Here is a 115,343-nt window from a genome sequence, read left to right as displayed (position 1 = left end):
GCATCTTGTATCACTTCTAATTCTTTAGATTTAAATGCAGAAGCATTATCTATATTAGAACTAAAAGACACGTTTTCAATAATTTTAATGACTTGATTAATTACTTTGGTAGATACGTTTTGTTTCATTAAAAACTCTCCAGCTATTTTTGGTCCAACAGTATCGTCACCTTTATAAAATTTACTATCTGCTATATCATGTAATAAAGCGCCAAGCGCAACAACTAATTCGTCTACCGTTTCACCTTTACTAATTAATAACGCATTGTTGTAAACACGTTCTGTATGAAACCAATCGTGTCCACCTTCAGCATCTTTTAAAGTCGTTTTTACAAAGGTTTTAGTAGCTTCAATAATTTGATTATTTTTCAAAAGTGATGGCGTTTTTAATGGTGTTTTCTGTAGTTTCTATAAGTGTTTGTGTATCGTAATCACTTACCTTTAATGGTTTATGAATTGTATATTTTAGGCGGTAACCAATACCCATAGGAAATTTTCCGTAAATCAATGTTTTCCAAGAGTTATTTATCGTAACAGGAAAAATATAAGCATTTGGAGCATGCTCGATTAAAGTAGCTAAACCACGTGTCTGAAACGGTTTTGGTTGTCCATCACGACTACGCGTTCCTTAAGGAAAAATAACAACACTTCTGTTATTTCTTTCAATGTAAGCAGCCATTTCTTTAATCTTGCTAAGTGCTTGTTTGGCATCTTTACGATCTATTAAAACCGATCCACCATGACGTAAATTATAAGATACACTTGGTAAACCTTTACCTAATTCTTTTTTGCTAATAAACTTAACATGAAACTTGCGCATAAACCATATTATTGGTGGTATATCATTCATGCTTTGGTGATTAGCAACAATAATTACAGGCACATTAGTAGGTAAATCGCTTGGCACTTTAAATTGATAAGTACAGCCTAAAAAATGCAAGCAACGTGTCAAGCAAAAATTAAGATAATCTACACTTTTTTTATGAGCTTGATAGCCAAACACATTAAAGCAAAACCATTGTATTGGATGAAAAACAAGTAAGCTTAACCCAAAAAATAGGAAGTAAATACAAGTTAACGGATAAGCTAAAAGTTTTCTCATTAGTAGTGATTTTTTAAGTTTCAAAAATAAAAAAACCACGATAAAAAATCGTGGCTTTTAAATAATACTTTAATCCTGCTAAGGCTTAGCAATGCTCATTATAAGCATCCATAAGGTTTTGTGCAATAAGTTCTGCAGGTCTACCTTCAATATGATGTCTTTCTAACATATGTACTAATTCGCCATTTTTAAAAAGCGCCATACTTGGTGAGCTTGGAGGAAACGGTACCATGTGCTGTCTAGCAACATCAGTAGCTTCTTTATCAACACCAGCAAAAACCGTAACCGCATGGTCAGGTTTTTTAGGATTGTTTAAACTCATTTTTGCTCCTGGACGTGCGTTAGCAGCAGCACAACCACAAACCGAATTTACAACTACTAACGTTGTACCTTCTTTTGCTAATGCAGCCTTTACCGCTTCAGGTGTATGTAATTCTTCAAAACCAACGTTTGTTAAGTCTTCGCGCATTGGTTTTACTAATTCTGCTGGATACATATTTATGTAATTTTTGTATTTATAAATCTATTCTTTGCAAAGATAAGCAAAAACCATGCAAAAGTTATTTTGGTGTTACCTTATAACACTTATGGTGTCATAAGGTCAGGCTATCGGCAGTCGCGCTTTGCAAGGCGCTCCAACAAAGCCTCTATCCTTAACGCAGTTACCAGCCAAAACCAGTAACAAAACCAACAAAAAGTATACTTACAAAGTATTATATTTACAACAAAAACAAATTAATGAGTGCATTAAAATGGATTGGTGCCACTTTAGGTTGGTCTTTAGGCGGACCAATTGGTGCAATAATAGGGTTAGCTTTAGGTAGTTTAGGAGACGCATTAGCAGATGGTAAAGGAACGTTGTTAGGCGACGGACAACCAAAACAACAAAGACCAAGATACAGAACACGACCAGATTACCGTACACAGCAACAAAAAAGAGCACAAACCACTTCAGGAGATTTTGAAGTAAGTTTATTAATCTTAGCTTCCGTAGTGATAAAAGCAGACGGTAGTCAAGACCAACGCGAGCTTGATTATGTGCGTAAGAAGTTTGTAGAAATGTATGGCAAAGACAGAGCCAACAAAGCATTTAGATTATTCAAACAAATTAATAATCAACATATTAATACGCGTCAGGTTTGTTTGCAGATCAAAACTATGATGGATCATGCAGCGCGTTTGCAATTACTTCATTTTTTATTCGGAATAGCACAAGCAGATGAGATTGTTATAGATGAAGAAGAGCGTCAAATCTATACCATTGCAGGTTATTTAGGAATAAGCAGTCGTGATTATAATAGCATTAAAGCCATGTTTTATAATCAATCTGATAATGCTTATAAAATTTTAGAAATAGATAAAGCAGCAACTGTAGACCAAATAAAACGTGCGTATCGTAAAATGGTGATGAAATATCATCCAGATCGTGTAGAGCATCTTGGCGAAGAACACAAACAAGGCGCAGAAGCAAAGTTTAGACAAGTACAAAAAGCTTATGAACAGTTACAAAAAGAACGTGGCTTTTAATTTATCTTTCTGTGATTAATACAGATGTTAACTTTTCAATTTTTTAATATGAAATATAGCATTGCTCTTTTATTTTTTATTTGGAGTGTTTCAAGCACAGCGCAAGATATTTCTGGCGTATACCTTTTGCATACAAATTCTGAACTATTTGAATTAAAGCGTACCTTAACATTACATCAAGACGGTACTTTCAGCTTTCATAATTATAAAAGAGATGAAAACGGAATACCTAAAGAAACTAACACTTACGGTAAAGGACATTGGAAAATAGATAAAAAGGTTGTTTCTTTTTCATCTTCATCTTTAGACGGTACTTTCACTTTAGATTTTAATGAAACTAAAGCAAGATACATATCTAAATCACCAAGAGATACATCGGATAGAGTTATTAAAACAGCCTTACGTTTTTATCAATCTAACTTGTTTTGGGTAAAAGGTATGACTTTAGAAAAACAATAGAGTTACTTTAAAGTATAACGCATCCCAAAAAACACTCTAATTCCTTGGTTTGGTGCATAGACATAAGAAGGATCAAAGGTTAATGCATAAGGGTTATCTGGTGTTGCAACAACATTACCACTATTATCAAATTGAACATTTTCGTCAAAAGGATCGTTTGCTCTAGCAATGATAAAAGGGTTGCCTTTATTTGGTGTCCAGTCTAGTAAGTTTTTTACGCCACCATAAATGTCAAGGTTTTTAAACTTATCGTAGCTTAATTGTATGTTTTGTATGCTCCAAGTAGGCGAGTAGTCTTGTCTTGGATCTAAATCCCCTAAAGTTGGTAAACGCATTGGTCCATAAACATTACCCGTATAATCAATGGTTAAATGCGTTGGATAATGTTTGTAGGATATTCCCCAAGTTCCTGTAAAACGTTCGGTTAAAATTTGTCGTGTCTTTATGTTGTTTTCAGTTTGTGTAACATCTTGTACTGTCGCACCAATATTCGCTTTAAAACCTGTTGCAAAAATAGCGTCAAAGTTTAAGCTTAACCCTTTAGATACAGAATGTCCATCTAAATTGTCGTATATAATTTGATTAGGATTAGTATCGTAATCTGGTAAAATTGCATTAGTAAAATAAGTATACCAAGCCGAAGCATCTAAAGTGAAAATCATACCTTTTTTAGTGTAAAATTTCTTTAGATAGTTAAGGTTAATATTGTACGATTGTTCTGGATCTAATGTTTCTTCAATTATTACATCTCTTGCACCAGTTAGTGCAGCATGATCTTCGGTAAAAAGGTTTACAACTCTAAAACCTGTTCCTGCATTTAGTCTAATAATATCGTCTTCAGTTGGTTTGTATTTGTAAGCAATACGAGGTGTTAGGATTGATCCATGTCGGTTATCATAATCATATCGTAATCCTAATAATAAATTTTGTTTATCGTTTAGCTTAATTTCATCTTGAACAAAAAGAGAAGGTATAGTAACTTCATCTGCATTTATAGTTGCAGTTGTATTATCGTTGTAATAGTTATAACGTAACGCTGCGCCAAATAATAAATCGTGATTTCTTAAAGGTTTATCCCAAACCAATTGCGTAAAACCAATACGTTGTTTTGCTAAGTATGGCGTATCTCCATACACTGAGTTTTGATCATGATCAGAATATGAAAATTGCAGATTGATATGCTCATTAACCGGTAATTGGTACTTACCTAAAATTTCAAATCGGCTAGTGTAAATGCTTTCGCCATAAACTTCGTTTCCACCTCGAAAATTTTTATTCCATTGTAATTCTCCACCATATCTATCTTCATAAAAATAGCGTCCAGCAATTGAAAATTTTCGGTTGTCTTTTCGTTTAAAATCCCATTTATTAAATATTGAAATTCGATCTTGCAGCGTCAAATCTGTAAAATTATCGTTGTTATTATCGATAAGATTGTCAAATTTAAAGTAGTTAGTCCCGAACAATAAAGTTGCTTTTTTACCAACTTTAGCTTTAAAACCAGCATCAACATTAAGTTCGCCCCAAGAGTTGATAAAACTATCTGCAAATACGATTGGCGCATTGTCTGGAGATTTTGTAATAATATTAATTAATCCGCCAACAGCTTCGCTACCATATAACGAAGATGCTGGACCTTTAACAATTTCGACTTGTTCGATCAAAGAATTTGGTATACCTGACAATCCATAAACAGTAGATAAACCGCTAACAATTGGCATACCATCTATTAAAACTAAAGTGTACGGACCTTCAAGTCCGTTAATATGTATATCGCCAGTATTACACACATTACAATTAAGTTGAGGTCTTACACCGTTTACGTTTTGCAACGCTTCAAAAATATTTGGAGTTGGGTTTTTTTTGAAAAATGTTGGCGTATACACTTCTACAGGAACAGCACTTTCTAATCGGTTTACAGCTTTTAATGTTCCAGAAACAACGACTTCATCTAAAGATTGGTCATTTATAAGTTGAAATGATAGGTTTTTAAAGTTTTTATCAACTATAATTTCTTTCTTTTCAGTTTTAAAACCAACGTAAGATGCAACAATTGTATAATTACCACTTGCGATGTTTTTAATTTCAAAATAACCGTTTTCATTAGTTGTAGTTCCAATCTTGGTGTTTTCTAAATAAACGTTAACATAAGGTATACTTGTGTTTTCTGAAGAAACTGTACCAGAGATTGTATATGTATTTTGCGCAACACATATTACTGAAAATAGAGATATTAAGAGCGAAACTAACTTCATTATTTAATTATTTTTATGCAAATATAAACATATTTTTAGGCTTGTCTAAAAATATGTTTTTGAATATATTAAATTTGTATCTTTGTTTATCTAAAAATGAACTAGTGACTTTATCTGAAGAGAATTATTTAAAAGCAATTTATCATCTTGGTAAGCATGGAACTACTGCGGTAAGTACCAATGCAATTGCAGAGCAAATGGAGACCAAAGCGTCTTCTGTAACCGATATGGTTAAAAAATTAGCCGAAAAAGACTTGGTTAATTACGTAAAATATCAAGGTGTTAGCCTAACCAAAGATGGTAAAATTGTAGCGACTTCAATTATTAGAAAACATAGACTTTGGGAAGTGTTTTTAGTGCAAAAGCTAAATTTTACTTGGGACGAAGTACATGATGTAGCAGAACAATTAGAGCATATTAAATCTGATAAATTAGTCAACCAATTGGATGCGTTTTTAGAGTTTCCTACGCATGATCCACATGGAGATCCTATTCCGGATAAAAACGGAAATATGGTTACTAGAGAAAAAACAATTTTATCTAAAGTAAGCATTAACAGTGTTGGTGTTTGTGTTGGTGTAAACGATTCTTCATCAGATTTTTTAAAATATCTAAGTAAGCATAACATAGCCTTAGGAACATCTATAGAAGTGGTTGGAAAAGAAAAGTTTGACGACTCTATGACTATAAAAATTGAAGACAAAACACTTCAAATTTCTAAATTAATTTCAAATAATATTTACATAAAACTAGTATAAAATGGATAGCATTATTCAATATTTTGAAAGTATAGATCCTATATTAGGTGCATTGTACGCCTCATTATTCACATGGATTTTAACAGCATCTGGTGCTGCACTAGTATTTTTATTTAAGGGAATGAATAGAGCCTTGCTAGACGGTATGCTTGGTTTTACTGGCGGTGTTATGGTTGCAGCCAGTTTTTGGAGCTTATTAGCACCAGGAATAGAAATGAGTCCAGGCGAAGGATTTGTAAAAGTGATTCCTGCTGCAGTAGGATTTGCTTTAGGCGCACTTTTTATTTTTGGATTAGATAAAGTATTACCGCATTTACACATCAATTTTAAAGAAAGCGAAAAAGAAGGCGTAAAATCACCTTGGCACAGAACAACCTTATTAGTATTAGCAATTGCATTACATAACATACCTGAAGGCTTAGCTGTTGGTGTGCTTTTTGGAGGTGTTGCTGCAGGAATACCAGAAGCTAGTATTGGTGGTGCTGTTGCTTTGGCATTGGGAATTGGCATACAAAATTTCCCAGAAGGTTTAGCTGTTTCTATGCCATTAAGACGTCAAGGCGTAAGTAAATTTAAAAGCTTTTGGTATGGACAAATGAGTGCAATTGTCGAGCCTATTTTTGCAGTTATTGGTGCTGTTGCAGTAACGTTTTTTATTCCAATTTTACCTTATGCATTAGCTTTTGCTGCAGGTGCTATGATTTTTGTAGTTGTTGAAGAAGTAGTGCCAGAAACGCAACGAGATAAATATACAGACATAGCAACACTTGGATTTATTGGTGGATTTATAGTCATGATGACCTTGGATGTGGCTTTAGGTTAGAGCTAATTACATCCACAATTATCGGTTCCGCAAGATTTTTTCGATTTCTTTTTGAAGAAGAATTTTTTGATTAAAAATGAAAGAGCTAAACCAAAGGTTAAAAAAACTAATATATTTTGTAAAGTGTTCATTTTATTTTAAAAATTGAAATGCCATTAAAGCAGTAATATAAGCAATTGAGGTCATAATTACAAGCTGTAAAATTGGCCATTTCCAGCTGTTTGTTTCTCGTTTTACAATTGCCAACGTACTCATACATTGCATTGCAAACGCATAGAATAATAATAATGAAATACCAGATGCAAAATTAAATAATGGTCCGCCAAGTATTGGATTTACTTCTCCTGCCATTCGGTTTTTTATAGTGTCTTCATCATCATTACCAACGCTATAAATGGTTGCTAATGTACCAACAAACACCTCGCGAGCAGCAAAACTACTTACAATTGCAATTCCTATTTTCCAGTCGTAACCTAAAGGTCTAATAGCAGGCTCTATTGCATGTCCTGCAATACCAATAAAGGAATGTTCTAATTTTTGAGCAGCTATTTTTTGACTTAATTCGTCTTCACTTAAATTTTGTGACGCGTATTCGGTTTTAATAATTTCTTCTGCATTATTAAAGTTTTCACCAGGACCATAGGATGCTAAAACCCAAAGTATAATAGAGATCGCTAAAATAATTTTACCAGCACCAAAAACAAACGACTTTGTTTTTTCTAATACCGTTAAGCCAACATTTTTAAACAATGGTAATTTGTAGTTTGGCATTTCTACCACAAAAAAGGTTTTACTTTTAATTTTAAGCACTTTATTTAAAATGTATGCCGAAATAATTGCAGTACCAAAACCTAGTAAATACAACAGCATTAAGGTTAATGCTTGGTAACTTAATCCTAAAAATCGTCCTTCTGGAATTACTAAAGAAATGATAATTAAATAGACAGGCAGTCTAGCCGAACACGTTGTAAAAGGTGTTACTAAAATGGTGATTAGACGTTCTTTCCAACTTTCTATATTACGCGTAGCCATAATTGCAGGAATGGCACATGCAGTTCCAGAAATTAAAGGGACAACACTTTTACCGCTTAATCCAAATCGTCTCATTATACGATCCATTAAGAAAACTACACGACTCATGTAACCACTTTCTTCTAGTATAGCTATGAAGAGAAATAAAAATGCGATTTGTGGTATAAAAATGACAATTCCGCCAAGTCCAGATATTATTCCTTCTGCTAATAAATTAGTAAATGCGCCTTCTGGTAATGTGTTTTTAACCCAATCACTAAGATTAGCAAAAGCATTATCAATAAAATCCATAGGAACTGAAGACCAGTCGTAGATAGCTTGAAAAATTAGAAGTAAAATGATAAAAAAGATGGCGTATCCCCAAATTTTATGGGTTAAAATACGGTCAAATTTTGTACGCAAATCTTTAGCTTGACTAACATCTATGGTTTGTCCAACTTTTAAGGTATTGTTTATAAATTGATAGCGCTTAATAGTTTCTTTTTGCTGTAGTCGTTTTAAATCGCTTTTAGATTTGGTTTTAAAACTAGCAATAGCTTCAATTTCATTTCTATCTGTTTTACCAAAGTTAACATCTTGTGTAATTACCAACCAAAGTTTATAAAGTAGTTGGTTAGGAAAGGCTTTACGTAGTTTGTTAAAATAATCTGGATCAATCTCAGATGCATGTAAACACGGTTCTGTAGACAATTCTCTAAAATTAGAAATTAAATCTTTTAAACCTTCGATACCTTGTTTTTTTCTTGTACTTATTAAGGCAATTTTAGTATTTAACTCCTGCTCTAAATAAGGAATATCTAAAGAAATACCCTTGTAGCTCATCCTATCTGCCATATTAATAACAAGAATGGTTGGGATTTCAAGATCTTTTATTTGTGTGAAAAGTAAAAGGTTACGTTTTAAATTTTCTACATCACTTACTACGACAGCAACGTCAGGAAAATCTTTATCGTTTTTATTTAAAAGAAGTTCGATAACTACATTTTCGTCTAAGGATGATGCATTTAGGCTGTAAGTTCCTGGTAAATCTATGATATGTGCTTTAACGCCTCTTGGTAATTTACAGATACCTTCTTTTTTTTCTACAGTAATTCCTGGATAGTTTCCAACTTTTTGATTTAAACCTGTTAAGGCATTAAAAACAGAAGTTTTTCCAGTATTAGGATTACCTATTAAAGCGACATTAATTTGCTTACTCATACAGTTTCTTTTTCAATTAAAATATGAATAGCAGTTTCTTTTCTAATTGCCAGATGACTACCGTTAATGTTTAAATACATTGGATCTGCAAAAGGTGCTAATTGAACCAACTGAACACTATTACCGGGCAAACATCCCATTTCTAGAAGTTTTAGAGGTATATGTTTTGAAGAAACATCTATTATAGTTGCTATTTCTCCTTTTTTTAATGTGTCTAGTGTATTGTTCAAGCTTATTTAGATTGATTTTAAAGAAGCAAAAGTAATGGAAAATTTTAGCCTAAAAAAATTGAAAGCTAAAAACTAATCTTCATATTCTTTTTTTAAAGTTTTTAAATCTTGTAAAAGACGTTTAATTTCATCTTTTTTAGTACCATCGTAATAGCCTCTAATTTGTCTCTTTTTGTCTATTAGCATAAAATTTTCGGTATGTACCATGCCATAATCGTCTGGCATTCCATCGTCTTTAACAGCTAAATAACTTTTTCTGGCTAATCGGTAAATTTCGCCTTTATCTCCGGTAACTAAATTCCATTTACTATCAATAACACCTTTTTTAATGGCGTAGCGTTTTAGCTGTGCAACACTATCAATTTTTGGTGTAACAGAGTGAGAAAGCAGCATAACTTCATCATCATTTTTAATTTCTTTTTGAATATCTACCATGTTATCTGTCATAATGGGACAAATGGTTTGGCAGGTTGTAAAAAAGAAATCGGCAACGTAAATTTTATCTTTATAAGTATCTTGGGTAATTGTATCTCCGTTTTGGTTGATTAAACTAAAATCTGCTATTTTATGATATTTTATTTTGTGTTGAATGGTGCTATCAACCAATTCAGTACTTACATCTGCAGGTTGATAAATAGGTAAAGGTTTGTCTACCTTCAAAATGTTGTAAAAAATTGAAATAATTATAATTGAAATGATTCCAAAAACAATAGCAAATCTTTTATAAGCTTTAAAAAAGTTAAGCATACCAAGTTAATTTAAATTCGGAATACAAAAATACGAGTAAAAAGAGGATTAACTACATGATATAGCTCATAAAATTTGTTAATTATACTTAAGCATAAGGTATTAAGTTTTTTATACTAAGCTTAAATACTTACTTTTGCCGACTACTATTGAATAACAATACTAAATGGAATTTATCATAAAAATTGGACAGTTTTTATTAAGTCTGTCATTACTAATTGTCTTACATGAATTAGGACATTTTATCCCTGCAAAAGCATTTAAAACCAGAGTCGAAAAGTTTTATCTTTTTTTTGATGTAAAATACTCTCTTTTTAAGAAGAAAATAGGCGAAACGGTTTACGGTATAGGATGGTTACCATTAGGAGGCTATGTAAAAATCTCTGGTATGATCGACGAAAGTATGGATACAGAGCAAATGGCGCAAGAACCACAACCTTGGGAGTTTAGGTCTAAACCAGCATGGCAACGCTTAATAATAATGTTAGGTGGTGTTTTTGTAAATTTCTTACTAGCATTAGTTATTTATATTGTAGCATCTTTTGTGTACGGAGATACAGATATTTCTGCTTCAAGCTTAAAAGATGGGTTTGTAATAGAAAATCCAATCTTAACTAAAATAGGTTTTAAGACAGGAGATAAAATTACTAAGGTAGATGGAGAACCTGTAAAATATGAATCTGATATTAGACGAAATATTATTGGAGCTAATAATGTTACTATAAAAAGAGGAAAAGAAGAAAAAACAATAGAATTACCCATAGATTTTTTAGGACAATTATCTTCAAGTGATGATAGATCTTTATTTGATTTGCGTCAACCTTTTATAGTTGAAAAGATAATGGATACTTCTTTAAATAAATCTGTTGATCTACAAAAAGGAGATATTTTTAAATCCATTAATGGTAAACCAGCAGAATACTTTGATCAAGTAGCTCCGATTTTAGAAGATACAAAAGGGCAAACTATTAATGTAACTATACAAAGAGGTAATACTACAATTAATAGAGATTTAAAAGTTGATCAGTATGCTAAACTTGATGTTGTAACAACAAGAAGTTTAAAAACTTTTGAAGAATTAGGTTATTTAAAAATTATAACAAAAAATTATTCTTTTGGAGAAAGTTTTGGCGTTGGATTTAAAAAGTTTACCAGTCAAATCACATCATATTTTGGACAATTAAAAGCAATTTTTAATCCTAAAACAGGTGCATATAAAGGTGTTGGTGGTTTTAAAGCTATTTACGATATATTTCCAAGCACTTGGAGCTGGCAAGCCTTTTGGGGATTAACCGCATTTTTATCTATAATGTTAGGTGTTTTAAATTTATTACCAATACCAGCATTAGATGGTGGTCATGTAATGTTTTTATTATACGAAATGATATCTGGACGTAAGCCTGGAGAGAAGTTTTTAGAAAAAGCGCAAATGGTTGGTTTCTTCATTTTAATAGCTTTAGTGCTGTTTGCAAATGGTAATGATATAGTAAAAGCAATTTTTAATTAAATTTTTTAAAATTATTATTTGTAGTATTTAAAAAAACATATATATTTGCGCTCGCAACAGCGAAAATAAACACTCCTCCTTAGCTCAGTTGGTTAGAGCATCTGACTGTTAATCAGAGGGTCCTTGGTTCGAGCCCAAGAGGGGGAGCAAAAATTAACCCGATACATTCTAGTATCGGGTTTTTTTGTGGTAATTTATTAATATTTTCTTACTTAAAGAGGGATTTGTTAAAGACCAAGTTTATTGGCTATAAAATGTCCAACAGATTTACCTTGATCTAAACCATTATCAATAGCAGCCCTATAATGAATACCTCCATAAAGTCTACTTAAAGCTGCTTCTGCTGATGCGTCATAAAAAGATTTAAAATTTCTTGGCGGTAAACCGTAAGGGATTTCTGAAGTATCGTTAAAAGCAAAGTTATCACCAAATAGTTTAGTCAAAACTACCGATGCCGATCCTGAAACTACTGAATGACCACTAACATACTCCGGAAAAGGTGGTGTTTGTAAAATAGGTAACCAATCTGGGTCAATGTGTTGGTTTATTAGTGTTTCTGGACGAATAAGGTTACTTCTATATTTTTCGTCCCAACAACTAATAAAAGCATCTGCTATTGCGATAGATGTTTTTGTATATGTGTTTACTGTCTCCTCAAGACTAGACTTTGTTTTTTTAGAGGCAATTTGAGAAATTAAAATCCAATGTGCGCCTGGAGATATTTTTTTTGTAGCAAACATAAAATGACCTCTAGTTACAGATACGAAAGGGTTACAATCCCAAAACTGTGCAATTTCAATTTCTTCAGTATTATCTCCCTTTTTTGTTATTTCTTGACTAACGTTATAAACCTCTAATAGTTCTTGGTAAAATTTTGAATCTTTTTTAAGTGAAAACTCTGGAGGAGGAATAGGTTTAAATTGTGACGCAGAGTCTAATAAAAAAGGTCTTATTTTGTTCCAATGAGGCTCTATTCCATCCATATAGCTAGGTGGTGTTGGTTGCCATCTTGATGGGTCTTCCATATCTACAGTAAACTTTGGCATAGTCCGAGTTTCCTTGTAATTGTCGTTATTCATCCACTCAGTGATATGACCAATTACTTTATCAGAATAGTTTTTTGTAATAGTAAATTCTTCTTTGTTAATTTTTTTCCACTCTGTGTACAAGCTATCTTTATAATGATCTAATTTATCTTCAGAAAAAATTAGTTTTTTACTAATTTCAAGATGAGCTATTAGTGCTGCTAATTTTAAGTTTACACCTTCTGTAGTGTTAACCTTTGGTATTGTTGTAAATTGATTAAGCTTTTTATCTAAAGTTAAAAGTTTAGGGTTGTCTTGTGCTAAAATTTCATATGCAGCAATATTTGGATACACAAAAACTCTACTTGCTACAGGAGGAGAAAAGATATCATGTATCATAATATCTATTATTTTATTTACAGAAGCATGGTATTGTTCTGGTGTAATAATTATCTGTTTGTTGCTTTTTGTTTTACAGCTACATAAGAATAAAGTTAAGCTAACTGTTATTAAAATTTTCAGAGAATATTTCATTAAAATGGCTATTTAATTTTTAGCGTTAAGCAAAATAAATGAAATATATGTTTCTTACAATTTTTATTAAAAAAATTGTTTTATTGTTGTTTTTTGTGTTAGTATTTATTTTTAATTAAATATGTTAACATTTTTATTGTGATTATGTAATTAGTTAGGAATTTTGATTATTATAACAAAATAAAAAAGCTCCTTGAATTAACTCAAGAAGCTTTTTGTTGTCTTTAAAAATACTATAAAGTATTAAAGAGTTTTATTACTTTAATTGATTAACTAGTCTTATTTTTTTCTTTAAGATTAGTTAGCATCTCTTTTGTAATAGCATCTAGATCAAACTTATGTTTCCAATTCCAGTCTTGTTGTGCTTCAGTGTCGTCTATACTACTTGGCCAAGTATCTGCAATTGATTGCCTAAAATCAGGTTGGTAAGATATCTTGAAATTTGGAATTTCCTTTCTTATAGAATTAGCAATTTCATCTGGAGTAAAACTAATTCCGGCTAGGTTATAAGAGGATCTGATTTTTACATCTTCTTCTTTAGCAGTCATTAATTTAACCGTTGCATCAATAGCATCATCCATATACATCATTGGTAGTGCTGTTTTTTCACTTAAAAAACATTCATAAGATTCTTTTTTTAATGCTTCATGATAGATTTCTACAGCATAATCTGTTGTGCCGCCTCCAGGTAAGGTCTTCCAACTTATCAAACCTGGATATCTTATACTTCTTACATCTACATTATACTTTTCGTGATAATATTCGCACCAACGTTCTCCTACTTGTTTTGTAATACCATAAACAGTTGTTGGTTCCATTACGGTTCTTTGTGGAGTGTTATTTTTAGGAGTAGTAGGTCCAAAAACGGCAATACTTGAAGGCCAAAAGATTTTTTTTATGGCTTTGCCTTTTGCAAGATTTAAAACATGAAAAAGAGATTGCATATTCAAATCCCAAGCTTTCATAGGGTATTTTTCTCCTGTTGCACTTAAAATTGCAGCCATTAAGTAAACGGTATCTATGTTGTGTTTTTCGCAACAAATTTTAAGTGATGCATAATCCATAGCATCAATAATTTCAAAAGTACCAGAATTAACTAAGTCTACGTTATTGTAATTAATATCACTAGCAATAACGTTTTTATTGCCATAAATTTCTCTCAGTTTATAAGTTAGCTCAGATCCTATTTGGCCACAAGCCCCGATAATTAATATTTTTTCGCTCATTTATTAAAGGATTATGCAAATTTCAGCTCAAAAGTAAGAACAATTTTAAAGATATTTCAATAAATAAATGCTAAAAGTTAGAATAAAAGATTAGTTAAAAATTAAGGTTTAAAACTAGTATCTTATATATTTGTTTTTAGATATATTTTAAGTTATGAAACATCTATTTATCATCTTGCTTTTGTGTGCTTTATCTGTTAGTTGTAAAGATAAAACAGATCAATCTTTAGTCGCAGAACAAAGTCAACAATCTGACTCTTTAAATATAAAAAAAGAGGATATTAATAAAATAAATTATGTAGATATTGGGTTGGACGCCAAAACAAATTCAATAATGCCTACATGGCAAGCTTATCAAACTTTATCGGATGCTGTTCAAAGTTTAAAGCAAGCAGATTATTCTTTTTTTAATACAGATATTGAAGTTTTTTCAACAGCAATAAAAGATTTAGAACAAACTATTCCACCAAGTATTAAAACACAGTCTATAGAAGCCAGAGTATTAGCTTTTAAAACAAAATTGTTAAATTTAAAAGATCTAAATAGCCTAGATTTTATAGATAAAAAGGATATTCTTTTTGCAACAAAAGAAGTTTTTGTTGCTTTTTCTAACCTTAACTTACAAATTAATAAAAAGCTAGAAAAAGCTAGTCAAAATATTGAAAGACCTTATTAGTTATGAAAAATTATGCTCTAATATTTTTGATGTTAATGTCATGCACATTAATAAGCCAAAACGATACTAAAATAAAAAATTCAATTTATAAAACAATAGATGCTTGGCATGAAGCAGCTGCAAATGCAGACTTTGATTCTTATTTTAAATTAATGACAGAAGATGCTGTGTTTATTGGTACAGATGCTACTGAAAATTGGCAGTTAGAAGAATTTAAAGAGTTTTCTAAACCTTATTTTGATAAAGGAAAGGCTTGGAGCTTTACTTCTTTAGAACGTAATATTTATTTAAATAGTAACAAAAATCTAGCTTGGTTTGACGAAATTTTAGATACACAAATGGGGCTATGCAGAGGATCTGGTGTTGTTGTATTAACTGAAAATGGATGGAAAATAAAGCATTATGTTTTATCTATTACAATTCCAAACCCAAAAGTGAAAAATGTCGTAAATATCAAAAAAGACACAGATAGTTTGTTGAAACAAAAGCTTAAACTAAAAACCGAATAAAAAATCGTACTTTGTTTTTTAGCTTATTTTTTTATCTTTTTGTCAGTTTTTTTAAATAAAATCTTATATTTTTGTTTTAAAAATAAGTTAAATGAAAAGAGTATTACTTTTTGTATTTACATTATTACTTTCAGTTTCTATCCAAGCACAATTTAACGAAAGCGCTCCTTGGATGAAAATGTTAAATACATCCAACAGGTCAAGTGAAAATCCTTTAAAATTTCAACAAATTGTAGATGCTTTCAATAATTATTGGTTAACACACGATAAAAATCAAAAGGGAAGTGGATATAAACCATTTAAAAGATGGGAAGCGTATTGGTCTAACTTTGTAAAAGAAGACGGGACTTTACCTACTTCGGAAGAATTATGGGATACCTATCAATTAGTACAAAATCAATCTCAAAACTTACGTAGTAGTAATGTACTAATAGATGAAAGTAATTGGATGCCAATAGGTCCATTTACACACACCAATACAGGTTCTTGGTCTTCTGGTCAAGGACGAGTTAATGTTATCGTTAAAGATCCAAATAATCCATCAACATTTTATGTAGGAGCACCTGCTGGAGGTATATGGAAATCTACAGATGCTGGTTTAACATGGAATACAACAACCGATAATTTACCTCAAATAGGTGTTTCAGGAATTGCGGTAGATGTCAATAATTCTAATATCATTTACATAGCAACAGGAGATGATGATGCAGGAGATTCTTATAGTGTTGGTGTTATGAAGTCTATAGATGGTGGTCAAACATGGAATACAACAGGTTTAAATCCTGGTAACTCACCAAGCTCTATGAATGACATATACATGCATCCATCTAACTCTAATATCTTATGGGTAGCAACTAATAGTGGTGTTTTTAAAACTACAGATGCTGGTGTGACTTGGTCTAATCAAAACTCTTTAGGAGGAAGTAATGGTACAGCTGGATTAAATATTAAAGACATAAAAATACATCCAACAAACCCAGATATTATTTATGCAGCATCTAGCAGCAGAATTTATAAATCAACTAATGGCGGAGAAAGCTTTAGTTTAGTTTCAAGTGGCTTACCTAATAACGGCGTTTCAAGATATGTAATAGATGTAACGCCTGCTAATCCAAATGTTGTCTATGCGTTAGCAGCAGATAATTCGTATAATTTTTTAGGGTTATATAAATCATCAGATTCTGCTAATTCTTTCACAAACGTAGCTTCATCTCTTACTGTCGGAGATATATTTGAATCTCCACAAGCATGGTATGATATGGCAATGACTGTATCAGATACTAATGAAAACGAAGTGTATACTGGAGTACTTAATATCTGGAAAACTACAGATAGTGGAGCAACTTTTACAAAAATAAATAATTGGAGTTCTCCTTTTTCTAGTTCTTATACACATGCAGATATTCATTTTTTAAGATTTTTTGACGGAGAATTGTTTGCAGGAACAGATGGAGGTTTTTATAAATCAAGTAACGGTGGTACTAGTTTTACAGACCTTACTGCAGGTATGCAAATAAGTCAGTTTTACCGTATATCTGTATCAAAACAATCTTCAAGTAAAATGGTTGGAGGTTTACAAGATAATGGTGGACACGCATTTTCTAATGGACAATGGCAAAACTATTATGGTGCAGATGGTATGGATACTGCAATAGATCCTAATAACTCTAACTTATATTATGGTTTTACACAAAATGGAGGAGGATTGTATTATTCTACAAATGCAGGTGCTTCACTAACAGGCAATGTAAGTGCTCCTGCAGGAGAAAGTGGTAACTGGATAACTCCTTTAACAATGAGTGCTAATGGCGAATTATTTTCAGGTTACAATAGCCTTTATAAATTACAAGGAGGAAGTTGGGTAGCAGTTTCACCTTCTTTTGGAACTAATATAGATGTTTTAGAAATAGACGAAATTAATCCTAATAATATTTACGTAGGTACTAATTCTTCATTATATAAAAGTACAGATAATGGTGTAACATTTAATTTTACTTATTCATTTTCCTCAAATATTACTTCTATAGAAGTTAATAATACAGACAACAATATTATTTATGTTACAACGTCTGGTGTTGCAGGTCAAGTTTATAAATCTGTAGATGGAGGGATTAATTTTACAAGTATCTCAACAGGCTTACCAAATGTGACAAAAAACAGCATTAAACATCAGGCATTACATACTAAAAACCCTTTGTTTTTAGGAACTAGCTTAGGTGTATACAGGTATGATGATGATACTTTAATGTGGGAATTATTTAATAATAATTTACCAAACGTATCTGTAAGAGATATAGAAATTAATCTAATAGATAATAACATTACAGCAGCAACATATGGAAGAGGTATTTGGCAATCAAGTATTCCTTATGAGTTACCTCAGGATGACGTTAAATTAGTTTCGGTTTCTGGAATAGGACAAACAATTGAATGTAACGTAAATTTAGCACCACAAGTAGAGCTTTTTAATAACGGACAAAATACGATTACATCTATCGACTTAACTTATAATATAGATGGCACACCTAATATGTTTACTTGGACCGGTACATTAGCGTCAGAAACTTCTGTAACGGTAACTTTACCTTCATTTACATTGTCAAAAGGAACACATTCATTTAACGTGTCATCTACAATAAATAATGATGCTTTTGCTGAAAATAATAACTCAGAAACTTCATACATAAAAGCAAACGCGTCTGGAGCAACACTTGTAGTTAATACTTTTGAAACACCTGAAGAAGCATTATTAGTTTATGACGCAGGTACTACAAATCAGTACTGGCAAAGAGGTTTGGCAAATGGCACAATCTTAAATAGCACTGTAAACAGTACAAATGTATATGGTACTAATTTATCTGGTAATTATGCAGATAATACTAAAAGTTATTTAGTATCAGAATGTTTTGATTTAACAACAGTGTCATCACCAACGTTAGAATTTGATATGGCTTTTGAATTAGAACAAGATTGGGATATTGTTTATGTAGAATACTCTTTAGATCAAGGTGCAACGTGGAGTTTGCTTGGATCAAGTACAGATGTAAACTGGTATAATAATGGACTAACATCAGGAGAAAACGGAACTTGTTATAATTGTCCAGGAGGACAATGGACTGGTGTAAATACAACTATGACACACTATACTTATAATCTATCTGCATTTGGTACAGAGACAAACTTTATGTACAGATTTGTATTTCATTCAGATCAAATTATTAACGAAGAAGGCGTGATTATAGATAACCCAATCATATCTGGTACAGCTTTAAGTACAGAAACTTTTAATAGTGAAACATTTAAAGTTTATCCAAACCCTTCTACAGGTATATTTAATTTAAAGACTGATAGCGCTCAGCAATTAAGCATATCAGTAATAGATATAACAGGTAAAGAAATACTTAATCAACAAAACGTAAATATTCAAGACAATAATTACAAAATAGATTTAAGTAATTATTCTTCAGGTATTTATGTTTTAAGTATTAAAACTTCAACAACAACAACAATTAAAAAGTTAATCGTTAAATAAAAGTTAATATAAACTTAAAAAAAGCGCCTTTCAAACTTATGTCAGGCGCTTTTTTTATATCTTGAGTCGCGTAATAACTAACATAGTCAATACTTATAACAATGAAATTCAACTTTAAAAATTTAGCATTATTGAGTGCTTTAGGCGGTGTTTTTCTTCTTGGTTGTAAAGAAGAAAAAAAAGCTGAAGAGATGGAAACAGCTCAAGTAGAAGTTTTGCCTGGTATAAATACAGAGTATATGGATACTTCTGTAAAGCCTAGCGAAGACTTTTTTAGATTCGTAAACGGAAAGTGGTTAGACACTAACGAGATTCCTGCAGATAGAACAGTTTGGGGTAGTTTTAACGAGTTAAGAAAAAAAACAGACGAAGACGCTTTAGCAATCTTAAAAGAAGCTATGTCTAATGATAAGGACTTAAAAGGTATCCAAGTTGTACCAGGTTCAGATCAAGAAAAAGCAGTGTTTTACTACCAAACTATTATGGATACTGTAGGTCGTAATAAAGCAGGTTTAGAGCCAGTAAAACCATATTTAGCTAAAGTAGAAGCTATAAATAACATTGAAGACTTACAAAACTATATGATAGAGATGGAGCCAGCTGGCGGCGGTGGTTTATATGGTGTAGGTGTTGGTGCAGATCCTAAAGATAGTGACCGTAATGTAGCTTATTTAGGTGGCGGTAGTACAGGTTTACCAGACAGAGATTATTATGTAAAAGATGATGCAGATTCTAAAGAAAAAAGAGAAAAGTATGTAGCGCACATTACTAGAATGTTACAGTTTTTAGGAGACTCAGAAGAAGAAGCAAAAGAACAAGCAGAACAAATATTAGCTTTTGAGACACGTCTTGAAGAAGCTAAAATGGATAAAGTAGATAGACGTGATGCTCGTAAACGTTACAATCCAAGATCTATAGAGCAAGTACAAGAAATGGTGCCAGAAGTAGACTGGAAAAAATTCTTTGCTGGTGTAGGGTTAAAAGATTTAGATACCGTAATTGTTGGCGATTTAGGTTATTTTAAAAGATTACACGAAGTATTAGCAGATAATAATGTAGATAACTGGAAAGCCTACTTAAAATGGAATACATTTAGAAGTGCTGCAGGCTACTTAAGTACAGATATCGAAACTGCTAATTGGGAGTTTTATGGAAAAGAACTTAACGGTGCAAAAGCACAGCGACCAAGAGAAGAGCGTGCTTTAGCAGCTTTAAACGGAACTTTAGGAGAAGCTTTAGGTAAATTATATGTAGATAAAAAGTTTCCGCCAGAAGCTAAAGAAAAAGCAGAGAAAATGATTAAAAACGTAATTCTTGCTTTTGAAAAACGTATAGAAAAGCTTGACTGGATGAGTCCAGAAACAAAACAAAAAGCTATCGAAAAACTAAAAGCGACTAAAGTTAAAATTGCGTATCCAGACAAATGGAAAGATTATTCTGATTTAGAAGTTAAAAGTGTAGAAGAAGGCGGTTCTTACTTACAAAACTCTTTAAACGCTAGAGTTTGGAACTTTAATGAAGACATCAATAAATTAGACAAACCAGTTGATAAGTCAGAGTGGTACATGGCACCTCAAATTGTAAATGCATATTTCAATCCATCTTATAACGAGATTGTTTTTCCAGCAGCTATTTTACAACCACCTTTCTATAATTTTAATGCAGATGATGCTGTAAATTACGGTGGAATAGGAGCAGTAATTGGTCATGAAATCTCTCATAGTTTTGACGATTCTGGTGCGCGTTATGATAAAGACGGAAATCTTAACAATTGGTGGACAGACGAAGATTTAAAACAATTTGAAGCTTTAGGTGAAGACCTTGCAAATCAATATTCTGAAATTGAAGTGTTACCAGAAACAAAAATCAATGGTAAGTTTACTTTAGGTGAAAACATTGGTGATTTAGGAGGTGTTTTAGCGGCTTACGATGCTTTACAATTAAGCTACGAGCAAAATGGTAGACCAGAAGAAACTATTGATGGATTTACACCAGAACAACGTTTCTTTATGAGTTGGGCAACAGTATGGCGTACAAAAATGCGTGACGATGCTTTAAAAACAAGAATTAAAACAGATCCACACTCACCAGGTATGACAAGAGCTGTACAACCTTTACTTAATGTAGATGCTTTTTACAAAGCTTTTGATATTAAAGAAGGAGATAAAATGTACATTGCTCCAGAAGACCGAGTTAGAATTTGGTAATCGATAAAGATTTATAAATAAAAAAGCCTTCAGTTAAATGAAGGCTTTTTTTATAATTTCAACTTAAAACTATTCTTTAGTTTCGGTAGTTGTTTTTGGTGTTTTTTGTTGTGTTAAAGCATTTTTAGCTAAACTAGCCATATTAAAATTAGGTGCTAAAGCTAAAGCTTCATCTAATTTTTTAATTGCTAAATCTATATTTGCTGCTTTATCTTGGTTGTATTTTACTAATGCGTCTAAATAGGTAAAAGCTGCTTTTAAAGGTACTGTGTAAGGTTGTTGCGTTTCGTAGTAGGTTTTTCCTTGTTTTTCTTTTATACCAGGCATACCTAAATTAATATAGGCTTTAGCTTGTGTTAGATTATTAATGTTAAGGTTAAGTTCTGCAATTTCATAAGCCACTAAAGCATTTTTTGTTTTATTGTAAATTTTAGTGTAAAAAGGAATTGCTCTTTCAAATTCACCTAAGTTTTTTAGTGCTACAGCTTTTACTTCTATTGCAATATCAGAATCAGAATCTTTATTGTCAATTCCAATGGTATTTAAAGCTTGCGAAAATTTATTGTTTTGAAGATAGATGTAAGCTAAAGTATCTTTTCTTGCTTCAGATGGTTTTAAAACGTTTAAATGCGTCATTGCATTAATAATACCTTGTACGTCACCTTGCATTTGCATTTGTTGGTAATACGCTTCGTAATGCTTTATTAAAGCGTCATTATTTTGAGCAGTAAGACTAAGGCTAAAGCAAAAAATAGATAAATAAATTATGTGTTTCATTTTGTTAAAAATTTTTGTGGCTCAAAACTAAAAAAATATTTTGCTTAGTGGTCTTAAAATAAGTGAAATAAGCGTTAATTATTCTGAGCTAATTGTCTTTTTAACAATAATAGCGTCATTAAGCACAAAAGGTTTTGGGATCATATCTTTTGATCTTTTAGGAATACTAAATAATTCGTTTTCTAATAAATCATTAGACGCTTCATAAAGTTCTATTCTAGTCTCTTGATTTTTTGGTACAGAAATTTCTAACTCTAAAGGCTCGTCATTTGTTACATAATAACAGAATAATCTATTACTTTTTCTATTGTTAAACACAGCAGAGTCTTCTTCAGATTTATTTTCAATCTTAACACCATTTACTTTAAAATTTTTAAACACATTTGTGGTGTCAGAAAACAACTCAATACGTTGAACATGTCTTTGTGGAATAATGCAAATATTATATGATCGTAAATTACCAATTATAGTGTCGTTGGAAATTTCAATTTTTGGTTGAGGTATATTTTTTATAGGTGCAGATTTAGAATAACTAAAACCTGTACCGTATTTACTACCAAACGTATTATTGCCAAAAGCTTTAGCTTCTTCTGGGTTTTCACCTAAAAAATTAGTTGTATACGTATCTAAGATGTTATCGTAGGTTGCCCAAACAGCAGTATTTTTATCTGCATCTAATGCGTAAACTAAACTATTTGGTTTTGGTGAATCCTCTGTAAATTGCGAGTTGAAATGCGCCACAAAAAAGCTAATAATAGCTAAAGTAAAAAAGGCATAACTCCATCTTTTTTTATGTTTTAAAAAGCCTAAAACTGGTAGACAAAGTCCAAATATTAGAACCAATAATATAGCAGTGACAAATAATATTTTTAGCCCTAATCCAACAGGAAACATTTTTATTAATGGAGACATGATAAATAACACAGGTATGCATAAAAATGCCAACACAATAAGGCTAGGTTTTTGTTGTCTTATTAACACAAAAAGCGCTATTAACCCAAAATATACTGGGATAATAAAATAGCTAGCACCTTTTAGACCAAAAGCTGTCAAAGCACAAATTAGCAACCAAAAAAATAGTGGTGCAATAAGTAAATTGCTAACATTATTAGTCTTATAAACTTTACCGTAAACGTAAAAACTAATGGCTAATGTTAGTAATACAAAAAACCAGATGTAGGTGTGACCATTATAGGTAAAACCGTGTAAAATTTCGTTGTATTCTGGGTAGATGATTAAGATTAATTTCCATCCAAAAAATCCAACAAGTCCTGAAATTAGTAGGCTTAATAAAAAGGCAATAAATCCTTTACCAATCTCTTTACCTTTTAATTGTCGTTGTTTAAACCCATAAATTAATAATGCAATAAAAGCTACAAAAGCAATAACTAACATTGGTATAATCCAACTAAATGGATAAGTAACTGTCTTAAAAAATGGGACATTAAAATAAATATAATCTTCTGTGCTTTTTAAGTTGGTTAGATTAGCTTGACTAAAATGCTTTAATAAAGGCATTAAATACGTGCCTTGATGCTCTAATGTATTTCGGTCTAAACGCTGGTAATTGTCATTAGCGGTATGGTAATCAAAATGATCATCGATAAACGCAAAATTAAAACCTTCAATATTACCATCACGTCTAAAAACGGTTAAATCGGTATCGTTTGGTAGCATTTTGTAAATACTATACGCTAAACTGTTGGCTACTGGATATTCTGGATTTGCAGACACAAATTCTTTCATTAAATTAGCATTTCCGCCATTAGTTTCAATAAGCATATAACTTGGTCCGCCGCTTCCTCTAGCTTCAAAGTTTAAAACTAAACCAACATCTTTTGCCCAAGGATGTTTATTTACAAATAATTCGGCACCATTTAAACCTAGTTCTTCAGCATCTGTAATACAAACAATAATATCGTTTTTAGGTGTGTTTCCTTCAGCTAAATACGCACGCAAACCTTCTAAAATAGTAACCACACCAGAACCAGCATCACTTGCACCAATGGACGAATGCGGGTTACTATCATAATGCGTTAACAACATTAAAGCTTTGCTGTTACTTTTGCCTTTAATTCGTGCTAAAATATTGACAGGTTTTGTAAAGTTGTTCCATTGACTATTGGTAAAACCTTCTTGAGTTTCGGTAATTAAACCTAGTTTTTCAAGTTCAGAAATAATATAATGCCTAACACGCGCATTCTCTTTATTTCCTGTGTAATGAGGCGCTTTAGAAATTTCTGCTAAATGCAACAAAGCTCTATCTGTAGAGAATTGTGATAAAGGTGTGTCTAAATTTGAAATCTTATTAGGAAGAAGTGCATCGAAGCTTAAATATACAGCTAAGCACAATACAAGAATAGCAATTAGTTTTTTAAACATTTTGAAGGTTTTAGTTTGCAGTATAAAAGTAAGAAATAATTGCGTGTATAAATATTTTAGGATAAGTGATTGAAAATAAGTAACTTTAGTTAAACCGAAAATTAAAAATTATGGGAATTAAAAGTTTTGAAGGTTCTAGAAAAGGACAACAGCAAGTAGATGATACCTCTTTACAGGTTAAAGATTACATGACTAAAGATTTAATTACTTTTAAACCTACACAAAGTGTTGAAGAAGTTGTAGAAATTTTAATTAAACACAAAATATCTGGTGGACCAGTTGTGAATGAAAACAATGAATTAATAGGAATTATCTCTGAAGGTGATTGCATTAAACAAATTAGTGAAAGTAGATACTACAACTCACCAACCCAAGATAGTCATGTAGAAAACCATATGGTAAAAAATGTTGAAACCATTGATGGTAACCTAAATATTTTTGATGCTGCCAATAAGTTTTTAAGTGCTAAACGCAGACGTTTTCCTATTATTGAAGACGGAAAATTAATAGGTCAAATTAGTCAAAAAGATATTTTAAAAGCTGCTATGCAGTTAAAAGGACATAACTGGAAACCTTAACGACCGTGTTTTGGTTTTAAAGCTTCTGTAGCATCTGTGATTAAAATCTTGTTTTTGTCTTTAGCCACTAATGTCGCAACACGAGAATAGTTATAATCTGAAACAGGCTGTTCTAATTCAATCCATTTTACGTAACCAGCAACAGTAATACGCTCGCCAACTTCTATAATAGATTCGCGGTAACGTAATTGTTTGTTGAACCCAAAAAGTCCTGTCGATTCTATGCCGTAATTATCTAAAAGCGACTGAAACTCTGGTGTTGGATCATTAAATGTTCCGGAATTTGCTTTTTTATCAGACACCAAATAGGCGTAATAATTTTTGGGATTTTGTTTAGGGAAAATAAGTAATCTTTCGCCAGTTTGCTCCACAAAAAAATCTTGAATTTTCTCCTCGTCAACAATAGTTTTCCAATGTGAGTTTTTTCCGCTATTAACTTTCTTTTCAATAACAATTTGATAAAACACACATTCGCGTTGACTTAAAGGAGCAATTAAAGGTTGGTTAACGTTAAGAGCATTGCCTTCAACTTTAGAATAATGATGATTTTGTAAACTACCTATTTTACTAAAACGTAATTTTTTAAGTCGGCGTAAAATAATGGTCTTTGGATTAAAATAGTAGATTAAAAAAATAATTATAGCTACAACAGAAACAATAGAGATGATTATGATAGATTTTTCCATTATGATAATTAAAAGCGTTTAACTGTGCTGTATAAGTAGCGTTTTATAGATATTAGTTACAGTTATTTGCCAGCTTTTAAAGCATGCAATGCAAAAGAAGCTAACCAATGTGCGCCAGCATATTCGCCAGTATCCATTTTTGAATAACTATCATTAAAATGTGTATTAGCTAATGCAATCATTTTATTGTTATCTAGTGCTTTTCCTATTTGGTATAAACACCACGTTCTACTAAAGTTTAAACCATCTAAATGTGCCATTTTACCATCCGTCTTATCAACAACTTCAACAGGTGATATATATTGAGCTGGTTGTTCTCTAAAACCAGGTAAAAATTGATCCAACCATGTTAAGTAGTCTTCTTTAGGTAATACTTTTAACATCAAAGTAGCTTCTTCTAGGCATGGTGATAAAAAATCAAATCCGCCAGGTTCCCAATTTATGGGACAACCTTTATCATTTTGATAGAATGCTTTAGCTCTTTCTTTAATAACTTTAGCTAATTCTGGACTGTAATTTTCAGCATAATCTAAAGCAAAGCTCATTCCAAAAGCAGTGTTTGGATGTTCTCCTACACGGATTGGATAATTTAATTTCTTAAAAAATTCAATACACTTACTTTCGATTAATTGGGTTAATGGTTCTAAATTTTTATCTAATTCATTTAATTCAGGAATATTAGATTCTTTTAAGCTTTTAGCTAATTTTAATAGCCAAGCCCAACCGTAAGTACGCTCAAAAGTTTTGTTATGTACATCATCAAAATATTCAATTTCTTTTAAAATATTTTCTTTAGAAATGGTTGTTTGTAGTTTTTTTATAATTTCATCTTTTTCTTTAAAATCTGGGTACGTGTTAAGTATGTTAACTAGTGTCCAATGTCCATGTACAGCACTATGCCAGTCAAAACAACCATAAAAAGTAGGATGTAATTCTTTAGGTGTTTTTAAATACGTACTGTCTCCTAAAACTTGACCTAATTTGTTTGGATACTCTTGATCAATACAGGTGTAAGCAAACGTATATAAGTAATCTGCTTTTTTAGCATCAATGGTAATAGGTTTTACTATTTGATCAGTTTCAGTTTCAGTATCAGTTTTTTGATTTTTGTTATTACAGCTAAGTATTATTAACGCTAAAAAAAGTAGTGTGTATTTCATATTATTGTCGTTTTACAAGTGCGTAAAAATCATTATCTAAAGGTAAATAACCTTGATCGTACACAAAATAATAGATTGTTCCTGCTTTGGTGGTATAAATGCTAGTAAAGTAGTTAAAATCAAATCCTTTTTCTATCAATTTTGTGCGTGTAGTTTTTGTCTTTTGATCAGGGTTTAAAGCCTCTAAAATGCGCCAATTTTTACGTAAGCGATTATTTATATTTCTAATTAAATTTTTTCCGTCTTTATTTAATTTATTGTTATACGCGTTACGACAACCATCAGAACAGAATTTTTTGTCAATTCTTCCAACTATTTTGTCGCCACATTCTGGACAGGTTTTGCTCATAGTTTTGGATTATTAATTTTATACCAACGTAAAGTCATTTTTTCCGGCGGAAAATAAAAATCGTTTAAATAATGTAAACCAATTTTTAATAACGCATTGTGTGATGTTTGATTATCTATGTGCGTAGTTGCATAAAGACGTTTTAAATTTAAAACTTCAAAAGCATATTTTGCAGCAGCTTTACCAGATTCGGTAGCGTAGCCTTTTCCCCAATAGTCTTCAATTAAACGGTAGCCAATGTCATAATATGTTGTGAAGCCATTCATATTATATTCGGTGTTAAGTCGTAAACCAGACCAACCCACAAAATTACCCGTAGCTTTTTCTATGACCGTAAATCTGCCAATACCACGTTGTTTATATTGTTGTTTTACACTGTCTATAACCTTTTGCGCTTCAGCTTTTGTCTTTATTGGTCTATTACCTAAATATTTATGAACGTTTGGATTACTGTCTAAAGTAAACAAGCCATTAAGATCTTCGTCACGCATTTCGCGAAGTAGTAAACGCTCGGTTTCAATATTAAAGGTCATAATTGAAATTTAAGGATAGTAAATTACAAAAATTATTCATTTACAAATGCTTACGTTGCGCAATTAATAACGTATTGGTGCCATTTACTTTATTTAAAGTTTCAGTTTTGTACTTGTTTTGATTTAAAAATGAAATAATACCAGCTAACTTATGGTCGTTATTTTCATGTAAAGCAGCATTAAAAATAATTTGGTTTTTAACCGATGCTGTTTTTATAATCGCTGCCCAAAAATTGTTTGCTAAAACAAAGTTTGGTACTTTGGTATCAATAAAAATATCTAAGATGATGAGGTCGAAATTCAATTGAGTTTCATCTAAAAAATCAACAGCATCTTGACAAAATATCTTAAGATTTTGATCTGTTTTTAAGCTGAATTCTTCTTTAGCTAAATCAATAATTACAGGATCAATATCTACTCCGAATATCTGTTTTTTAAAGTTGAAATCTTTTCGTAATGTTTCAATTACACTTCCGCCACCAAGACCTAAAACCAAAATATTCTCTACGGTTTTTAGTTGGATTTGCTTTAATCCAAATTTCAAAATTTGCTGTAAACTACCGTAAGAATAGTTAGCATTTTTAGTGTTTAAAAGCTTTTTTCCGTTGTACCAAGTAATTTCTAAAGTATCGCTATACTTAGATTTTATTTTTTTAGTAATCGGGTAGAGGTAGCTTAAAAGTCTTTTCATTACTGGTAAAAGTACCTTTTTTGTTTCAAATAAAAAACATTTACAAACGACAACAAACGATTACATTCGACATTAAATAGGTAACAACCGAATAAAATTTGCAAGCTGTCTAATCTTTGCACTGTCGAAACATAAGAACTCGATAGTATTAACTGTTTAACATTAAAAATTAAAATTATGAACGCATTAAAAAACAAAGTACAGTTGATTGGTAGATTAGGACAGGATCCAGAAATTATAACCTTTAATGACGGAAACAAAATGGCTAAATTTAGTCTTGCAACAGACGATAGCTACAAAGACAAAAATGGTAACAAAGTAGAACGTGCGTATTGGCACAATATAGTTGTTAAAAACGGTTTAGTAAAAGTAGTTGAAGACTACGTTACTAAAGGACAAGAAATAGCTATAGAAGGTAAATTAACTAACCGTACTTGGGAAGATAAAGAAGGTAACAAGCGTTATGTTACAGAAGTAATATGTAACGAGTTATTAATGCTTAGCAAATAAGATTTAGATATTGTATCAAATAAAAAAGGCTCGCTTTAAGCGAGCCTTTTTTATTGTTATTATTCTTTCCAGAATTCTTCAATTTCTTCTAAAGATTTTCCTTTAGTCTCTGGTATAAATTTATAAGTTAAAAATATAATCACTAGGATAAACGCGATAAATATAAAGTATGGCATTGATCCATTCCAAGGAGCGCTATTGTTAGCTTCACTTTCCATCACCATTGGGAATGATTGAGAGACTAAATAATTTGCAGCCCATTGTGCTGCTACAGCAACAGACATAGCTACACTACGGATTTTATTAGGGAACATTTCAGATAAAATAACCCATACAATTGGACCCATTGACATAGCAAAAGAGCCTATAAAAATTAAAACTCCTAATAAAGATATAAAGCCTACTGCATCTTGCTGTAATGATACTCCTAAAAGTAAAAATCCTAGAATCATACCTATAGAACCAATATATAATAAAGGTTTTCTACCAAACTTATCTACTGTAAACATAGCGATAAAGGTGAATACAAGATTTACAAATGCTAATAATATTTGTTGAGCTAAAACATCTTCTTTACCAAATCCTAAAGCCTTTTCAAAAATATCTGCACCATAGTATAATACAGCGTTAATACCTGTAAATTGTTGTAAGACAGATAATGCTGTTCCAATAACTATTATAGCTAAAATCCCTTTAGAAAAATAATTAACTTTTACCTTGTTTTCAGTTTTTTCAAAAGAATTTTTTATTTCAACAATTTCTTTTTTAGCTTCTTCTACACCATGTATTTTATTTAAAATTTGTAACGCAGCACTATCATCTCCTTTTAATGCTAACCAACGTGGACTTTTAGGTACAAAGAATAATAGTATTAAAAATAAACCACTTGGGATTAATTCTGACCAAAACATACGTCGCCAACCAAAATCTATATTTTCGGCTTCTGTTAAATTATTTCCAATAAAATAGGTAGCTAAAAACACTACAAAAAAACCAACAACTATGGCTAATTGGTAATAAGTAACCATTTTACCTCTAATGTTACTTGGTGCTATTTCTGCAATATACATAGGTGCATTCATAGAAGCTATACCAATACCTAAACCTCCAATAATTCTAAAAATAACTAATAAGGTTACAGATTCTTCAAAAAATGAAGGTAAACCTGATCCCCATGCAGAAATTGTAAATAGTATTGCAGAGATAATCAAAGAATACTTACGTCCTAGTTTAATACTTAAAGGTCCAGCTACAATTGCTCCTGCAAAACAACCTAAAAGTGCACTACCAACAACCCAACCTTTCATAGCTGCGTCTAATTCAAAATATTTACTTAAGTAAAATTGTGCGCCATTAATAACTCCTGTGTCATAACCAAATAGTAATCCACCTAAAGCAGAAACTATTGTGATTAGTAATAAGAAAACTTTTTTATTCATTTTAATCTATTAGTGTTAGTTAGTATCTTTTTTTAAAAACTGAAAAGTAATAAAAACAGGTAAATGATCTGAAGGATATTTTAAATCCCAATTATCACTTAAAACTGAATATTTTTTTACTAAAATAGATGATTTTGTAACAAAAATATAATCTATCCTTCTTTTAACAGTTTTATCAAAATGAAAACCATTAAAAGTACCTTCTGGTCCAAATGCTAATTTCGCAATATTTTTACTATCGTCTAAAGTAGATGTGATTGTTTGTATAGGTTTACTATCAGGTTCTAAGTTAAAATCTCCCATAAGTAAAACAGGATAGTTTTCTGTATTGAATACTTTTATTTTTTCAAGAATTAATGCCGCACTTTTTTGTCTAGCAACTTCGCCTACATGATCAAAATGTGTATTAAACACCCAAAATGTTTCTTTTGTTTTTTTATGTTGAAACAACGCATATGTACACACACGGTTACAAACGGCATCCCAACCCATACTTACTTTTTCTGGTGTTTGTGACAACCAAAATGTTGAAGATTGAAGCACTTTTAACTCCTTCTTTTTATAAAAAATTGCAGAAAACTCGCCTTCATTTTTTCCATCATCACGTCCTACACCAACAAAGCTGTAATCTGTCAACAGACTATCCATATCTTTCATTTGATTTGGCATAGCTTCTTGCACACCTAAAATATCTGGCTCGTAAAATTTGATTTGATTGACCATGAATGGTTTACGGTTTGTCCAACTGTTTTTACCTTCTTTTGGATAATCTAATTTGATGTTGTAGCTCATTATTTTCAAGTCTTGAGATAAGACCGAAAATGAAGTTAAAACAACTAAAAGTGTTATAAAATTTTTCATCTTTATTCTACATAAATAGTTTCAGTTTGTTCCGAAATTCCGTTTTCGTTATACGCTTCAATAGTAAAATAATACGGTGTATCTCTATCTAAACAACGCATAAAATGAGAATTAGTATCGTAAACTTGCCAAGATTGGTACAATTTGTTTGGTGCAATTCCCCAACGGATGTTATACCCTTGTGCGCCTTCAACTTTATTCCAAGAGAATGATATATCTCTACGGTCTTTTTCGCGATTAATTTTGAAATTTGACACCTTGTTTGGTGCTTCACCTAAGCCCAAACCAAAAACTCTAACCTCAGACATTGCAAAGTTGTTTCCTGGTACTTTAATGTTATTGTATCTAACGTATTTTGCTTTAACAGGTTTGTCTAAAACTAGGTAAGCGTTTGGTGCATCAATATCAGATTTACTTCTGTCTACAACGGTTTTCCAGTTTTTACCATCTTCAGAAGTTTCAATTATAAATTGATGTTTTAACCCTTCAACACGTGTGTAAATTCCTGATTCGTGATCGTGGTAATTTAGTTGAATGGCGTGTACGGTTCCTTCATTTAACAATTCGATTGTAATCCATTGTTTATCGTCGTTAGCTTCGGCAACCCAAAAGGTTTTTGGGTTTTCGTCGGTTAAAACTTTTGAAGTTATTTGTCCTTCAGCATTGGTTTCTGTTGGGATTTCTTTGACTTCAACTTCGTCATCATTAGATGTGAATTTCATTATTTGTTGAAGTGAAGATGACACCGTTACATTGCCTTTATACGATAATAACATCCAACCATTATGTTGTCCGGCTTTTGTTGGATGATTAGCGCCATAACGTGGGTAATCGCCGTAAGAGGTATTGCTATACATTAAACCATCATCATCAAAATAGGTAGGAAACATACATAAACGACGTTCCCATTGTGCATTAGATGCCAACGCCATCGTCGCAAAATGCCAGTATTGACCGTTGGTTTGCTTTACTGTAATACCGTGACCTGCACCATTGGTAAATCCGCCAGGTTTAAAACTCATTGGATTATTTTTCATATAGGTGAAAGGTCCAAGTGGCGAATCGCCAACATAAACACCATCTGCGTACACATTAAATTGTGTGCCTGGTGCTGCGTATTGTAAATAGTATTTTCCGTTGTGTTTAGTCATTGACGCACCTTCCATATAACCTTCTTTTAAAGTTGGATGAAAGTTGTTTTCACCAAAACGTTCCCAACCGTGCTTTTCTTCATCTAAATTTATTAGCTCTTTTCTAACGCCAGTTTCTAAAAAGCGGTCGTCTTTATTCAACATTTTTACGCGAATTGGATGCACGTTAGAACTTCCCCAATATAAATACGACTTACCATCGTCATCAATAAATAATTCGGAATCTTGAATGTTATTTGAAATGGAAGCAGTTGGTGACCATAATCCTTTTTTAGGATCATCGGTATATAAAATACTTCCGTAACCAGCAGGATCGCCAGCAAAATAAACTAGTGAATCTTTATAATTGAAAGCTGTTGGCGCATTGCTGCCTTCAAAAAACCATTGTTGCGGTTTTATAAATGTCCAGTTGACTAAATCTGTGGAATGCCAATAGCCAAACGAACGTGTGACGAACATATAATATTCGCCATTAAACTCTATAACCGCCGGATCTGCACCAGAACGATAGGATTGATTTCTGGCAGAATTGTAAACCATATAGGTATAATCGATGTCTAGCGGATTGATGTAAGTTTGTGTGGTATCTATTACTGTTGTTTCAGTTTTATTATCTTCTGAAATAATAGTATTTTCTTGCTTTTGTTTACAAGATACCATTGTTATAATTACGAATGCGAGTTGTATAGTGTGTCTTAATTTCATTTTAATGATGATGATATTTTGATCCTGTGTTACCTCTTAATCTGTCAAATTGCTTGTAAGCATTATCTACACGTTGCTTTGGCGCTTTTTCAAATTCTTTTTCGGTAACTTTATATTGTTGTTGTAATTCGGCTAAACGTGTTCTTAGTTTGGTTTCAATCTCGTCGTAATTTTTGTCATCGATAAGATTAGTTAACTCTTTTGGATCGGTTTGTAAATCGTATAATTCCCACTCGTCAATGTCGTCGTACACGTGAATTAATTTATAACGATTGGTACGTACACCATACATTTTTTTAACCATATGAAATGCTGGATAATCGTAATAATGGTAGTAAACAGCATCTCTAAAATCTTTGTCGTTTTCAGTGCCATCTAATAAACCTGCAAAGGATTTTCCTTGCATATCATTAGGAATGTCAACATCTGCAAAATCTAAAAAGGTTTCAGCAAAGTCGAGGTTTTGGGTTAAGCCTTCAACAACAGTTCCTGGTTTAATTTTTTCAGGATATTGGATTAATAATGGCATTTTTAAGGATTCTTCATACATAAATCGCTTATCAAACCATCCTTTTTCGCCTAAATAAAAACCTTGGTCAGACGTGTACACAACAATGGTGTTTTCGGTTAAACCATTAGCATCTAAATAATCTAAAATCTTCCCAATACCTTCATCTACCGAAGCTATTGTTGATAAATATTCTTGCAGATAACGTTGTCCTTTCCATTCCGCTAATGCCTTTCCTGATAAATTAGCATCGTGGAAGGCATCATTTTTTTGTTGATAGGCTTTATCCCAAGCAGCACGTTGCTCTGGTGTCATACGTTCAAAATCTGTTTTCCAAGGATTCCAAGCCAATTCTGGACTGCCTTTTTCCTTGGTCATTTTAAGGTCGTGACCTTCGTACATATCACGATAAATAGTTTGCAATTGCTCTTTTGAAGCAGTAGAGTTTTCATGCTTTGTAAAATACGTATCAGGTAACGGAAATTGCACCGAATCGTACTTATTAACGTGACGCAACGCTGGCATCCAATTACGATGTGGCGCTTTGTGATGTACCATTAAAAAGAAAGGCTGGTCGCTGTTTTTCTTTTCATCTATATAGTCAATTGCGTAATCCGTAATTAAGTCGGTTGCATAACCTTTAACTACAGTGGTATCTGGTAATTTGGTTGTCCAATGCGCAGTGGTATCAATGTGTTTTTTGTTTATGTGAACTGTATCTTGAATCTTAATAAACTGCGGATTATAATAGTTACCTTGGTCGTTTAAAATATTCCAGTGGTCAAAACCTTCAGGATAACCGTGTAAATGCCATTTACCAACAATTGCAGTGTTATAACCTGACTCTTTCAATAATTTTGGAAGTGTTTGTTGTGAACCATCAAAACGGTCGCCATTCATTCTAAATCCATTAATATGACTATGCTTTCCTGTTAACACTACAGCACGACTTGGTCCGCAAATAGAATTGGTACAAAAGTTATTTTTGAAAATTGCACCGTTTTTTGCCAATCTATCAATGTTTGGTGTTGGTGCCAGTTGACCAATAGGATGACCATACGCGCTAATGGCTTGTGCAGCATGGTCGTCTGCCATAATGTAAATGATGTTTGGTCGTTTTGAGTTTTCAGCTACATCTGTATTGACAGCTTCTGACTTGTTTTCTTTACAAGACTGAAGTATTAATAATAAGATTAATATAAAAGAGATGTGTCGCATTACTGTTTAGTTTTTATAATTTTAGTCTGAATGATTTCATCGTTAATTACTGTACGTTCAAAAAAGTTGAACACAATATCTAATTCTTCATAAGGAATTCTTGAAATTTCGTGACGTGCTTCTTTAACAATATTGAAATAGAAAGACGTTTCAAATTCCTCTAATTTATCAGCAATAATTTTAGAACCATCTAGCATTATATAACCGTCTTTTGTTGGTGCACAATAATGATGTGGCGCATTTCCGTAAGGTACCAATTGGTCTTTTGTACCGTGATACAACACAGTTGGTACAGCGTTTTCTGACGTCATATAACTTGCATCAACGATTGCACCTGCGCAAGAAAAAGCACCAGCGAATTTTACATTGCTATACGCTTCGGCATTATCTATAAAATACTCGCGCATAAAAACTGCATTTAAGATACCTTCAGCACCAGCACTACTACCACCAGCAATGATTTTTGTAGTATCAATTTGAAGTTTGTTAGCATGTTCAACTACATATTTTGCAGCATCCATATAATCGATAGCAGCTTGTTTAAAGGTTTCCAATTTTTCGTCTTTTGTACAATCGCAACCAAAACCTGTTTTTGTACCTTTTCTTAGTAAACGGTACGAAATGGAAATACCAATGTAATTCTGCTCTTTCGCTGCATATTTAACTAAATTTTCATCGTCTATATATTCTCTATGACCACCTGAAAATCCGCCACCATGCATCCAAAGCAATACAGGTAACGTATCTGTTTTTTTGATGTTTTCTGGTGTGTAAACGTCTAGTTTTAATGTGTCTTTTCCTTTGATCGAGTAGGTGTAAGTCGCTTTGTTTTGTGCCGAAATTGTTAACACAAAAAAGAAAATAAATACGTTTATTACTAATTTCATTTAATCTAGTTTTTCAATTAAAATACCGCTAATTACAGGTAAACCTTCAATAGCGTTGAGTTTTAAAGTTAATCCTTTTTTTGTTTGAATAGTTGCCTGAAGCGTTACACCATATTTTTCTGGATAGGCTCGGGCTAAATTCAATCGTTTTTCAATTAATGTATCGTTAATATACACATCAAAAATGCGCTGTGTTTTAGTATTTCTTGAAGTTACTTCTGAAAGGTTATAAATATTTTCAGTTGGCTTAATTTGTGGTTCTACGAAGTATAATTTCACCTTATAGTTGCCTTCAGGAACGTCTAGTTGATATTCTGTACAATCTTCTAACAAGGTTTGAAATAACGGTTCTGCATCGGTGTTTTTAATGTTATGTGGCAGACCTTGATTTTTATCTTTGGTCATCCCAAAAGCTGAACCATTTTTATATCCAAACCATCCTTTTTTATATTCTTGGTCTGGTACAAATGTGATGTTTTGTGCTTTATCATAAAAGTTGAAATGCGCACCTAAATTGATCCCAAAACGTTTAAAGTTTTTAAAATCAAAAACTTCAATACGATTAACTTTTATTTTTTTTTCTTCGGAAATAGTTTCAGTTGAAACTCTGATAGAATTATTTCCATTTTTGAAAGACATATCAATAGAAACAACACTGTTTTTAACTTTAAAATCACCTAAATTGTGACCATTCAAACTGACATTGACGTCATTTTGATTGGAATAAATTTGGATAGGAACAGTTTCATTTTCTAAAACCGTTAGTTGTTTTAAATAATCTGTTGCGATATGAATGAATGGTTTTTTATCATCTAAAACAGATTTGTACCAATAGTAAATGTCTTTTGGTGTTCTGTCGTATTGCACCAGTCCTTTTTGATTAACATGCGGAATAGCATCACCACGAAATTCTGAACCAAAATCGGCAAAATTCCACGCTGTCATTCCTGTCATAAACGGTCTGTCTTTAATCTGTTTGTAATACGATTGATGCAGTTTTGCTTGATAATTGGTTGAAAAATCAAATTTTTTAGGTGTTTTGGTAAAAATTCTAACGTCTGCACCAGGACCATATTCTGATAATAATAATGATCGCTTAGGATAACGTTGATGTTGCTCGTCTAAGAATTTACCTAAATCTTCAATTTGTGCATCATACCAACCAAAGTACAGATTCCAACCAAACAGCATTGGTAAATCTGCTATGCTAGTATCGTTATAAACTTCGTTTAAATGACCAGCCATAACTGTAATGTGGTTAGGTGCCAATTTTCGGGTTAAATCTTCTAGCTGGTTGGCCAATTTTAAAGTTGTGGTTTTTAAATCCTCTTTTTCTTTATCTGTCGATTTTTTATCGAATGCCAATCGCAGAAAAATTTCATTCATATACCCAAACATTACTACACTTGGGTAATTGTAATATTGTTTGATGTGCTCGTTTTGCATTGTATTTGAGACCTCAAAAAAGGTTTCAGAATCCGTCACTTTATTTACGATAGGTATTTCTGTCCATACCAAAACCCCAAGTTCGTCACAAAGCTTGTATAATTCTCTAGCATGTGGATAATGTGCAAAACGTATCACATTTGCACCCATATTTTTAATAAGATGAATATCTTGTTTTTGCAATTCGATTGGTACTGCATTACCATAATCTTTATAATCTTGATGACGATTAACACCTATTAATTTTATTGGTTTTCCATTAAGAAAAAAGCCTTTTTCAGGATCTACAGCTACCCAACGAAAGCCTAAATTAGATTGTTTTTGGTCTAAAACCGTTCCGTTTTTATCACTTAAGGTTAGTTGTAATTTGTATAAATATGGATTGTCTGGCGACCATAATTTTGGATTTTTAATTTCAGGAAACTTGACCTTAACGGTTTCGGTTTTATTAGATTTCAAAGTTAATCCTTGATGTTCTTCTCTAATACGATTTCCTTCTGCATCTAAAATTTCAAGATATAAATGTGCATCGGTTTTGGTTTCAAAATTATCTATTAATACGTCAACTTTTACACCAGCTTTGTCGTTGGAAACGTTGTAATAATTGACATAAAAACCATCGGATGCAAAATCCTTTAAACTAAAATGCTGTTTTGGGACTTTGATCAATTCCACATTACGATAAATACCACCATAAAAGGTGAAATCGGCATCTAATGGTGGAATATCATCGTTGTGAGCATTATCGACTTCAACTTCAATTAAATTATAAGCATCAAAGTTTAAAAGCGATGTGATTTCAACATTAAACGCTGTGTAACCACCTTTGTGATTGGTTGCTTTTTTTCCATTAATAAAAACAGTAGCTTCCTGATTTACAGCATTAAATTTTAGATAGAAAATCTGGTCTTTATCTTGAGAAGACACATAGATTTGTTTTTTGTAATAGCCCAAACCACGACGGTAACCAGACTCGTCATCAAAAGCATCTTTATCATTCCATGTATGTGGAATATTTACGGTTTGCCAATGGGTTTTATCCTCGGAATATTGCCAACCAGAATTGATGATTTTAGATTGTGCGTGACTTAAAAAAAGGGAAGCCACACACGCCATTAAAACTAGGGAAAACGTCTTATATTTTATGTGTGGCATAATAATTAGCTATTAATCTAAAAGTTTGAATGAATTTTTTAATGCAACATCAGAGCTTGTTCCGATAGCAACTTGGAATTCACCAGGTTCTGCAACAAAATCTAAATTAGAGTTGTAGAATTTTAAGTCTTCAACCGAAATTTCAAAAGTAACTGTTACAGTTTCACCCTTTTTAATGAATACTTTTTGGAAGCCTTTAAGTTCTTTTACAGGTCTTGTTACACTACCAACTAAGTCTCTTATGTATAATTGAGCTACTTCTTTTCCGTCGTAGTCACCAGTATTTGTAATATCTACTGAAACATTAATTGTATCGTTTTGAGACATCGATGTTTTATCTAGTTTAAGCTCGCCATATTCAAAAGTGGTGTAGCTTAACCCGAAACCAAACGGATATAAAGGCTCGTTACGAACATCTAAATAATTGGTTTTGAATTTTTCAAAATGACCTTCGTCGTTTCCTAATGGACGACCTGTATTTTTGTGATTATAGAATAACGGAACTTGACCAACATTTCTTGGGAATGTTGCCGTTAATTTTCCTGAAGGGTTAACATCACCAAACAACACATCTGAAATAGATAAACCAGCTTCGCTACCAGGAAACCAAACATTAAGGATTGCCGGAACGGTTTCACTCTCTTCAACTAACGTTAGAGGTCTACCTGTAAACAGTACTAAGACAACCGGTTTTCCTGTTTTTAATAAGGCTTGTAATAAATCTTTTTGTACTTGCGGAATACCTAAATCTGTACGACTACTGCTTTCGCCACTAAACTCAGCAGACTCACCAATAGTAGCTACAATAACATCAGATTTTTTAGCGATTGCTAAAGCCTCATCAAGCATTTGCTGATCTGTTCTTCCATCTCTTGGGATATCTTTACCAAACATTGTAACACGCTTTTCTAAGTCTAAGTCATAATCTACGTTACTTCCTTTGGCATATAACAAATTAACATTGTTACCAACGGTTTGTTGTAAACCGTCCCAAACCGAAATGGAACTTTGATGATCTGTAGATACAGACCAAGTACCAGCCATATTACTATTAGCTTTAGCTAACGGACCAATAACAGCAATAGTACCAGATTTTTTTAATGGTAAAAGCTGATTGTCGTTTTTTAATAATACTGAAGATTCTGCACCAACAAGACGTGCATAATCTCTATTTTCTTGTGTGTAGGTTTCATTTTTAGCACGTTCTTCGCTGCAATATTTGTAAGGATCGTCAAATAAACCTAATTGGTATTTTGCGGTTAACACACGTGCAACAGCAGTATTAATATCTTCTATAGAAATTCTACCTTGGTCTAATGCACCTTTTAAAGCATGGGTAAAAGAGGCTTTAATATTTGGCGAATCACCAGCCATATCCATATCTAATCCAGCTTTTAATGCTAGCGAGGTTACATCGTATTCATCACCCATTCCGTGTGCACGCATTTCGTAAATACCAGTATAATCAGACACTACAAAACCATCAAATCCCCAATCATCACGAAGTAAATCTGTTAATAACCATTTGTTTCCAGTTGCAGGAATACCATCAATTTCATTAAACGATGCCATTACAGAACCAACACCTTCGTCTACAGCAGCTTTGTAAGGCGCTAAATATTCGTTATACATTCGAATACGGCTCATATCTACCGTATTGTAATCTCTACCTGCTTCTGGCGCACCATATAAAGCAAAGTGTTTTACACAAGACATTAAGGTATTATTTGCAGCCATATCATCTTGCTGATAACCACGAACCATAGCGCGAGCAATAGCGCTACCTAAAAAAGGATCTTCACCATTTCCTTCGGAAACACGTCCCCAACGTGGATCGCGAGAAATGTCTACCATTGGCGAAAAGGTCCAGTTAATACCGTTTGCACTTGCTTCATTAGCTGCAATTTGTGCTGTTTTTTCAATCATGTCCATATCCCAAGAGGCAGATAAACCTAAAGGAATTGGGAATGTGGTTTTAAAACCGTGAATAACATCCATTCCGAAAATAAGCGGAATACCAAGTCGGCTTTTTTCAACTGCAATTTTCTGAACTTCATAAATATTTTTTGGATCCTTAATATTGAAAAGACCACCAATTTTTCCGTCTTCAATCTTTTTTACAACATCAGTACTTTTTGAAGCACCTGTTGTAATTGGACCTGTAGCAGGAAGGTTTAATTGACCAATTTTTTCATCTAAAGTCATTAACCCGATAATAGAATCTACTTTAGTTTGATAAGGGTTATCGCTTTTTGACGATATTGTTTTGTTGCTATTGGTATTACAAGATATAGCAGTTAGTAACCCAAAACCTATTGCTAGGGATTTTATGTTAGTAAGTTTAAGCGTTGTCATTATTTATTTTTTTGATTTAGAGAAAAGCCATGTTAATAATTCAGGTTCTGCAAAAGCAGGATCCCAACTGTTGTGATTTGCATCTGAGTATAAAGTAAAATTTGGTTTTCCGCCATTTTCTAGAATAGCATTAACCATTTTTATTGAACCTTTTGGGTCTACAACATCATCATTTGCACCATGAAACACCCATAAATCTACTTTTGTTGCGTAGTTTTTTGTTAGTTCGGCATTGCCATCACCGCAAATAGCGATAGCAGCAGCGAACATATCTGGTTGTCTTGATAGAATTTCGAATGTTCCCATTCCACCCATAGATAATCCGCCAACATAAACTTTGTCTGTATTTACATAGTCTTTGTTGGTAACGTCTTGCATTAAATCTATAACCAATTGCATTGGTTTTGTAGCTTCTTTATCTTTAGGAAACACTAATTTTCTTGGAAAAGATGACCGATCTACATCTGCATTAGACCAGTAACTATCTTTTGGACATTGCGGGAAAATTACTATTGCAGGAAATGCACCACGATTGGTTTTGTCTGCAAATAATTTACTTCCGTGTGCTAACTGTCTTTGGTTATCATTTCCACGTTCGCCAGCACCATGAAGAAATAATAAAACAGGATATTGTTTGTCTTCTGAAAAATTTTCAGGGTACATAATACGGTACTTAAGCGTGTCTTTGCCTTTAATATGAACCTTTTCTTTATAAAGATCTTTTTGTGCAAATGCTAGTGATGTAATTAGTAGCAGACAAAAAGTAATTTGTGTTTTAATGTGTTTCATTTTTAGTGAGTTTAATAGGTGAATCCTAGTGTGTCTAATCCGTTTTGTACGTCTTCGTTTTGCATAAATAAATTCCACAGTAAACCTGTACGGTAATTTTCTATCATGATGATTTGTGGACCTTGGTCTATTGCCAAGTAGCGCTCTATTACCCAATTATATTGCGGGCTAAATGCATCATAAAAACCAGCAGGTCCCATTAATTCATTTTCATAGAAATAATGCATTGCTGCTAAGGATTTTTCTGGTGTATATGGAATAGAGCTTATTGCTGCAGTTGGCGAAATCGTACCGTTATCATTTTCTGGTTCGTGAGCAGAATACCCTACAGAACCATCAGCATTACGTGTGTAACTTGCTGTTAGTCCCCAACAATCTGGACCATAGTCTGCAAAATTATTTGTATTACTAACACAATGCTGATAATTAATATTAGTGTGATTAACATTTAAATCCCAATAATTAGCATATTGATCGTTTAATCCAGTTGGATTAAGTCCTAAATACGAATAATGTGCCCAAAATAAAGGACCAGTACCAGTGCCAGCATGATCTAAAATTAATGGAATATTATATTGACTTGATGATGACACTATATTACCATTACTTGCCCAACCTTGATGGTACACATCTGCTGAAATTGGATAATCAGGCGATGCTGCACCAAGAATAAATGCTATTAATGTTTCGTTATAACCTTTTAATTCTAAGTTTATGGCGAACTCATCAGAAGGACTCCAATGCCATAATAATTTGTTTTGGTTGTTGGTGTACCAATCCCACTCGACACCTTTCCAAAGTGTATCAGCTTGATTGGCTAAAACTTGTTCTTCGGTAGTTCCGTTTTTAAAATATTCTTTCACACAAATTAAGCCTTGTACAAAAAAGGCTGTTTCAACAATATCTCCTCCATTATCTTGAGTGCTAAATGGTATTGTAGCGCCAGAAGCATCATCTATCCAATGTGACCAAGCTCCGTGAAAACGATCTGCATTTTGGAAGAAGTTTAGTATTTGTGTTAAACGCTGTACACCTTCAGTTTTAGAAATATAACCACGTTCTATGCCTACTATAATAGCCATAAGACCAAAACCGCTTCCTCCAGTTGTAATTACGTTTTGGCTGTCTGACGGATTGTTAGGATGGTAACGCTCTTTTGCTGCTCCAGAATTTGAGCCTGCAAAATCCCAAAAATACTTGAAGGTTTCTTGCTGTGTTAAATCCAGAATTTCTTCATCCGTTAAGGGTTCTATCATCACAGGATCGTCATCATTTGGGTTGTAAGGTTCTTGATAGCCAGGACCATCATCGTTACCACAACTTAGAAAAAACATAATTAAAACTAGTAAACTGAAATTTTTCATCTAATTTTTATTTTCGTGTTTAAAACCTAACTTTTTTAATCCTGTTTGTAAATCGCTATTTTTCATAAATAATTTCCAGAATAAACCTGTTCTGTGATTTTCTATCATTACCGGAATTGGACCTTGATCGATTGCTAAATATCTTGGTAAATACCAATTATGCTCAAAACTAAAAGCATCATAGGGACCATATTTTCCAATCAAACTATCATGATTTTTATAAAGATTTTTTAGCATTTGCATACTCTCTTTTGGTGTGTAAGGAAAAGAAGATAGTGCTGCTGTAGGTGATACAACACCAAGATCGTCTCCTGGTCTATGACCAGCGTAACCATTTACTGAATAGCTTGAGGTAAATCCCCAAATATCTTTACCGTATCCTTTATAGTTTTTTGGATTATCTATAGCGTACTTGTAATGTATTTTAGCGTGATTTTGAGTTAATTTCCAATAATCACCAAATTGATCTGTTAAGCCTTTAGGGTTTAAACCTAGATAAGAGTAATGTGCCCAAAATAGCGGACCTATTGGTGCGTCGCTATGTTCAAAATAGTCTAAAACTAATTCTTCATCATAATATGAATCTTTAGAAACGATAGCACCGTTTCTTGCCCAACCTTTTTCATAAACTTTTTTAGATATTGGATGTGTTGGTGATGCTGCCGCAAGCACATACATAATTAAGCACTCGTTATAACCACCAACAGGAAAATTCATATCCCAACCGTATTCTGGTGACCAATGCCAATACAATACGTCTTCGCCTCCTTTGGTGTACCAATTCCACTCAACATCTTTCCAAAGTTTATCTATTTTGGCTACTAATTCTTTTTCTTGTGTATTTCCGTCTTTATAATATTCTGAAACTGTAAGTAACCCTTGAATTAGAAAAGCTGTTTCTACCAAATCGCCACCATTGTCTTTTTTTCCAAATGGATAAACTTTACCGGTTTCACCATCTATCCAATGTGACCATGCACCGTGAAAACGGTCTGCGTTTTCAAGAAAATTAACGATTTTAGTATATCTTTTAAAAGCTTGTTCTCTTGTAATCCAACCGCGTTCTACACCAACTAAAATAGCCATAAGACCAAAGCCAGTTCCTCCGGTTGTTACTGTGTTTTTAGGTGAGCTTGAGTAATTTTCATCTAAATGAATACGCTCTCTTGCCATACCAGAATTAGGTTCGGCACCATCCCAGAAGTAATTGAATGTTTGATATTGAATAGTGTCTAATAGTTGATTTTCGGTTAATTCAACTTTAGTATTATTAGCTAAAGCTAACTCAGAGTTTTCTTTGTTTTTGGTATTGTTTTTACAGCTAAAAATTGATAATAGTATAGCTGTCAAAACAAAGATATTATTTTGAAGGTTTAATCTCATTAGAAAAAATTAAGATAAACTTTAGCTGCATTTACGCGATTATAAATACAGCTAAAGAGTGAAAAAATAGACTAATCTAAAATGTTAATGTTTGCTATTAATTAATCTACGGTTACAACATGGCTTGTATTTCAGCCTGAGTAAGTGCTTTTTTATAAATTTTTAAGTCATCCATTAAACTAGCGTCAGAATTATGACCCCAACCTGTAAACCTTGGAGCACCAGACATAATTGAAATAATATCACAACCAGTCCAATCTACACCTGCAAAAGCATTTTGACTAACAACTTGACCATCTATATAGACTACACATTCTGTACCTGAAATGGTAAAAGCCATTTGTTTCCATTGGTCAATAGTTGGGTCTACATCTGCAGCTGCACCACCATCAAACCATGAGTCTGATGAACCGCTACCTACATTTAATTTAAAACGTTGCATTCCACCAGCGTTTTCACGGAAGAATCTAAATCCTTTAGTACGATCATTTTGAGCATCAGGATTAGCAGTGTCTTCTGGACCTATTACTAATACGCCAGCTCTATCTGGTGTTGCATTAACTTTGTATCTAAATACAGCTGAAAACTCTTCATTTAATAAACCTTCTGTTGGGAAAGTTAAGTAAGAATCTGTAGCGCCTTGGTATGCGCTACTACCTTCAAAAGCATCAGATGAAAATCCTGGATTACCAACCTCTGTACAGTCTTGATCACTGAAGCTTTCTGTATAACTACCATTAAATGCTAGTTTAAAAACTTGATCGCTATTGGCAATTAATTCTGTAATATCATTCTGTGTTAAAGCGATATTGAATAATCTTAAGTCATCCATATAGCTTTGGTCAGCATTGTGTCCCCAACCTGTAAATCTAGGAGCACCAGACATTATAGATAATATATCACAACCTGTCCAATCTATTCCAGAAAAGCTATTTTGAGTTACAACTTGACCGTTGATGTATACAGTAGCTTGAGATTCTGAAATTGTAAAGGCTAAGTGAACCCATTCGTCTAAAGTTGGATCTACATCTGCAGCTGCACCACCATCAAACCATGCTTCTCCAGATCCTGTTCCGATATTTAATTTGAAACGTTGCATTCCTCCAGCATTTTCACGAAAAAGTCTAAAACCGCTAGTACGATTATTTTGCGCATCTGGGTTTGCTGAATCTGGAGGACCAATAACTAATACACCTGCACGATCTGGTGTAGCGTTAACTTTCATCCAGAAAGCAGCACTAAATTGGTTAGCTAGAAGACCATCTGTAGGGAATGTTAAATAAGAATCTGGTGCGCCAGCATATGCATTTGATCCAACTCTTGCTTCACCAGCAAAACTTGGAGCTCCAAATTCTTCTGCGTCTGTAACAGTTACAAGCTCTGTGTAACTACCATCAAAAGGCATATAAAATGTTTCGCCTTGATATTCTGGTGTATATGGTGGTTGTTTGCTAAAGTTGTTAGTTACACTTGTTGTGTTTCCTGCTATATCTGTAGCAGTAACAGTAATAAAGTGATCACCTGTGGTTATATTATCATAAACAAACTCTTCATTAAAAATTCTATAATCTAAGAATGAGTTGTATGAAGCTATAACATCTCCATCAAGTTCTACAACTACAGAAGTTAGTTCTATATCATCCTCAGCTTTAAACTCTATAGGAGTTGAAGTAACAAGATCTGCTACTTGAATTTGAAAACCATCAACAGGTTTTTCTATCGTAACAATAGGAGCACCAGCGTCAGGACCTGGATCTACTTGTGTTATTGGATCTATACCCTCGTAACATGACGCAGTAAGCGCTAAGGTTAAATAGGCTAAAATATATGTGCTTAGTTTTTTCATAATTTAGTGTTTTATTCAAGAGGTAATAAGTCTACTTGTGCTTGTGGATATGGTAAATACTCGTCGTCAGCAGTAAAAGTTCTTCCTTCGTAGCTTAACTCGTCATATCTATTTAATCTGATCATATCAAAGTATCTGATTCCCCATTCCATTGCTAATTCTGCAAATTTTTCGTCAATGACGTCGTCTGTAGTTACTCCAGATAGAGCAGGCATATTTACTCTTGCTCTAACGCTATTTACAGCTTCGTCTGCTGTCATTACTGTTCCTGTAGCACCTTGTGTTAATGCTTCTGCATACATTAATAAGATTTCTGCATATCTAATAGCAATTAGGTTTTTACTAGAACCGTAGCTGTTTCTTCCAGGTGTTAATTGAGTAGAAGGAAGGTAGTGTTTACCACTAGCAAACATAGCTCTTGGGTAGTCGTTAAAAATGTCTCCAGAAGGAGTTGTGTTAGATACATAGTTTGGAAGCGTTGCGTATGCTGGATCTTCCATGATTTCGTCAATACCTCTTGGTGTGAAGCATACACTAGTTACTAATCTAGTTTGATCACCTCTATCTAGCATAAATTTGATAAATTTTAAACTTGGCTCATAAAATCCCCAACCTCCAGATGCAGTTTCTACAACTGGTGTCCAGCTAGAAGGACCAAAAGGCGCAAAAAGGTGATTGTTAACATCTCCAGAATCGGTATTGTAATCTGAGAATTGTAATTCAAATAAGTTTTCGTTACAAAGTTTTCCTGGTTTTTTAAATAATTCGTAATAATCTGGGAATAAAGAGAATTTGTTTGAGCTAATAATTTCTTCTGTAGCTTCTGCAACTCCTTGGTAATCTTCCATTTCTAAATTAGCTAAAGCTTTTACTGCTAGTGCAGTATATTTTGTTACACCACCAGGTACATCTTCACGTTCGTTAGGTCTTGCATCTGGTAGGTAAGGTATAGCTTCATCCATTAGATCTGATACGTACTGCATAACTTCCATTTTTGAATCAATTCCGTTATCAATATCTATTTGAGGATCTGCAGGGTTTTGAATAATATAAATATTACCCCAAAGACGCGACATTTGTAAGTGTTGGAAACCACTAAGTACTTTAGTTTCTGCAACATATTGGTTTGCTAGGTCTACATATGAGCCAGTAGCTAAATCACCGTATCTTTGTATTATTTCGCCAGCATTAAGTACGTCTACAATATCTCCGTAGAAGTTTTTCCAAACTTGGTTATACATCCAGAATCCATTATCATAATTGTATAAATCTGTTTCTGCAAATAAAGGTTGATCACCAAGTCCACCAGCATTAACATCATCACCTCTAACACCAACTAATAATGGGTCTTCCCAACCTCTTGTATAAGTTGTAGAGTATGCACCAATTAATGGTAAAATCATATCACTAGATATAGTATAATCTAAATCGTCTGTGGCTACTTGACCTTCAATTTCTTCTAATTTGTCATTACAATTGAAGAAAGTAAACCCAACTGCTAACAATAAAGTTAGTTGTTTAAAGTTTTGTTTTAAATTTTTCATAAAGCTTTTCTTTTTTAAATTTTTACGTTAACTCCAACGGTGTACACTGCAGGTACAGGATATGTTTGTCTATCTACACCATTTGCTACTTCAGGATTAAACCCATTGTAATTAAAGAAAGTAAATGGTCTGTCTGCAGTAAAGTAAACTCTTGTTTCTGGCATATTATCGCCTAGTAATGTTCCTGATTTTATAGTATAAGCTAATTGAATGTTTTGGATACGGAAGTAAGCACCATCTTCTATGAAAAATGAACTTAATTTTTGGTTCCAAGCTCTTCTTCTTCCTGCTGCAGAAGGGTATGAGTTTGTTGTACCTTCTCCGTGCCATCTATTGATAGCAAAATCTGCATCCATATTAGTATCGTTTGTAAAAATTACTTCACCTCTTTTTCGATTTAGTATTTGGTTACCAGATTGACCTTGCATGTCTATTGATAAATCAAAGTTTTTGTAAGATACTTTTAGATTTGCACCATAATTGAATGTAGGTAGATAAGAGCCTATGTTTACTCTATCATTATCGTCTATAACACCATCATTATTTTGGTCTACGTATTTAAAGTCTCCTGGTACTAATCCATTATCTACAGCAACAGGATCATTAGCAACTTCTGTGTCGTTTTGGTATACTCCAGCAACTTCTAATCCGAAGAAGTAATTTACAGGTTCTCCTACCTCAATTCTTTGTCTAAATTCTGCACTACCAGTATCTATGTAACCACGACCGTTATCTAGTTTAGTAACTTCGTTATCTAAAGTTGCGATGTTACCACCGATTGAGAATTTCCAGTTATCATTGATAGTTTGATTCCAATTAGCAGCAAATTCAAAACCTTTGTTTCTCATTTCTCCAATATTATCTCTTACAAAGTTACCAGTAATCGGTACTTCTCTAGATGCTACTAAATCTTTAATGTCTCTTATGTAATAATCAGCTTCAAGACTTAATCTACTATTAAATAATCTAGCACTAATACCTATATTGGTTTCTTCCATAATCTCTCTTTTAAGATTTTGAAAAGTTGTACTACCAATTATACCATTAGTTTGTGTATCGTCTATTGCTGTAACGATTGTGTTTATTGTGTTTGTTCCTGAGCTTCCTGATAAAGAACCGTTAGATAATTGTCCCCATGTAGCTCTTAATTTTAAGAAGTTTATAAAATTACTATCGTTTAAGAATTTTTCCTTTGAAACTACCCAACCTAAACCAAATTGAGGAGTTGTTTTCCAAATTTCTCTTGGGAATCTTGAGTCTCCTTCACGTCTTACGGTTGCGTTAAATAAATATTTATCATCAAAACCGTATTCTAGTCTACCTAAATAAGACATGTAATAAAATCTGCTAGCACTTTCAAAAACTCTACCGTTAAAAGAATCTGGATCTGCAAAATTTAAATACCAAGAACTTTCAAAATCTACAGCGCTAATATCTTCTCCAGTTGCAGAGAAACTGTTAGAATGTAAATCTCTATATGATGTACCAGCTATTGCTTTTACAGAGTGTTTACCAAATGTATCAGAGTAAGTTAAAAGATTATCCCACATTTGGTTAGATGTTGTTAAATTAGCTCTTCTAATACTAGAAACTTGTCTTTGAGATTGACCAGATATGAAGTAAGGTAATCTTACATTTCTTTCTAATATTGTTGAATAATCATTGTAATAGGTTGTTTTAAACGATAATTTATCAGGAATAAGGTAATACTCTGCATAGATGCTTGTAAGTAGTTTTCTTATTCTTAATTGATTATCATTAAACGTCATAGCCGGAAATGGGTTTTGTGATCCTCTATAACCAAGTAAAGTAGCGTCTGAAAAAGGTATTGGGTCTGCAGCTGTGTTTGCATAATCATATTTTGGTAAAATAGGTACTGCAAAATAAGCTTGAAACCATGCTCCGTTTTCTGGATTATATTTAGTAGCATTACTAAACGCACTATTTACTCCTACTTTAAAACGATCTGATACGTCTATGTCTATATTACCTTGAATATTAAAACGTTCGTATTCGTTTTTCATGTCTAAGATACCTTCTTGGGCAAAATAACTTGTGTTTATACCGTAGTTAGAGTTTTCTCCACCACCTGTAATACCTAAACTATGGTTTGTAATTGGTGCATCTCTTAAAACTTCTCTGTACCAATCTGTGTTTACGTTAGGGATGTTAGGATTAACACGACTTCTACCAAAACGTTGTATAGCATTTTCTACATATTGTATATCTGCAGCAGATCCAGACTCATTAACCATAGTTACAAACTGTTCTGCGTTAGCCATTTTTAATACGTTTTGTGCATGTTGAATACCTGTATATCCATTATAGGTAATAACAGGTTTACTACCTTTTTTACCGCCTTTAGTTTTAATAATTATAACACCATTACTACCTCTTTGACCAAAGATTGCTGTAGAAGAAACGTCTTTTAAAACAGAAACAGATTCTATTTGGCTATTATCTAAAAAGTCAATGTTATCATACCAGTTTCCATCAACTACGTAAAGCGGATTTTGGCTACCGTTTAAAGTGTTAATACCACGAATTCTTACATTAGGAGAATCTCCTGGTGATCCTGCACTTGTAATTTGCACACCAGGTACTTTACCTTGTAAAGATTGCATTACGTTACTGTTAGGTGTTTTTTCAATAACCTCTGAGTCTACAGTTGTTATTGCTCCGGTTAAATCTGATTTTTTTTGTGAACCATATCCTATAATAACAACTTCTTCTAAGTCTGAAACTTGAGTTTCTAAAGCTATGTTTAAAGTGTTTTGGTTTGCAACAGTTATTTCTACTGTTTTAAAGCCTATGTAACTAAATTCTATTACATCACCTTGTTTGGCGCTAATTGTATAATTGCCGTCAAAGTCTGTACTTGTTCCTGTACTAGTGCCTTTAATTAGGACATTAGCACTAGGTATAGGCAATCCGTCTTCCATACTGGTTACAGTACCTGTAATAGTTCTGTCTTGTGCATATAAAGTAATGCCAAGAAGGAAGAAGAATAAAACGCTAATCTTTGTTCTCATTTACTTTTAGTTTTTAAATGTTAGTGAAGTAAAATTAACAGCTATTTAACTAAATCTTTTATTTGGAAATACATTTTGATTACGTCATGATTGTAAAAATGTTAAAAACACAGGTATGACGTACTGTTAAACTATTAAAAAATTAGCAAATACGCAACTAAAACGTTATAGTGACGTAGTTTTGACGTATGTTAAAAATGACTTATTTTGTTAAAAAAAGTACTAATTAAAACTGTGTAAATATTCGGTAAGAGAGTCTTCTTTATCTAGTTTTAGTTTTCTTTTAAGACGATATCTATGCGTTTCTACACCTCGTGTAGATATGTTCATTAGAGGTGCAATTTCTTTTGTGGTTAGATTCATTTTGATGTAGGCAGAAAGCTTTAAATCTTTAGGTGATAATTTTGGATGTTTTTCTTTTAACTGATTGAAAAACTTTTTGTGTACTTGGTTAAAATTATATTCAAATATTTCCCATTGATCTTTGTTACCAATGGTTTGATCTATTTTTTTCTGAATTCTTCTGTTAATTAATTTATTGCTAAACTGCCCTTCGTTAATTTGAAGATCTTTTTTTATTTCTAGTAAAGCTTCGTTCTTTTTAACTAGTGCAATTGCGGTATTTGCTAGTTGTTTGCTCTTTAATTGAATTTCGCTTTCTAAAGCTTCATTTTTAATTTCTACTAATTTGCGTTCGTTTTCTATGTTTTTTTCTCTTAATAAGTGCTGTTGTTCTTTTTTTAATTCAATTTCAAGTCTTCTTTGTTCTTTATACATTTTACGCTTGTGTAAAAAATAAAAAATAGCCGTAAGGATTAATGCTGCAATAAAGTATAGTATAAATCCAAGACTAGATTTATACCAAGGTGGAAGTACGTGTAATTTTAATGATTTTACATCAGATGTTTGTCCAGATTTATTAGTGGTTCTAAAAAGCACTCCAAAATCACCATTTTTTAGATTAGATAGTACCAGGTTTTCATTATCTACTTTTTCCCATTTATTTGGATCTGTAGTAAGGCTATATTCAAAACTATGGCTAGTTGAACCAGGTGATGATATAGTAATATTGATATTACCATTGTTGGGTATGTCTATAACTTTATTTTCTAAACTCACATAAGTATCATTAACTTTTATTTGCTCTATAGCTGGAGTTTTTGGTGATTGAGCAGAAAAGTTATGATTAGGATTAAACATTAAAAAACCATCGTTAAGATTTAATGTGTATGTTGAGTCGTTTAATTTTGATACGTTTTCATAACCTAAGATAATACGGTTGTCATAATAGTTTCTTGTTAAAATTTCTTTTACAGAATTATCTTCATCTAGTTTAATAATTCCGTTATTGTTTTTAAAAAATATACTGTTTGTTGATGCTTCTGAAATTACATCTGAGTTTTTGCCTATCTTTTCATTTAAAAAAGGATATGGTACTATGCTATCTAATAAGGGCTCGTATTTTTTCCAACCATTATTTGTCTTGAAACAAATGGTGTTTTTAAGTTTATAAACTCTTACGTTATAATCTGTTTCTAAACCTTTATGATTATAGTCTACAACTTTTGTTATTGAATCATGATTAGTATTAAAAACAACTTTACTTAATCCTTTATAAGCGTTTGCAGCCCATGCTTGTTGTTTGTTTTCAAATTCTAAAAATCGCGTAGGATTAGTCGTTTTACCTAAATGGTTAACTTGCCATTTATTATTTTCTTTTTTAAATTTAACTAAACCTCCATAGGTACCTTGGGTATATATGTCTGTATCTGGTATTTTTTTTAAAGTCCAACCACCAGTGAAGTTAGAGATAAGTTCAATTTTGTCTTTTGAAACCAGATATGTACCGTTATTGTGACCACAAAATAGTTGATCATCAATTATTTTTAAATCCCAAACTTGTCCTTGTGTACCTTCAATAAATTTAAGATTATGGTCTTGGTCTAGATAATAAAGACCAGTATTACTTCCTATATAGATGGTGTTATTAAAATTTATAACATCATAAACAGCTCCTAATTTACCCGTTACATCATTGTAATAAGAGATATTGTTTTTTAAGTTAATTTTAGAAAGACCATTGTCTAAACACAGCCAAATGTTTTCATTTTTTTCAATTAAAATGCTTAAAACAGTATTGTTAGCAAGTCCATTTTCTTTGTTTATATTATAAACAACTTCACCATTATGATTGGTTATATAAAGTCCATTTTTGATAGTTCCAAAAACTAAATATCCGTTATCAAGCTGTCCAAAACGATTAAGTTGATATTTTTTTAAAGTTTCGTTTATGGGTAAGTTTAATGGTTCTAACTTTTTATTTTTAATAATAAAACAACCTTTTAAATCTGTTGTAAGTAGCAATTGATTTTTATAGTTAGAAATAGATATTATTCTATCTCCTGCTATAATATCATCTTGAATGAAAGGAGTTAATTTTAATTGATTGTTAAGTATAAACACACCTTTGTTTAAAGTTGAAACATATAAAGTGTTATTAACTATACTGCAAGAAATAACTGTAGATGGTAAATTAATTTTAGTGATTTTATCATTTTCATAAACGTAAATATTTTGAAACGATCTAAAAACGATCTTATCGTTGTAATCTAATATCTGCCAAAACTCTTCACTTGTTGATTTAGTTTTATTTAGTAAATGCGATAATGAATGATAGATAATTTGACCTTTGTCATTGTAAGTCCAATATCCAAATTCTTCATAAGAACCAGTGTAAATCTTGTCTTTTACCGCTAAAACAGATCTTATAGTTGTTTTATTAGGTAACGATTTAATTTTCCAATTTAATCCATTATAAATTAAAAGTCCGTTGTTGTTAGCAACATAAATTTTACCGTCATCTCCTTTAGATATTCCCCAATTTTGGTTACTTGCATTATATTTTGAAAGTGAATAATTTTCAAAATATGGTGTAAATTGAGCGTTAGCAAAAGGACTTGCCAGAATACAAATAAAGACTAAAAGTGTTTTTAATTTCATTTTAAAAACTTATTTTTTATTTAAGATCAGATATACAGGAAAATGGTCGCTGTAACCGCCTTTATAATTTTTACCAACATAAGTTCGATAAGGACTACCTTTATACTTACCGTCATATTGTTTTAAAAAATCTGCATCATAAATATCTGCTTTTACGTAGCGTAGTGTTTTTGGCTTTCTTTCAAAAAAATTGTGTGTAATTATAATCTGATCAAATAAATTCCACTCAAAATTATGACTTGTTGTACCTCTATCAATAGATAGTAGAGTGTCCATCGGGTTAAACAAACCTATATTATCTACCAACTGTTTTATACTATTACTAAAAGGATCATCATTAAAATCTCCCATTACTACAATTTTAGGATTGTCATAATCTTCTTGTAGTCTTAAAATAATAGCTTGTACTTGTTCTGATGCTTTAATACGTTTAAATTCTGTAGCAACATCACCAGTTCTTCTTGATGGCCAATGGTTGACTATAAAATGTATTTTTTCACCAAAAAACAAACCAGATACTAATAAGATATCTCTTGTGTAGTCGGGTAATCCATCTTCATCGGTTAAAGTAAAGGTGAAAATTTCAGAATGTAAAACCTCAAACTTTTTACTATCGTAAATAAATGCTACGTCTATACCACGTTCATCTTGACTATCATAATGTACAAATTGATATGGATATTCTTTAAGATGTTTTGAAGCAATTAAATCCTTTAATACAGCATCATTTTCTACTTCTGCTAAACCAATAATTGCTGGATGACTGTTGGTTTCTTTTCTACCTATGTTAGAAATAGCATAACCAATTTTACGTAGCTTATTTTTATAACGTTTAACTGTCCAGCGCTTTTTAGAAGTAGGAATAAAATCATCATCACGAGTAAATTCGTCATCATAAATATCAAAAAGATTTTCGATATTATAAAAAGCAACAGTTTGTTTATTAGTTTTAGATTTAAATATATTAAACTTCAAAAGGATAGAATTTTAAAAGTCTAAAAATAGCAAATTTATTGTGGCTACAATTATGTAAATTTGCAATATAAATATTTATATGCTAGAGAAAAAAGACATAGAATTAGAAAGCGCCGTATTAATTGGTGTAGTAACAAGAGAACAAGACGAAGCACAATCTAAAGAATACTTAGATGAACTAGAGTTTTTAACCTATACAGCAGGCGGAGAAGTAAAAAAACGTTTTACCCAAAAAATGGAGATGCCTAATCCCAAAACATTTATTGGTACAGGTAAAATGGAAGAGGTAAAGCAGTTTATTGATGATAATGAAATTGGGACAGCCATTTTTGATGACGAGTTAAGCGCAGCGCAAGAACGCAATATTAGTAAGATTTTAGGTGTAAAAGTATTAGACCGTACTAACCTTATCTTAGATATTTTTGCACAACGTGCTCAAACCAGTTATGCACGTACGCAGGTAGAATTAGCACAATGCGAATACTTGTTACCAAGACTTAAAGGAATGTGGACACACCTTGAGCGTCAAAAAGGAGGTATTGGTATGCGTGGACCAGGTGAAACCGAGATTGAAACCGATAGACGTATTGTACGTGATAAAATAGCATTGTTAAAGGCAAAAATAAAGACTATTGATAAGCAAATGGCTGTGCAACGTGGTAACCGTGGTAAAATGGTGCGTGTAGCTTTAGTTGGTTATACAAACGTAGGTAAATCTACTTTGATGAACACCATTAGTAAATCTGAAGTCTTTGCAGAAAACAAACTATTTGCAACTTTAGATACTACGGTTAGAAAAGTTGTAATTCAGAATTTACCATTTTTATTAACCGATACTGTAGGTTTTATACGTAAGCTGCCAACACAATTGGTAGAAAGTTTTAAAAGTACGTTAGATGAAGTGCGTGAAGCAGATTTATTGCTTCATGTTGTAGATATTTCGCATCCAAATTTTGAAGAGCATATTGCTTCTGTAAATAAAATTTTAGGTGAAATAGATAGCGCAGACAAACCTACAATTATGGTGTTTAATAAGATTGATGCTTATAAGGCAGAACCGTTTGATGAAACCGATTTAACTGCTGAACGTACCACAGAACATTATAGTTTGGCTGAATGGAAAAGGACTTGGATGAATAGAGTAGGAGAAGACAATGCTTTATTTATCTCTGCGCTAAACAAGAAAAACTTAGAAGAATTTAAAAAGCGTGTATATAATGAAGTAAGAGAAATACACGTTACACGTTTTCCTTATAATCACTTCTTGTATCCGGATTACGATTATGAAAATTTAGGAGAAGAAGAGTAAAATAACTTGGGCGTTACCCACTTTTGTTTTTAATGACAAAAGTGCGTCGGGCTTTCGCTAGTCGCAATCAAAGATGTGCTCCAATAATAGCTCAATCCCTAACGCATAAAAAAAGTGCTTCCTTTTTGGGAAGCACTTTTTTTATATCTAAATCTAGAGTATTTATTATAGTTTATAGTTTAAACCAAATAACCAGTAAGATTGTAAATCATTATCTGCATTATCTAAACTTACACCTTGGTAAGCTGCTGCTTCTTGTTTGTTACTTCTTAAACCAAAGTCAAAACCAACACCTATGTTTTTCCATAATGTATACCCAAAACTGTTAATCCAAGTCCAGTTAGAATAGTCACCGCTTTTATAGCTAGCAAAACCAGAGAAGTTAGATTTAAAGTTTACTTTACCAATTTGTCTTGTATAGTCTGCTACAAACTTGGCTCCTAAAGAAGATTCAAAAACAGTACCTTCATCAGCAAAAACAAAGTTGTAGTTTAATGGATGTATTACAACTACTAAGTTTTCTATAGGTGTCCAAGTTGCACCAACACCAAGATCTAAATAACCTGGGTTATTAAAGTTGTTTAATAATGTTGTTCTGTATTCTCCTAATCCAGAAATTGCCCACTTATCACTTAATTTTCTACCATAAAGAGATGTGATATTAAAAACGTCTGTGTTTTCTCTAAACTTATCGCTGTCTGTAGGATCGTCTTTATCATCTAATTTTACCCAACCTAAATTCACATTTAAGTTATTACGCCAGAAAAATTTCTCTTCAATTAAATTTGCGTAACCATTTACAGTAAAACCAATATTACCAGAACTGTTGTTAGGTGCTGCTTGAGCATACCAATTGTTAAATTCAGAGATACTTCCTCCAATGGTACCAAAAGCACCAACTCTCCAACCTGGTAACGCATCTATTTGAGCTTGTATAGCATTTGCTTCTGCTTGAAACTTATCAGCTTGTGCTTGTTTTTCAGCTTTTTCAGCTTTTAATTCTTCTTTTGTTTGAGCATTTACGGAAACGATTCCTAAAAATATAGCCCCAATAAGTAATACTTTTTTCATTTCTAATTATTTTTAGTTTTTAATAAAACGGATGCAAAGGTAAGTTTTACTTTTGATTTATGTGAAATTACCAAAACAACTTAACGGTCTGTTATTCAGTAATTTAAATAATCAATAAAGTTGTTAACGCTTAAATAATGGCACAGAAGAACATGCTTCTCCATACATAATTGATTTGGCGTGTTTTTTTAGTTTAGAAGTAAGCATAGTGTAAGCGTTTATAGGGACTGGCTTGTTGCTACAGCCTTTAACGATTACTGGTTTATCTTGGTAAATTGTAGTGTCTATCTGGTCAATTTTATCTTGGTAAATTGAGGTTTCTAAATCCTCTAAATTTCCAATATGGCACTTTTCGACAAAAGGCTCTAAATTAACGACCAACAACATAAATGCCCAATCAGGTATGATGGCATCTGTACTACAAGTTATTGCCACGTACTGGTTTTTGTGTTGAGACCAGTCATATGCTTTTACTTGTTCTCTAAAATCTTTTTCTCTAAGGACTAATCCTTCATAAAGCCAATCTTTAATGTCAAAAACTACACGTTTACCAGATGGATAATAATCTTCTAGATCTATTACTTGCAGCTTGCTATTGGCTACGCGGTTTATAATTTCGTCTGCCATTTTGATTGCTTTTATAGCATTCCTAATTCTAGTTTTGCTTCTTCACTCATTAAGTCTTGTGACCATGGTGGATCAAAAGTAATTTCTACTTCAGCGTCTTTAATATCGTTAAGAGATTTTACTTTTTCTTCTACTTCAAGAGGTAAAGTTTCTGCAACTGGACAGTTTGGTGTTGTTAAGGTCATTAGGATTTTTACTTCGTAATCTTCGTTTACTAATACATCGTAAATTAATCCTAGTTCGTAAATATCTACTGGTATTTCTGGATCGTAAATGGTTTTTAAAACCTTTACTATTTTTTCTCCTAATTCGGCTGTATCTATTGTGCTCATTTTCTTTTTCTTTTGTTATTCCGCGAAAGCGAAATTATTTTAATTGTGTTTGATAAGCAATTGCGTACATCTTTAATTGCTTAATCATGCTAACTAATCCGTTTGCTCTTGTAGGAGATAGGTGTTCTTTTAATCCAATTTTATCAATAAAATCGGTATCTGCTTCGATAATATCTTTTGGGTGTTGGTTTGAGAACACACGAATTAAAATAGCAATAATCCCTTTGGTAATTATAGCGTCGCTATCTGCAGTAAAGGCTACTTTATCTTCATCCATTTGAGCATGTACCCAAACTTTGCTTTGACAACCTTTAATTATATGATCGTCGGTTTTGTATTGCTCGTCAATTAATGGTAAGGTTTTACCAAGATCTATCATGTATTGGTAACGCTCTTCCCAATCTTCAAACATTGAAAATTCGTCTATGATGTCTTCTTGAATTTCTTTTATACTAGGCATAAGTCGTTTCTGTCTTTTTCAGTTACAAAATTAATGAATATTCTTCTATTGTAAGCCTTGACTTGTCGTTAAACCAGTCTTAATTTTTTGGCACTAAGTTTAAAAGATAGTTAACTACTTCTGCAATTTGTTTTGGAGGATTACCCGCATCAAAAGATTGAGAACCGTATGTTTTTTCTCCAATAAAAATTTTTAAGTTAGCAATTGCAGCACCATCATATTGATGTGCTTTACTTGGAGCTTCAAATTCATTAATTTTTGTAATGTCAAAATTACTAGCTAAGTTGGTTAAAGTTTCCCAATTCTTAGTTGTGCAATCTTTTGTTTCTTCTTTAGACGTGCGAGATAATTGATATGTAATTTTATCTTTATTAGCTTTTATCATTAAATAACCGCCTCTTGTAACCGCAGTATATTCAAATGACGTAACGTCTAATTGTGTTGTTTTAGCGTTTTTTGATATTTCTGTGTTACTTTTAGCTAAGTCAGATTGTATATTTTTAGAAGCATTACATGCGTTTAAAAACAAGGTTAAAAAAATAAGAATATAGGTTTTCATCTTTATTGAAATTTATTATTTACTATAATAATACAAAAAAGACGCCAAATATGGCGTCTTTTAGAATTTTATGACTTTAATGGATTAGTTTCCTACTAAAGCAGATCTTGATCCGCCAGCTTGGAAGATAGCTCTCATTCTTTCTTTTTGACCTTGAGAGAACATATACATACACTCATCATTTACATAATCCATGTAATTCATAGTCATATCATTAGAACGACAATTAACAGTTGGATAAGAAGGACAACCATAATTTGGTCCATCTGATGATGGAGTGTCTGCAACAAAATCGTCTTGCTTACATCTTCCGTCTCCCCAAATATGACGTAAGTTTAAATAGTGTCCAACTTCATGAGTTAATGTTCTTCCTTGGTTGTAAGGTGCTGACGATCCTCCTGGTAAACTAGAGTATAATACTACAACTCCATCTGTTGCAGATGGTCCACCTGGGAATTGTGCATATCCTAAAATACCACCGCTAATGTTACATACCCAAATATTTAAGTGAGTAGAAGGTGTTACTGGTGGGTAAGCAGCTTTTACAGCATCATTAGTACTCCAAGCAGATGTAGAGTTTGAGTGTCTAAATGTACCAGCTAATGTAAAGTTGATTTCAGTGTCAGCTACTAAATTAGCAAATTCTGAAGGGACTTGGTTAACATCGTTATTTGAAGCTCTAAAATCATCATTTAACACAGCGATTTGAGCATTAATTTGTTGATCACTAACATTTTGAGCAGAATTACTGTAAACTACATGTACGTAAACAGGAATATTTACCACGCCTAAATTGTCGGAAGTGTCTCCACCACCGCCGCCAGATCCTCCAGATCCGCCGCCATTTCCATTTCCGTTACCTGCACCATCAGGTTTTTTTGAAGCAATAAAACTTCTAGTATTGTATTCTATGTCATACATTTTTTTATCTAAACCAGGATTTTCGTTTAATAGACGGTTTAGGTTTACCATCGAGTAGCAAACGGCTTTTCCTTGTGCTGCTCTTGCAGTTTCATCATTATCTGCATCTGTATACAAATAAAAATCTGACATGTCTACTTTAGCTTGTTCTTCGTTTAATGATTCACTTTGATTGTCGTTACAAGACATAAACAGCAGTGCTACACTAGCTATTCCTAAAAATAATTTTTTCATTTTGCTATATTTAATCAGTTTATGTTGGTCAATATATGGTATAAATCATAAATTATTAAATATTTTTCAAACAAAATCTTAATTATTAGACAAAATGACAATTTTATTCAATAAAAAAGCACCTCTTTTATGAAGTGCTTTAAAAAAAATATATGTAAATCATGTTTAACTTAACATCATCTTTGCTTTTTTTACAGCAGTAACTAAAGCGTCTATTTCTTCTTTAGTATTATAGAATGCAAACGAAGCTCTTACTGTACCTGGTATTTTATAAAAATCCATTATTGGTTGCGTACAATGATGACCAGTACGAACAGCAATCCCCATTTTATCTAATAATGTACCAACATCATAAGGATGTATACCATCTAAGTTAAATGATATTACAGATGTTTTGTTTTTAGAAGTTCCGTAGATTTTTAGACCTTCAATTTCTAAAAGTTTTTTAGTACCGTACTCTAAAAGGTCATGCTCGTAATTAGCAATGTTATCAAAGCCAATAGCATTCATGTAATCTATTGCGGCTCCAAAAGCAATGCCTCCACAAATATTTGGTGTTCCTGCTTCGAATTTATGAGGTAAACCTGCGTAAGTTGTTTTTTCAAAAGTAACTTGGTCAATCATTTCTCCACCACCTTGATAAGGCGGAAGTTTTTTTAACCATTCTTCTTTACCATAAAGCATACCAACGCCTGTTGGTCCACACATTTTGTGAGCAGAGGTTACATAAAAATCTACATCTAATGCTTGTACATCTGGTTTTATATGTGGACAAGCTTGCGCACCATCTATTAAAACAGCAGCGCCAACTTGATGTGCTTTTTCAATAATTGCTTCAATAGGATTAATGGTGCCTAATGCGTTAGATATATGATTAACAAAGACTAATTTAGTATTTTCAGAAAGTAAATTAACATAGGCATTCATGTCTAATTCGCCTTCTTTAGTCATAGGGATTACTTTAAGTGTAGCTCCTGTTTTTTCGCAAAGCATTTGCCAAGGAACAATGTTGCTATGATGTTCTAATGCAGAGACTATAAGTTCATCTTTTTCATTTAAAAGTGAAGTAAAGCCATTAGCAACTAAGTTAATGCTGTGTGTTGTTCCTGAAGTTAAAATAACTTCATAAGTATGTTTAGCATTAAAATGATTTTGAATAGTCTTACGTGCAGCTTCGTACTTATCTGTGGCTTCTTGACTTAGTGTGTGTACACCGCGATGTATATTAGCGTTATAATTAGAATAATAATCTACTATTACATCTATAACTTGTTGTGGTGTTTGCGACGTTGCAGCATTATCAAAATACACTAAAGGTTTACCATTTACTTGTCTATTAAGTATAGGGAAATCTTTTCGTATGTCTTCAACATTAATCATAGCTGTTTTGTTTAGCCCCGATAGTAGCGACATCCTTTTTTGAGGTACGAAAAAAAGATATAGCGAATAGCGGGATTAGCTTCTAATAATTTTTTATAGATCAAATCCTATATTGACGCCTAATTTAAGTGCAATAAGTTTAGTAATGCGTTGTTTAAGTTCTGGTATTTTTACCGAACTTAATACGTTGTTACTAAATGCAAACATTAATAATCCTCTTGCTTCTTTTTCTGGGATACCTCTAGATTTTAAATAGAATAAAGCACTTTCGTCTAACTGACCAATTGTACAACCGTGAGAGCATTTTACATCGTCTGCAAAAATTTCTAGTTGAGGTTTGGTGTTAATTGTAGCTTTATCGCTAACTAAAATATTGTTGTTAGATTGAAAAGCATTTGTTTTTTGTGCTTCTTTTTCAACAACTACTTTACCATTAAATACGCCGGTTGCGTTATCGTCAAAAATACCTTTGTAATCTTGGTGACTTTCGCAATTTGGTTCTATATGATGTACTAATGTGTTATGATCTACATGTTGTTTTTCACCAATAATTGTTACTCCTTTTAATGTAGAATCTATACGCTCTCCGTTTTGATAATAATTAAGGTTATTTCTGGTTAATTTACCACCAAAACTAAAGGTATGAACAGAAGCAAAACTTTCTTGCTTTTGCTCTACAAAAGTGTTGTCTATTAAAGAGGCATTTAGATTATCATTTTGAATTTTATAATAATCAACAATTGCGCGTTTGTTGGCAAATATTTCTGTAACACTATTGGTTAATACAGGATTGTCTGTAAGACTTTGATGACGTTCTATAATTTGTACATGACTATTCTCGTCAACTACAATTAAGTTACGAGGTTGAAGCATAAGTGCAGACTCGTTACCTGTAGAAAAATGTACAATTTGAATAGGTTTGTTAACTACTTTGTTTTTTGGGACGTGAATAAACGCGCCTTCTTGAGAAAATGCTGTGTTTAAAGATGATAAGCCATCTTTTTCTGCTACTTTGTTAAAGTAATTTTCTATAACCAATTGGTATTTTGGTTTTGTTAATGCAGCAGACATTAAACAAACATCTAGACCTTCGTGTGTAGTTTGAGATAAATGAGATGAGTATTTACCGTCGATAAAAACAATCTTGTAAGTATCTATATCGTGAATAAAATATTGTTTTATATCACTATATTCTATAGCGTTTTCTTGTTTAGGGAATACGCTATAGTCATGTTTTAATATACTGTTTAAAGATGTGTACTTCCAAGCTTCATCTTTTTTTGTAGGAAAGCCTTTATCTTCGAAAAGTTTTATAGCTTCTGTACGAATATCATGTATTTTAGTATCAACGTCTACATGGTCTTCAAAAGCCATGAAAGATGAAACTAATTTTTCTTTTAAACTCATTTGTTAAGTTTTCAGTATTCAGTCTTCAACGCATTTTAAATGCTGCTTAAAGCTGTATTATTCTACATAATTTTAATTTGCTAGAAAGTGCTTATGCACCAACTTCTTCTTTAATCCAATCGTAACCTTTTTCTTCTAGCTCGTGTGCTAATTCTTTAGTTCCAGATTTAACAATACGTCCATTTAATAGCACGTGTACATAATCTGGTACGATGTAATCTAATAAGCGTTGGTAGTGCGTAATTACTACAACAGCGTTATCTTTGTTTTTTAATTTATTTACACCGTTTGCAACAATACGTAAAGCGTCAATATCTAAACCAGAATCAGTTTCGTCAAGAATAGCTAATTTTGGTTCTAACATTGCCATTTGGAAAATTTCGTTACGCTTTTTTTCTCCTCCAGAAAACCCTTCGTTTAAAGAACGAGATAAGAATTTACGATCTATTTCTAGTAATTCTGATTTTTCACGAATTAGCTTTAACATCTCGTTAGCTGGCATATCTTCTAGCCCTTTTGCTTTTCTAGATTCGTTTATAGCAGTTTTCATAAAGTTGGTTACCGAAACTCCAGGAATTTCTACTGGATATTGAAACGATAAAAATACACCTTTATGTGCGCGCTCTTCTGCTGCAAGCTCGTTAATGTTTTCTCCTTCTAAAAAGATATCTCCATCCTCAACTTCGTAATCTTCTTTACCAGCAATTACAGAAGCTAATGTACTTTTACCAGAACCGTTTGGTCCCATAATGGCGTGTACTTCACCTGGTTTTACTTCTAGGTTAATACCTTTTAATATAGATTTGTCTTCTACGCTTGCGTGTAAGTTATTTATCTTTAACATACTGTTTATTTTCCTAATTTAATAACGTCGTTTTTATTCGGGTCTAGTGCTTTAACACTATGTATTTTTTCTATTTTTAGTTTGTATGGCCAGCCTTCTTCATTTTTATCTTTTGGGATAATTTGTGCCTCTACATCTGCTATAACCATATCTGTTGCTTCTTTTTTGTAAGGCTCTGCTTCTTTATTTAAAGCTTCAGATTTTTCATCTAAAATAACACCGTAAATATCATTTTTTACTTGAAAAACTGCTGCGTCTGCATAGTATACAAACTCTCCAACTAATCTTTTGGTTTCAACTTTTTTATCTGTTGAAGTGGTTTCGGTATTTTTCTTTTCGTCTTTACAACCAAAAGCTAATATGATAGTACAAATAAGAATTATTTTTTTCATTTTTTACTATTTAATTGGTTCTGGTGCTGGATTTAAACTGTTATAATCTTTTGTTGAATGTTGTATAATAACACGTGCTCCTTTTTCTTTTGCAAATGTTTCAAAAACTTCCATTGATGCTAAAGTTTGATCAACATCATGATTAAAGATTGGTACTCTAGAGTTTTTTCTGCTTTCTTCCATGTGATACATGTCTCCTGTAAGCATTAATGGTCCTTCTTGTTCTAAATCTATAAATAAAGACTGATGACCTGGTGTATGACCTGGAGTTGATACTATTACAACTCTTCCGTCACCAAAAACATCATAATTACCATTTATTTTCTTTAAAGCTTTTAAATTTTTTATCGCGTTAAAGTTGTCTGGACTTTGTTTTTTTTGTTCTTCGCTAGTTACAAAGTTATACTCGTTTTCTTGAACGATCCAAATGGCGTTTGGTAATTTAGATGCAGATCCAGAATGGTCAAAATGTGTATGCGATAGGGCAATATATTTTACATCATCTGTTGATAAGCCTATTGACTTTAGTTGTTCTTCAATTCCTGTTTTTCTACTTACAGTAAAAGCGCCTTCTGGAGTTGTAAATGGTTCTTTCCCTATTAAATCTTCAGATAATCCTGCGTCCCATAATAAGTTACCGTCTGGATGCTGAATTAAATAAAATGCATCTGCAAAGGTTTTTGATTGTCCTTTATAAGCATCATCTTGAGAAAAAATTTCAAGCATGTTAACTTGAACAGTACCACCATCAAGCATAAACATTTTGATAGGCTCTTTTTTAACCTCTGTTTCTGTTTGCTCTACAACAGATTCTTTTTTGTCTTTTTTACAAGCAACAACTAAAGAAAGGGTAATAAGAAGAATGATTAGTTTTTTCATAGTTAAAAATTGATTATCCTACAGATCCTTCTAATGAAATTTCTAAAAGTTTTTGTGCTTCTACAGCAAACTCCATAGGTAATTTATTTAATACTTCTTTACTAAAACCGTTGACGATTAAAGCAATTGCTTTTTCGGTATCAATACCACGTTGGTTACAATAAAAGATTTGATCTTCTCCAATCTTACTGGTTGTAGCTTCGTGTTCTATTTGTGCCGATTTGTTTTTTGCTTCAATGTATGGGAATGTATGTGCGCCACACTCGTTACCCATTAGTAAACTATCACACTGTGAGAAGTTACGTGCATTTTCTGCGCGACCTGCTATTTGTACTAATCCGCGGTAAGAGTTTTGAGATTTACCTGCAGAAATCCCTTTAGAAATAATTGTAGATTTTGTGTTTTTACCAAGATGGATCATCTTAGTTCCTGTATCTGCTTGTTGGAAATTATTAGTTACTGCAATAGAGTAAAACTCACCAACAGAGTTGTCTCCTTTTAATACGCAGCTTGGGTACTTCCAAGTTACAGCACTACCTGTTTCTACCTGAGTCCAAGAAATTTTTGCGTTTTTCTCACATAAACCACGTTTGGTTACAAAGTTATAAACACCACCTTTTCCTTCGGCATTTCCAGGAAACCAGTTTTGTACGGTACTGTATTTTATTTCGGCATCATCTAATGCTATAAGCTCTACAACTGCAGCGTGTAATTGGTTTTCGTCACGACTTGGTGCTGTACAACCTTCTAGATAACTTACGTAACTACCTTGATCTGCTACAACTAATGTGCGCTCAAACTGTCCTGTTCCTGCTTGATTAATACGGAAATAGGTAGATAATTCCATTGGGCATTTTACACCTTTAGGGATGTAGCAAAAACTACCATCACTAAATACTGCGCTATTTAATGCTGCGTAAAAATTATCTTTTTTAGGTACAACGGTACCAATATATTTTTTTACTAAATCAGGATATTCGCGGATAGCTTCAGAGATAGAACAGAAAATAATACCTTTTTCTGCTAATGTCTTTTTAAATGTAGTTGCAACAGAAACAGAGTCTACAACAACATCCATAGCTACACCTGCTAATTTTTTTTGTTCGTCTAGAGAAATTCCAAGTTTATTAAAAGTGTCTAATAATTCTGGATCTACTTCGTCTAAACTATCGTATTTAGGTTTGTTGTTTGGAGCCGAGTAATAAGAAATAGCTTGAAAATCTGGTTTTTCGTAATGTACGTTTGCCCATTCTGGTTCTACCATTTCTTTCCAAGTTTTGAAGGCATCAAGACGCCACTCGGTCATCCATTCAGGTTCTTCTTTTTTAACCGAAATGGCACGAACAATGTCTTCGTTTAAACCAACAGGAAAGGTGTCAGATTCAATATCTGTGTAAAAACCGTATTCGTATTCTTTAGTTTTTAATTCTTCTCTTAAATCGTCTTCAGTATATTTTGACATAGTAATTTTTGTCTTCTTTTTTTAAAGTGAAAAACTTTCTCCGCAACCGCAAGTACGGTTGGCATTAGGGTTATTAAACACAAAACCAGTTCCGTTTAATCCTCCTGAATATTCTAAAGTGGTACCTATTAGGTATAAAAAACTTTTTTTGTCAACAATAATTTTAACCTCATTATCTTCAAAAACTTTATCTTCTTCTGCTTTGGTTTTGTCAAACTTTAAATCGTAAGATAAACCAGAGCAACCACCACTTTTTACACCAACTCTTATGTAGTCAGTGCTAGGATTAAAGCCATTATCATTCATTAATTCGATGACTTTCTTTTTTGCTGTATCAGAAACTTTTATCATACCTGTTTATTAGAGTTTATCTAAATAGAATGCAAAGATACAATTTAAGTCTCTGTTTACCATATTTAGTAACATTATATTAATAAATAGGCAGATTGATTTTTCTTATTGAGGAAGAAATGCGGGATTGTTTATAAATGAAGGGTCAGAAAGTGATAACAAGAAAGCTTTTAAGTTGTTCTTGTCTTCTTCTGAAAGTTGAACGCCACCTTGCTCTACTTTTTTCATTAAAGGATCAATAGTTGAAGAATTTTGAAGACCGCTACTGTAGTGTTCTATAACATCGTCTAAAGTTAGAAATCTACCGTCGTGCATATATGGTGCAGTGTAAGCTAAATTACGTAGTGTTGGTGACCTAAACTTACCATTATCATTAGGATTGCCTGTAACTGCACCCAAGCCTAAGTCTGTAAAAGTAGCATCTAAACCATTGTTGTGAAATTGATTGTCTGTCCAAAGCGGATTGTTAGGATTACCATGACAATGGAAACAATCACCACGTTCTTCATCCATAAACACATTTAAACCTTCTTGTTCTTGAGCAGTTAAGGTGGCTTCTCCATTTAGAAATTTATCAAATTTGGAATTACCAGAAATTAAAGTACGCTCAAATTGTGCAATTGCTTTTGTCACTAAGTCTTTTGTGATAGTTGAAGTACCAAACGCTTGGTTGAATAAATTTGGATATTCTGGATGGTTGTTAAGTCTGTGTTCTACATCACTCCATGAAGGATTTTCTAGCTCAATTGGATTGGTAACTGGTTCTAATGCTTGATGTTCTAGTCCTAATGCGCGTCCGTCCCAAAAGTATTTGTCATCAAAGTTCCATGCTAAATTAATTAAAGGCATACTATTGCGATTACCAAAATTACCTGAAACACCAACGCTAAATTTATTAGAGTCTGAAAATCCATTTTGTGGCATATGGCAACTTGCACAAGCTTTTGTGTTATCTACAGATAGAATACGATCGTAAAATAAGCGTTTTCCTAAAGAAACACCTTCTTCTGTCATTGGGTTGTCAAAAGGAATAATTGGATCTATTAACAATTGGTCAAAATGTTGCGGTACTTCTAATTGATAAGGTATAGGTACATAAGCATCATTATTGTTTATTGTGTCTTCAGATTTTGAACACGAACAAATAATAATTGTTAATAGGCAATATGTAATCCAATATTTCATTAATATTTATTGTATAATTTCACCTAAGCTAAATACAGATAATACATTTTCTTGCATCATTTTTTGTGCGGTATAATTAGGCATTAGTGGTGTGTCTAATACGTTTAAATCCCAAGTGTTTGGATTGGTAAAAAATTGGGCAATATTCATTTTAACTTCAATCGTTGCATTGTTTGAAATAGTGAATGACTCTGAAAATGTTATTGTTGCAAAATTTTGCTCAAAAACACCTTCGCTTACTCTTGCAGTTCCATTATGATAGTTAAAAGGTGCAGGGTTAGTTGTGTTAACATTATACATGCCATCAAATTGTAAAAAGTGATAACCGCCACCAAGCATGTCTGGCCAATTCCAAGAAGCAGTATTTAAATCTGGATAAGCACCGTTTATATTATCTTGTTGGTTAAATCCCCAAATAAATTTAAGTTGATAATTACCTAGTGGAACGGCATTGGTTTCTGGAGAGAAATCATATGTATCTTCGTTTGATAAATCTGTAAATTTATAACCATCAAATACATAGCTAAGGTTGTTATCTGTATTAATTAATTCAATACGAGAGATAAGGTATCTTATTCTGTCAATGTTTATTACTTCTCCGTTTTCGTTTGTAAGGTCTAAGTTTTCAAAGTTAGAGCTATCTAATAATTGGTCATTCCAATTGTGTGTAAATTTAAAACTAACACTAGCATTTGTTTCTGCTACAGCATTGTCGTCTGCATCTTCGCTACATGCAGTTAGGGTTAAAAATAAAGCTATTAATGTTGCTATTTTTTTCATTTAATTTAATGTTGTTATAATTAAGTCTTCAAAACCTTTGTTTTCTGGTATGTCAATATCGTTACTGCTAGAGACGCCAACAACTACAATTTTACCATTGTCTAATTGAGTAATTCCATGTCCGTAATCTATGTTGCTTCCTCCAATTGATGTTTGCCAATTTAAATCACCATTTGAATTAGTTTTAAAAACCCAAATATCATTTTGTCCATTATTTTGGGTGAGTTGTCCTGTGCCACTTCTAGAGCTTCCGCAGTAAAGATATCCGTTTTCTAAATCAGAAATAACAGCCCGACCAACATCAAAACTTTCTCCTCCATAATTGGTTTCTTGTAAAAGTTGACCAGAATCATTAATTATAATAGACCATACATCTGCAGCACCTAAACTGTTTGAGATATCTGCATCTTCACTTCTTGTGTCACCAATAATTAGATAATTACCATTATTTGTTTTTATTATCTTACGTGCTTCATCTATTTGAGAGCCACCATAATTTTTTTTCCATTCTAAAATACCTTGACTATTTATTTTGATAACCCAAAAATCGTAAGAACCGATGTTGTTTGTAACGTCAAAATCGGTGCTATCTGAGGATCCTATAATAATAAAGCCATTATCTTCTGTTTGTAAAGTGTCGTAAGGCGTATCTGAGAAGGAACCGCCAAAATATTTACTCCATTGTAGGTTGCCTGTTTCATCTATTTTTAAAGCCCAATAGTCGCCGCCAGCATGTAAGGTTTGATTGCTTCTGGTGTTACCTTCTCCTCCAGAAGCAGTAACGTCTAAAACACCTGTTAAAAAATAACCGTTGTCATTTGTTTGTATTATTGATAATCCGTAATCTAAACCAGAATAGCCATAAGTTTTTTCCCATTCAATATTACCTTGAGGATCTGTTTTAAACACCCAAAAATCTTGTTGACCAGCATTATTACTTACGTCTCCATCGTTGCTAAAAGTGTATCCTATTACAATAAATCCACCATCGTTAGTTTGGATAATATCATTAGCTTTTTCATCATTACTACCTCCGTAAGTTTTGTTCCATAGTAAATTGTTGCTAGCGTCAAATTTTAATAACCATGCATCATAACTTTCGTCAGACTTGTTTGTGATATCGCCATTTACAGATTGTGTATATCCAACAACAGCGTATCCGCCATCAGATGTTTTTATTACTGCTTCTGCGCTATCATTTTTTGAACCGCCAAAAGTTGATATGTTTTCTATGCTGCCTGTTGTTGTTACTTCTGGAGTTTCTTGTTCTTGTTGAGGTTGAGGTGTGTCATCTTCAGTTTTACAAGAAGTTAAAACGAAAGCTAAGGCAATTATTTTTAGATAAATATGTTTCATTTAATTACTTTTTCTAATAATTAAAAGTCCAGCATCAATATCTCCTATTATAATATTTTCACTCTCAAAATAAGGATATACACTCCATGCGCCATTAAAATCAGGATTATCATCTGCAGGATAAGTATCAAAAAAACCATTTTCTACAAGAGCGTTGGATGCTGCAGACACATTACTGATGTCTAATACTCTTAGACCTGCACGATAGTTGGCTAAATAATATTCGTTTCCTTTTACATAACCGTTATGATCAATTGCTGGTGTTGGTCCAAAATATGTTGAAGATAATGAAGGGTTGTCTAAATCGTTAAAGTCAAAAACTAAAGTCTTTGTGTTAAAGCCATAGGTGATTTCGTCTACCTCATCACCTAAAATAAAATAGGCTTGATCCTCTGTAAACCAACCTTGATGTGCGTAGGCTGTTTGAGGATAAGATATACTGCTTATTTGAGTAATGTTAGACTTATCTGTAACGTCTAAAATTACAACTTGATCTGTATTGCCATTACTACCTATGTATATTTGATGTCCAGTGTAGTCGCTGTCTGGTCCGTTATAAGTAACAACTTGCGCATCATGAGAGTAGCCTGCTGAGTTATATTCGCCTAAGTATGTGGGATTTAAAGGATCAGTAATGTCTACAAATATAGGACCTCCATTATTATTGGTACATCCAACAAGGTAAGCTACACCTTCCTCTTCATTAATGACTATGTTGTGACAGCTATCTACACCGTTAAAGGTTGTATCTGCAGTAAATGTTACTGGTGTAGAAGTAAGGTTTCTTAATCTTGTAAGATCAAAGACCTGCATGCCGTGCGAGCCTGCATTATCTGCAACTATAAAAGCGTAGTTATTATAAGTTTTAACATCTCTCCATATACTTGAGGTTGTGTTTGTTTCAAGTCTACCTAAAAATATAGGGTTTGTTGCATCAGTAACATCTATAAATGCTGTGCTGTTAGTTAAAGCGGTTATTGCATATTCTTTTTGGGTTAATGGGTCTGTCCATCCCCAAATATCATTACCTCTTGCTGCAGTAGATCCGCTTAAAGTTAGAACATCTATTTCTCCCATTAAATCAAAGCCATTACAGGGATAATTTCCTGCTAATCCATCAATACAGGGTGATTGAGAGCTTTGTGTGCTGTTGTTAGGCTGTGTTGATGTAAGCTCTTCATCTTCTGAACAGCTAAGGTTTAATAAAAGAATAACTATTAAACTTAATGTTTTGTAATAGTGTTTTATTTTAAGTTTATAGTTGTTCATTTTTTTATTTATTGATTATCAGTTTTTTAGATATTCTATCGTTTATTCGGACAATATAAATCCCATTGTTATAATTATCTGTTGGTAAAACGAAGGTTCTGGCATTGATATTGTTTTTATCAAATACCTTTTTACCAAGTACATTAAATATTTGAACAGTCATTATTTTTTTTGTGCTGTTACTTGTTAATTTACTTTTACCTTTTGTTGGGTTGGGAGACATTGAAAAATTATTAGCAATTTCAAATTCTTTAGTATTTAATGCATTATCACTTTCTCTAACTACAAATAAGCCTCTTTCAATATCACTAATAATGATATTTCCGCTAGCAAAATAAGGATATATACTCCAAGCGCCATTAAAAGCTGTGCTGTTGCTAGATGGGTAAGTATCAAAATAACCAATTTCTGTCATGGAGTTAGAAGTTGTGTTTACTGTTGAAATATCTACTACACGCATGCCAGCACGATAATTTGCTAAGTAAAACTTGTTACCTTTAATGTAGCCATTATGGTCTATTGCATCTGAAGGTCCATAATATGTTGATAACAATGATGGGTTATCTAAATCATTAACATCAAACACTAAAGTTCGTGTATTGTTTCCAAAATTCATTTCGTCTGTTTCGTCTCCAAAAATGAAATATTTATGATCTTCTGTAAACCAACCTTGATGTGCGTAACCTGGACTTGGATATGTAATTTCTGAAATAAACTGCGGATTGCTTTTATCTGTAACATCTAAAAACACAACTTTATCATTAGATCCTCCATTACTAGCTGCTAAAATTTGTCTACCTATATAACTAGAAACTCCAGTAACATTACTAGCGTTTGTGTCTGGGCCATTATAAGTTATAACTTGTGCGTCATGTGTATATCCGCTTGCAGAATAACTACCACTAATTGTTGGCGTGCTAGGGTTAGAAATGTCTACAAATATAGGTCCGCCACTAACTGCGTTACAGCCTACCAGATAAGCGGTTGCGTCTTCTTCATTAATAACTATATTATGACAGCTGCCAATGTTAATTCCGTTATCGCCACTAAATACTACAACTCCGCCATCATTTATAGCACTAGTAAATGTTAAATCCGGATTTGGACCATTTCTTAAATTGGTTAAATCAAAAACTTGCATGCCATGATTACCTACGCCATCAGCAACTATGTAAGCATGATTATTATACACTTTTACATCTCGCCAATAGGATGTGTTTCCGTTTGCAGTTTCTATTCTTCCTAAAAAAGTTGGATTTAAAGGGTCAGAAATGTCAACAAAAGCAGTGCTATTTGTTGTGCTAATAATAGCATATTCTTTTCCGTCTAAAGGATCTGTCCATCCCCAAATATCACTACCTTCTTCTGTCCCTAGTGTAGTTGCTAAGACAGAAATAGGTACTCTAGATAGCAAGTCGTAACCGTCGCAAGGGTAAGATGTTGTTACGCCATTTATTGTATGGGAAGCAAATCCATTTTCACATGGAGATTGTGCATGAGCTAAACAGATATAAAGACTAAAAGCTATAAATGGTAATTTTTTTAAATAATTCATTTAGGTTAAGTTCTGATATTGAGATTTTAGCAAATTTAACAGAAATACTAACAATTAAATAAAATTTGTAGTTAATTTAGATTTATGCTAACTATTAATTATAACAATTAATCTTACTTTTAACCTACCTTTTAAAATAGCCTTAGTATTTTTGCACTATGATAGAAGATAAAAATCAACAACGTACAGATTTAGGTCAAATAGGAGAATTTGGCTTGATAGACCATTTAGCTAAAAATTTTGAAATCAAACAATCATCAACTATTAAAGGAATTGGCGATGACGCTGCTGTTTTAGATTTTAAAGGAGATAAAGTTGTAGTATCAACAGATTTTTTAGTTGAAGGTGTGCATTTTGATCTGTCCTACATGCCTTTAAAGCACCTAGGTTACAAAGCAGTTATGGTTAATTTATCTGATATTTATGCAATGAATGCACAAGCTTCTCAAGTTACTGTGTCTATTGCAGTTTCTAATAGGTTTCCGTTAGAGGCTATAGAAGAGCTTTACGCAGGTATACAAACTGCTTGCAATATTTATGGCGTAGATTTAGTAGGAGGAGATACTACAAGTTCAACATCTGGACTAGTAATTTCTGTTACAGCAATAGGTCATGTAGATAAAGATAATGAGGTATATCGTAGTGGAGCTAAACCAAACGATTTGCTTGTGGTTACCGGAGATTTAGGAGCTGCTTATTTAGGACTTCAAGTTTTAGAACGCGAAAAAGAAGTGTTTAAAGTAAACCCTCAAAATCAACCAGATTTAGATCAGTATACTTATTTATTAGAGAGACAACTTAAACCAGAAGCAAGAAAGGATATTGTTAAGTTATTAAAGGAGTTAGATGTAAAACCTACATCTATGATTGATATTAGTGATGGTTTATCTTCAGAAATACTTCATATATGTAAAAATAGTGACGTAGGTTGCGATCTATACGAAACCAAAATACCTTTAGATCCTCAAGTTATTGCTACTTGTGAAGAATTTAATATCGATAGTACTACAATAGCTTTAAACGGAGGTGAGGATTATGAGCTTTTAATGACGATAAGCCAAGAAGATTTCCCGAAAATAAAAGCAAATCCAAATTTAACTGTCATTGGTTATATTACTGAAAAAAATGCAGGTGCACATTTAGTTACAAGAGCAGATCAAAAGATTGAGTTACAAGCTCAAGGATGGAAAAGTTTTAAATCTACAGAAGATTAAGACGTCATTTTAAATTGAGGGTAATCAATCCTTTGTCTAGATAACCTAATTAGTTTGTTGTTATGTATTCGTTCTAAAACGGAATTAATTTCTTTAAATTTAGGAGTTAATTCTGTTAAGTCACCGTTGCTATTGGTGGTCATTTCTTTTTTGCAATTGCAACATTTGTACTCTTTAACATGGTAGGTGATGTTTTTACTCACCTGAAAGTTGTGTCCAAAAATAGCGCAGTATAGACTACTGCGATTAGTTGTTTGGTTGTCTACTTTTCTCATCGGTATATGTTTGTTTTAGATAGCTTTGGGGCTAAAAGATTAAAAATGTAGTAGTTAACATTTCGAATGTAAATAATAAAATCTAAAACACCGATAAAAAGTTATATTTTTTCGATGAAATGCACTATTTTTTGTAAGAAATCACCTTCATTTTCAATATAAGACATATGTCCGCCTTCTAAAATGCTAATATCTAGAAGATTAATAGGTTTTAAAGATTCAAGGTCTTCTAAGCTTAAAATTGGGTCGTTTTTACCGGCAATAATTAGTTTTTTACAGTTAAGCTGTTTTAAAACTTCGGTTCTATCTTTTCTTAGCTTCATACCTTCTTGAGTGGCAATATAACCTTGCAAAGGTGTTTTTAAGGCTTCTGTTTTTAAGGCTTCAATGTCTTCACTAAATAATTCTCTATTTTTTTCGTAAAATAAATTACTAATAGACATACTAACCAAGCTTTCGTAGTTTCTCTTTGCTGCTTTTATAGCTCGTGTTCTAGTATCATAACGTAACTGACTATCAGCAAATGGTGTCGAGTTCATTAAGCATAACCCATTAATGTATTCGGGATGTTTTTCGGCGAAAGCCAAAGCAACGTAACCGCCTAAAGAGTGACCTATTACTGTAAAGTTTTTAATATTTAATTGGGTAATTAATGCATGTATCATGTCTGCATTATCTTCCATAGTATGAATGTAACCCAAGCAATCGGTTTGACCATGACCTAATAAATCTACAGTTATTATTCTGTTAGTATATTTTAATGTGTCAACTAAAGCATTCCACATGGTGCTGTTTTCTAAAAATCCATGGATTAATACTATTGTATCACCTTTACCAATATCGTTATAAGAAACCGTAATGTTTTTGTAGGTTGTTGTCATAGTTTGCAAATATAAGTTAAGAGCGTAAAAAGTAGCTCAAGGATTTATTATATTTGAAGACTTTCAACTTAAAATTTTTAAAATGAAAATTAATAAAATCACTTTCATTTTTGCCTTTTTTACATGTTTGTTTTTACAAGCTCAAATCGAAGAAAAGCAATTAGATAAATTAGTACAAAAAACTTTAAAAACCTTTGATGTTCCTGGTATTTCTGTTGGTGTTTTAAAAGATGGAAAAGTGGTTTACGCAAAAGGACATGGTGTTAGAGCATTGTCTAACCAAAAAGAAATGAATGAAAACACCTTAGTCGGTATTGCGTCAAACAGTAAAGGGTTTACCTGTTTTGCATTAGCAATGATGGTAGACCAAGGTAAATTAAGTTGGGACGATAAAGTTACAAAACACATTCCTGAATTTAGACTATACGATGCTTGGGTAACCCAAAATTTTACGGTTAGAGATTTGGTTACGCACAGAAGTGGACTTGGTTTAGGTGCGGGAGATTTAATGTTTTTTCCAGAAAACGACCATTTTGATGTGCAAAAAATAATTGATAATTTAAAGTATATCGAGCCAAGTACCTCGTTTAGAAGTACGTTTGAATACAATAACAATATGTTTATCGTTGCTGGAGAAGTTTTAAAACGTGTAAGCGGATTATCTTGGGAAGATTTTATAGAAACTAAAATATTAAAACCTGTTGGGATGACTAACAGTAAAGCTGCTTACAGTCGTGTGACAGATAAGTCTAATATAATCGAAGCGCATACGATGGCTGATGGTAAATTAGAAGAAATTCCGCATGATTGGGATGATACTGCTAATGCTGCTGGAGGAATTGTAAGTAACGTTACCGATATGCTAACTTGGGCAAAATTTTTAATGAATGATGCTGTAACCGAAAACGGAACACGATTATTAAGTGAAGATCAATTACACGAGCTTTGGCAACTACAAACACCCTTAAAAGTTAGAGCCAATGACAGTTACAATTCTAATTTTAGAGGGTATGGTTTAGGTTGGTTTGTAGCCGATGTAAAAGGCGGATATAAACAAGTATATCACACTGGCGGGTTATTAGGAACAGTGACACAATTTACTATCATACCAGAACTAAATTTAGGAATAGTTGTTTTAACTAATCAAATGAATGGTTCTGCATTTACCACTATAACCAACACCATTAAAGATACGTATTTAGGTTACGAAGACAGACATTGGTTAGACAAATTAGGACAAAGCAACAAAGATTGGTATAAGTACAACGATAGTATCAAAACCGAAGTATTTAATAAAGTTGAAATGATGAAATCAAGCCCAATCGTGCCTAAGCCAGAACAAATTACAGGTACGTTTACCGATGCTTGGTTTGGTGATATGGTGATTAAAAAAGAAGGTGAAGATTTGTTAATTTCATCGGAAAACTCTAAAACTATTAAAGGTCAATTATTACCATATAACGGGACTACATTTGTTGTAAAATGGGATAATCGTAGTTATGATGCCGATTGCTTTATGCAATTTACTTTTGATGAAAAGGGTAAAGCACAAAGCGCTACACTAAAACCAATTGCACCTATAACAGATTTTAGTTACGATTTTGAAGATTTGTTTTTAAAGAGGACAGAATAGTTAATTCTTCAAATTTTTAATCACAGAAAACGCTTTGTCTACCACGTGATCTTCAACCAATACAGTAAACTCATTGGTAGTAGAAACTACTTCGTAAATTGGGATGTTTTCCCAAGCTAAGCGCTTAAAAATTTGATAATACAAACCAGATACTTTAGAGTTGTCTTTAGGTAATCGTACACTTATTGCAGATAAACCTTCTTGCAGTCCTATTTGAATTTCATCTTTAAAACGTTTTAAAACTTGCTTGTTTTCAGAGCTAGAAATAATAATGTTGCTTTCGTAAATTCCTCTAGTAAATGCATAAAAAATGTCTTTGTTCGTTTCGACTTGTTCTAAAATTTTGGTGTGACATTGTATTAAGGTTTCAGAGTTTTGAAATGTAAAATCACTAAGGTTAGAACGTACCGTAATATCACCAAGTTTTTGAAGCGTCGTTTTTAGTTTTAAAGAATGACGTAAATTATTTGGTGTATTGTAACGTCTTAATGCCATCATAATAGCGCCAGACTTTACGGGTTTTCTTAGCATATTGCTAATAGGTTCGCGTAGCTCTTCTGCTAAAGCAGAATAGTTTATAATGCTACGTGTTAAAGCTTCTTCTAAAAATGGTTGAGCAATTAAGATATCTTCAACGCAAGATGAAATAGTTTTCATGATGTTAATTATTTAACAATTTGTGTAAAAGTAGTATAGTTTTTTCATTTTTAAGGCTATTGCTAAGGTTAATAGTAGTTTAGCAGTCTAAATAATAAAAAAATGTTAGTATTAAAATTTGGAGGTACATCTGTAGGTAGTGTAGAAAGCATGATTAATGTAAAAAACATTATTAATGATGGTAAGAAAAAAGTGGTTGTATTATCTGCAATGTCTGGTACAACAAATGCGTTGGTTAATATTTCTGAGCAATTAAAGCAAAATAGTGCCGAAAAAGCAATAGTGTTACTTGATCAATTACATAAAACATATAAAAATACTATAGATCAGTTAATAACTAATCCAACATTTAATGCAGAAGTTAATGCGTATGTGTCTAATATTTTTGAGGTTTTAACGCAAAATGCCAATAATGAGTATAATCGCTTAACTTACAATACATTTGTAGCACAAGGCGAAAGATTATCAACCTATATCTTTACTAGATATTTACATCAAGAAGGTATCGATGCTTGTTTGATTTCGGCATTAGATTTTATGCGAATTGATAAAACTAACGAGCCTGATAATTTTTATATTCAACAGAATTTAAACCGCATCCTTTTTGAGAATTCCGAATCTCAAATCTATATCACACAAGGTTTTATTTGTCGTGATGCAGACGGTAATATTGCTAATTTACAACGTGGCGGAAGCGATTATACAGCAACTATAATTGGTGCGATATTAAAAGCCGAAGAAGTACAAATTTGGACCGATATTGATGGGTTTCATAATAATGATCCACGTTTTGTAGAAAACACAACAGCAATCTCTAATTTGTCTTTTGACGAATCTGCTGAGTTGGCATATTTTGGAGCCAAAATCTTGCATCCACAAACGGTAATGCCAGTTAGCGCTTTTGATATACCTGTGCGATTAAAAAATACCATGTCGCCAAATGCACACGGCACGTTAATTACTAACCAAGTACATGGTGAAGGTATTAAAGCAATAGCTGCAAAAGATGGTATTACGGCAATCAAAATTAAGTCGGCAAGAATGTTATTAGCGCACGGATTTTTAAAGAAAGTTTTTGAAATTTTTGAGCGTTACGAAACCTCAATAGATATGATTACCACATCTGAAATTGCAGTGTCATTAACCATAGATAATACTACCTATTTACAAGATATTGTAAATGAGCTTAATGCTTTTGCGCATGTTGAGGTAGACGATTTTATGAGTATTGTATGTTTGGTAGGAAACGCAATTGTTTATCATCCTGATACACCTAATTTATTCCAGATTTTACAAGATGTTAATGTAAGAATGATTTCTTACGGCGGAAGCAATAATAATATCTCACTATTAATTAATACTAGCGATAAAGTAGAAACCCTTAAAAAACTACAACGCTATGTCTTTGAAAATAACCAAGTTTTAGTTTAAGTTGATTTGAAAAAAAAGCGAACCATTCGGTTCGCTTTTTAAAATCTTTACTAAAGACTATTATTTATTCATAATCTCCTCAATTTCATCTGCTTCAATTGGGATATTTCTCATTAAGTTAAATGGTTCTCCTGTTTCTTGGATAACTACATCATCTTCTAGTCTAATACCAAAACCTTCATCTGGTATATAAATACCTGGCTCTACAGTAAAGACCATGTTAGCTTGCATAGGCTCGGTTAAAATACCGTAATCATGTGTGTCTAATCCCATGTGGTGAGACGTACCGTGCATAAAGTATTTTTTATAAGCTGGCCAATCTGGGTTTTCGTTTTGTACATCTGCTTTGTCTAATAAGCCTAAACCTATTAACTCGCTAGTCATTAATTTACCAACTTCTACGTGGTAATCTGCCCAAATGGTTCCTGGTGTAAGTAGTTTTGTAGCTTCATTTTTTACACGGTTTACAGCGTTGTATACTTCTTTTTGACGTGCTGTAAATTTACCAGAGACAGGTATGGTACGTGACATGTCACTGCTGTAATTAGCATATTCTGCACCAACATCTAATAGGATTAAATCTCCAGCTTTACACTCTTGATTATTTTCTATGTAGTGTAATACGTTAGCATTGTTTCCAGATGCAACAATTGGCGTATATGCAAAACCACGAGAGCGATTGTTTAAAAACTCATGCATAAATTCGGCTTCAATGTTAAATTCCATAACGCCAGGTTTTACAAACTCTAAAATACGTCTAAAACCTTTCTCTGTAATGTTACAAGCGTTTTGTATTAAGTCAATTTCAATTTGATCTTTTACAGAGCGTAAACGTTGTAAAATCGGGTTGCTTTTTGCTACACGATGTGCAGGAAAACGGTCTTTAATTTTTTTTGTAAAACGATCTTCGCGTGTTTCAGTTTCAACATTAGCGCGGTAATGCTCATTAGTATTAATGTAAACAGTATCGCATTGCGTCATGATTTCGAATAAAATTTTATCTAAATCTTGTAACCAGTATACGGTTTTGATACCGCTAGTTTCAAACGCTTTTTCTTTGGTTAATTTTTCGCCTTCCCAAACAGCAATATGTTCGTTAGTTTCTTTTAAAAATAAGATTTCGCGATGTTTTGGGTTTGGGCAATCAGGAAAAATAACAAGTACACTTTCTTCTTGATCTACGCCGCTTAAATAAAAAAGATCTCGATTTTGCTGAAATGGTAACGTGCTATCTGCACCAATCGGATAAATATCGTTAGAATTAAAAACTGCTAAACTGCTAGGAAGCATTTTTGCAGCAAAATTTTTACGGTTTTTTATAAAAAGTTCTTTCTCTATTTTATGGTATTTCATTATGATATTGTTTTACTTTCCGCGAAAGCGAAAAGTTATTATCTATTTATTTACTTCAAAAATAAGAAGATTAATTATCTTTAAAGAAAATTATACTAACTATGAAACTTAAACTTCTGTTAATCTTAACAGCACTTTTTACTTTTAGTGTTGAAGCACAACAAAACTTAACAACTTCAAGAGAGGTACAACAAGCTTTAATTAATAAAAAAGAACTTGTAAACGCTTCTTTAGTTAAAAATGTACCTTTTGAAAATATTGGACCTACAGTTATGAGTGGTCGCGTGGTAGATTTGGCTGTAAATCCAGAAAATCCAACCGAATTTTATGTTGGTTACGCATCTGGTGGCGTTTGGCACACTACAAATAATGGTACATCTTTTACGCCTATTTTAGACAATGCGCAAACCCAAAATGTTGGTGATATTGCTGTAGATTGGAACACTAGAACTATTTGGGTAGGAACTGGAGAGAACAATGCCTCACGATCGTCTTACGCTGGTATAGGTATGCTTAAATCTACTGATAACGGAAAATCTTGGCAACATGTTGGTTTACCAAACTCTCAACACGTTGGACGTATATTAATTAATCCTAATAATCCAGAAGAAGTGGTTGTTGGTGTAACGGGTAGTTTGTATTCTAAAAGCGTAGATAGAGGTGTTTACAAAACTAAAGATGGAGGTAAAACATGGACCAAAACATTGTATATAGATGATGTTAGCGGAGTTATTGACATGCAACATGCTCCAAACGATTATAATATCATGTTTGCTACGTCTTGGACTAAAGATAGAAAAGCTTGGAATTTTGATGGAAGCGGAAATAACTCGGCAATCTATAAAAGTACTGATGCAGGTGAAACTTGGCAAAAAGTATCTACAGAAAAAAGTGGTTTTCCTACTGGGAATGGTGTTGGTCGAATAGGATTAGCAGTTTACGACAGTAATATTGTTTATGCTATACATGATAGTCAATTTAGAAGACCTTCTGAAGGTAAAAAAGATGAAAGTAACGGCTTGCAGAAAGACGATTTTAAATCTATGACTACAGATATGTTTTTAAAATTAGAAGATAAGAAGCTGAATAATTTTTTAAAGACTAACGGGTTTCAAGAAAAATACAGAGCAGAAAACGTTAAACAAATGGTGCGAAGCGGTAATGTAAAACCTGCAGATATAGCAACATATCTAGAAGATGCAAACTCTATGTTGTTTGATACGCCCGTTATTGGCGCAGAAGTATATAAAAGTATTGATGGCGGAGTAACTTGGAGTAAAACTCACGATGATTATATAGACGATTTATATTATAGTTACGGATACTATTTTGGACATATTTATGTATCACCTGCTAATAAAGAACACCTATATATTTATGGTGTGCCTATTTTAAAATCTAAGGATGGAGGTAAAACATTTACTTCGATTTCTGCAGAAAATGTACATGCAGATCATCATGCGCTTTGGATTAATCCAAAGAATCCAAATCATTTAATTAATGGTAATGATGGTGGAGTAAATATTACATATGATGATGGTGAAACTTGGATAAAAAATAATTCACCATCCGTTGGACAATTTTATGCTATTAATGTAGATAATCAAACACCATATAATGTATATGGAGGTTTGCAGGATAATGGTGTATGGAAAGGTGCAAACAACGCACCAGAAGACAGAAGTTGGCAACAATATGGACAATACCCTTGGGAAGTGATTATGGGAGGAGATGGTATGCAAATTGAAATTGATAACCGTAATCCAAATATTGTTTATACAGGTTATCAGTTTGGGAATTATTACCGTCTAAATTTAGAAACTGAAGAGCAAACTTACATACAACCAAAGCATCAATTAGGCGAAAGTCCTTATCGTTTTAACTGGCAAACTCCGATACAACTATCAAGTCATAATCAGGATATTTTGTATCTAGGAGGGAATAAATTAATGCGTTCTTTAGATCAAGGAAATACTTGGGAAGCTATTAGCGACGATTTAACTAAAGGTGGTAAAAAAGGAAACGTAGCCTATGGTACATTAACCAGTATTAGTGAATCACCATTTCAATTTGGGTTAATTTATGCAGGTAGTGATGATGGTTTACTTCATATAACAAAAAATGGAGGAGCATCTTGGCAAAATATTTCTACATCTTTTCCTAAAGATCTATGGGTAAGTCGTGTTATAGCATCTTCGCATAAAAAAGAACGTGTTTACGCTACATTAAATGGTTACCGTTGGGATGATTTTTCAGTCTATATTTATAAATCTGATGATTATGGTCAAACATGGAAAAACATTTCTTCAAACGTACCAATGTCTCCAGTAAACGTGATTAAAGAAGATCCAGTAAATCAAAATATATTGTATTTAGGAACCGATAATGGTGCATATGTGTCTTTTAATAAAGGTGAAACTTGGCAAGCGTTTTCTAAAGGTTTACCAGCAGTTGCTATACATGATTTAGTGATTCATGAAGAAACTAATGATTTGTTGTTGGCAACACACGGAAGAAGTATTTACAAAACTAATGTAGCAAATCTTCAAAAGTATAATGATGTTGAAAGTGCATCTCAAAACATTTCAATTTTTGATATAAATAATATTAGATATTCTGGACGTTGGGGAAGTAGTTGGAATAAATGGGCTAAACCTTTTGAACCAAAAGTAATTGTTGAGTTTTATAGTAATATTTCAGGTCAAGCAGATTTTAATATAGTAACAGAAAAAGGTACAGTTCTACATAGTGACAATGTTAAATTAAATAAAGGATTTAATTATGTAGATTATGGTTTAGAGATTACAGAAAAAGCAAAGAAAAAGCTTTTAAAGGAAAACGCTTCCCTTGTTATTAATAAAGCTAAAAACGGAAAATTTTATTTGCCTAAAGGTAAGTATTTTGTAAAAATCAATAATACATCTAAAACGTTTGAAGTAAAGTAAAACTCAGGTTAATTAAACTCATTCTAAATAGCGTAAATAAAGCTTTTAATTTGTTATAAATTGCTCTGAGGCTTATCTTTGTAAAAAGAAAAAATAACCATATACACAATGAGCGGAATTTTAAATTCTTCAATAGGAAGAAAGGTTGCTATGGCACTTTCGGCATTCTTTCTTATGATTTTTATTCTTCAACACTTCGCAATCAATATCTTATCTGTTTTTAGCCCAGATACGTTTAATGAAGTATCACACTTCATGGGTACGTTTTGGTTAATACAGTTTGTATTGCAGCCTGTTTTAATTTTTGGGGTAGTTTTTCACTTCATCATGGGATTTGTTTTAGAAATTAAAAATAAGAAAGCACGTCAAATTAGCTATGCTAAAAACAATGGTAGTGCAAATTCTACTTGGATGAGTAGAAATATGATCTGGAGTGGAGGCTTCATTTTAGTATTCTTAATTATTCACTTTATCGATTTTTGGTTTCCAGAAATCAATACTAAGTATATTGTTGGTGATATGTCTGGAACATTACCTAATGGTGAGTTTAGATATTACGAAGAGTTAGTGCATAAATTTGAACCAATCTGGAGAGTTGCTTTATACTGTCTAGGTTTTGTATTCTTAGCACTGCATTTACTTCACGGTTTTAACTCGGCATTCCAGTCAGTTGGAGCTAACAATAAATATACAAAAGGATTAAAAGGTTTTGGTAAAGCCTATGCTATATTAATTCCGTTAGGATTTATTTTTATTGCATTGTTTCACCATTTTAATCACTAAAAAATAGTTGACTATGAGTTTAGATTCAAAAGTACCTAAGGGTCCAATTGCAGACAAATGGACTAATCATAAAAATAATATTAATTTAGTTAACCCAGCTAACAAGCGTCTTATTGATGTTATTGTTGTTGGTACTGGATTAGCTGGTGGATCTGCTGCTGCTACTTTAGCAGAGTTAGGTTATAACGTAAAAGCATTTTGCTTTCAAGATTCACCAAGACGCGCGCACTCTATTGCAGCACAAGGTGGTATTAATGCTGCCAAAAATTATCAAGGAGATGGTGATTCTAACTACCGTTTGTTTTACGATACTGTAAAAGGAGGAGATTACCGTTCTAGAGAAGCAAACGTATATCGTTTAGCAGAAGTTTCTGCAAATATCATTGACCAATGTGTAGCTCAAGGAGTACCTTTTGCTCGTGAATATGGAGGATTATTAGACAACCGTTCTTTTGGTGGTGTATTAGTATCTCGTACATTTTACGCTGCAGGACAAACAGGTCAGCAATTATTATTAGGAGCTTACTCTGCAATGAACCGTCAAATAGGACGTGGAAAGATAAAGATGTACAACCGTCATGAAATGCTTGATGTTGTAGTAGTAGATGGTAAAGCAAGAGGTATCATAACACGTAACTTAGTTACAGGTGAGATAGAACGTCATTCGGCACACGCAGTAGTTTTAGGATCAGGAGGATACGGAAACGTATTTTTCTTATCAACAAATGCAATGGGAAGTAATGTAACAGCAGCTTGGAAAGCACATAAACGCGGTGCATACTTTGCAAACCCATGCTATACTCAAATACATCCAACCTGTATTCCTGTTTCAGGTGATCATCAGTCTAAACTAACGTTAATGTCAGAATCATTACGTAATGATGGACGTATCTGGGTACCAAAAAATATAGAAGATGTAAAAGCAATTAGAGAAGGACGATTAAAACCAACAGAAATTGCTGAAGAAAATAGAGATTATTACCTAGAGCGTCGTTACCCAGCATTTGGTAACCTTGTACCTCGTGATGTTGCCTCTCGTGCAGCTAAAGAACGTTGTGATGCAGGGTACGGTGTAAACGCAACAGGAGAAGCAGTGTACTTAGATTTTGCTTCTGCAATAACACGTTACGGTAAAGAGCAAGCACACGTTAAAGGATTAGACGAAAACGATGCTGCTTTAGTAAAAAAATTAGGGCAAGAAGTTATCAAAACTAAATATGGTAACTTATTCCAGATGTACGAAAAAATTGTAGATCAAAATCCATACGAAACGCCAATGATGATTTATCCTGCAGTACACTATACAATGGGTGGACTTTGGGTAGACTATAATTTACAAACAACAGTACCAGGATTATATGCAATTGGTGAAGCTAATTTCTCTGATCACGGAGCTAACCGTTTAGGTGCGTCTGCATTAATGCAAGGATTAGCAGATGGTTACTTTGTATTGCCTTATACAATTGGTGATTATTTAGCAGACGATATTAGAACAGGACCTATTTCTACAGAATCTAAAGAATTTGAAGAAGCAGAAAAAAACGTTCGAGAACGTATAGAGTTTTTTGTAAACAATGAAGGAAAGCACTCTGTAGATTATTTCCACAAGAAATTAGGAAAAATCATGTGGAATAAAGTAGGAATGGCACGTAACGTAAAAGGATTAACTGAAGCTATTTCAGAAATTAAAGCCTTACGTGAAGAATTTTGGAAAGAAGTTAAAGTACCAGGTACAGCTAATGAATTTAATGAAGAGTTAGCTAAAGCTGGTCGTGTAGCAGATTTCTTAGAGTTAGGAGAGTTATTTGCTAAAGATGCATTACATCGTGAAGAATCTTGTGGTGGACACTTTAGAGAAGATTTTGTTGAAGAAAGTGGAGAACAAAAAGGTGAAGCAAAACGTGATGACGAAAACTTTGCTTATGTTGCTGCTTGGGAATACAAAGGGCAGCCAAGTGAAGCTCAACTACATAAAGAAGAATTAGAATTTAACGATATTGAGTTAAAACAAAGAAGTTATAAATAGATTAAGTATTGAGGTAAGAGATGTTAGACACAGATTTAAACGCTCAATACTCAATACTCAATACTAAAATCTGAATATATGAATTTAACATTAAAAATATGGCGTCAAAAAAACGCCAACGATAAAGGAAAAATGGTTGACTATCAAGTCAGCGATATTTCTCCAGATATGTCTTTTTTAGAAATGTTAGACGTATTAAACGAACAGTTGATTAACAAAGGTGAAGAGCCTGTTGCGTTTGATCATGACTGTCGTGAAGGTATTTGCGGTATGTGTTCTTTATATATTAATGGAGAAGCACATGGACCAGATAGAGGCGTAACAACATGCCAATTACATATGCGTATGTTTAAAGATGGTGACACAATCTTTATAGAGCCATTTAGAGCAAAAGCGTTCCCTGTAATTAAAGATTTAGTTGTAGATAGAAGTGCTTTTGATCGTATACAGCACGCAGGAGGATTTATCTCTGTAAATACATCTGGTAATACTATAGATGCTAATGCAATACCTGTAAATAAACATGATGCAGACGATGCATTTTCTGCAGCAACATGTATTGGTTGCGGTGCATGTGTAGCTAGCTGTAAAAACTCTAGTGCAATGCTTTTTGTTGGTGCTAAAGTATCTCAGTTTGCTTTATTACCACAAGGACAAGTAGAAGCTACAGACCGTGTTATGAACATGGTGAAGCAAATGGACGAAGAAGGTTTTGGTAACTGTACAAATACAGGAGCATGTGAGGTAGAGTGTCCTAAAGGAATCTCTTTAGAAAACATAGCTCGTATGAATAGCGAATACTTAAAAGCAAGTCTTAAAGGTTAGTTTATAACCTAAAATAAGATATAATTAGTAAAATCTCAAGAGGCTTGCTTCTTGAGATTTTTTTGTTTCTTTACTTTTTAATTTTGAATATGCAACAACCTTCTGCTTTTTACCAAAAAAATATTACAAACTATTCTAATCAGATGTCAAAACTAAGTAAGCAATTATTTGGTTTAAGTCTATTACGCTTCTCGATTTTTATTCTTACCACAATTGGATTGTATAGTTTTTTTGGAGAATGGATATTTTTTTCAATTATAACTACACTTGGATTGAGCCTGTTTTTATTGCTATTATCTAAATATACCAATATAAAAAAACAACTGTTGTTATATAAACAGTTAGTTTCAATTAATGAGGAAGAAATTAGAATTATATCAGGAGATTTTTTCTATAAAGACAAAGGAGAACAATATCAAAATGTTAATCATAATTATGCATTAGATATTGATTTGTTTGGTAGAGGATCATTTTTTCAGTTTTTAGATAGAACAGCAACAAAAGAAGGACAGGAAAAATTAGCAGATGCATTAAAAGCTAATCAAATAACAAATATAAAAGATAGACAACAAGCCATAAAAGAGTTAGCCGAAAAACCTAATTGGCGTCAAGAATATCAAGCAACAGCAAGTTTAATACACGTAGAAACCGATGTTAATCAAGTTGTTTATTTTTTAAATAATCATAAAAATTTTTTGCCAAAATGGATGAAGCATATTCCATTAGTTTTCGGAATTTCATCTTTAGTGTTATTAGCACTAGTCATTTTTAAAATTTTACAACCACAATATTTTGGATACTGGATTTTTGTTGGCTTTTTTATTACTGGTAAATATTTAAAAAAGATAAGCAGTTTAGCTTCAAGCACAGATAAAATAAGAGATACGTTTAGACAATACGCTTTGCTACTTAAGTTAATTGAAAACGAAAAATTTAACGCCTCTTTACTAAAAGGTAAACAACAAAAAATAAAACAAGAGTCAAAAAAAGCTTCTGAGATTTTAACAGAATTATCTAAAGCAATGGACGCATTAGATAATCGTAATAACTTCATTTCTGCCATTTTTGGTAACGGTTATTTTTTGACAGATATTAAACACAGTTTCTCCATAGAAAAATGGATAGAAAATTATCATGATACCGTAGAACAGTGGTTTGAAGTGGTTAGCTTTTTTGATGCTTATAACAGTTTTGGTAATTATACTTTTAATAATCCAGATTATATTTTTCCTGAAATATTAGATACCAAGCAAACGACTAAAGTTGAGCAATTAGGTCATCCTTTATTAAAGTCAGAAAAGCGAGTTGATAATGACTTTGAAATTAAAAATCAACAATTTTTTATAATTACAGGCGCTAATATGGCTGGTAAAAGTACTTTTTTACGCACTGTATCTTTGCATATTGTAATGTCAAATGTAGGTTTGCCCGTTTGCGCAAAGTCAAGTCAATATAGTCCCGTAAAGTTAATAACAAGTATGCGCACAACAGACTCTTTAACAGATGATAGTTCCTACTTTTTTAGTGAGCTAACTAGACTTAAATATATAGTTGAAGCTATTAAAACCGACGATTATTTTATCATTTTAGATGAAATATTAAAAGGAACAAACAGTACAGATAAAGCTATTGGTAGTAAAAAGTTTGTAGAGAAATTGGTGGCAAGTAAAGCAACAGGAATAATTGCTACACACGATTTAAGTTTGTGCGAAATAGAAAATGAGTTACAAGCAGTTAAAAACTATTATTTCGATGCTCAAATTGTTAATGATGAGCTATTTTTTGATTACACCTTTAAAAAGGGAATTTGTCAAAACATGAATGCTAGCTTCTTGTTAAAGAAGATGAATATTGTGTAAATGTAAATACTTATGAAATTTTTTAATTTATTAATACTTATAAGCTTTATAGCTTTTAAGCTAAATGCGCAAACTAATAATGCAAGTATACAAAAGATAGAGAATTTTATACTAAATCAACAAAAAGATTCGGCTTCAATATATCTTTCAAAAATTAAAGAAACTACACCGTATATTTCAGTATTAAGAAAAATCACAAACAATCAATCAGATTATTCTAATTATAAAAAATTTATTGATAATATTAGTAATTCTGGCAATCATCAATATGGATTAATTTCAAATTTTATAAATAATTCAATAAATCAACCAACTTCAGATAATTTCAATCAAAATTATTTTCAAATAAAATTAGATCAGATATCTGTATTACGTGACGATTCAAAAACCATAGATCAATCTACTACATTAAATAAAGAATTAGAAAAATACCTTCTAAAATTTGATCAAACAAATAAAGAAATAGTAATCGCAAATACGTATTTAGATTTTCATAAAATCGTATTACTTCTCATTCAGTATAAAGATGAAGAGGCAAAAAAAATATTAGATAAAAATTTAAATATTGCCAAAAAATATAATGATAAAAAGTTACAAATAGCTACGCTATATTATACATGTAATTATTATTTGAATAAGAAAAACCTTCAAGAGTATATAAATACTTGTGAAGCAATTTTAGATTTAGAACAACAATTGCCAGAACATTCAAATTATTATAAAGGGACTATTATGAATACTTTAGATGCTTATATATATAAAGGTGATCATGAAAACGAAGTAGATAAATTATTATTAGAACTATATAATAATCCAAAAACAAGAGCAGATAGCTATGCGTTTTATGCAAAATATCTTACCTATTTACCTTTGGAAAGTGAAAGGATAAAGAAAATTTTTAAACAATTTGAGGTAGATAATATAATTGAGTTTGGAGAAAAAATTAAAGCGCTTGCAAAAAACAAATTAAACTCTAATGATTATTATTATATCTATTATGAAATGGGTGAAGCTTTAGAGCAACACGGATTTTTAAAGGAGGCTTTAGCATACCAAAGGGATGCAGTAGCTTTAAATAGGCAGATATATTCTGAAGATTTATCAAAAGCTTTAGCAAATTTCCAAACACAACAAGCAATTAAAGAAAAAGAATTAGAGTTACGGTTTGCTCAAAAAAAATCTCAACTCTATGTGGTAATAGCATCATTAATTGGATTAGCTCTATTTTTTACAGCTCTACTTTTAATCAAAAATAAAAAACAGACAAAACAACTTAATAAACAGAATAAGCAAATAAATAAAGCCTTAAATGAAAATAAGCTATTGGTTAAAGAAATACATCACCGTGTAAAAAATAACTTCCAAATGGTGTCAAGTCTTTTAGATTTACAGACTAGAGATATTGAAGATGAAAAAGCTAAAGAACTGGCAAAAGAAGGACAAAACCGTATAAAATCTATGGCGCTTATACACCAAAAGCTGTATCAAAAAGAAGATGGATTAATAGATTTTTCAGATTATTTAACAAATTTAGTCAATCAAATAAAATATTTATTTAAAAATGAAAAGAGTGTAGAAGTAAAACTTGAAACAAAAAATTTAAAACTAGATGTAGATACTGCTTTACCTTTAGGTTTAATTGTAAATGAACTTTTGACTAATACATTTAAATATGGACTTTTAAGCGATCAAAAAAATATCATTAGCATAACGGTAAATAAACAAGAAAACGGTATTTATAAAATGGTTTTTTCTGATAACGGACGTGGATTAACTAAAGGTGTTGATATAAAAAAATCAAAAAGTTTAGGTTTAAAACTAATAAGTAGATTAACAAGGCAATTACAAGGTACTTTATCTTATAAATATCAAAACGGAGCTGTATTTAGTATAACATTTAAAGATTTCTTTTTAAGAAAGCAAACTAGTTAAGTTGTCTATTTAGAACAAGATATTGTAGTCTTAGAACATTTTTGGGTAGATTAAGGATATTATAAATATTTTTAGAAAATTTTGATTTAATGAGCCAAATAAAAATCTTAGTAGTTGAAGACGAAATACTAATAGCAGATAATATATGTGATACCTTGACAGATTTAGGTTACTTTACTTTGGAACCAGCATTAAATTATACAGAAGCAATATTATCTTTAAAAACTGAAGCACCAGATATAGTAATATTGGACATTAATTTGTCAGGAGAAAAATCTGGAATTGAAATAGCTGAAGTAATTAAAAGTCAATATGACATACCGTTTATCTTTCTTACATCCAACGCAGATAAAAACACAGTAAGTTTAGCAAAAAAAGTACAACCCAAAGCTTTTTTAGTTAAACCGTTTACACAAGAAGAACTATACTCTTCAATAGAGATAGCTCTTTCTAACCATATTAAGCATAACTTGGCTACATCGAATAATGATAAAAGTAAAAAGGTGTTGTTCTTAAAAGAAAAAGGAATTTTTATCAAAATTAAGCTTGAAGATATTCTATATATAAAAAGTGACCATGTTTATATTGAAGTAATTCTTTCTTCAGAAAAAAAGCATGTAATAAGAACAAGCTTAAATGATATATTAACTAAGCTAAATAAAAACTTTATTAGAATACATAGAAGTTATATCGTTAATTCTAATTATATAGATCAAATACAAAGCAATAAATTGTTTTTAAACAACTCCGAAATTCCAATTGGTAAAAGTTATAAAAATAAAATACTACAAAAAATAAATATAAATTAGTTTTTAATTATTTAAATGGGTTGTTAAGAACAATATACGTTCGTTTAGAACATAAATAACTGTATTGTAAATCATTAAGTTATCTTTAGGGTTAAAGACAATATTATATACAATATATTATACTTAGATTAGTAGTACATATGTGTGAAGTGTATAAAAAAGCCTGTAATTTTATTACAGGCTTTTTAAAATTCTAACTTTATTATTTTTTAGGATGAACCAATTTCATCTCTTCAATTAAGTGTTTGGCACCAGCAAATTTATCTATGATAAATAAAACATATCTAGCGTCAACCATTATGTTACGACAAATTTCTGGATCGTAATTCATATCACTCATTGTACCTTCCCAAACGCGATCAAAATTTAGTCCGATTAAATTTCCATTTGCGTCTATTGCAGGACTACCAGAGTTTCCTCCAGTGGTATGATTGGTACCTAAAAAGCAAACAGGTACTTTACCGTTTGCATCTGCATATTGTCCAAAATCTTTTGCAGCGTATAGGTCTAAAAGCTTTTGTGGTACATCAAACTCGTAATCTCCAGGTACATATTTTTCAATTACACCATCTAAGTAGCTTACTGGCATATAGTAAACAGCATCTTTAGGCGAATAGCCTTTTACCTTCCCGTAAGTTACACGCATTGTACTGTTAGCGTCAGGAAAATATCTAGCATCAGGTAACGCTTCCATCAAAGCTTTCATGTATTGTTTTTCTAAAGCAGTGATAGGTGCGTTTTTAGTTTCAAATTCTGGGTTTATTGTGCTGTAAAACTCATCAATAAATGGTTTTGCATATTTATAAGCAGCGTCTTTATTTAACTTTTTAAGGACGTCTTTTGGTTTACCATCAAGAAGTTTTAATGCTTCATCTAAATCTGTAAGAGCTGTTTTATCATAAATAGAAGCGTCTACTTTTTGTGTGTAAAAAGGCATAACGTTTTTAAAAACACCTTTATCTACATTTACATCATAATTTTTATGAATACCTTTTAAAGTTGAAGCAAAACGCGCTTTAGCTTTTTCAAAATTATCAGGATTTTGTTTAATAGCTTGCTCCATTTGATAAGCTCTAAGCGTCATGGTCATTAACTCGTTGGTAACAATAAATACTTCAATAAAATTTCTTCTTTTAATATTTATTGCTGCAAAATCTTTATAAAGTTGATCAAATTCAGGAAGAATGTTTCCGTATTTACTTTCTAAATTTTTGTCTTTTAAAGCTTTTGTAAATTCAGCTTCAAAAGCACGTCGTTCTGCTATTGCATTACTTTTTTCGATACCAAGATTTTCTCCAATCCATTTTTTCCACGCGTTAGCAATTCTTGCTTGTTTAGAGGCGTATTTAATACGTACCTCATCGTTAGCTTTCATGTTGGCATCTATAACTTTTAAAGCAGCTTCGCGTATTGCAATATTGCTTGGGTTATATTCTTGTGTGATGTGTTGTATAGCTACTGCAGGAAGATATTCGTTTGTACGACCAGGAAAACCAAATACCATGGTAAAATCGTCTTCTTCTATACCATCTAAAGATATTGGTAAATAATGTTTTGGTGTGTATGGTACGTTGTCTGTACTATATTTTGCTGGTCTGTTATTTTTATCTGCATAAATTCGAAATAAAGAAAAATCACCTGTATGTCTCGGGAAAACCCAATTATCTGTATCGCTACCAAATTTTCCTATGCTTGCTGGTGGCGCACCAACTAATCTAATATCTTCAAAACGTTCTGTAATAAATAAAAAATATTGATTACCCTTATAAAACGCCTTAACTTTAGAGTCTTGCCAAGGTTCTTTATCGTAATAAGTCTGAACTTTATTGCTGTTTTTGTCAATTATAGATTGCTTTTCTTTTTCAGACATTTCATCAGTTACACCAGCTAAAACATCGTTAGTAACATCTTCAATACGTACAATAAATTCAACAAAAAGACCTTCGTTTGGCAATTCTTCATCTAAATTCATTGCCCAAAATCCGTTTTTAATGTAGTCGTTTTCTAAAGACGAATGTGATTGTATTTGACTATAACCGCAATGATGATTGGTTAAAATTAATCCTTTTGGCGAGATCACTTCGGTAGTGCAACCACCATTAAAATGACCGATAGCATCCTTTAAACTAGATTTGTTAACGCTGTATATATCATCAGCAGTAAGCATGCTTCCAAGGTTAGCCATTTCGGTTTCATTCATTCCATCCAAAAGCGAAGGAATCCACATACCACCTTGTTGTGCAGATACGCTAAAAGTGATAAAAAGCAGTAAAAATTTTATAAGTCTCATTATATTTAGTTTATTAAAACTCAAATATAAAAAATTAGTTAAAGGCGTAAGCTAGCAAACATCAATTACTTATATTTAGGTATTAAATATTTTATAAATGAAATCAATAATTACTTTAATTATTATCCTATTAGGTGTAAGTTTTACTTTTGCTCAAGAAGTTACTTTAGACGATAAAAAATATCAAGTAGATGATAAAACAATTTTGTCTAATGGTACAGATGTTACTAATGCTTTAAATGAAGAGCAGCAGCAAAAAATATATGATTTAGCTGAAGAAAAGCAAAACGCATTAAAACAAATTGAATTAGAGAAAAAGGCATCTGAAAAAGCTAAAAAACAAGCCGAAAAACAAGCAAAACAATTAAAAAAGCTTGAAAAACAACAAAAAAAGACTCAAAAAGCATTAAAAAAGAAAGAAAATGCAATTGCTAAAAAAGCTAAAGCCGAAAAGCAATTAGCAAAAGCAGAAAAAGAAGCTAAAAAAGCACAATCTAAATATGAAAAACTTAGTAAAAAAGGAAAATTAAGTACAGAAGATGAAGCTAAATGGCTAAAAAAAATTGAAAAACTTAATGATAAAGTAGCCAAAGCAGAAAAGAAATTAAAAAAATTGTAATGGAACAAAATACTCTACATGTTGCGATAATTCAAGCAGATTTGGTGTGGGAAAATCCCAATCAAAACAGAGAAAATTTCACCGAAAAAATTGAAGAAATCACACAAGATGTAGATCTAATTGTATTACCAGAAATGTTTACTTCTGGTTTTACAATGACGCCAGAACATATTGCAGAAACTGAAGAAGGAGAGACTATTATCTGGATGAAAAAAATGGCTTTTCAAAAACAAGCAGCTATTGTCGGAAGTGTTGCAATTAAAGATAATAACCATTATTACAATAGATTATTTTTTGTGCATCCAAATGGTTTGGTAGACACTTACGATAAAAAGCACACGTTTACTTTAGCAGGCGAAGATAAGGTTTACAAAAGAGGAAATTCTAAAGTCATCGTAAATTATAAAGGTTTTAAAATACAACCTCTAATTTGTTACGATTTAAGATTTCCTGTATGGTCAAGAATAGCAGAAGAAGATTATGATGTATTAATCTATGTTGCTAATTGGCCAAAAATAAGAGTACATGCTTGGAATACTTTGTTACAAGCAAGAGCAATAGAAAACATGAGTTATTGTATTGGTGTTAACCGTGTTGGTTTAGATGCTAATAATTATGAGTATTCTGGTCACTCTGCAGTTTATGATGCTTTAGGTAAAAAACTTTCAAACACACAGCCAAATATTGAAGGTGTAGAAGTAATAGTTTTAAATAAAAAACATATTGATGATGTAAGAAGCAAACTTCGTTTTTTAGATGATAAAGATAGTTTTAGTTTAGAATAAATTCTTCAACATTACTCCAACGAACTCTAACTTCAACTTCTTTTTTACGGTAGCTTACACGTTCTGGCTGAATTTTTCTTAAAAAATCACCTGTGTCATATTTTCCGTTTTTATTGCTGTCAAAAACAACTCTTAAATAGTATTTTCCAGGTTTTAGATAGAAAAAATCTAATGGTTCTGGTTTTGTACTATACTTTTCGTATTTAACTTCACTTTTATCATTAACAAGTTGTACTAAAATAGGGTAAGTTGCATTTTTTACTAAAACTCTTGCTTCTCCTAGCGCATCAGGATCTGGAGTTTGCAAATTGTAGTTTAGAGAGTCGTTAGTGTTTTCAAAAAAGTCTATTACTGTTTCTGGTAAAATTGTTATTTTATACTGGCTTTTATCTTCTTTTGCAAATTTGATTTCCAGATGATTTAGTAATGTGTCAAGTTTAGTGTCAAAGTCAATAAAAACAGAGTCTTTATCCATAATGCTAATGTTATCCTTATTTACTTTAGTAATAGGGATATTAGCTTTTAATTTAAAACTTTCGTTTATAGCAATAGTATTTATAGGTTCTGCTCTTAGATTTAAAGAGTCTTTTAAATTATCCTTAAGCTTAACAGTAAATGTGTCTATTATTTTATCGTTTTGTACTTTAAAAATTAAAGAGTCTGTGTCTTCTAATTTTGGGTAGTAAAAATAATTTAAAGTATCTATGTCTTGCTCTTTTACAATTCTAAATTTAAAATCTTCAGGTACTTTGGATAATACATCTATTTTAGTTTTTGTATAATCACCTTGGTAACCAAATGCTATTTTTTCGCCTGCAACTAATCTTGGTTTAAATGCTTTATAATCTAAATCTTCTTTAAAGACCTTAAGTTGATAATTAGCAGAAGTATCTGGTACGGTAATGTAATCTTCAAAAAAGCCAATTTTATCACTTTTTTGCTCGTATAAATTATTGTTGTTATTGTCTTTTAAAGCTATTAAGCGGTATGTTCCAGCTTTTAAGTTTTCGATAGTAAAGTTTGTTGTGCTATCTAATGTGTTGGTGACGTATTTAGGTTTTTCTTTATATATGATTGAGTCTGTGTAAGTAGAATCTACTTCATAAAGATGAACAGATATAAAAGATTCTGTTATTCGGTCTAATCCATCTACTACACTTCCTTTAACGTTTAAAGAATCAATATAGTCTCCGGTAGAAAAGACGTAACGATAATACTCGTAAGGGTTTTCTTCGTTGTTATCTACAATACTATTACCAAAATTAAAGGCGTATGTAGTATTAGGTTTTAAAGTGTCGTAAATTTTAATTTTTATATACTCACTAGCAGAACTTAAAGGTGTTATTTCTGGTTGAATATCCATTGGAGGCGAAATAATTAACTGCTTCTGTAAATTTTTAACTTTTACATATTCATTAAAGTAGATTCTTATTTCGTTTGCGTTAAAGTTAGTCGAGTAATTTTCAGGTACAGTTTTTACTATTTCAGGTGGAGTTACATCTTTTGGTCCGCCGCCAATAGATCCACGGTTGGCACAGTTAATAGCAGTAAGTGCTAGTATTAAATAAAAACTAAAATTTATCCAACGTTTTTGCATAAAAAATCAAATAGAAGCACAAATTAACAACATATTTATGTCTTAACGAAAAATCCTTTATGCTATTGCCATACAAGCAATGCTTATTTTTATATTATTTGCTTTTTGAAGTTGTACGCAGCAAGACTCTATTGTATTTCCAGTAGTAATTATATCGTCAACTAATAAAATGTGTTTATTGTTCAATTTTTCTATGTTTTTAGTAGAAAAAAGTTCGTTATTAAGTTGCCATCTTTCAAGACGTTTTTTTGATGCTTGAGATTTTGAAGAACCACTAATTTTTATCAAAATATCATCTATAAATTCAGCTTGCAATGCGTAAGCAATTTCTTTTCCAAATTTTTCAACTTGATTATAACCACGTTTTTTTAGTTTTTTTGGATGTAAGGGTACTGGTATTACTATATCTACATCATTATAACTTTTTATAGTTTTAAGTTCTGTGCCTATCCATTTTCCAAAAAATTCACCTACTTTTTCATTGCCACCGTATTTAAGTTGATGTATTAAATATTGTACCGTGCCTTGTTTTTCAAACCTAAGTAAAGCAGTACCGTTTTCTATAGCAACACGACCGTATAAAACATTATCAATACTTCTATCATTATTAAAATGAAAATCTGTAATAGGTAATTTATGTCTACAGTCTGTACATATAAAATCTTCATTATCAGAAAGTAATTTTTTGCAAGCATTACAAACTGAAGGGAAGAAAATATTAATAAAATCTCTTATTAAATTTTGCATCGAATATTCGTTTTATTCTTCAATGAAAATAATGAATAAATGTTTAATATTAAAAACCTATGATTAAACATATTTCTAAATTTAGGTTTTAATAATTATAATTTGATAACCAATTAACATAGTTAATCAATTATTTTTTCGTTTTATCGATAATTATTGATGGTCTTTATTCTTCTTATTTACTTTGCAAAAAAAATTAACAATGATAGTTTTCCCTCAAACATATAACTACAAGTTAATTATTGGTTCATTGATAATAGCGTTATCCGTTTTAGGAGTTTTTACATTTCAAAATCAAAATAAGTTAGAAGAGTATAATGCATACTTAGCTCAAGAAAAAAGCTTAATTCAAAATGAGTTGTCAGAGATGATATCTAGATTTGATACTTTAGATATTGAAAACGAAGAATTAAGTTTACAATTAGAAGCTTCTAAGCTAAAACTAGAACAAGCGTTAGACTCTATAAAAACACTAGAAGTCACAGCCAATTTATTAACTCATTATAAGTCCAAAGTACAATTACTTAAGGAAGAAAAGGCGCGTATTCTTAACTTAGTTAATAGTTTAGAGACTCAAAATAAAACTTTACAAACAGAAGTTACTCAATCTAAACAACAATTAAGCAGTATAAAAGTTAAAGCCAATACATTAAAAGAAACAAATGTAAAGCTTAAAAAACGCAATGAAACCTTAAATAAACACATTGTTAAGGCAAGTCAAATGCAAATTACCATGTTAGATGCAAAAGCAGTAAAACGTGTTAGTAAAAATAAGGTTGTAACAACAGATAAAGCAAAAAGAACAAACAAACTTTTAGTAGAATTTGTAATACCAAAAAATGATTTAATTACTAAGGGTAAAAAAGATATTTATATACAAATAGTTAATCCAAATAATAATGTGGTGTCAAACAAAGACGAAGCTAAGTTTGGTAAACAATCTTTAATTTACAGCAAAAAGCTAGATGTTAATTTTAACAATAAAGATTTAGCAGTTTCAACTTTTATAGATGCTGATAAAGATGAACCTTTTAAACAAGGTGTTTATTTTGTAAACGTTTTTAACCAAGACAACCGTTTAGCTAGTACTTCAATATTGTTAGACTAATTTTCTTCTTAATTATTAGGCTTAAATCAGCCAAAAATTATATTGTAAACTTTTTATAAACGTTTATCTTTGCTGTATTATGGCAAACAACGACGATCAATTTAAAAAAGTAATCTCTCACGCAAAAGAGTATGGTTACGTATTCCAAAGTAGCGAAATTTACGATGGACTAAGCGCAGTTTACGACTACGCACAAAACGGTGTAGAATTAAAGAAAAACATACGCGACTATTGGTGGCGTGCAATGGTGCAAATGCACGATAATATTGTAGGTATTGATGCTGCAATTTTTATGCATCCAACCACTTGGAAAGCGTCTGGACACGTAGATGCTTTTAATGATCCGTTAATTGATAATAAAGACTCAAAAAAACGTTACCGCGCCGATGTTTTAGTTGAAGATTATTGCTTAAAAATCGAAGCTAAAATTGAAAAAGAAGTTAAAAAAGCCGAAAAACGTTTTGGCGATGCTTTTAATAAAGAAGAATTTTTAAGCACAAACGGTCGTGTTTTAGGTTATCAAGAAAAAATTGATACCATCCTAAAACGTCTAGGTAAATCTTTAGAAAATGAAGATTTAGCAGACGTAAAAGCCTTAATTGAAGAATTAGAAATAGCATGTCCATTAAGCGGAAGTAAAAACTGGACAGACGTTAAGCAATTTAACTTAATGTTTGGGACCAAATTAGGTGCAAGTGCAGACAGCGCAATGGATTTATACTTGCGTCCAGAGACAGCACAAGGTATTTTTGTAAATTTCCTTAATGTGCAAAAAACAGGACGTATGAAAATTCCTTTCGGAATTGCTCAAACAGGAAAAGCCTTTAGAAACGAAATTGTTGCAAGACAATTTATTTTTAGAATGCGCGAGTTTGAACAAATGGAAATGCAATACTTTATCAAACCAGGAACACAAAAAGAATGGTTTGATTACTGGAAAGAAACACGTCTTAAGTGGCATAAATCATTAGGTTTAGGTGAGGATAACTACCGTTTCCACGATCACGAAAAATTAGCACATTACGCAGATGCAGCTACAGATATTGAGTTTAAATTCCCTTTTGGTTTTAAAGAATTAGAAGGAATTCACTCACGTACAGATTTCGATTTAAAACAACACGAAGAATATTCTGGTAAAAAACTTCAATATTTTGATAACGAAGATAATACAAGTTATACGCCTTATGTTTTAGAAACCTCAATTGGTTTAGATCGTATGTTTTTAGCAGTGTTTTCAAACAGTTTACAAGATGAAACTTTAGAAGACGGAAGCGAAAGAACCGTTTTAAAATTACCAGCAGTCTTAGCGCCAACAAAAGCAGCAATTTTACCATTAGTTAAAAAAGACGAAGGTTTAACTAAAATGGCAAAAGATATTGTAGACGATTTAAAATGGGACTTTAACGTTACCTATGACGAAAAAGATGCAGTTGGTAGACGTTACCGTCGTCAAGACGCAGCAGGTACGCCATTTTGTATCACTGTAGATGGCGAAAGTCTAGAAAATAACACCGTAACTATACGTCATAGAGATACTATGGAACAAAAACGTGTTAAAGTTGAAGAGTTACGCGACATCATTAAAAAAGAAGTTGATGTAAAAGAATGGTTAATGAAGATGTAAAATTCCTGTAAAAACAGAAATTTATAAATAAAAAAACGCCCAAAACTTTATGTTTTGGGCGTTTTAGTTTAATGACTATGTCCGCTTTCACCACTTTCTTCAAGTAACATTCCAATACCTTTAACTAATATTTGTTTTTTTTGTAAAATGTCAGGATTTAAAATTTCTGTAGCATTTTCGTCTTGTTGTCCTATGTTTACTTTTAGCTTTTTAAATTGATAGCCATCAGTAGTTGTTTCATCTAAAACAAGCACATAATTATTTTTGTCTTCACTTATGATAGCTTCGTTTGGCAAGCCAAGACCTTTTTTACTGTCTGTAATAATGTTAGCTTCTACAAACATACCAACAATAAAATTAGCTAAGTCTTTATCTACGTGTCCGTGAACTTTAACACGTCTTGTAGTTTCATCAATTGTGGTACCTACTAAATGTACGTCTGCTTCAAAAGTTTTTTCTGAAGCTTCAGGAATTTTAAACTGTATTTTTTGACCTTTTTTGATGTGCATAATATCTTTTTCAAATACCGATAATTCCAAATGAATATGATCAATATCTACAATTTCTAATATTACATCGTTTGGCGCAACATAAGCACCATTACTTACATTTACTTTAGTGACGTTTCCATTAATTGGCGCATATAGACTAATTGTTGAGGTAATATTCCCTTGTTCTACAGCAGCTGGACTAATATTCATCATTTGTAATTTTTTCTTTAGTCCGTTGTAAGTGGCTAGACTACTTTTATAAGTGCTTTGTGCTTTTAGATAGTTTTTTTCTGAAGTAATTTTTTCATCAAACAACGTTTTTTGTCTGTTAAATTCAGCTTTTAAGTAATTAAGTTGCTCTGCGATTTCTAGATAGCTTTGCTGAATTTCAACATACTCAGGATTTTTTAAGCTTACTAAAAGTTGTCCTTTTTTAACTTCGTCACCAACTAAAAGTGGTGTATTTGTAATATATCCACCAATAAATGTCGTGATACTCGATTTGTTTTTTGGTGGTACGTCTATCATTCCGGTAACAGCAATTCCTGTTGAAAAATCAAGTGTTTTCAAAGTATCTAAAACCATTTGCTCGCTTTTAAATTGTGCTTTGGTTACCGTTATTACATTGCTTTTGGTTGGTGTGTTTTCAACGGTTTCAGTGTTGTTTTCTTTATTTCCGCAGGTTAAAAATAAAAGCGAAAAAAGAAGTATGTATATATGTTTCATAGATTTAAAATTTTCAAGAATCATTGGTTCGGTTATTTACTTTTCTAAAGTTGTTGGTCTTTATTTGCCAAATGCCCATTATGGGCTTTCATGTTAAAAAATATTTAGAGTAAGGTGGTTAATTTGTATTACGGTTTGATTGTAAGCGTTTAAATTTTCCAAATACGATAATTCAATTTCGCTAGCGGTTTCAAGACTTTGTATGTATTGAAAAAAGTCAATTTCACCTTCTTTAAACGTACGATTTGCGGTTTTTATAATTTGATTTTTCAGCTCTTCACCTTCATTATTATAGTAATTGACAGCTTCCTCATATTGTGCTAAAGTCGCCAAAAGCGCATTGTATTTAGTATTTAATTTGGTTTTGTAATCTTGTTGTTGCTCTTTAATAATGTCTTTAGCAATTTTTGAAGCTTTTATTTTTGAAGCATTGCCAGAAAACAACAACGGAATTTTCAAACCTAATTGATACCCTTTTAAATTGGTATTTAATTGGTCATTTGTACCTTGAAAATACTCTACACTAATGTCTGGTAACAGGTTTTGTTTTTCCTGTTGATAGATGGCGTTTTGATAGTTTTTAGCTTGTTCAAAGTATTGAAAACCAACATTGTTTTGTATTGAAATAGTTTCAATTTGTAACTGTTCAAGCGGTTGGTCTACTATATCTAAACTATCAACTTGTACAATACTTTTTAATTGCTCTTTAGAAAAAGCAACTTCTTTAAGTGCTTGTTTGTATAAGGTTTCTAACTGTTTTTGTTTGGATTTAGCGGTAATCATTTCTAAATAATTGGTTTCGCCAAGTTCAAAACGGCGTTTTGATTTACTGGCAAAATCTTGATACAGACTATCTAAATATTTGTAAGTTTTTGACTTGTTTTTAGCATAACTCAACTGATAATAGTTGGCGTAAATCGCTTGCTGTAATTGCAGAAATCGAAGATTGTAATGTGTTTCTTCTAAACTAGCTTTTGCTTTATTCGTTTTCTTTTCCGCAAAATATACCGTTGGAAATTTAAAATCTTGAGCAATACCAAACACCTTTAATGGTTGATTGTTTATGGCTAAATTATTTTCGTCATAACTGTAATAAATAGACGTTTTATCAAAACTAAATGCGCTTCCTATTAAAGCATTACTTTCGTCTACCTTAAGATTCGACGCTTTTAAACTAGCATTATTTTCTATAGCTAACGCTAAGGTCTCTTCAATGGTTAATGGATTTTGTGCGTTAGCATTCATCATAAAAAAGAAACCGAGAATGGTAACAATTGCAGTTTTATTCATTTTTATGTCTTTTTTAGTTTCAAACCAAGCGTATAAAACAGGTAACACGATTAGGGTTAATACGGTTGCAGAGACTAGTCCACCAACCACTACCGTTGCTAAAGGACGCTGAACTTCGGCACCAGCATTGGTCGAAACCGCCATAGGTAAAAACCCTAAAGCTGCTGCTGCTGCGGTTAGTAAAACAGGTCGCAAACGCTCAGAAGTACCTCGTTTTATACGTTCTTCAATATCGTCCATACCGTGTTCTTTCAGTTCTTTAAAATGCTCAATAAGTACAATACCATTAAGTACTGCAATACCAAAAAGTGCAATAAAACCAACACCTGCCGAGATACTAAACGGTAAATCGCGTAACCATAAAAGCAATACGCCACCAACAGCAGATAATGGAATAGCAGAGTATACTAATAAGGCTTCTTTTACTGAGCTAAATGCAAAATACAGCAGTAAGAAAATTAAGGCTAAAGCAATTGGTACCGCAATCATTAAACGTGCTTTGGCACTTTGTAAATTTTCAAATTGTCCGCCATAAGTCACGTTGTAACCAACAGGTAATTTTAGTTGTTGGTCTAGAATGGATCTGACATCATCTACTACCGATTGCAAATCGCGGTTACGTACATTAATCCCAACGACTATACGACGTTTGGTGTCGTCTCTTGAAATTTTTGCAGGTCCAGTGGTGTATGTGATTTCTGCTAATTCGCTAAGCGGAATTTTTGTTCCACTTGGTGTATCGACATATAAATTTTGAAGACTGGCTAGGTTTTTTCTATTGTTTTGGTCTAAACGCATCACTAAATCAAAGCGCTTTTCGCCTTCAAAAACTTGACCAACAGTTCCGCCAGCAAATCCCATTGAAATTACTTGATTAACATCGGAAATATTAAGTCCGTAACGTGCAATTTTACTTCGGTTGAAAGACACACTCATTTGAGGTAAACCTTCAACTTTTTCAATTATTATATCTGAAGCACCTTCTACATTTTTAATTAGTTCTTTGACTTCGTCTGCTTTATTGGCTAAAATGGATAAATCTTCGCCAAATATTTTAATAGCCACATCGGCTCTAACACCTGTGATTAGCTCGTTAAAACGCATTTCGATAGGTTGTGTAAATTCCACTTCCATACCAGGAATGATGCTTAATGCTTCTTTAAATTTATCTGCTAGTTCGTCTTTACTTTTCGCGCTTACCCATTCGTTTTTTGGTTTTAGTTTTATGATGACATCGCTTTCTTCCATAGACATTGGATCTGTTGGGACTTCGGCAGCACCAATACGACTAACAACTTGGTCAACTTCTGGGAAATTTTCTAATAGAATATTCTCAATTTTAGTCGTGATTTCGATGGTTTTTCCAAGTGATGTTCCTGTTTTTAAAACAGGTTGAATTACGAAGTCGCCTTCGTCTAAAGTTGGTACAAATTCACCACCCATTTTACTAAATAAAAAGATGCTGATAGCGAGTAGAATTCCGGCTATACTTACTACTGTTTTTTTACGATGTAAAGCCCAATTAATAGTAGGTCTGTACCAAGAGTTAAGCACTTTCATTAACCTAACGGAAACATTTTTTTCGCTTGGTGCTTTAGGTTTCAAAAACAATGATGATACTACTGGAACATAAGTGAGACAAAGTAACATTGCACCAACTAACGCAAAACTGAATGTTAATGCCATAGGCTTAAACATTTTGCCTTCTACACCGCTTAATGATAAAATTGGAATAAAGACTATTAAGATGATTAATTGTCCAAAAATGGCAGAATTCATCATTTTTGAGGCACTTTTTAATGTGATTTGATCGATTTCTGACTGTTTTGCTTCTTTTGTGAGTGATTTTAGTTTTTCACTTTCGGTAATAATTCTAAAAGCAATAAACTCGACAATAATTACAGCGCCATCAATAATAATTCCGAAATCTATCGCGCCAAGACTCATTAAATTGGCATCTACACCAAAAATATTCATCATTGAAATGGCAAATAATAAACTCAACGGAATAACAGACGCAACGACCAAACCTGAACGCAAATTGCCAAGCAATAACACTACAACGAATATGACAATGAGTGAGCCTAAAATTAGGTTTTCGGACACGGTAAAGGTGGTTTTCCCAATCAGTTCGCTACGTTCTAAAAATCCGTTGATGTAAATACCTTCTGGTAAGCTTTTTTGGATATCTTTTACACGTTCTTTTACGGCGTCGATAATAGCTTTAGAGTTACCATCCTTAAGCATCATAATTTGCCCAAGCACTTTTTCGCCTTCACCATTACCGGTAATAGCACCAAAACGCGTGGCACTTCCAAAACCAACTTTAGCAACGTCTTTAATATAAATTGGCGCGCCTTCATTTTTGACTACGATTTGCTCAATATCTTCAAGGTTTTTAACCAAGCCTTCGCCACGAATAAAATAGGCTTCATCATTTTTTTCGATATAACCACCACCAGCAACGCTATTATTTTTTTCTAATGCATCATAGATTTCGGATACCGAAATATTCATAGCATTTAGCTTGTTTGGGTTAATAGCAACTTCGTATTGCTTTAAAAATCCGCCCCAAGTATTAACCTCTACTACACCAGGAATACCAGAGAGTTGTCGTTTTACAATCCAGTCTTGGATGGTGCGCAAATCGGTAATGGAATATTGGTCTTCGTAACCAGGTTTTACATCTAAAATGTATTGGTATATTTCGCCCAAACCAGTGGTAATTGGTCCCATTTCTGGCGAGCCAAAACCATCTGGAATTTTCTCAGAAGCTGACTTAATTTTTTCGGCAATTAATTGTCTTGGTAGATATGTGCCCATTTCATCTTTAAAAACAATGGTGACTACCGAAAGTCCAAATTTAGAAACTGAACGGATTTCTTCAACACCTGGTAAATTAGCCATTTCTAGCTCGACAGGATAGGTGATAAATTGCTCAACATCTTGCGTAGATAAGTTACGTGATGTGGTAATCACTTGGACTTGGTTATTGGTAATATCTGGTACAGCGCCAATAGGAATTTGGGTTAAAGAGAAAATTCCGAAACCAATAATAAATGCTGTAAAAAGGAAAATAATAAGCTTATTATTTAAGCTTGATTTTATGATTTTTTCTAACATAATTCATGATAATAAAATTGAAAAGTACCTGTTTGTTATTGAAAACAGGATGAATTTTAAAATGAATTATGCGTGTTTTGGTGGTTGAAAAACAGATGGTTTTTCGAAAGAAGTAAAGGATTCTTTATAGAAGAAGTTGAAAGGGATTTCAATGAAGACTTCATTGCTTATTTTAAATGAAATATTAGGACTTATAAAAGACAAATTAACGTGAGTACACATATGATGGTTGTCTTTAAAAGGCAAGTCTTCATGCTCTTTATGCTCGCTTTCGTGATTATCTCTAGCTTCTCCATAATGTTCAGCTAAAAAGTCAAAAAAAGAATCGCCATACATTTCTTTATGAAATTGAGCATGATCAATCAAGGCATTAATCTTAGAAATGTCGTCTAAGTTAATATTGAAACTTTGAATAAGAATCAGAAACGAATATGTTAATGCCAATATTTTGTTCATGCCTTACGAAATTACAAAATTAAAGGAATTAAACTGTTACAAAAGTTACATATGACTGTTAATATAGAACGTTTTTAATTAAGGATTTTTATTTATAAAATATTATTAGCTAGGTAATTGGCGTCTTTTTTTATGCCGCCTAAAGTAGCAGATCCACGTGTGTGTAACCATGGTAAACCAATAAAATATAGTCCGTTTGTTGTGCTAATACCACGATGATGTTTTGGATAACCATTTTGGGTTAACTCAATATTTTTTATCCAATTAAAGTTGGGTTTATAACCGGTTGCCCAAACAATATTTTTTACATCGTTAAGTGTTTTTTTTGATGTTTTAATAGTGTTTTTTTCGGCGTCAAGTGTGTATCCGACAGGTATAACGTTATCTCTGTTAATTATAGATTTTACATCTGTGCCAATAATTGGCTGTTTAGATTTACTAATCTTTTTTCCAAGCCAAGAGTCCTTACTAAAACTTAAAAAGCCTGTTATAGTAAACCACCACCAAAGTGTTTTTCCTAAGATTTCTTGTGGTAAAGTTTTGATGTCTGTATTTCCTGAGAAATAAGTTTTATTATTGGTTTGTTTTGAAATTTCATCTAAAATCTGAAATCCGCTATCACCGCCACCAACAACCATTGTTGCGCCATCTTTAAGTTGTTCCGGATTTTTGTAGTAATTACTATGTATTTGAAAAATATCTTCGGAAAGATTATTATGAAATTTTGGCGTGTAAGGAATATGAAACGGTCCAGTTGCTACAATAACTTCTTTGCACTTTAAATCACCTTTATTTGTTTTTACAATAAAATGATTGTCTTTCTTTTCAATGCGTTCTGCAAGCGTGTTTAATTGCACTGGGAAGTCAAATTTTTCTACATAAGCTTTAAAGTAATCTGCGACTTCGTATTTGTCAGGATAATGTCCTTTAGGTGCAGGAAAAGGCATTCCTGCAAGATGATTAAACTCGGTTGGTGTAAAAAGTTTTAACGAGTTCCAACGGTTAAGCCAAGAAGCACCAATTTCATCCTCTTTATCAATTATTAAAAAATCTTTTTGATTTTTCTTTAAGTGATAAGCCATAGATAATCCTGCTTGTGCTGCACCAATAATTATAAAATCTTTCATTAAAACGTATTGTGGTTATTGTCATAGTATACGTTTTTTAAAGGGTTTTAGCAAATGGAAGTTTTTAAAATACGTAAATGCTTAAAAATAAGCTTTTAACTGTACGTTACCGGTATGAATGGTTTTTGAGGTTTCAGTTTTTCTACCAAAATAATTAAGATTTAAATCTAAAAATTTGGTTAGTTTTTTTTGCGCTAAAAGTGTCCAAGTAAAGTTTTTTCCTGGTTGTAAACCTTCTAATAATTGATAAGCTACAGGACTGTTGGCGTTGCCTGTAAAGTCGTTATTGAATACGTTAAATTCAGCAGAAATTGCGCCAGATTGTGCATTGCTTTTAGGCGAAAACGCAAATGATAAACCATACTTTTGCTGCTGTAAAGTTTCTAAATTATTAATTGTATTTTCTTTGTTTGTATATTGATAAAACACGTCAAATTGAACATTATCATTTAATAAATATGATATTTTTGGGTTGAAAGCTTCAGTATCTAAATCGAAATTTTTACTGCTAAAGTTTTGACTTTTATTAAATTGATTTTCTAAAGTAGAGGTTAAAGTAACTAGCCAACTATTAGCTATTTTGTGCGTGAAATTTAATTGGTGACTTTTCAATTTGTTTTCTATAAACCCAAAACTTAGTGTGCTTTTAGATTGATTGTTTAAATACGTGTAAGACGTTGTATAGCGTTGCTTGCCTCGGTTAAAAAACAGTACATTTCTAAAGTTTTGGTTAAGTCCCAATTGATTGTCTTCGTCTTTTTTAAAAGGATTTAAATCAAAATTATCACCGTTTCTTCTAATTTTTCTATCAATTAAATAACTGGTTTGATTGTAAAATTTAGATAATAATTTTTTTCCTTTTTGCTCTGAATTCACCCAATTTATTGGGTTTAAAGTTAGGGTTTGACTCAATCTGTTTTGATGTGTTTTTATATAAACTTGATTAGGTAATAACACACGAATATATTCACCTTGATCGGTAAATTGAGCAATTTCAAATTCTTCTAATTCTTGTATACCGTTATTATTATAATCAATCCAAGTGTATGCGCCTTGACCAGGTTCTACTTGCACGTAAGTGAAATCTTGTTGAGGTAAAGAGCCAGAATTAGTCTCGAAAGCAGTATTCCAAATAACACCATTTTTTAGAAACTTTTGATTGAATAATATACGCGAGTTTAGAGAGTTTTCGTCTGCAATGTCTTCATCTTCATAAGTCAGCGTACGGTAATTAACATACATTGATAGATTGGTGTTTTTGTTACTTATCAAACGCGAATCTAAATAGTATGTTTTTGAGGTATTAACACGAGTTAATTTTTGATTTTGAATACTGTCATTAACTCTAAATTTATAACCAACTTCTGCAAAAACATTGGTGCTATCACCAATTCCTGTAAAGGCTTGATAAGCTGTAAAACGTTGAGATAGGTCTGTAAAAGCTTGTGTTTCTTTAATGCGCTCTTTGTTTTCTTCAGCTGAAAAACCAGCCCCAAACCATTGCTTTTTTAAGGCGTAAATGGCTTTGTTGTAACTTCTGAAAAATCTAGATTTGTTAAAAGTTGCATCCGAATTTAATAGACTTGTTTGTGATGAAATATTAAGTTTTTTAAGTCTTAAATTGGTGTTTAAATTGTGTTTGCTTCCGCTAAATGTTCCTGAGTAGTTTAAATGCTGAAAGTTGTAACTTGCATTTCCTTTTTCTGGGTGAACAGCCTCAAAACCTGCTGAAATTAAAGCTTGATTTCCTAAGGTTGTATTTTGAAGATTGGTGCTGTTTTGGCTTAAATTCCAGTCACGATTAAATTCTGGTCGGTATAAACGTTGTATAGTTTTAAAATCTTGATTGATGTAATCTATATCAGCAATTGCATTAAGATTCCAAAGACTATCTTGTTTGATTATGGACTGTTCTACGGTTAATTTACCTGCATAACCATTATTGTTTTCATCATCTAAATTAGAAAACAGGTTAAGGTCGTTTTTGCTACCGGCTAATTCAAAACTAATGTTTGTTTTTTCATTTGGTGTGTATTCACCATTTACTACTGCAATTTGTAAAAGCGTTGGCGCTACTAATTGTACTACAGGTGCATAATTACCTTGTGGTATACCATTTATTGGCGCAACGTATTCATAAATATTATTAATGGCATTTGACGATGATAGTATATAATCACCTAGATTTTCTCCAATTAAAGTAAAGGTAACGCTGTAAAGCTCGTCATCTGGGTTGTTGGAGAATATGTAAATCTCTTCTCCGTTAAAAAGTTCTTTTTTGTATAAAATTCTATTTTCATTATATGCTTCTAGGACTTCAGAAGGCGCTGTCATTAGGTTTTGATCATCACCTGCGTTGCTTAAAATTTCAGCTTGTGCTTGAGAGATATTTTGTTGTAATGGATTGTTTTTAGAATCGTTTTCAGAATAGACAGAAGCGCCAATTTTCAGTTTTTCGCTACTGTAATTTCCACCTCCAAAAGCCACAATTCTTGAGTAATTTCGTTCAGAATATTGAAAATCAACACTAATTCTCATTTCTGAAGTTACAGGATACGTAGGGTTGAAAATAATTTCACCTGCATTGTAATCTATAATATAATCTTCGTTTTCTCCTCTTTTTAACGGTAGGCCATTTACGTAAACGGTTTCACTTCCAGAAACAATAAGTACAAACAACTCGCCACTTGGACCTTGCAGTTTGTACGGACCTTGATTACCTTCTTGAGCGGTGAATTGGTAGTTGGTAAATTGTCCGCGTACCAAAGCGCCTGACGCAAAAATATTGGTTTGATGGTTGTCGTCACCCAAGTTAGCTCTTATTTGTAAGCCTTGCACTCGCTTAGAAAAATTAGCAAAATAAGAGTTGTTGTTTTGTAAGTCTATATCTCCAGCACGTATCGCCCAACGGTCACTAAAAAGCTCTAAAAACACTTGGTCAAACTCGTCTAAGCGTTGTGAGTAACCACTTTCTTGTAATGGTATGTTGGCATCTTGTATACTGGCACGCAGTGAGACTTTGTCGTTTAGTTTACCGGTTATTTGTAAATCTAATTCGCTATTCAAAACCGAATTTTGGTTGTTACCAATAGTCACACCACGACTTATACTACCTGTAGTGGTTAAACCATCAAAAGGTGTAAAAGTGTTGGTAATATTGGGTTGTTTAAGTTGTACAAGTTTATCAACGTTTGCAGTACTTTCTACAATAACGCTTTTGTCAAATTGTTGGTAAGTTCTAGTTAAAAATTCAGGATATTTTTGGTAGCTTACTATTACAGAATCTCCTTCAATAGGTTTTAAAAGTTGAAGCGTTGACGTTGCAAAATCAATAGTGTAATACGTAGTATCTAAAATCTGATTGCTTTTAGTTTTTAATTCAAAAAAATTAGAATTTATACTTACGCTATCTACTTTTATAGTGTCTTTGACAGCGATGGTTTTCTTTACCAATAAAGCATCTTGGTCTTGCCCAAAAGCAAAAAAGACTGACAAGAAAATAAAAAAGGTAAAGCAATTTTTCATCTACAACTATAACAGCAAAATTGTTACTTTATTTTGTTAATATTTTTTAGTTAAAAAGGCTATAATTCATCTTGTAAAAGTAACGCATTATTTATTTTAGCAGAAATTAATAATTAAGATGAAAATTATCTCGTACAACGTTAACGGAATTAGAGCAGCAATAAATAAAGGATTTATAGATTGGTTAAAAAGTGCAAATCCAGATATTTTGTGTTTGCAAGAGATAAAAGCAATGGAAGAACAGCTAGATTTAGACTTGTTTAAAGACGCTGGTTACCATTATAATTATTGGTTTAGCGCACAAAAAAAAGGGTATAGCGGTGTAGCTGTGTTATGTAAAACCGAACCAGACCATGTCGAGTTTGGAACAGGAATAGAATCTATGGATTTTGAAGGCAGAAACTTGCGTGTTGATTTTGGACATTTATCGGTGATGAGTATGTATTTGCCTTCTGGAACAAACGATGCTAGATTATCACACAAATTTGAATATATGGACATGATTCATCAATATTTAAATGATTTACGTCAAGAACGACCTAATCTAGTTGTTTGTGGAGATTACAATATTTGTCATGAAGAAATAGATATTCATAACCCAAAAATGAAAGGCGTTTCAGGGTTTTTACCCGAAGAGCGCGAGTGGTTAACAAGCTTTATAGATAGCGGTTTTATTGATTCTTTTAGGTTTCTTCATCCAGAAAGACAAGAATATTCGTGGTGGAGCTACCGCGCCAATGCAAGAGCAAACAACAAAGGTTGGCGTTTAGATTACGCAATGGTTAGCGAGCCATTACAACAAAAAATAAAAAGAGCAGTTATATTACAAGAAGCAAAACACAGTGACCATTGTCCAATTTTGCTAGAACTAGAAAACTAATAAACAACAATCCCAAATTAATTAAACAATGAAAAACACCTTTTTAACTTTAATGCTTTCAACTTTTGTATTATCAAGTTGTGTATCGCCAAAAGTGTACAAAGAGCTAGAAAGTAAATATGCAGACTTAAAAAAAGAAAATAGATCTTTAAAAGATCAAAATAACGATTTACAAAAAGCAAAAAACCAAGCTGAAAATGACTTAGCTTCATTACAAGCAAAATATGACGAAGCAGTAGCAAAACGTGATCAATTACAAGCAGATCTAGCAGCAACAAAAACTAATTATGATACTTTAAAAGCATCATATGACGCTTTAGAAGCAAATAGTAGTTCTGCAATTGCAGCAAATACAAAAAAGAACAGAGAATTATTATCGCAATTAGAAGCTAAAGAACAAGCATTAGCTACAGAAAACGCTAGATTAGAGCAGTTAAAAAAAGAACTAGAAGCAAGATCACAACGTGTAGCAGATCTTGAAGCAATAATATCTGCAAAAGAAGCAGAGATGAATGAGTTAAAAGATGCTATTTCAAGTGCGTTAGTAGATTTTGAAGGTAAAGGTTTAACTGTAGAAAAGCGTAACGGAAAAGTTTATGTATCTATGGAAAATAAACTGTTATTCCAATCAGGTAGTTGGGCAGTAGGAACACAAGGTAAACAAGCAGTAAAGCAGTTAGGAACAGTGTTGGCAGATAATCCAGACATTTCAGTATTGATAGAAGGACATACAGATAATGATCCGTATTCTGGTAACGGAAACGTAAAAGACAACTGGGATTTATCCACTAAACGTGCTACAGCGATAGTTAACATACTTCAAGAAAATAAAAACATCAATCCAGAAAGTTTAACAGCAGCAGGTCGTGGCGAGTATGCTCCGGTAGCAACTAACGACACAGCTGAAGGAAAAGCAAAAAACCGTCGTATAGAGGTTATTTTAACACCAAAATTAGACAAAATCACAGAGTTGTTAAATAATTAGGGCGTTAACACACACTTCGACTACGCTCAGTGCAAGTAGTCGGGCTTTCTCAAGTCGCAATCAAAGATGTGCTCCAACAATTGCTTAACTACGAAGTAATCATGAATACGTTAATTTGAAATAAATAATAATGAATAACCCCTAACGAGTCACACTGAGCGCAGTCGAAGTGCAGGCTTAAGTAAAGGTTCTTTCATAAAAATAGGACTAAAGTTTTTAGCTAACTTTCAGTAAAAATTTCTTAACAAACATTTAGACCTTTAGTTAAATTATTTAATTAAAGGTCTTTTTATATTTGTTAAAAAGTAAACTATCCAAAAAATGAAATATACAACGCTTCCAAACACAGATATAAAAGTGAGTAAAATTTGCCTAGGTACTATGACTTGGGGAAATCAAAATACCGAAGAAGAAGGTCATGCGCAATTAGATTATGCGTTAGAACAAGGCGTGAACTTTATAGACACAGCAGAGCTATATCCAGTACCTGCTGAAGCAAGAACACAAGGAAGAACTAGTGAAATAATAGGGACATGGCTTAAAAAAACAGGACATAGAGAAAAAGTTGTTATTGCATCCAAAATAGCTGGACCAGGCGATTATACAGCACACATACGTACGTCAGGATTTAAAAAAGGATCTGTTAAAGATGCTGTAGAAAAAGAACTAAAACGATTACAAACAGATTATATTGATCTGTTTCAGTTACATTGGCCAGAACGACAAACTAATACGTTTGGTGTAAGAGATTATAATCATAATCCAAATGACCAATGGGAGGATAATTTTAAAGACGTTTTAGAGCAGTTAGAGGCTGTGAAAAAAGAAGGGAAAATCCGTTTTGCAGGACTTTCTAACGAAAAAGCATGGGGAACAATGCGTTATTTAGAAGAGTCTAAAAAGCATAATTTAATAAGACCGATAACCATTCAAAATGCGTACTCATTAATTAACCGAGTTTTTGAAGGAGACATGGCTGAAATTTCTATAAGAGAAAATATAGGATTATTAGCTTATTCGCCTATGGCATTTGGTGTGTTATCTGGTAAATATATTAAAGGAACTGCAGGAGAAAACTCTAGATTAAAATTGTTTCCAAGATTTGCTAGATACAGTAGTGAAAATTCAACAATTGCAACAAAAAAATATCTAGAGCTAGCAGAAGCTAATAATCTTAGCTTAGCGCAAATGGCATTGGCTTTTGTTAATCAAAGACCATTTATAACTAGTAATATTATTGGAGCAACTAATTTAGAGCAACTTAAAGAAAATATTTCAAGCATTAATATTGAATTATCTTCAGAAATTTTAGAAAAAATAAATCAAATTCATTCCATAACACCTAATCCCGCCCCTTAATCGATAGTCGTTAAAGGATTAGTCGCTGTTTTCTTTTAAACGATAAATTAAAACATTTTATCTATATTAACTATTTAGGGCAAGTAGTAGTAGGTTTTTTTTAATAGCTTAGATGTTTCTAAAACTAAACATCTCATTAATTAATATGAAAAAAACTACTCTACTAATTTGTTTGATTGCTTTATTTTCGAGCATACAATCATTTTCACAAATTACCAGTTATCCTTACTCAGAAGATTTCGAATCTGGAGATGGTGGCTGGACAGCAAACGGTACAGGAACATGGGCTTTAGGAACACCAGCAGCTACTATCATAAATAGTGCGGCATCTGGTAGCAACTCATGGGTAACAAATCTAACTGGAAATTATAATAGTAATGAGGACTCTTTTGTAAGTAGTCCAATTTTTGATCTATCAACATTGTCATCACCAAGCATTGAAATGAGTATTTGGTGGGAATCAGAGTTTAGTTGGGATGGAACTGTATTACAGTCATCTATTGATGGTGGAGCAACATGGCAAAATGTTGGTGCTTTTGGAGACCCTAACAATTGGTATACAGATACTACAATTAATGGTAATCCAGGAGGGCAACAAGAAGGATGGACAGGACGAGATGGTACTGGGTCTAATGGATGGGTAACTGCACGTCATGCTTTAGTAGGCTTAGCAGGCGAAAGTAGTGTTCAGCTAAGAATAGCTTTTGGATCAGATGGATCTGTTCAAGATGAAGGATTTGCTTTTGATGATGTGTCTATTTTTGATGTGACATGCCCTGAGCCATTAAATTTATCGGTTACAACTTTAAGTGAGAGCACTGCAGATATAACATGGTTAGCAGGCGGATCAGAGACTGAATGGCAAATTTGGATACAACCAGCAGGAACAGGAGGGCCAACAACAGATGGTACAACAACATCGACTAACAATCCTTATCCAGCA

General features: G+C 32.3%; 90 protein-coding genes, 1 tRNA gene and 1 pseudogene (1 of these 92 running past the window's edge). 31 read left to right on the top strand and 61 right to left on the bottom strand.

Features of this window, described 5'->3' with window-relative positions; all coding sequences use genetic code 11:
* The 3 genes and pseudogenes from ACEQT4_RS07435 to ACEQT4_RS07425 all read right to left on the bottom strand — a co-directional run.
* Positions 1–371, bottom strand: partial view of an HD domain-containing protein gene (locus ACEQT4_RS07435; RefSeq protein WP_370226793.1) — the 5' portion only. 286 nt of this gene lie to the left of the window's left edge; the window shows 371 of its 657 coding nt (coding positions 1–371); the start codon lies at positions 369–371; its stop codon lies off the left edge, out of view.
* A pseudogene (locus ACEQT4_RS07430) lies at positions 361–1,101 on the bottom strand (lysophospholipid acyltransferase family protein). Before ACEQT4_RS07430 ends, ACEQT4_RS07435 begins: the two are co-directional and overlap by 11 nt.
* Before the next feature lie 85 nt (positions 1,102–1,186).
* On the bottom strand, positions 1,187–1,597 hold the full coding sequence (locus tag ACEQT4_RS07425; protein ID WP_027879194.1) for a BrxA/BrxB family bacilliredoxin: 411 nt from the start codon (positions 1,595–1,597) through the stop codon (positions 1,187–1,189).
* A 242-nt stretch (positions 1,598–1,839) separates the two neighbouring features.
* Between ACEQT4_RS07425 and ACEQT4_RS07420 the strand changes: the two genes are divergently transcribed.
* Complete coding sequence (locus ACEQT4_RS07420) at positions 1,840–2,628, top strand: TerB family tellurite resistance protein (protein WP_370226791.1); 789 nt, start codon at positions 1,840–1,842, stop codon at positions 2,626–2,628.
* Between the two features lie 48 nt (positions 2,629–2,676).
* Positions 2,677–3,087: a hypothetical protein gene (locus tag ACEQT4_RS07415; protein ID WP_370226790.1), complete on the top strand. Its 411-nt coding sequence runs from the start codon at positions 2,677–2,679 to the stop codon at positions 3,085–3,087.
* 2 nt (positions 3,088–3,089) lie between these two features.
* On the opposite strand, the gene ACEQT4_RS07410 is transcribed toward ACEQT4_RS07415, so the two are convergent.
* The gene (locus tag ACEQT4_RS07410) at positions 3,090–5,342 is read right to left on the bottom strand and encodes a TonB-dependent receptor domain-containing protein (RefSeq protein ID WP_370226789.1); all 2,253 of its coding nucleotides are present in this window, start codon (positions 5,340–5,342) and stop codon (positions 3,090–3,092) included.
* A gap of 104 nt (positions 5,343–5,446) precedes the next feature.
* On the opposite strand from ACEQT4_RS07410, the gene ACEQT4_RS07405 reads away from it, so the two are divergent.
* Both ACEQT4_RS07405 and ACEQT4_RS07400 read left to right on the top strand, forming a co-directional pair.
* Positions 5,447–6,100 carry a metal-dependent transcriptional regulator gene (locus ACEQT4_RS07405; protein ID WP_027879190.1) on the top strand — a complete coding sequence of 218 codons (654 nt, stop codon included), beginning with the start codon at positions 5,447–5,449 and terminating at the stop codon, positions 6,098–6,100.
* A gap of 1 nt (position 6,101) precedes the next feature.
* A complete protein-coding gene (locus ACEQT4_RS07400; RefSeq protein ID WP_027879189.1) occupies positions 6,102–6,923 on the top strand; it encodes a ZIP family metal transporter in 822 nt (273 codons plus the stop codon).
* A gap of 132 nt (positions 6,924–7,055) precedes the next feature.
* Here the strand turns inward: ACEQT4_RS07400 and feoB are convergent, their stop codons facing one another.
* The 3 genes from feoB to ACEQT4_RS07385 all read right to left on the bottom strand — a co-directional run bounded on the left by feoB (position 7,056) and on the right by ACEQT4_RS07385 (position 10,132).
* Positions 7,056–9,155: a ferrous iron transport protein B gene (gene feoB / locus ACEQT4_RS07395; RefSeq protein ID WP_370226787.1), complete on the bottom strand. Its 2,100-nt coding sequence runs from the start codon at positions 9,153–9,155 to the stop codon at positions 7,056–7,058.
* Positions 9,152–9,385, bottom strand: a complete 234-nt coding sequence (locus ACEQT4_RS07390; protein WP_027879187.1) for a FeoA family protein — start codon at positions 9,383–9,385, stop codon at positions 9,152–9,154. Before ACEQT4_RS07390 ends, feoB begins: the two co-directional genes overlap by 4 nt.
* Positions 9,386–9,457: 72 nt before the next feature.
* The gene (locus ACEQT4_RS07385; protein WP_027879186.1) at positions 9,458–10,132 is read right to left on the bottom strand and encodes an SCO family protein; all 675 of its coding nucleotides are present in this window, start codon (positions 10,130–10,132) and stop codon (positions 9,458–9,460) included.
* A 166-nt stretch (positions 10,133–10,298) separates the two neighbouring features.
* Here ACEQT4_RS07385 and rseP point away from each other — a divergent pair, with 166 nt between their 5' ends.
* On the top strand, positions 10,299–11,639 hold the full coding sequence (rseP, locus tag ACEQT4_RS07380) for an RIP metalloprotease RseP (RefSeq protein ID WP_106680553.1): 1,341 nt from the start codon (positions 10,299–10,301) through the stop codon (positions 11,637–11,639).
* Positions 11,640–11,712: 73 nt separating this feature from the next.
* Positions 11,713–11,786, top strand: a tRNA-Asn gene (locus tag ACEQT4_RS07375).
* A gap of 80 nt (positions 11,787–11,866) precedes the next feature.
* Here ACEQT4_RS07375 and ACEQT4_RS07370 read toward each other — a convergent pair.
* Entirely contained in the window at positions 11,867–13,198 is a 1,332-nt protein-coding gene (locus ACEQT4_RS07370) for a vanadium-dependent haloperoxidase (RefSeq protein WP_370226785.1), read from the bottom strand.
* Positions 13,199–13,467: 269 nt separating this feature from the next.
* On the bottom strand, positions 13,468–14,424 hold the full coding sequence (locus ACEQT4_RS07365) for an NAD-dependent epimerase/dehydratase family protein (RefSeq protein WP_106680348.1): 957 nt from the start codon (positions 14,422–14,424) through the stop codon (positions 13,468–13,470).
* 154 nt (positions 14,425–14,578) lie between these two features.
* Here ACEQT4_RS07365 and ACEQT4_RS07360 point away from each other — a divergent pair, with 154 nt between their 5' ends.
* The 4 genes from ACEQT4_RS07360 to ACEQT4_RS07345 all read left to right on the top strand — a co-directional run bounded on the left by ACEQT4_RS07360 (position 14,579) and on the right by ACEQT4_RS07345 (position 21,348).
* The gene (locus tag ACEQT4_RS07360; protein ID WP_370226784.1) at positions 14,579–15,100 is read left to right on the top strand and encodes a hypothetical protein; all 522 of its coding nucleotides are present in this window, start codon (positions 14,579–14,581) and stop codon (positions 15,098–15,100) included.
* A 35-nt stretch (positions 15,101–15,135) separates the two neighbouring features.
* Positions 15,136–15,609 (top strand): nuclear transport factor 2 family protein, encoded by a 474-nt coding sequence (locus ACEQT4_RS07355; RefSeq protein ID WP_370226783.1) that lies wholly within the window; start codon positions 15,136–15,138, stop codon positions 15,607–15,609.
* Between the two features lie 91 nt (positions 15,610–15,700).
* Positions 15,701–19,141: a T9SS type A sorting domain-containing protein gene (locus ACEQT4_RS07350; protein WP_370226781.1), complete on the top strand. Its 3,441-nt coding sequence runs from the start codon at positions 15,701–15,703 to the stop codon at positions 19,139–19,141.
* Positions 19,142–19,242: 101 nt separating this feature from the next.
* Positions 19,243–21,348 carry a M13 family metallopeptidase gene (locus ACEQT4_RS07345; protein ID WP_370226780.1) on the top strand — a complete coding sequence of 702 codons (2,106 nt, stop codon included), beginning with the start codon at positions 19,243–19,245 and terminating at the stop codon, positions 21,346–21,348.
* 69 nt (positions 21,349–21,417) lie between these two features.
* Here the strand turns inward: ACEQT4_RS07345 and ACEQT4_RS07340 are convergent, their stop codons facing one another.
* Both ACEQT4_RS07340 and ACEQT4_RS07335 read right to left on the bottom strand, forming a co-directional pair.
* A complete protein-coding gene (locus ACEQT4_RS07340) occupies positions 21,418–22,125 on the bottom strand; it encodes a hypothetical protein (protein ID WP_370226779.1) in 708 nt (235 codons plus the stop codon).
* A 78-nt stretch (positions 22,126–22,203) separates the two neighbouring features.
* Positions 22,204–24,507 carry a M28 family peptidase gene (locus ACEQT4_RS07335; protein WP_370226777.1) on the bottom strand — a complete coding sequence of 768 codons (2,304 nt, stop codon included), beginning with the start codon at positions 24,505–24,507 and terminating at the stop codon, positions 22,204–22,206.
* Between the two features lie 110 nt (positions 24,508–24,617).
* Here ACEQT4_RS07335 and ACEQT4_RS07330 point away from each other — a divergent pair, with 110 nt between their 5' ends.
* On the top strand, positions 24,618–25,085 hold the full coding sequence (locus ACEQT4_RS07330; protein WP_027879176.1) for a CBS domain-containing protein: 468 nt from the start codon (positions 24,618–24,620) through the stop codon (positions 25,083–25,085).
* Here ACEQT4_RS07330 and ACEQT4_RS07325 read toward each other — a convergent pair.
* The 5 genes from ACEQT4_RS07325 to ACEQT4_RS07305 form a co-directional block, all read right to left on the bottom strand.
* Positions 25,082–25,771, bottom strand: coding sequence for a hypothetical protein (locus ACEQT4_RS07325; protein ID WP_370226776.1), 690 nt, complete (start codon positions 25,769–25,771; stop codon positions 25,082–25,084). The two genes, ACEQT4_RS07330 and ACEQT4_RS07325, sit on opposite strands and share 4 nt — an antisense overlap.
* A 62-nt stretch (positions 25,772–25,833) precedes the next feature.
* Complete coding sequence (locus ACEQT4_RS07320; RefSeq protein ID WP_370226775.1) at positions 25,834–26,931, bottom strand: DUF2891 domain-containing protein; 1,098 nt, start codon at positions 26,929–26,931, stop codon at positions 25,834–25,836.
* 1 nt (position 26,932) lies between these two features.
* On the bottom strand, positions 26,933–27,280 hold the full coding sequence (locus ACEQT4_RS07315; RefSeq protein WP_027879173.1) for a hypothetical protein: 348 nt from the start codon (positions 27,278–27,280) through the stop codon (positions 26,933–26,935).
* Positions 27,277–27,813, bottom strand: a complete 537-nt coding sequence (locus ACEQT4_RS07310) for a GNAT family N-acetyltransferase (protein WP_370226773.1) — start codon at positions 27,811–27,813, stop codon at positions 27,277–27,279. The genes ACEQT4_RS07315 and ACEQT4_RS07310 overlap by 4 nt, the downstream gene beginning before the upstream one ends.
* A gap of 40 nt (positions 27,814–27,853) precedes the next feature.
* Entirely contained in the window at positions 27,854–28,504 is a 651-nt protein-coding gene (locus tag ACEQT4_RS07305; RefSeq protein WP_370226772.1) for a spermidine synthase, read from the bottom strand.
* Positions 28,505–28,681: 177 nt separating this feature from the next.
* Here ACEQT4_RS07305 and ACEQT4_RS07300 point away from each other — a divergent pair, with 177 nt between their 5' ends.
* Positions 28,682–29,014 (top strand): single-stranded DNA-binding protein, encoded by a 333-nt coding sequence (locus ACEQT4_RS07300; RefSeq protein WP_027879170.1) that lies wholly within the window; start codon positions 28,682–28,684, stop codon positions 29,012–29,014.
* 59 nt (positions 29,015–29,073) lie between these two features.
* On the opposite strand, the gene ACEQT4_RS07295 is transcribed toward ACEQT4_RS07300, so the two are convergent.
* From ACEQT4_RS07295 to ACEQT4_RS07225, 15 genes are all read right to left on the bottom strand, one after another.
* Positions 29,074–30,453, bottom strand: a complete 1,380-nt coding sequence (locus ACEQT4_RS07295) for a sugar porter family MFS transporter (protein ID WP_027879169.1) — start codon at positions 30,451–30,453, stop codon at positions 29,074–29,076.
* Between the two features lie 15 nt (positions 30,454–30,468).
* Complete coding sequence (locus ACEQT4_RS07290) at positions 30,469–31,314, bottom strand: endonuclease/exonuclease/phosphatase family protein (RefSeq protein ID WP_155912567.1); 846 nt, start codon at positions 31,312–31,314, stop codon at positions 30,469–30,471.
* A 2-nt stretch (positions 31,315–31,316) separates the two neighbouring features.
* Complete coding sequence (locus tag ACEQT4_RS07285; RefSeq protein WP_370226771.1) at positions 31,317–33,170, bottom strand: family 43 glycosylhydrolase; 1,854 nt, start codon at positions 33,168–33,170, stop codon at positions 31,317–31,319.
* 1 nt (position 33,171) lies between these two features.
* Entirely contained in the window at positions 33,172–34,896 is a 1,725-nt protein-coding gene (locus ACEQT4_RS07280; RefSeq protein WP_370226770.1) for a sulfatase, read from the bottom strand.
* Complete coding sequence (locus ACEQT4_RS07275) at positions 34,896–35,783, bottom strand: alpha/beta hydrolase (protein ID WP_370226768.1); 888 nt, start codon at positions 35,781–35,783, stop codon at positions 34,896–34,898. The genes ACEQT4_RS07280 and ACEQT4_RS07275 overlap by 1 nt, the downstream gene beginning before the upstream one ends.
* Complete coding sequence (locus ACEQT4_RS07270) at positions 35,784–38,336, bottom strand: glycoside hydrolase family 2 TIM barrel-domain containing protein (RefSeq protein WP_370226767.1); 2,553 nt, start codon at positions 38,334–38,336, stop codon at positions 35,784–35,786.
* Between the two features lie 60 nt (positions 38,337–38,396).
* Positions 38,397–40,739 carry a beta-glucosidase BglX gene (gene bglX / locus ACEQT4_RS07265; protein ID WP_370226766.1) on the bottom strand — a complete coding sequence of 781 codons (2,343 nt, stop codon included), beginning with the start codon at positions 40,737–40,739 and terminating at the stop codon, positions 38,397–38,399.
* Positions 40,740–40,742: 3 nt separating this feature from the next.
* Positions 40,743–41,528, bottom strand: coding sequence for a prolyl oligopeptidase family serine peptidase (locus tag ACEQT4_RS07260; RefSeq protein ID WP_370226765.1), 786 nt, complete (start codon positions 41,526–41,528; stop codon positions 40,743–40,745).
* An 11-nt stretch (positions 41,529–41,539) separates the two neighbouring features.
* Entirely contained in the window at positions 41,540–42,892 is a 1,353-nt protein-coding gene (locus ACEQT4_RS07255) for a glucoamylase family protein (RefSeq protein ID WP_370226763.1), read from the bottom strand.
* A complete protein-coding gene (locus tag ACEQT4_RS07250; RefSeq protein WP_370226762.1) occupies positions 42,893–44,275 on the bottom strand; it encodes a glucoamylase family protein in 1,383 nt (460 codons plus the stop codon). It abuts the gene before it with no gap.
* Positions 44,276–44,387: 112 nt separating this feature from the next.
* Entirely contained in the window at positions 44,388–46,121 is a 1,734-nt protein-coding gene (locus ACEQT4_RS07245) for a LamG domain-containing protein (protein WP_027879159.1), read from the bottom strand.
* 11 nt (positions 46,122–46,132) lie between these two features.
* Positions 46,133–47,665, bottom strand: coding sequence for a RagB/SusD family nutrient uptake outer membrane protein (locus ACEQT4_RS07240; RefSeq protein ID WP_027879158.1), 1,533 nt, complete (start codon positions 47,663–47,665; stop codon positions 46,133–46,135).
* 14 nt (positions 47,666–47,679) lie between these two features.
* Complete coding sequence (locus ACEQT4_RS07235; protein WP_370226760.1) at positions 47,680–50,697, bottom strand: SusC/RagA family TonB-linked outer membrane protein; 3,018 nt, start codon at positions 50,695–50,697, stop codon at positions 47,680–47,682.
* 222 nt (positions 50,698–50,919) lie between these two features.
* The gene (locus tag ACEQT4_RS07230) at positions 50,920–53,697 is read right to left on the bottom strand and encodes a LuxR C-terminal-related transcriptional regulator (RefSeq protein WP_370226759.1); all 2,778 of its coding nucleotides are present in this window, start codon (positions 53,695–53,697) and stop codon (positions 50,920–50,922) included.
* Positions 53,698–53,706: 9 nt separating this feature from the next.
* A complete protein-coding gene (locus ACEQT4_RS07225) occupies positions 53,707–54,672 on the bottom strand; it encodes an endonuclease/exonuclease/phosphatase family protein (RefSeq protein WP_304141039.1) in 966 nt (321 codons plus the stop codon).
* A gap of 79 nt (positions 54,673–54,751) precedes the next feature.
* Between ACEQT4_RS07225 and hflX the strand changes: the two genes are divergently transcribed.
* A complete protein-coding gene (gene hflX, locus ACEQT4_RS07220; protein ID WP_370226758.1) occupies positions 54,752–55,981 on the top strand; it encodes a GTPase HflX in 1,230 nt (409 codons plus the stop codon).
* Between the two features lie 165 nt (positions 55,982–56,146).
* Here hflX and ACEQT4_RS07215 read toward each other — a convergent pair whose 3' ends face one another.
* The 18 genes from ACEQT4_RS07215 to ACEQT4_RS07130 all read right to left on the bottom strand — a co-directional run bounded on the left by ACEQT4_RS07215 (position 56,147) and on the right by ACEQT4_RS07130 (position 73,045).
* Complete coding sequence (locus ACEQT4_RS07215) at positions 56,147–57,052, bottom strand: DUF3078 domain-containing protein (RefSeq protein ID WP_027879153.1); 906 nt, start codon at positions 57,050–57,052, stop codon at positions 56,147–56,149.
* Between the two features lie 123 nt (positions 57,053–57,175).
* Complete coding sequence (locus tag ACEQT4_RS07210) at positions 57,176–57,679, bottom strand: DUF2480 family protein (RefSeq protein ID WP_370226757.1); 504 nt, start codon at positions 57,677–57,679, stop codon at positions 57,176–57,178.
* Between the two features lie 11 nt (positions 57,680–57,690).
* Positions 57,691–58,011, bottom strand: a complete 321-nt coding sequence (locus tag ACEQT4_RS07205) for a DUF59 domain-containing protein (protein WP_027879151.1) — start codon at positions 58,009–58,011, stop codon at positions 57,691–57,693.
* 34 nt (positions 58,012–58,045) lie between these two features.
* Positions 58,046–58,471 carry a SufE family protein gene (locus ACEQT4_RS07200; RefSeq protein WP_027879150.1) on the bottom strand — a complete coding sequence of 142 codons (426 nt, stop codon included), beginning with the start codon at positions 58,469–58,471 and terminating at the stop codon, positions 58,046–58,048.
* 79 nt (positions 58,472–58,550) lie between these two features.
* On the bottom strand, positions 58,551–59,030 hold the full coding sequence (locus ACEQT4_RS07195; protein ID WP_370226756.1) for a hypothetical protein: 480 nt from the start codon (positions 59,028–59,030) through the stop codon (positions 58,551–58,553).
* A gap of 84 nt (positions 59,031–59,114) precedes the next feature.
* On the bottom strand, positions 59,115–60,185 hold the full coding sequence (locus ACEQT4_RS07190) for a zinc metalloprotease (protein WP_027879148.1): 1,071 nt from the start codon (positions 60,183–60,185) through the stop codon (positions 59,115–59,117).
* Between the two features lie 165 nt (positions 60,186–60,350).
* Positions 60,351–61,565, bottom strand: coding sequence for an aminotransferase class V-fold PLP-dependent enzyme (locus ACEQT4_RS07185; RefSeq protein ID WP_370226980.1), 1,215 nt, complete (start codon positions 61,563–61,565; stop codon positions 60,351–60,353).
* Positions 61,566–61,658: 93 nt separating this feature from the next.
* Positions 61,659–62,972: a Fe-S cluster assembly protein SufD gene (sufD, locus tag ACEQT4_RS07180; protein WP_027879145.1), complete on the bottom strand. Its 1,314-nt coding sequence runs from the start codon at positions 62,970–62,972 to the stop codon at positions 61,659–61,661.
* A gap of 91 nt (positions 62,973–63,063) precedes the next feature.
* A complete protein-coding gene (gene sufC, locus ACEQT4_RS07175; RefSeq protein ID WP_027879144.1) occupies positions 63,064–63,816 on the bottom strand; it encodes a Fe-S cluster assembly ATPase SufC in 753 nt (250 codons plus the stop codon).
* Between the two features lie 5 nt (positions 63,817–63,821).
* Positions 63,822–64,208, bottom strand: coding sequence for a hypothetical protein (locus ACEQT4_RS07170; protein ID WP_370226754.1), 387 nt, complete (start codon positions 64,206–64,208; stop codon positions 63,822–63,824).
* A gap of 6 nt (positions 64,209–64,214) precedes the next feature.
* Entirely contained in the window at positions 64,215–65,087 is an 873-nt protein-coding gene (locus ACEQT4_RS07165) for an N-acyl homoserine lactonase family protein (protein ID WP_370226753.1), read from the bottom strand.
* 13 nt (positions 65,088–65,100) lie between these two features.
* Positions 65,101–66,549, bottom strand: coding sequence for a Fe-S cluster assembly protein SufB (gene sufB, locus ACEQT4_RS07160; protein ID WP_027879141.1), 1,449 nt, complete (start codon positions 66,547–66,549; stop codon positions 65,101–65,103).
* 21 nt (positions 66,550–66,570) lie between these two features.
* On the bottom strand, positions 66,571–66,900 hold the full coding sequence (locus ACEQT4_RS07155; RefSeq protein WP_370226752.1) for a HesB/IscA family protein: 330 nt from the start codon (positions 66,898–66,900) through the stop codon (positions 66,571–66,573).
* 105 nt (positions 66,901–67,005) lie between these two features.
* Entirely contained in the window at positions 67,006–68,085 is a 1,080-nt protein-coding gene (locus ACEQT4_RS07150) for a cytochrome-c peroxidase (protein ID WP_370226751.1), read from the bottom strand.
* A 6-nt stretch (positions 68,086–68,091) separates the two neighbouring features.
* Entirely contained in the window at positions 68,092–68,865 is a 774-nt protein-coding gene (locus ACEQT4_RS07145) for an MbnP family protein (protein WP_370226750.1), read from the bottom strand.
* The gene (locus tag ACEQT4_RS07140) at positions 68,866–70,221 is read right to left on the bottom strand and encodes a hypothetical protein (protein WP_370226748.1); all 1,356 of its coding nucleotides are present in this window, start codon (positions 70,219–70,221) and stop codon (positions 68,866–68,868) included.
* Positions 70,222–71,490, bottom strand: a complete 1,269-nt coding sequence (locus ACEQT4_RS07135; protein ID WP_370226747.1) for a choice-of-anchor B family protein — start codon at positions 71,488–71,490, stop codon at positions 70,222–70,224.
* Positions 71,491–71,494: 4 nt separating this feature from the next.
* Complete coding sequence (locus ACEQT4_RS07130) at positions 71,495–73,045, bottom strand: choice-of-anchor B family protein (RefSeq protein ID WP_370226746.1); 1,551 nt, start codon at positions 73,043–73,045, stop codon at positions 71,495–71,497.
* A 158-nt stretch (positions 73,046–73,203) separates the two neighbouring features.
* On the opposite strand from ACEQT4_RS07130, the gene thiL reads away from it, so the two are divergent.
* Positions 73,204–74,259, top strand: a complete 1,056-nt coding sequence (gene thiL / locus ACEQT4_RS07125) for a thiamine-phosphate kinase (protein ID WP_370226744.1) — start codon at positions 73,204–73,206, stop codon at positions 74,257–74,259.
* On the opposite strand, the gene ACEQT4_RS07120 is transcribed toward thiL, so the two are convergent.
* Positions 74,256–74,534 carry a hypothetical protein gene (locus tag ACEQT4_RS07120; RefSeq protein ID WP_081653165.1) on the bottom strand — a complete coding sequence of 93 codons (279 nt, stop codon included), beginning with the start codon at positions 74,532–74,534 and terminating at the stop codon, positions 74,256–74,258. The two genes, thiL and ACEQT4_RS07120, sit on opposite strands and share 4 nt — an antisense overlap.
* Before the next feature lie 101 nt (positions 74,535–74,635).
* Complete coding sequence (locus ACEQT4_RS07115; protein ID WP_370226743.1) at positions 74,636–75,415, bottom strand: alpha/beta fold hydrolase; 780 nt, start codon at positions 75,413–75,415, stop codon at positions 74,636–74,638.
* An 82-nt stretch (positions 75,416–75,497) separates the two neighbouring features.
* Between ACEQT4_RS07115 and ACEQT4_RS07110 the strand changes: the two genes are divergently transcribed.
* Positions 75,498–77,048: a serine hydrolase gene (locus tag ACEQT4_RS07110; RefSeq protein ID WP_370226741.1), complete on the top strand. Its 1,551-nt coding sequence runs from the start codon at positions 75,498–75,500 to the stop codon at positions 77,046–77,048.
* On the opposite strand, the gene ACEQT4_RS07105 is transcribed toward ACEQT4_RS07110, so the two are convergent.
* Positions 77,049–77,705, bottom strand: a complete 657-nt coding sequence (locus ACEQT4_RS07105; RefSeq protein ID WP_304141073.1) for a hypothetical protein — start codon at positions 77,703–77,705, stop codon at positions 77,049–77,051.
* Positions 77,706–77,807: 102 nt separating this feature from the next.
* Between ACEQT4_RS07105 and ACEQT4_RS07100 the strand changes: the two genes are divergently transcribed.
* Positions 77,808–79,136 (top strand): aspartate kinase, encoded by a 1,329-nt coding sequence (locus tag ACEQT4_RS07100; RefSeq protein WP_370226740.1) that lies wholly within the window; start codon positions 77,808–77,810, stop codon positions 79,134–79,136.
* Between the two features lie 60 nt (positions 79,137–79,196).
* Here ACEQT4_RS07100 and ACEQT4_RS07095 read toward each other — a convergent pair whose 3' ends face one another.
* Positions 79,197–80,489 (bottom strand): aminopeptidase P family protein, encoded by a 1,293-nt coding sequence (locus ACEQT4_RS07095; RefSeq protein ID WP_370226739.1) that lies wholly within the window; start codon positions 80,487–80,489, stop codon positions 79,197–79,199.
* A 101-nt stretch (positions 80,490–80,590) separates the two neighbouring features.
* On the opposite strand from ACEQT4_RS07095, the gene ACEQT4_RS07090 reads away from it, so the two are divergent.
* The 7 genes from ACEQT4_RS07090 to ACEQT4_RS07060 all read left to right on the top strand — a co-directional run bounded on the left by ACEQT4_RS07090 (position 80,591) and on the right by ACEQT4_RS07060 (position 91,668).
* Positions 80,591–83,434 (top strand): glycosyl hydrolase, encoded by a 2,844-nt coding sequence (locus ACEQT4_RS07090; RefSeq protein WP_370226737.1) that lies wholly within the window; start codon positions 80,591–80,593, stop codon positions 83,432–83,434.
* A 108-nt stretch (positions 83,435–83,542) separates the two neighbouring features.
* Positions 83,543–84,217, top strand: coding sequence for a succinate dehydrogenase cytochrome b subunit (locus ACEQT4_RS07085; protein ID WP_027879127.1), 675 nt, complete (start codon positions 83,543–83,545; stop codon positions 84,215–84,217).
* A 13-nt stretch (positions 84,218–84,230) separates the two neighbouring features.
* Complete coding sequence (locus ACEQT4_RS07080) at positions 84,231–86,243, top strand: fumarate reductase/succinate dehydrogenase flavoprotein subunit (RefSeq protein ID WP_027879126.1); 2,013 nt, start codon at positions 84,231–84,233, stop codon at positions 86,241–86,243.
* A 78-nt stretch (positions 86,244–86,321) separates the two neighbouring features.
* Positions 86,322–87,068 (top strand): succinate dehydrogenase/fumarate reductase iron-sulfur subunit, encoded by a 747-nt coding sequence (locus ACEQT4_RS07075; protein WP_027879125.1) that lies wholly within the window; start codon positions 86,322–86,324, stop codon positions 87,066–87,068.
* Between the two features lie 143 nt (positions 87,069–87,211).
* On the top strand, positions 87,212–88,927 hold the full coding sequence (locus tag ACEQT4_RS07070) for a DNA mismatch repair protein MutS (RefSeq protein ID WP_370226736.1): 1,716 nt from the start codon (positions 87,212–87,214) through the stop codon (positions 88,925–88,927).
* 12 nt (positions 88,928–88,939) lie between these two features.
* Positions 88,940–90,859, top strand: a complete 1,920-nt coding sequence (locus ACEQT4_RS07065; protein WP_370226735.1) for a sensor histidine kinase — start codon at positions 88,940–88,942, stop codon at positions 90,857–90,859.
* Between the two features lie 89 nt (positions 90,860–90,948).
* The gene (locus ACEQT4_RS07060) at positions 90,949–91,668 is read left to right on the top strand and encodes a LytR/AlgR family response regulator transcription factor (protein ID WP_370226734.1); all 720 of its coding nucleotides are present in this window, start codon (positions 90,949–90,951) and stop codon (positions 91,666–91,668) included.
* 202 nt (positions 91,669–91,870) lie between these two features.
* Here ACEQT4_RS07060 and ACEQT4_RS07055 read toward each other — a convergent pair whose 3' ends face one another.
* Positions 91,871–93,958: a S46 family peptidase gene (locus ACEQT4_RS07055; protein WP_370226733.1), complete on the bottom strand. Its 2,088-nt coding sequence runs from the start codon at positions 93,956–93,958 to the stop codon at positions 91,871–91,873.
* Positions 93,959–94,055: 97 nt separating this feature from the next.
* Between ACEQT4_RS07055 and ACEQT4_RS07050 the strand changes: the two genes are divergently transcribed.
* Positions 94,056–94,577: a hypothetical protein gene (locus tag ACEQT4_RS07050; protein ID WP_370226732.1), complete on the top strand. Its 522-nt coding sequence runs from the start codon at positions 94,056–94,058 to the stop codon at positions 94,575–94,577.
* A complete protein-coding gene (locus tag ACEQT4_RS07045; protein ID WP_370226730.1) occupies positions 94,577–95,362 on the top strand; it encodes an amidohydrolase in 786 nt (261 codons plus the stop codon). Before ACEQT4_RS07050 ends, ACEQT4_RS07045 begins: the two co-directional genes overlap by 1 nt.
* Here ACEQT4_RS07045 and ACEQT4_RS07040 read toward each other — a convergent pair.
* Together ACEQT4_RS07040 and ACEQT4_RS07035 are read right to left on the bottom strand one after the other, a co-directional pair.
* On the bottom strand, positions 95,349–96,959 hold the full coding sequence (locus ACEQT4_RS07040) for an Ig-like domain-containing domain (RefSeq protein ID WP_370226729.1): 1,611 nt from the start codon (positions 96,957–96,959) through the stop codon (positions 95,349–95,351). The genes ACEQT4_RS07045 and ACEQT4_RS07040 overlap by 14 nt on opposite strands.
* A 57-nt stretch (positions 96,960–97,016) precedes the next feature.
* A complete protein-coding gene (locus ACEQT4_RS07035; protein WP_370226728.1) occupies positions 97,017–97,706 on the bottom strand; it encodes a ComF family protein in 690 nt (229 codons plus the stop codon).
* Between the two features lie 202 nt (positions 97,707–97,908).
* On the opposite strand from ACEQT4_RS07035, the gene ACEQT4_RS07030 reads away from it, so the two are divergent.
* Both ACEQT4_RS07030 and ACEQT4_RS07025 read left to right on the top strand, forming a co-directional pair.
* On the top strand, positions 97,909–98,814 hold the full coding sequence (locus ACEQT4_RS07030) for a hypothetical protein (RefSeq protein ID WP_370226727.1): 906 nt from the start codon (positions 97,909–97,911) through the stop codon (positions 98,812–98,814).
* A gap of 79 nt (positions 98,815–98,893) precedes the next feature.
* The gene (locus ACEQT4_RS07025) at positions 98,894–100,438 is read left to right on the top strand and encodes a glycine--tRNA ligase (protein WP_370213964.1); all 1,545 of its coding nucleotides are present in this window, start codon (positions 98,894–98,896) and stop codon (positions 100,436–100,438) included.
* A 68-nt stretch (positions 100,439–100,506) separates the two neighbouring features.
* Here ACEQT4_RS07025 and ACEQT4_RS07020 read toward each other — a convergent pair whose 3' ends face one another.
* The 5 genes from ACEQT4_RS07020 to ACEQT4_RS07000 all read right to left on the bottom strand — a co-directional run bounded on the left by ACEQT4_RS07020 (position 100,507) and on the right by ACEQT4_RS07000 (position 111,176).
* Positions 100,507–101,655, bottom strand: coding sequence for an efflux RND transporter periplasmic adaptor subunit (locus ACEQT4_RS07020; RefSeq protein ID WP_370226725.1), 1,149 nt, complete (start codon positions 101,653–101,655; stop codon positions 100,507–100,509).
* 93 nt (positions 101,656–101,748) lie between these two features.
* On the bottom strand, positions 101,749–106,068 hold the full coding sequence (locus ACEQT4_RS07015) for a CusA/CzcA family heavy metal efflux RND transporter (protein WP_370226724.1): 4,320 nt from the start codon (positions 106,066–106,068) through the stop codon (positions 101,749–101,751).
* A 66-nt stretch (positions 106,069–106,134) separates the two neighbouring features.
* Complete coding sequence (locus ACEQT4_RS07010; RefSeq protein ID WP_370226723.1) at positions 106,135–106,524, bottom strand: hypothetical protein; 390 nt, start codon at positions 106,522–106,524, stop codon at positions 106,135–106,137.
* A 92-nt stretch (positions 106,525–106,616) separates the two neighbouring features.
* Complete coding sequence (locus ACEQT4_RS07005; RefSeq protein ID WP_370226722.1) at positions 106,617–107,651, bottom strand: flavin-containing monooxygenase; 1,035 nt, start codon at positions 107,649–107,651, stop codon at positions 106,617–106,619.
* A gap of 81 nt (positions 107,652–107,732) precedes the next feature.
* A complete protein-coding gene (locus tag ACEQT4_RS07000; protein WP_370226720.1) occupies positions 107,733–111,176 on the bottom strand; it encodes a hypothetical protein in 3,444 nt (1,147 codons plus the stop codon).
* Positions 111,177–111,294: 118 nt separating this feature from the next.
* Between ACEQT4_RS07000 and ACEQT4_RS06995 the strand changes: the two genes are divergently transcribed.
* The 4 genes from ACEQT4_RS06995 to ACEQT4_RS06980 form a co-directional block, all read left to right on the top strand.
* Positions 111,295–112,056: an exodeoxyribonuclease III gene (locus ACEQT4_RS06995; protein WP_370226719.1), complete on the top strand. Its 762-nt coding sequence runs from the start codon at positions 111,295–111,297 to the stop codon at positions 112,054–112,056.
* A 28-nt stretch (positions 112,057–112,084) separates the two neighbouring features.
* A complete protein-coding gene (locus tag ACEQT4_RS06990) occupies positions 112,085–113,041 on the top strand; it encodes an OmpA family protein (RefSeq protein WP_370226718.1) in 957 nt (318 codons plus the stop codon).
* Between the two features lie 321 nt (positions 113,042–113,362).
* Complete coding sequence (locus ACEQT4_RS06985; protein ID WP_370226717.1) at positions 113,363–114,400, top strand: aldo/keto reductase; 1,038 nt, start codon at positions 113,363–113,365, stop codon at positions 114,398–114,400.
* Between the two features lie 145 nt (positions 114,401–114,545).
* Positions 114,546–115,343 (top strand): hypothetical protein (locus ACEQT4_RS06980; RefSeq protein ID WP_370226715.1); only part of this gene is annotated, 798 nt, incomplete at its 3' end.

Source organism: Mesoflavibacter sp. (assembly GCF_964226795.1).
In the GTDB taxonomy this organism is placed as follows: Bacteria; Bacteroidota; Bacteroidia; order Flavobacteriales; family Flavobacteriaceae; genus Mesoflavibacter; species Mesoflavibacter zeaxanthinifaciens.
Note: the sequence above shows the minus strand (reverse complement) of the source record. Positions and strands in the feature narration are given on the sequence as shown.

Excerpts from the sequence above, each read along its gene's own strand:
- ACEQT4_RS07010 (WP_370226723.1), bottom strand. The coding sequence starts at position 106,524 with ATGAACAAAATATTGGCATTAACATATTCGTTTCTGATTCTTATTCAA.
- ACEQT4_RS07360 (WP_370226784.1), top strand. The coding sequence starts at position 14,579 with ATGAAACATCTATTTATCATCTTGCTTTTGTGTGCTTTATCTGTTAGT.
- ACEQT4_RS07315 (WP_027879173.1), bottom strand. The coding sequence starts at position 27,280 with ATGAGCAAAACCTGTCCAGAATGTGGCGACAAAATAGTTGGAAGAATT.
- ACEQT4_RS07120 (WP_081653165.1), bottom strand. The coding sequence starts at position 74,534 with ATGAGAAAAGTAGACAACCAAACAACTAATCGCAGTAGTCTATACTGC.
- ACEQT4_RS07150 (WP_370226751.1), bottom strand. The coding sequence starts at position 68,085 with ATGAAATATTGGATTACATATTGCCTATTAACAATTATTATTTGTTCG.
- ACEQT4_RS06990 (WP_370226718.1), top strand. The coding sequence starts at position 112,085 with ATGAAAAACACCTTTTTAACTTTAATGCTTTCAACTTTTGTATTATCA.
- ACEQT4_RS07400 (WP_027879189.1), top strand. The coding sequence starts at position 6,102 with ATGGATAGCATTATTCAATATTTTGAAAGTATAGATCCTATATTAGGT.
- ACEQT4_RS07215 (WP_027879153.1), bottom strand. The coding sequence starts at position 57,052 with ATGAAAAAAGTATTACTTATTGGGGCTATATTTTTAGGAATCGTTTCC.
- ACEQT4_RS07325 (WP_370226776.1), bottom strand. The coding sequence starts at position 25,771 with ATGGAAAAATCTATCATAATCATCTCTATTGTTTCTGTTGTAGCTATA.
- ACEQT4_RS07080 (WP_027879126.1), top strand. The coding sequence starts at position 84,231 with ATGAGTTTAGATTCAAAAGTACCTAAGGGTCCAATTGCAGACAAATGG.
- ACEQT4_RS07235 (WP_370226760.1), bottom strand. The coding sequence starts at position 50,697 with ATGAGAACAAAGATTAGCGTTTTATTCTTCTTCCTTCTTGGCATTACT.
- ACEQT4_RS07335 (WP_370226777.1), bottom strand. The coding sequence starts at position 24,507 with ATGTTTAAAAAACTAATTGCTATTCTTGTATTGTGCTTAGCTGTATAT.
- ACEQT4_RS07030 (WP_370226727.1), top strand. The coding sequence starts at position 97,909 with ATGATAGTTTTCCCTCAAACATATAACTACAAGTTAATTATTGGTTCA.
- thiL (WP_370226744.1), top strand. The coding sequence starts at position 73,204 with ATGATAGAAGATAAAAATCAACAACGTACAGATTTAGGTCAAATAGGA.
- ACEQT4_RS07155 (WP_370226752.1), bottom strand. The coding sequence starts at position 66,900 with ATGATAAAAGTTTCTGATACAGCAAAAAAGAAAGTCATCGAATTAATG.
- ACEQT4_RS07255 (WP_370226763.1), bottom strand. The coding sequence starts at position 42,892 with ATGAAAAATTTCAGTTTACTAGTTTTAATTATGTTTTTTCTAAGTTGT.
- ACEQT4_RS07015 (WP_370226724.1), bottom strand. The coding sequence starts at position 106,068 with ATGTTAGAAAAAATCATAAAATCAAGCTTAAATAATAAGCTTATTATT.
- ACEQT4_RS07055 (WP_370226733.1), bottom strand. The coding sequence starts at position 93,958 with ATGAGACTTATAAAATTTTTACTGCTTTTTATCACTTTTAGCGTATCT.
- bglX (WP_370226766.1), bottom strand. The coding sequence starts at position 40,739 with ATGACAACGCTTAAACTTACTAACATAAAATCCCTAGCAATAGGTTTT.
- ACEQT4_RS07230 (WP_370226759.1), bottom strand. The coding sequence starts at position 53,697 with ATGAAATTAAAAACACTTTTAGTCTTTATTTGTATTCTGGCAAGTCCT.
- ACEQT4_RS07070 (WP_370226736.1), top strand. The coding sequence starts at position 87,212 with ATGTCAAAACTAAGTAAGCAATTATTTGGTTTAAGTCTATTACGCTTC.
- ACEQT4_RS07420 (WP_370226791.1), top strand. The coding sequence starts at position 1,840 with ATGAGTGCATTAAAATGGATTGGTGCCACTTTAGGTTGGTCTTTAGGC.
- ACEQT4_RS07130 (WP_370226746.1), bottom strand. The coding sequence starts at position 73,045 with ATGAATTATTTAAAAAAATTACCATTTATAGCTTTTAGTCTTTATATC.
- ACEQT4_RS07330 (WP_027879176.1), top strand. The coding sequence starts at position 24,618 with ATGGGAATTAAAAGTTTTGAAGGTTCTAGAAAAGGACAACAGCAAGTA.
- ACEQT4_RS07345 (WP_370226780.1), top strand. The coding sequence starts at position 19,243 with ATGAAATTCAACTTTAAAAATTTAGCATTATTGAGTGCTTTAGGCGGT.
- ACEQT4_RS07105 (WP_304141073.1), bottom strand. The coding sequence starts at position 77,705 with ATGAAAACTATTTCATCTTGCGTTGAAGATATCTTAATTGCTCAACCA.
- ACEQT4_RS07060 (WP_370226734.1), top strand. The coding sequence starts at position 90,949 with ATGAGCCAAATAAAAATCTTAGTAGTTGAAGACGAAATACTAATAGCA.
- ACEQT4_RS07350 (WP_370226781.1), top strand. The coding sequence starts at position 15,701 with ATGAAAAGAGTATTACTTTTTGTATTTACATTATTACTTTCAGTTTCT.
- ACEQT4_RS07065 (WP_370226735.1), top strand. The coding sequence starts at position 88,940 with ATGAAATTTTTTAATTTATTAATACTTATAAGCTTTATAGCTTTTAAG.
- ACEQT4_RS07210 (WP_370226757.1), bottom strand. The coding sequence starts at position 57,679 with ATGGCAGACGAAATTATAAACCGCGTAGCCAATAGCAAGCTGCAAGTA.
- ACEQT4_RS07260 (WP_370226765.1), bottom strand. The coding sequence starts at position 41,528 with ATGAAACACATTAAAACACAAATTACTTTTTGTCTGCTACTAATTACA.
- ACEQT4_RS07365 (WP_106680348.1), bottom strand. The coding sequence starts at position 14,424 with ATGAGCGAAAAAATATTAATTATCGGGGCTTGTGGCCAAATAGGATCT.
- ACEQT4_RS07275 (WP_370226768.1), bottom strand. The coding sequence starts at position 35,783 with ATGAAATTAGTAATAAACGTATTTATTTTCTTTTTTGTGTTAACAATT.
- ACEQT4_RS07250 (WP_370226762.1), bottom strand. The coding sequence starts at position 44,275 with ATGAGATTAAACCTTCAAAATAATATCTTTGTTTTGACAGCTATACTA.
- ACEQT4_RS07280 (WP_370226770.1), bottom strand. The coding sequence starts at position 34,896 with ATGCGACACATCTCTTTTATATTAATCTTATTATTAATACTTCAGTCT.
- ACEQT4_RS07115 (WP_370226743.1), bottom strand. The coding sequence starts at position 75,415 with ATGACAACAACCTACAAAAACATTACGGTTTCTTATAACGATATTGGT.
- ACEQT4_RS07095 (WP_370226739.1), bottom strand. The coding sequence starts at position 80,489 with ATGAAATACCATAAAATAGAGAAAGAACTTTTTATAAAAAACCGTAAA.
- ACEQT4_RS07290 (WP_155912567.1), bottom strand. The coding sequence starts at position 31,314 with ATGAAAAATTTTATAACACTTTTAGTTGTTTTAACTTCATTTTCGGTC.
- ACEQT4_RS06985 (WP_370226717.1), top strand. The coding sequence starts at position 113,363 with ATGAAATATACAACGCTTCCAAACACAGATATAAAAGTGAGTAAAATT.
- ACEQT4_RS07355 (WP_370226783.1), top strand. The coding sequence starts at position 15,136 with ATGTCATGCACATTAATAAGCCAAAACGATACTAAAATAAAAAATTCA.
- ACEQT4_RS07040 (WP_370226729.1), bottom strand. The coding sequence starts at position 96,959 with ATGCAAAAACGTTGGATAAATTTTAGTTTTTATTTAATACTAGCACTT.
- ACEQT4_RS07140 (WP_370226748.1), bottom strand. The coding sequence starts at position 70,221 with ATGAAACATATTTATCTAAAAATAATTGCCTTAGCTTTCGTTTTAACT.
- ACEQT4_RS07340 (WP_370226779.1), bottom strand. The coding sequence starts at position 22,125 with ATGAAACACATAATTTATTTATCTATTTTTTGCTTTAGCCTTAGTCTT.
- ACEQT4_RS07085 (WP_027879127.1), top strand. The coding sequence starts at position 83,543 with ATGAGCGGAATTTTAAATTCTTCAATAGGAAGAAAGGTTGCTATGGCA.
- ACEQT4_RS07410 (WP_370226789.1), bottom strand. The coding sequence starts at position 5,342 with ATGAAGTTAGTTTCGCTCTTAATATCTCTATTTTCAGTAATATGTGTT.
- ACEQT4_RS07200 (WP_027879150.1), bottom strand. The coding sequence starts at position 58,471 with ATGCCTAGTATAAAAGAAATTCAAGAAGACATCATAGACGAATTTTCA.
- ACEQT4_RS07090 (WP_370226737.1), top strand. The coding sequence starts at position 80,591 with ATGAAACTTAAACTTCTGTTAATCTTAACAGCACTTTTTACTTTTAGT.
- feoB (WP_370226787.1), bottom strand. The coding sequence starts at position 9,155 with ATGAGTAAGCAAATTAATGTCGCTTTAATAGGTAATCCTAATACTGGA.
- ACEQT4_RS07020 (WP_370226725.1), bottom strand. The coding sequence starts at position 101,655 with ATGAAACATATATACATACTTCTTTTTTCGCTTTTATTTTTAACCTGC.
- ACEQT4_RS07245 (WP_027879159.1), bottom strand. The coding sequence starts at position 46,121 with ATGAAAAAACTAAGCACATATATTTTAGCCTATTTAACCTTAGCGCTT.
- ACEQT4_RS07170 (WP_370226754.1), bottom strand. The coding sequence starts at position 64,208 with ATGAAAAAAATAATTCTTATTTGTACTATCATATTAGCTTTTGGTTGT.
- ACEQT4_RS07320 (WP_370226775.1), bottom strand. The coding sequence starts at position 26,931 with ATGAAATACACACTACTTTTTTTAGCGTTAATAATACTTAGCTGTAAT.
- ACEQT4_RS07000 (WP_370226720.1), bottom strand. The coding sequence starts at position 111,176 with ATGAAAAATTGCTTTACCTTTTTTATTTTCTTGTCAGTCTTTTTTGCT.
- ACEQT4_RS07025 (WP_370213964.1), top strand. The coding sequence starts at position 98,894 with ATGGCAAACAACGACGATCAATTTAAAAAAGTAATCTCTCACGCAAAA.
- ACEQT4_RS07110 (WP_370226741.1), top strand. The coding sequence starts at position 75,498 with ATGAAAATTAATAAAATCACTTTCATTTTTGCCTTTTTTACATGTTTG.
- ACEQT4_RS07190 (WP_027879148.1), bottom strand. The coding sequence starts at position 60,185 with ATGAAAAAATTATTTTTAGGAATAGCTAGTGTAGCACTGCTGTTTATG.
- hflX (WP_370226758.1), top strand. The coding sequence starts at position 54,752 with ATGCTAGAGAAAAAAGACATAGAATTAGAAAGCGCCGTATTAATTGGT.
- ACEQT4_RS07005 (WP_370226722.1), bottom strand. The coding sequence starts at position 107,651 with ATGAAAGATTTTATAATTATTGGTGCAGCACAAGCAGGATTATCTATG.
- ACEQT4_RS07295 (WP_027879169.1), bottom strand. The coding sequence starts at position 30,453 with ATGAATAAAAAAGTTTTCTTATTACTAATCACAATAGTTTCTGCTTTA.
- ACEQT4_RS07165 (WP_370226753.1), bottom strand. The coding sequence starts at position 65,087 with ATGAAAAAACTAATCATTCTTCTTATTACCCTTTCTTTAGTTGTTGCT.
- ACEQT4_RS07305 (WP_370226772.1), bottom strand. The coding sequence starts at position 28,504 with ATGAAAAGACTTTTAAGCTACCTCTACCCGATTACTAAAAAAATAAAA.
- ACEQT4_RS07370 (WP_370226785.1), bottom strand. The coding sequence starts at position 13,198 with ATGAAATATTCTCTGAAAATTTTAATAACAGTTAGCTTAACTTTATTC.
- sufC (WP_027879144.1), bottom strand. The coding sequence starts at position 63,816 with ATGTTAAAGATAAATAACTTACACGCAAGCGTAGAAGACAAATCTATA.
- sufB (WP_027879141.1), bottom strand. The coding sequence starts at position 66,549 with ATGTCAAAATATACTGAAGACGATTTAAGAGAAGAATTAAAAACTAAA.
- ACEQT4_RS07300 (WP_027879170.1), top strand. The coding sequence starts at position 28,682 with ATGAACGCATTAAAAAACAAAGTACAGTTGATTGGTAGATTAGGACAG.
- sufD (WP_027879145.1), bottom strand. The coding sequence starts at position 62,972 with ATGAGTTTAAAAGAAAAATTAGTTTCATCTTTCATGGCTTTTGAAGAC.
- ACEQT4_RS07240 (WP_027879158.1), bottom strand. The coding sequence starts at position 47,665 with ATGAAAAATTTAAAACAAAACTTTAAACAACTAACTTTATTGTTAGCA.
- ACEQT4_RS07310 (WP_370226773.1), bottom strand. The coding sequence starts at position 27,813 with ATGACCTTTAATATTGAAACCGAGCGTTTACTACTTCGCGAAATGCGT.
- ACEQT4_RS07385 (WP_027879186.1), bottom strand. The coding sequence starts at position 10,132 with ATGCTTAACTTTTTTAAAGCTTATAAAAGATTTGCTATTGTTTTTGGA.
- ACEQT4_RS07145 (WP_370226750.1), bottom strand. The coding sequence starts at position 68,865 with ATGAAAAAAATAGCAACATTAATAGCTTTATTTTTAACCCTAACTGCA.
- ACEQT4_RS07425 (WP_027879194.1), bottom strand. The coding sequence starts at position 1,597 with ATGTATCCAGCAGAATTAGTAAAACCAATGCGCGAAGACTTAACAAAC.
- ACEQT4_RS07415 (WP_370226790.1), top strand. The coding sequence starts at position 2,677 with ATGAAATATAGCATTGCTCTTTTATTTTTTATTTGGAGTGTTTCAAGC.
- ACEQT4_RS07075 (WP_027879125.1), top strand. The coding sequence starts at position 86,322 with ATGAATTTAACATTAAAAATATGGCGTCAAAAAAACGCCAACGATAAA.
- ACEQT4_RS07100 (WP_370226740.1), top strand. The coding sequence starts at position 77,808 with ATGTTAGTATTAAAATTTGGAGGTACATCTGTAGGTAGTGTAGAAAGC.
- ACEQT4_RS07035 (WP_370226728.1), bottom strand. The coding sequence starts at position 97,706 with ATGCAAAATTTAATAAGAGATTTTATTAATATTTTCTTCCCTTCAGTT.
- ACEQT4_RS07185 (WP_370226980.1), bottom strand. The coding sequence starts at position 61,565 with ATGATTAATGTTGAAGACATACGAAAAGATTTCCCTATACTTAATAGA.
- ACEQT4_RS07050 (WP_370226732.1), top strand. The coding sequence starts at position 94,056 with ATGAAATCAATAATTACTTTAATTATTATCCTATTAGGTGTAAGTTTT.
- rseP (WP_106680553.1), top strand. The coding sequence starts at position 10,299 with ATGGAATTTATCATAAAAATTGGACAGTTTTTATTAAGTCTGTCATTA.
- ACEQT4_RS07285 (WP_370226771.1), bottom strand. The coding sequence starts at position 33,170 with ATGAAATTAAGACACACTATACAACTCGCATTCGTAATTATAACAATG.
- ACEQT4_RS07045 (WP_370226730.1), top strand. The coding sequence starts at position 94,577 with ATGGAACAAAATACTCTACATGTTGCGATAATTCAAGCAGATTTGGTG.
- ACEQT4_RS06995 (WP_370226719.1), top strand. The coding sequence starts at position 111,295 with ATGAAAATTATCTCGTACAACGTTAACGGAATTAGAGCAGCAATAAAT.
- ACEQT4_RS07195 (WP_370226756.1), bottom strand. The coding sequence starts at position 59,030 with ATGAAAACCTATATTCTTATTTTTTTAACCTTGTTTTTAAACGCATGT.
- ACEQT4_RS07205 (WP_027879151.1), bottom strand. The coding sequence starts at position 58,011 with ATGAGCACAATAGATACAGCCGAATTAGGAGAAAAAATAGTAAAGGTT.
- ACEQT4_RS07135 (WP_370226747.1), bottom strand. The coding sequence starts at position 71,490 with ATGAACAACTATAAACTTAAAATAAAACACTATTACAAAACATTAAGT.